The organism is Yersinia sp. Marseille-Q3913, assembly GCF_963892745.1.
In the GTDB taxonomy this organism is placed as follows: domain Bacteria; phylum Pseudomonadota; class Gammaproteobacteria; order Enterobacterales; family Enterobacteriaceae; genus Yersinia; species Yersinia bercovieri.
Window position 1 is genome coordinate 1 of record NZ_CAWQAF010000044.1, and the last position, 93,490, is coordinate 93,490.

The following is a 93,490-nucleotide window of genomic DNA, read 5'->3' on the forward strand; positions in this document are numbered from 1 at the left end:
CAGAAGCTAAAAGGCCTGAGTCCGGTAGAGTATCGAACTCAGGCCCAGATAACCGCCTGACAAACCGTCCAACTTTATGGGGTCAGTTCATCGAGTCTGGCTTAAGCGCTTTAGCCACTGTTACTGATTGAGCATAATCGCCCGAACTCTATCTAAATCTTCTTGAGTATCAACCCCTACCGCCGGCACGGCTTTGGCGACCGCCACGTGGATTTTCTCGCCATACCACAGCACACGAAGTTGTTCTAACAGTTCGATTTGCTCAAGTTTACTCGGTGCCCAGTTAACATAACGGCGGATAAAACCGGCACGATAGGCGTAGATACCAATATGACGCAAGAAACAGTCGCCAATGCTCTCTTTTGATTGCGCAAAACGCTCTCTTTCCCACGGAATAGCGGCACGGGAGAAATAGAGCGCATAACCTTGAGCATCCATCACCACTTTGACCGCATTAGGGTTAAATGCTTCTTCGCTGTTTTCAATTGGCACTGCCAGTGTTGCCATACCAGCACTACATGCCGCCAGGTTATCAGCTACCTGGCGAATAATAACGGGTGGTATCAGGGGTTCATCACCCTGCACATTGACGATAATATCATCATCCGCAAAGCCATAACGTTCAATGACTTCCGCTAAACGCTCAGTACCTGATTGATGATCTGCGCGGGTCAGGCACACTTCGCCCCCCACGGCTTCAACGGCTTTAACCACTTCCGGATGATCTGTTGCCACAATCACCCGAGAAGCGCCAGATGCCAGCGCGCGCTCCATCACATGGACGACCATCGGTTTGCCAGCAATATCAGCCAATGGCTTACCGGGTAAACGGGTTGAAGCATAGCGAGCGGGAATTATGGCAATAAAACTCATGCGTGCTTCTCATCAATTGACAGTGGGCGGGCTTCGTTTTCCAACAATACCGGAATGCCATCGCGCACCGGGTAGGCCAGATTGTCAGCCTTACATACCAGCTCAAGATTTTCTTTATTGAAGTACAACTTGCCGTTGCAGACCGGACAGGCAACGATTTCGAGTAAACGATGATCCATACATCCCCCAGAGTGGAGTTTAGCCAGCAGGAAAGTTGTCGAGGATACCATATCCGTAGATGCAGGTTAACTGCGTCGACACCGTCATACATATCAACGATTAATAACAAGCAGTTATGTTAATTAGCATCAATATAAGTAAATACGCGCCCTAATCAGGAGAGATAAATGTTGGGTTTGTTATTGATATGTTGAATGGCGAGGAGTAGAATTTGTGACCTACATCACAAAATTGTGTATATCGAGTAAGAAATGAAAGTATTCCATAAAATCATTGCGCTGTTTGCTAACTTCAGCAACTAAGCCGCAAAAATACAAATAGAAGCACCTGCAAAATCGCCCGGCAATCAGTGCGTTGGTTGAATAGAGGCAAAAAAACTAACGGCTACCCTTGGGTAGCCGTTTGCTTAGAAAGCAATCACATCTGCTGCTGACGGCCCATGAATACTACGATAAGTAGAGAATTCCACATCCTGCCCTTCACTCAGTGATCTGTTTTTGGTGTTGGCAATGGCTGTCTTACTTACATACACATCCAAACTACCATCGTGTGGTGAAATGAAGCCGTAACCTTCAGACTGATTGAACCATTTCACGCGACCCATTTTTAACGTCATAATAAATTTCCTTTTACTGGGCATCCTAACAACTCATTTTTATTTATTGTTTAGATGCAGTTGCCCATCCTAAAGTTTTCTGATTAAACCTCTATGAGCTTGATTGTATGAAAAAACCCGCATAAGTACGGGCCTTAAAATTTTGCTATCCGGATAAATAATTAGCACCTATGTATAATTACTTTCCAAAATAATCCAAACATTATTGTTCTGAATGACCAACAATATCTGTAACCACCACCCACGCAGCTTTATCTGCCATAAGGCACTCAGCGCTAGTGGGAATAAATAATAGTGGGGCTGCTTATAAACATTACTTATGGGAGTTACTATCGGAGATACTAGAAGATTCGCCTTTGAAGCGGTATCGAAAGATAACGTCTTGGGGGGAACTGCTCTGCTTTACTCTCGTACAGGTTTACACATAAATAGGTCTGTATCACAGGCCAGCGGCTATTAACTCACAAAAAAGAACACCGTGCAACTATTTTATCTGGATTTATGCATTAAATCGCAGCATGAATGAGATGCTACGCATAAAAAACCAATATTCTCCGCTGCTTACCAGCCAATTTATCGATATCAACCTAAAATGAAAACTGAATATACCTGCGCCGCAGACACCATTATCTGGCGGTTACGGCCCCGATAGGCAAGAAGGAGCGACCTGATTATGAGCCACCCGCTATTTATCCATCCCGATGAGATCCGCGCCAGATTCTCACGCGCCATGTCCGATATGTATCAGGCCGAAGTCCCACTTTACGGTAGCTTATTACAGTTGGTTGCCGACACCAATAAACAGACGATAAATCAGCAACCTGCACTAGCGCGCCAGCTGCGCCAAACAGGAGAGATTGAACGGCTTAGCATGGAGCGGCACGGCGCTATTCGCGTGGGGACTGCTACTGAACTTGCGATGCTACGCCGCCTTTTCGCCGTGATGGGCATGGAAGCTGTCGGCTATTATGACCTGGCTCCTGCGGGTGTGCCGGTGCACTCGACGGCCTTCCGTGCGGTGCATGAAGCTTCGCTACAAATCTGTCCGTTCAGAATTTTTACGTCATTACTGCGTTTGGAGTTGATTGAGCAACCTGAGTTGCGGCAACGGGCTGCCGATATTTTGGCAAAAAGATCAATTTTCACCTCGCGAGCTATCGAGTTGATTATTCAGTCTGAAACCGCTGGCGGGCTGACCAGTAGCGAGGCCGATGATTTTACCACTCAGTCACTAGAGACGTTCCGCTGGCATAATCAAGCAACGGTCAGTGCTGAAGTCTATCAGCAACTACATGACCAGCATCGATTGCTTGCCGATGTGGTGGCTTTCAAAGGGCCGCATATTAACCACCTGACCCCACGTACGTTGAATATCGACGCCGTACAATTGGCGATGCCTCAGCATAATATTACCCCTAAGGCGGTGATTGAAGGCCCCCCACCACGCAACTGCCCAATACTGCTACGACAAACCAGTTTTAAAGCGCTGGAGGAGAAAATCGCGTTTGTCTCCACCGATGGGCAGGTCATTCAGGGGTATCACACCGCCCGGTTTGGCGAGATAGAGCAACGCGGAGCCGCATTGACAGCCAAGGGCCGCAGCCTATATGACCGTTTGCTTCAAGCAGCACAGGATCAATTGCAAGTTCCCGCGAATGAAAAAAATGCCGCACAATACATGACTATTCTTAGCGAGCAATTTAGTCAGTTTCCAGATAATTATCAGGCGATGCGTGCCGAGAAGCTCGCTTTCTTCCGCTATTTCCCCACAGAAAAAAGCCGTAGCGTACCGACCGAATCAATACAATCGTTGACGCTAGATGAGTTAATTGACGCGGAGATCATCCAATATGAACCTTTGGTCTATGAGGATTTTCTGCCAGTCAGTGCTGCCGGTATTTTTCAGTCGAATTTAGGGGATAAAGGGCAGAGTCATTTTGCCGAACACTCCAGTCAGCAAGATTTTCAGCGTGATTTGGGTATAGCGGTGATGGATGAATTACAACTGTACGAAGAGACTCAGCAGCGTTCACTTAGGATATGTGCAACAGCTCTGAAGCTCGCGCAGCTGAATGTATAGCGCTGGGCTATTTTGAATTTGAATGTTGAGATAATGCCTCTATTTTCAGCAGCAAAGATTCAGCCTGATCGGGTGGCAACTGCGCATCTACTGGCAAATACCACCAATTAGGCTGAGCGAAAGTTCGGCATTTGACGGCATCTTTTTCGGTCATCAGTAAAATTTGTGTGCCAGCGGTCAGTGGGCTAAGTTGCACCAATGAATAATCCTGATGGTCGGCAAAGGCATACTCATTTTCAGGCTCAATCCCCAGCATACTCAATGTGGTAAAAAAGCGCGGAGGGTGACCAATACCGGCCATAGCAATGACATGCTGTAACTGCCGTGCCGGCTGACGCTCCCCCGTCGCCAGATTGACCGCCTCCCGTGCGACCAGTTGCATTGGGATCTCTCCCGCTGCGGCGACACCACCATTAGTGATAACCGCATCCACTGAGTGCAATCGCCCTGCCCGTTCGCGCATCGGGCCTGCGGGTAACCACCAGCCGTTGCCAAAACGGCGCACACCATCAATCACCACCAGTTCAACATCGCGCTGTAGTGCATAGTGCTGTAAACCATCATCGGTGATGATAAAGTCCAGCGTATGACATTTCAGTAACGCCTTGATTGCCTCAGCACGTTTTGGCGCTACCGCCACTGGCGCACCAGTGCGTTGAAAAATCAACACCGGTTCATCACCCGCCTGCGCCGTGGTGGTTTCATTAGTCAGCACTAACGGATACACGGCGGACTTACCACCATAACCACGGGAGACTACTCCAACACGGTAGCCCCGTAGTTGTAACTGCTCCACCAGCCAGATGACGACAGGCGTCTTACCATTGCCCCCCGCAGTCAGGTTACCGACAATGATAACCGGAACTGGCGAGCGCCAGGAGCCTCGCAGCCCCAAGCGGTAACTGGCCCGGATAATCCAGCTGATTGCGCCGTATACCCAAGAGAGGGGTAACAGCAGCAAATAGAGCCAGGAGTCTCCTGACCAGATACGCTCAATCATTGGCCGAACTGCATACGGTTAAGTTGGGCATAAGCACCTTGCTTCGCCAACAATTCTGCATGTACACCACGTTCTACGATGCGCCCATCTTCAATAACCAATATTTCATCCGCTTTTTCAATCGTTGATAAACGATGAGCAATAATCAGTGAAGTACGGTTTTTCTGTAGCTCGTCCAGGGCGGCCTGAATTGCCCGCTCAGACTCAGTATCCAGCGCCGAAGTGGCTTCATCCAGAATCAAGATTGGGCAGTCACGTAATAATGCTCGGGCAATGGCAATTCGCTGACGCTGCCCCCCGGAAAGCATCACGCCGTTTTCACCAATAACGGTATCCAGGCCATGATCCATTTTATTGATAAAGTCCATGGCATACGCCATACGAGCAGCTTCTTCGATTTCAGCACGGCTGTACTGATCATCACGGGCGTAAGCGATATTGTTCGCTACTGTGTCATTGAACAGATGAACGTTTTGCGAGACTAACGCAACTTGGTTGCGCAAAGCCCCGAGTCGGTAATCGCGCAGATCGTGTCCATCCAACAAAATACTGCCGTCACTAACATCATAAAAACGGGTTAGCAAATTGGCGATGGTCGACTTACCTGAGCCTGAACGCCCTACCAATGCCACGGTTTTGCCCGCTTCAATGTGCATATTGATATCATTCAGTGCTGGGGTCTCTTTGCCTGGATAGTAGAAGGTCACATGCTGGAATTCGATTTCGCCTCTAGCACGTTCAACTTCCAGTTTACCCTCGTCTTTTTCCTGCTCCATATCCAAAATGGTGAATAACGTTTGGCAAGCAGCCATACCACGCTGGAACTGTGCATTCACATTGGTAAGTGATTTCAATGGGCGCATCAGAGCAATCATTGCAGAGAATACGACAGTGATAGTACCGGCTGTCAGGGTTTCCATCACGCTTGGGAAACTTGCTGCATAGAGCACGAATGCCAAGGCAAAAGAGGCAATTAGCTGAATAATCGGATCAGAAATGGAAGAGGCAGAAACCAGTTTCATTCCCTGCTGGCGCATACGGTTACTGACGGTATCGAAACGTTCGGTTTCAACTTTCTGTCCACCAAAGATCAACACCTCTTTGTGCCCTTTAAGCATTTGCTCGGCACTGGTGGTCACTTCACCCATGGTACTTTGCATATTTTTACTGATATTACGAAAGCGCTTAGAAACCAATCGGATAGAGATCGAAACAATCGGCGCAATGACGATTAAAATCACTGACAGCTGCCAGCTATAATAAAACATCATAATGAACAAACCGATGATAGAAGCCCCTTCCCGCACCACTGTCACCAATGCACTGGAAGATGATGCCGCGACCTGCTCGGAGTCATAGGTAATACGCGATAACAGTGTACCGGTCGATTGCTGGTCAAAAAAGGATACCGGCATCCCCATCATATGGCTGAACAATCGGCGGCGAATATGCATCACCACTTTGCCCGATACCCATGAGATACAGTAGCTGGAAATAAAACCGGTTAGCCCACGAACAACCATCAAACCGATGACGGCCAGTGGCATCCATTTTAAAATTGAGCTATCCGCATGACCGAATCCATCGTCTAGCAATGGTTTCAGCAACGACAACATAAAGGTATCACTGGCAGCATTTAGGATTAATGCTATCGCCGCAACAACAAGACCGGTCTTATAAGGAGTGATCGTTGGCCAGAGGCGACGAAACGTCTGCCAAGTGGATAGATCTTTATCATTCATCATGCAAATACCAGCACCAGAAGAAATAGCGGCCTATTCTACTCATTATGGCCACCAACACCAAACCGCTGATGATACCAGCGTGGCATTAATTGTTCGCGATAACCCTTAACTTGCCAATTATCATTGTAAAAATAAATACTTAACTGCCCGGATACTGATGTTTCTCGCCAAATAATGTTATTTTTTTGATAGCGCTTAATCACTTTTTTCGTTGGTAGCTGCCATTGGTTATAGCGCGCGGCAGAAGCAAACGCCAATTCGGGTTTCACTGCCCGCAGAAAAGGTGCGGTCGAAGAGGTATTACTACCGTGGTGAGGGACTTGCAGCACTGTTGCAGCTAGTTTAGCGCGGGATTGCTTAATCAATTGCAATTCTCCCTGAGTCTCAAGGTCACCGGTCAATAACAAACTGTGTTTGCCATCACCGATGCGAATAACACATGAATCATCATTTTGGGCATTAGTCACCTCTGTTTTAGGCCACAAAACCTCAAAATCTAAACCTTGCCACTGCCAAGTAACCCCTTGTTTACAAGGTAAACTATTTACAATACCGGTTACGGGAAACGGCGCACGAACACTCGCCTGTGGAAAAATGGCCTGAATCTCAGCAAGCCCCCCAGTATGATCCTGATGGTCATGACTTAGAATAATCTGCTCAACAGTAATACCGCGCCATCGCAAATAAGGAAGAATCACTACAGTAGCCATGCTGCCCGTGTTCCAACGATTACCCGTGTCAAAGATAATCGCTTTCCCCTCACGCTCAATAACTATTGCCAGACCATGCCCAATATCCAGCATATCAACGCGCCAGTGATATTCATCACGCCTATGACTGAATAGTGCCAAATTGACACATAGCACCATGACCCCAATGGGATAGCTTCGCCACCATTGGAAACGCCAGATGAGTATGGCTAGCCAGCCACCATAGCCAAGTACAACTGATGTGCCCCCCGTATGCAACCACCCCGATCTCAGTTGATTGAGCGGCAAGAGAACCACGGTAAGTGACATATCGGCCATAAACCAAAATATGCCAGCCATGGTTGGAAGCAGCGTGAATGCCAGCGCCAGCAACATGCAAGGTACAGTAAGCAAAGAAATAAGTGGCACTGCCCATAAATTTGCAGGTATCGAAAATAAGCTGACACCATGAAACAAGCTAATTTGCAGTGGCATCAACAACAGCATCATACCAAATTGCAAATGGAACCACCGGATAACCACCCCAGCCCACCCCACTCGAAAGCGCGCGGAAATGGGCACCCAGTGATACCAACATAGCAAGCTAAATACCGCCAGACAGGAGAGCCAGAAGCTGTCTGAGAGTACGGCGAGTGGTTCGCTCAGTAAAATTAGCGCCAGCCCCCATAACCAGACTTGCCATGTGCTGCATGAAATACCAAATAGCCGGAGCAACAACCACAGAGTTAATGCTATAGCAGCCCTGACTGCCGGTGGATTTGCACCCGCCAACCAAACATATATCATTGCCGCCAGCCAACCAATTAGCAGCGGAAACAGTGGCCCAACCCATTTGACGGGTAATAAGAGTTGTACTGCCCGCGCCAATACTCCTCCGAATAGAGCTGCCAGAGCAATGTGCAGCCCCGAAATCGCCATCAGGTGTGCTGTCCCGGTATCACGTAAAAGCGCCCATTGTGGCTTATCCAGCTGTTTCCTTTCACCAAAAGCCAGCGCCAGCAATGTCTGTCGCTGATCATAGGGCGCTAGCTGCTGTTCAATGGCGCTGATGGCCTGCTGGCGCAGATTGCAGCGTCCATCAAGTAACTCAGCCTTAATAATACGTCCTTGCAATGGATGGCGGTTTGCTATTGCCCAGCGTTGGCTGTCAAAGCCACCTTCATTTAATAAGCTGTGAACGGCCCGCATCCGCAAGCTCAACGACCATAGTTGTCCAGCGCAATGATGCTCAAGCGCATTTACCCCATGTACGACGACCGCGATAGGGGGAAAGACTCGTTGTCCATTAACTTGTTGAATGCCCAATAGGACTTTTTTATCTTCGACCCATGTAAGACGCGAACTATTTATTGTTGCGACTATTTGCTGCTCGCCCTGAGTTAATGCTCCAATTTGTGCCAGCACCCTATTTCCGTGCCAACTCCCCCATATAAAACTGATCATGACTAATGCCAAAAATTGGCAATAGCTATTACGGATTAACCCGAGTAGTCCGCCTAACATCAGCAACGCGCCAATAATATTGGCTCCGGGCAACTGAGGTAGCAAGATAAGAGGTAATAACCCGACGACTATAGCAGCCGCCGCCTGATCGATTGATAAAGTGATAATAAGCCGTCCATTGTCGCCTACCAGATAGCCTCATGCCATCCGTTCATCTCACAGAGAATAAGTGGATTTTCTACGTTGATGAGTCATGCTGCCAGTACAAAATGCAAGAGTTCAGAGCCAGTTCGCTAACTCTTTTACCCTGTTGCAAAAATAGTGGAGGAAATGCGGGATGTATCTAAAAAAGAAGTGATTTATTTATCGGGAAGGCCGGATATGACGGACAACAGCATTGAGGGATAAAAAAGAAAAACGGTGCCGCGAGAGGCACCGTTTCTTATCAGCGTGTATACCTTAAAACATGAAGTCGCAGCTTGTTAGCGACAACTCCACGTTCTTTGGGCACACATAATAACGCGGTAAGTCGTAAACAACTTAACCGTAGATATTAGCGCGATCACGCAATTCTTTACCTGGCTTAAAGTGTGGAACGTACTTACCTTCCAACTCAACTTTAGCGCCAGTCTTTGGATTACGGCCAACACGCGGAGCACGGTAGTGAAGAGAAAAACTGCCAAATCCTCGGATCTCAATGCGCTCACCTTCAGCTAGTGTTCCAGCCATATGTTCAAGCATTTCTTTCACTGCATCCTCAACGGCCTTAGCCGGTACATGAGATTGCTGGCCAGCAAGTCTTTCAATAAGTTCAGACTTGGTCATATTACCTCCAAGCTTTGCAGCTAAACTACCGTATAGGGGCGGAAAAACCGCCCCCCGTTATTACTCGCCTTTTGCAGCTTTGAACGCTTCTGCCATTGCGCTAGAGAAGTTGCCTTCTTCTGGCTTGTTGTTAACTGTAGCAATAGCATCTTTCTCATCAGCTTCGTCTTTAGCACGAACAGACAGGCTGATTACGCGGTTTTTGCGGTCAACGCCAGTATATTTGGCTTCAACTTCATCACCTACGTTCAGAACCAGCGTTGCATCTTCAACGCGGTCGCGAGTTGCTTCGGAAGCACGCAGATAACCTTCTACGCCGCCAGCCAATTCAACTGTAGCACCTTTAGCGTCAACTGCAGTTACTTTACCAGTAACAATAGCACCTTTCTTGTTAACAGACAGGTAGTTATTGAACGGGTCTTCTGCCAGTTGTTTCACGCCCAAGGAGATACGTTCGCGTTCTGCGTCAACTTGCAGAACAACAGCTGCGATTTCGTCGCCTTTCTTGTATTCACGAACTGCTTCTTCGCCTGCAACGTTCCAGGAGATGTCAGACAGGTGAACCAGGCCGTCGATGCCGCCGTCCAGGCCGATGAAGATACCGAAGTCAGTGATAGACTTGATTTTACCTTCAACACGGTCGTTTTTGTTGTGGGTTTCTGCAAACAGCTGCCATGGGTTAGATTTGCACTGTTTCAGGCCCAGAGAAATACGACGACGCTCTTCATCGATGTCCAGAACCATAACTTCCACTACGTCGCCAACGTTAACAACTTTAGACGGGTGAATGTTTTTGTTGGTCCAATCCATTTCTGAAACGTGTACCAGACCTTCAACGCCTTCTTCGATCTCTACGAAGCAGCCGTAATCAGTCAGGTTAGTTACACGGCCAGTCAGCTTAGTGCTTTCTGGGTAACGTTTAGCGATAGCAACCCATGGATCTTCGCCCAGCTGTTTCAAGCCAAGGGATACACGAGTACGTTCGCGGTCGAATTTCAGAACTTTAACAGTGATTTCGTCGCCCACATTGACAATTTCGCTTGGGTGTTTAACACGTTTCCAAGCCATGTCAGTAATGTGCAGCAAGCCATCAACACCGCCCAGATCAACGAATGCGCCGTAGTCAGTCAGGTTCTTAACGATACCCTTGACTTCCATGCCTTCTTGCAGGTTTTCCAGCAATTGATCGCGCTCAGCGCTGTTCTCAGATTCGATAACTGCACGACGAGAAACAACGACGTTGTTGCGTTTCTGATCCAGCTTGATGACTTTGAACTCAAGCTCTTTGCCTTCCAGATGCAGAGTATCGCGAACTGGACGCACATCAACCAGTGAACCAGGCAGGAACGCACGGATACCGTTCAGTTCGACTGTAAAGCCGCCCTTCACTTTGCCGTTGATCACACCAGTAACGGTTGCAGCTTCTTCGTAAGCCTTTTCCAGCATCAGCCATGCTTCGTGACGCTTAGCTTTCTCACGGGACAGCAGAGTTTCACCGAAGCCGTCTTCAACAGCGTCCAGTGCAACGTCAACTTCGTCGCCGACTTGAATTTCCAGTTCGCCTTGCGCGTTCTTGAACTGTTCTGCTGGAATTGCTGACTCAGATTTCAGACCGGCGTCAACCAGTACGATATCTTTATCGATAGAAACAACAACACCACGGACGATAGAGCCCGGACGTGTTTCAATTGTTTTCAGGGATTCTTCAAAGAGTTGAGCAAAAGATTCTGTCATGTTTATAATCTTCAGGATTCTTAAGTTTAACGTCCATCTAGCATCCCGCCGGATGGGGTTGTTTCACATGCCTCGCCACATATCCTTGCAGTAAGGTTAAAGTGCTCATCAAAAATAATTTTAATTAAAAAATAAATCGTTGAGAGCTCAGAACTGACCGCATTGACGTCATTTTTTTAACGGCAACGCTAGAATTCGTTGGGCATAAGCCAGCGCCTGTTCGATCACCTGCTCGATTGACATACTGGTTGAATCCAGTACCAACGCATCCGCAGCAGGGACTAAAGGTGCAATAGACCGATTACGATCGCGAGAGTCTCGCTCCTGTATCTCGGCTAAAAGACGTTCAAAGTTAACATTAAACCCCTTTTCCTGCAACTGTAGCATACGTCGGTGCGCACGTTCTTGCGAACTTGCATCAAGAAATATTTTTACCGGTGCATCAGGAAAGACCACGGTGCCCATATCTCGGCCATCGGCAATCAAGCCAGGCGCTTCACGAAATGCCCGTTGGCGGCGTAATAATGCCTCACGGACACGTGGAAAAGCAGCGGCCTGGGATGCGGTGTTACCCACAGTTTCGGTGCGGATCTCATTACTGACATCCTCACCTTCTAAGATCACTTTTAACTGCCCATTCTGTGAGACAAAACGAACATCGAGATGTGCGGCAAGTGGTACTAATGCCTCTTCGGTGCTGATATCAACCTGATGATGCAGCGCCGCTAAAGCCAAAACTCGGTAGATCGCACCAGAATCCAGCAAACGCCAGTCCAACGATTCAGCCAATGCTTTGCAAAGCGTACCTTTACCTGCACCACTTGGTCCATCAACGGTTATCACCGGGGCTATCGCCGTCATTTCTCTCTCCTTTCGGTAGGCAAAACCTCTTGTCTACCCCATCGGGCAAACACAGGAGCAACATTATACGCCGCATCGATGTGAACTGTTACCCCACCCTGGTTCAGTTGCTGAAAATAAGACCACGGCTGTGGCAGGAGTGTAGAAGAGATGGGAAAGATAACCAGAAAAAATATTTATTATTTATGGATTCACGAAAGAGATAAGTGATGGCAGGTAATAAAACAGTCTGTTATCGGCTAAAGAGTGGGCACCTATGGGTGCCCATTTTATGCCGATAGGTTAGCCTGGCTGACTCAATCGGGCTAACTGCTCGAAGTAGTCAGGGAAGGTCTTCGCGGTGCATTTGGGGTCAAGGATGGTTATTGGGATATCGGATAACGCCACCAGTGAGAAACACATCGCCATGCGGTGGTCATTATAGGTTCCGATCTCTGCGGTGATTAACTGCGCAGGGGGGACGACGCGAATATAGTCTTCGCCCTCTTCGACTTGCGCCCCCACTTTTCTTAGCTCAGTTGCCATAGCCGATAAGCGGTCTGTCTCTTTTACCCGCCAGTTATAGATATTACGAATAACAGTCGGGCCATCAGCGAATAGTGCCGTAGTTGCAATGGTCATTGCCGCATCAGGAATGTGGTTCATATCCATATCAATGCCGTGTAATTCACCACGGCTGCACTCAATGAAATCGTCGCCCCAAGTCACTTTTGCGCCCATTTTTTCCAGCACATCAGCAAACCGGATGTCGCCCTGCACACTTTTTTTGCCGATACCCGTGACACGCACTGTGCCGCCTTTAATCGCAGCGGCGGCCAGGAAATAGGAGGCTGAAGAGGCATCGCCTTCAACCAAATAGGTCCCTGGGGTACAATAAGTCTGGCCCCCCTTAATATGGAAGATTTGGTAGTTCTCATGCTTGACATCCACACCAAAGGCGTTCATCAGGTGCAGGGTAATATCGATATAGGGCTTGGAAACCAGCTCACCCTGAATCTGAATTTCGGTGTCCTGTTCAGCCAGCGGGGCCGCCATGAGTAGTGCCGTCAGGAATTGGCTGGAGACACTGCCATCAACCGTCAGGTTGCCACCATAAAAGCCGCCACGTAAGCGCAACGGTGGGTAGTTTTCTTGCTCCAGATAATCAATCTGCGCGCCCCCCTGGCGCAATGCATCCACCAGATGACCAATTGGCCGCTCTTTCATACGCGGTTCGCCGGTTAACACAATATCGCTATTTCCCAGGCACAGGGCGGCTGCCAATGGCCGCATTGCCGTTCCCGCATTCCCCAGGAAGAGTTCCAATGGCCTCTGTGCTGCTAACTTACCGCCAACACCATCAACTTCACAGCGGGTACGATCAGCGGAGAGACGGACATTCACCCCCAGCGCCTGTAAGGCATTGAGCATGTGGCGAATATCATCACTGTCTAGCAGGTTATTCAACTGGGTAGTCCCTTCGGCCAGCGCAGCCAGAAGAAGTGCACGGTTAGAAACACTTTTAGATCCGGGTAAATTAACGGTGCCATTAATCAGGGCGATAGGTTGTAACGTCAGGGATTCCAGCATGGGAAAAGTACTCTCCAGTCTTCAATGAGCAACAGCCCCGCATAGAGCGGAGCTGTCGTTATGGCAGATTAAATTATTATAAATTAATGCGTTATAAGTTAATGGATGATATCGGCCCTGAGCCATCAACCATCAGCCATGGCGGCGTTCAAAGTCAGCCATAAAATCTGTTAATGCTTTAACGCCTTCGATTGGCATCGCGTTATAGATCGAAGCACGCATTCCGCCGGCCACGCGGTGTCCTTTCAAAGCTTGCAAGCCTTGCGCTTCGGCCTCACTCAAGAACACTTTGTCCAATGAGGCATCAGCCATTTGGAACGGCACATTCATCCAAGAGCGGTTAGCTTTCACCACCTGATTGCGGTAGAAACCTGTGCCGTCGATAGCGCTATAGAGTAATTCGGCTTTGGCCTGATTACGTTTTTCCATTGCGCCCAAACCACCCTGCTCTTTCAGCCACTTAAAGACCAGGCCGGAGAGATACCAGGCGAAGGTTGGCGGGGTATTGAACATAGAGTCGTTTTCAGCCAGCACTTTATAATCAAGGATCGATGGCAACTCAGTACGCGCTTTACCTAACAAATCGTCACGTACGATAACCACTGTCAGGCCCGCTGGACCAATATTTTTCTGTGCACCCGCATAAATCACGCCATAGCGGCTGACATCAATCGGGCGAGAGAGAATTGATGATGAGTAGTCGGCAACCACTACCTTATTACCGAAATCAGGCTCTTCGTTAATCGCCAGGCCATCAATGGTCTCATTCGGGCAGTAATGCACATAGACAGCATTATCATTCAACTTCCACTGTTTCATCGGCTGAATGCCCGTCACACCGTTATCGTGGGTCGTCACATCAATAACATTAGGTGTGCAGTATTTTTGTGCTTCTTTAACTGCACTGTGTGCCCAGTAGCCGCCGTCGATATAATCAGCACTTTTGCTGTCGCCGAGTAGGTTCAATGGCACGGCTGCGAACTGCGCCCGCGCGCCACCGTGGCAGAATAACACTCTATAATTAGCTGGGATTTGCATCAGATCGCGCAGATCTTTTTCTGCTTCTTCAGCTACCTGCATAAATTCTTTACTGCGGTGACTGATCTCCATCACCGACGTTCCAAGACCATGCCAGTTGCGTAATTCTTGTTCCGCACGACGTAAAACTTCGACCGGTAGCATCGCCGGGCCCGCGCTAAAATTATAAACTTGTGTCATTTCCCCTCACCACACTCTACTGAGATTGCCATCATTATCCTGACTCGGTTTTATCATTCGAGTCCGCCTGCTGCAATGGTTATTCGTCTGAGAGGGAGAAACTGTGGTGCTTTAATGATACGGAGGCCGAAGCCTCCGTCGAAGAGTTACCCGATCAATAGGCGTGGAATAGCTTTTGGATCTCTTGCGGTTTTTGCGTTTGGGTTAATGCCAATTGCAGCAACACGCGAGCTTTTTGTGGATTCAGAGAGCCAGAGGCGACAAAACCATATTTGGTATCGTCAACTTCTGCATCTTCGGTGGTCGAGCCGGTCGGCACACGGGATGAGCGCACAACAGCCACACCATTATGAGCCGCTGTTGCCAGTGTATCGAACACCGTGTGGTAAAGATTACCGTTGCCAACACCGGCGCTAACAATGCCTTGGTAGCCATCGGCAATCAGTGCTTTGGCCGGAACATCAGACGCATTGGCGTAGTTATAAATAATGCCAACTTTCGGTAGTGTCTCCAGCTTGCTGATATCGAAAGCTGGTTGTCTTGGCGCAGGTTGATGCAGATAATTCACTTTGCCATCATAGACGTAACCCAGTGAACCAGTATTCGGCGACTGGAAGGTTTGTACCGAGGTGGTATTGGTTTTCATCACATCACGGCCCGCCAGTACCTGGTCATTCATTGCCACCAGCACGCCACGTTTGGCTGAATTGGCGTCACTGGCAACCACCACGGCATTGTAAAGATTCAGCGGGCCATCTGCGCCCAGAGCTGTGGCAGGTCGCATTGCGCCAACCATGACCACTGGCTTATCGCATTTAACTGTTAAATCAAGGAAATAGGCGGTTTCTTCCAGTGTATCGGTGCCATGGGTGATCACGAATCCATCTGTTTTGGCACAATCGGCATTAATTTTTTTCGCCAACTTCAGCCAGACTTCATCATTCATATCCTGAGAACCAATATTTACCACTTGCTCGCCCTGAATATTAGCGAGTTTTTTCATTTCAGGAACCGCGTTCACCAAGGCGTCGACCCCCAGTTTTCCCGCAGTGTAGTTAGATTTGGTGGCTGAATCACCGCCACCCGCGATAGTTCCCCCGGTTGCCAATAAGGTAATATTGGGTAGCGCAAAGGCCGAACCGCTGATCCCTGCTAAGATCCCAGCTAATACCGTTAGCTTTATAGATTCCATATTTATGACTCCATTTATTTATAAGCTAGCGAATTATCCGGAATATCCACATCAAAACTGTGACAATTGCTGTACTTTAGGAATACGTGGAGCTATTAACTAAAACCCCGTATGATTGCGCGTTTTTAGTACCGCCAAAAAGTGACGACAATGACCCAAACCTTTATTCCCGGCAAAGATGCCGCGCTGGAAGACTCCATCTCCCGCTTTCAGCAAAAACTGAGTGACCTCGGCTTTAATATCGAAGAAGCCTCCTGGCTCAACCCGGTTCCTCACGTTTGGTCGGTACATATCCGCGACCGCGACTGCCCGCTGTGCTTTACCAACGGCAAAGGTGCCAGCAAGAAAGCGGCACTGGCTTCGGCCTTGGGTGAATATTTCGAGCGCTTATCCACCAACTATTTCTTCGCGGATTTCTATCTTGGCAGAGCCATTGCCGAAGGCGATTTCGTCCATTATCCAAATGAAAAATGGTTCCCGATCCCTGAAGATGATCTACTGCCGGAAGGTATTCTGGATGAGCGCCTGCTGGCGTTTTACGACTCAGAACAGGAGTTGGTCGCCAGTGATCTGGTGGATTTGCAGTCCGGTAATGCCAAACGCGGTATCTGCTCGCTGCCATTCACCCGCCAATCAGATTTAGAAACCGTCTACATTCCGATGAATATTATCGGCAACCTGTATGTTTCAAACGGCATGTCTGCGGGGAATACCGCCAACGAAGCCCGCGTGCAAGCACTGTCGGAAGTCTTTGAGCGCTATGTGAAAAACCGCATTATCGCGGAGTCCATCAGCTTGCCAGAGATCCCGGCAGAGGTGCTAAATCGCTATCCGGGTGTGGTGGAAGCTATCGCCAAACTGGAAGAGGAAGGTTTCCCGATCCTCTCTTACGATGCTTCTTTAGGTGGCGCGTACCCGGTTATCTGTGTGGTGCTGTTTAACCCATCAAACGGCACCTGTTTTGCTTCCTTCGGCGCCCACCCAGACTTTGGTGTTGCACTGGAACGTACAGTGACTGAGTTATTGCAGGGCCGTAGCCTGAAAGATCTGGATGTCTTTACCGCACCGACCTTTGATGATGAAGAGGTGGCTGAGCATACCAATCTAGAAACTCACTTTATCGATTCAAGCGGCTTAATCAGCTGGGATATGTTTAAAGAGGATGCCGACTATCCGTTTGTCGACTGGAGCTTTAAAGGCAGCACGGAAGAGGAGTTCGCCACCTTGATGGCCATCTTCAATCAAGAAGATGCTGAAGTGTATATTGCTGACTACGAACATTTAGGTGTTTACGCCTGCCGCATTCTGGTGCCGGGGATGTCTGATATCTACCCTGCCGAAGACCTGCTGATGGCGAACAACACCATGGGCGTGCATCTGCGTGACACCTTACTGGCCCTGCCAGACAGTGATTGGCAACCCGCGCAGTATCTGGAGCTGATCCAACAACTTGATGATGAGGGGCTGGACGACTTCGCCCGTGTGCGCGAACTGCTGGGCATCGCCACCGGTAAAGATAATGGCTGGTATACCTTGCGTGTGGGTGAACTGAAATCCATGCTGGCATTAGCGGGCGGCGACCTGGAGCAAGGGCTGATTTGGCTGGAGTGGACGCAAGATTTTAACTCTTCGGTCTTTACGGCAAAACAGGCGAACTATTACCGTTGCCTGCAAACCTTGCTGCTGCTGACCCAAGAGCCAGATCGTGAACCAATGCAATACCACAGCGCATTTGTGAAGATGTATGGTCAGGAAGCGGTAGAGGCTGCTTCTGCGGCATTAGCGGGTGAAGAGCGCTTCAACGGCCTGTTTAGTGTCGATGAAGATCTGAAAGCATTACCGGCTCATCAGGCGCTGCTCGGCGCCTATGCCAAGTTACAAGCCGCTAAACGCCGCTACTGGGCTAAAGGCGAGTAACCCCTTTACCTCTCCCGCAGATCAATTAGCCATCTGCGGGAGAGGCTCTCTTCGATATCCTCGCCTATTTATTACTGCAATTATTCCTAACGAAAATAAATACCCATCACTGATATCCAACATTTGTTTTTGTCATAAAAAAACGTTATTTTCTGACGCCGCTTATGTGGAAAAACAGCACTATTAAACAAACACTATTTGCCAGCGAGATAAACCAGGCAGAGAGGTGAATAAATAGTTAATTTTTCATGATCGATAATAATAAAAATAACTACAAACACCGCTTTTGGTTAACCTTCTCAACGGCTTCAAAACAGTTCAATCAAAATTATTTGTAAATCTTAAAATATTTTTTCACGTTTAAAATCATAATGTTAAGCTTATTATACGTACAATTTGTAATGATTTAGCCCTAACTAAACTCGTGCAATATGATCCATATCAATTTTCACGCTATACTGCTTTGCTAGTATCTCGTTGTGCTTTATTAACCCTAAAAAGAGAGTTAGTGTGAAAGCTGACAACCCCTTCGATGCATTATTACCTGCGGCAATGGCTAAAGTAGCTGAAGATGCCGGTGTCTATAAAGCCACCAAGCATCCGCTGAAAACTTTTTATTTAGCGATTACTGCTGGCGTGTTTATTTCAATTGCGTTTGTTTTTTATATCACAGCAACTACCGGTACTGCGGGCGTGCCTTTCGGCTTTGCCAAGTTGGTTGGTGGTATTTGTTTCTCCTTGGGGCTAATGTTAGTGGTGGTGTGTGGTGGAGACCTTTTCACCTCTACCGTATTGACCACTGTCGCCAAAGCTAGTGGTCGCATTACCTGGCGTCAACTTGGCTGCAACTGGGTTAATGTCTATATTGGGAACTTGTGCGGAGCACTGTTCTTCGTCGCGCTTATCTGGTTCGCCGGCCAATATACTGTGGCAAATGGTCAATGGGGGCTGAATGTCCTGCAAACAGCTGACCACAAACTACACCATACTTTTATTGAAGCAGTCTGTTTGGGTATTTTGGCTAACTTAATGGTTTGCCTGGCGGTTTGGATGAGTTACTCCGGCCGTACCATAATGGACAAAATGTTCGCGATGATCTTACCGGTGGGCATGTTTGTTGCCAGCGGCTTTGAGCATAGCATCGCCAATATGTTTATGATCCCTATGGGTATTGTGATTAAAAATTTCGCGACGCCTGAGTTTTGGCAATCCATAGGAGCAGCACCAGAGCAATTTGCTAACCTAACTGTAAGTCACTTTGTTATTGATAACCTGATCCCAGTCACTATCGGCAACATCATTGGTGGCGGTTTGTTGGTTGGTTTGACTTACTGGGTAATTTATCTGCGCGGTGACCAGCAACACTAAGTGTGGCCGCACACGGTTTTCGAAGAAATTCACATTAAAAGGTAGATGCATTATGACCGAACTTAATGAAAAATTGGCCAAAGCATGGCAAGGCTTTACCCAGGGTGACTGGCAGAACGAAGTAAACGTTCGTGACTTCATCCAGAAGAACTACACCCCTTATGAAGGCGACGAATCCTTCCTTGCCGGCTCTACCGAAGCGACCGACAAGCTGTGGGCGCAAGTCATGGAAGGCATCAAACTGGAAAACCGCACTCATGCGCCAGTTGATTTCGATACCGACGTTGTGGCGACCATCACTTCACATGATGCTGGCTATATCAACAAAGATCTGGAAACCATCGTTGGTTTGCAGACTGAAAAACCATTAAAACGTGCCCTGATCCCATTCGGCGGCATCAAAATGGTAGAAGGCTCTTGCAAAGTTTACGGTCGTGAGCTTGACCCGCAACTGAAAAAAGTCTTCACCGATTACCGCAAAACGCACAACCAAGGTGTGTTTGACGTCTACACCAAAGATATCCTGAACTGCCGTAAATCAGGTGTACTGACCGGTTTGCCAGATGCCTATGGCCGTGGCCGTATCATCGGTGACTACCGTCGTGTCGCCGTTTACGGTATCGACTACCTGATGAAAGACAAACTGGCTCAGTTCAACTCTTTGCAAGATGATCTGGAGAACGGTAAAGACCTGGAGATGACTATCCAGCTGCGCGAAGAGATTGCTGAACAGCATCGTGCTCTGGCTCAGATCAAAGAGATGGCAGCTAAATATGGTTGCGATATCTCCGGTCCAGCAACCAATGCCCGTGAAGCAGTACAGTGGACTTACTTCGGCTACCTGGCTGCGGTTAAATCGCAAAACGGTGCTGCAATGTCCTTCGGTCGCGTTTCTACTTTCCTTGACGTTTACATCGAACGTGACATGAAAGCGGGCAAACTGACTGAAATCGAAGCGCAAGAGCTGATTGACCATTTGGTAATGAAGCTGCGTATGGTTCGCTTCCTGCGTACCCCTGAGTATGATGAGCTGTTCTCTGGTGACCCAATCTGGGCCACTGAATCACTGGCAGGTATGGGCGTTGATGGCCGTACTCTGGTGACCAAAACCAGCTTCCGCTTCTTGAACACCCTGTACACCATGGGGCCGTCTCCAGAGCCGAACATGACCATTCTGTGGTCTGAAAAACTGCCACTGAACTTCAAAAAATACGCAGCTAAAGTCTCTATTGATACTTCATCTGTACAGTATGAAAACGATGATCTGATGCGCCCTGACTTCAACAACGATGACTATGCTATCGCTTGTTGTGTGAGCCCGATGATTGTCGGTAAGCAAATGCAGTTCTTCGGTGCCCGTGCTAACCTGGCGAAAACCATGTTGTACGCAATCAACGGCGGCGTTGATGAAAAAATGAAGATCCAGGTTGGCCCGAAAGAAGCGCCAATGATGGATGAAGTGCTGGACTATGACAAAGTCATGGAACGCATGGATCACTTTATGGATTGGCTGGCTAAACAATACGTTACCTCGTTGAACATCATTCACTACATGCACGACAAATACAGCTATGAAGCTGCATTGATGGCACTGCATGACCGTGATGTTTATCGCACTATGGCGTGTGGTATCGCAGGTCTGTCTGTTGCTGCTGACTCCCTCTCTGCTATCAAATATGCCAAAGTAAGCACCATTCGTGATGCTGATGGCTTGGCTATCGACTTCAATATCGAAGGCGAATATCCACAGTTTGGTAACAACGATTCACGTGTTGATGACATCGCATGTGACCTGGTTGAGCGCTTCATGAAGAAAATTCAGAAGCTGCGTACTTACCGTGGTGCAGTTGCAACTCAATCCGTGCTGACCATTACCTCTAACGTGGTTTATGGTAAGAAAACCGGTAACACTCCAGATGGTCGCCGTGCGGGTGCTCCATTCGGTCCTGGTGCTAACCCAATGCATGGTCGTGATCAGAAAGGTGCTGTTGCATCCCTGACCTCAGTTGCCAAGCTGCCGTTTGCTTACGCTAAAGATGGTATCTCTTACACCTTCTCTATCGTGCCAAACGCACTGGGTAAAGACGACGAAGTGCGTAAAGCTAACCTGGCGGGTCTGATGGATGGTTACTTCCATCACGAAGCGTCCATCGAAGGTGGTCAACACCTGAACGTGAACGTCATGAACCGTGAAATGCTGTTAGATGCGATGGAAAACCCGGAAAAATATCCGCAGTTGACTATCCGTGTATCAGGTTACGCTGTTCGTTTTAACTCGCTGACCAAAGAACAGCAGCAAGATGTGATCACACGTACATTCACTCAGTCAATATAAGTTCTAACTAAAATAGATTAGACTAAAAGGCTCCACCTTTGTGGGGCCTTTATTTATCCAGTATTGGAGTAACCTGCAATGTCCGTACTTGGCCGCATTCACTCATTCGAATCCTGTGGCACCGTTGACGGCCCTGGGATCCGATTTATCGTATTCTTCCAAGGCTGCTTGATGCGCTGCCTGTATTGCCATAACCGCGATACCTGGGACACTCATGGCGGTAAAGAAGTTACCGTTGAAGAGTTGGTCAAAGAAGCCGTCACTTATCGTCACTTTATGAATGCTTCTGGTGGTGGCGTGACTGCCTCCGGTGGCGAAGCGATCCTACAGGCTGAATTCGTGCGCGATTGGTTCCGCGCCTGCCACGAAGAGGGCATTCACACCTGTCTGGACACCAACGGCTTTGTGCGCCGTTATGACCCCGTCATTGATGAGTTACTTGATGCCACTGATCTCGTGATGCTGGATCTGAAACAGATGGATGACAGCGTGCATCAGAATCTGGTTGGTGTCTCCAATCATCGTACTCTGGAGTTTGCCCGCTATCTGGCAAAACGTAACCAAAAAACCTGGATCCGCTATGTCGTGGTGCCGGGTTGGTCAGATGATGATAAATCAGCACATATGTTGGGTGAGTTTACCCAGAATATGACCAATATCGAGAAGATCGAACTGCTGCCTTACCATGAGTTGGGTAAGCATAAATGGATTGCCATGGGCGAGGAGTACAAATTAGATGGGGTTAAACCCCCTACTGCGGAGATTATGGACCGCGTGAAAGGTATTCTGGAAAGCTATGGTCACAAAGTGATCTACTGATAATCGCTAACCAATAATCAGAGACTCAATCAATGCCGCCATGTTGGATACCCGACTGGTGGCATTTTTTTGGCCACTAGACTGCCGCGTAAGGTGTTTGCTGCTGATCGGGTTTGCGCAGTAACATCATCAAATACACCAACGCCACACCCGCAATCATGATAAATAATAAGTTGTCTGAATAACGTTGCATCAGCAATGAAGTCATGGTCGGGCCGGTCAGACTGCCAATAGTATAGCTCATCAGCAGTGCCTGATTCATCGCCACTAACTCATCGGCACTGGCTTTTTCACATGCCCACGCCATCGCCACTGGATAGAGGGTAAAACCAGCACAGCCCAAAATAAAGAGTGCGGGAGCCAGAGCGTAATTGCCCAGAATTGCCACACTACCAAGGATAACCACAAATACTTGAATGCGCAGCACCAGCAAGCGACCATAGCGATCAGCCATTTTGCCAATCGGCCACTGACCGATAATCCCTGAACTGACCAGCAATGCCATCCACCATCCCACACTGGCATCACTCATCCCTTGATGTGATAAATACAGCGGCAGCAACCCATAGAGCGAGCCTAAGAGTACACCTGAGATAATACAGCCATTGATGCCCAGACGCGCGCTACGGCGCTTGAGCATCGGCCAAACCGCAACATGTGAGGACTCACTCCCCTCCTGATGAGAAAAGTGGGCAAACAGCAGCGGCAACATCGCGGTAATTACCAATGCACTGACCCAAGGGATGACACTCAACAGTTGTGTCGACACCACACCTAACAGCAGTTGCCCGGTGACAGTCCCCAGATAGTAAACCATCATGTAGGCCGCCAGCAGTTGCCCGCGATTGGTTAAGGTGCCACTGCGCAGTAACGCACTCTCAACAATGACCCAAATCAGTGCGCAAGCCACGCCAGCAAAGAAGCGCCACCCCAGCCAGCTCCAAAAATCGACAGAAAGCATTAATCCGCAAGTCGCCAGAGCAAACAAAATGCAGGAGTAGTGGTAGCTGCGATTAAAGCCGAGCCGTTGGATTAATCGCCCGGCAATCAAGGTCCCGACCAGATTCCCGGTGAAATAGGATGAGCTCACCATCCCCACTTGCCAGGTCGGCAACTGTTGATGGGATAACCATAAGGGAACCAATGTATTTAAAACCGCGATAGAAATCGTAAACAGCAAAAGCCCACAGAGCAGAAACAGCACCGGGCGAGAATATGCGGACATAGTAAGAGAGAAGCCGTCGGGACGATGAAAGTGAGCGCATCATGCCACTGGCGATAAAAAAGTCAATTCCCTGCCAGGCGGGGATAGCACAATATGTTGGTTCGTTTTTTTCGGCAATGAGTTAGCGATACTCGAACGGCACGCCTAAAAAGAAAAAGCGCCCGCAGGCGCTAGATCAATACTGATGATAAATCGCGGATATTTTGTTAACCCACGATTTATTAGCCCGTATTTTTTTAACCAATGAACTCCAGCCCACCCATGTACGGGCGCAATACTTCTGGCACCTGAATGCGGCCATCAGCCTGCTGGTAGTTCTCTAGCACCGCAACGAGTGTACGGCCGACTGCCAGACCAGAACCATTCAGCGTATGAACTAAACGGGTCTTTCTATCGGTTTTATTGCGGCAGCGCGCCTGCATACGGCGAGCCTGGAAATCCCACATGTTTGAGCATGAAGAGATTTCGCGGTAAGTATCCTGCGCTGGCAGCCACACTTCCAAATCGTAAGTTTTGCTGGAGCCAAAGCCCATATCACCAGTACACAACAGCACTTTACGGTATGGCAATTCCAGTAATTGCAGCACTTTCTCTGCATGACCGGTCAGCTCTTCCAGTGCCTCCATTGAATCTTCCGGGCGGGTTATCTGCACCATCTCAACTTTGTCGAACTGATGCATACGGATTAAGCCACGGGTATCACGACCATAAGAGCCCGCTTCTGAACGGAAGCAAGGTGTATGGGCGGTCATTTTTAATGGCAGAGACTCCTCTTCCAGGATCTCATCGCGAACCAGGTTGGTCAGCGGGACTTCAGCTGTAGGGATCAGCGCATAGTTGCTGCTGTCTGACTCCTCTTCCAGTGGTTTGGTGTGAAACAGATCCTCGCCAAACTTAGGTAACTGACCGGTACCATACAAAGTGGCATGGTTAACCAGATAAGGAACGTAAGCTTCCTGATAGCCATGCTTCTCAGTATGCAGATCCAGCATAAACTGGGACAACGCGCGGTGCATACGGGCAATTTGCCCTTTCATCACCACAAAACGCGCACCGGTCAGTTTCACTGCAGCAGCGAAATCGAGGCCGCCGGCCATTTCGCCCAACGAGACGTGATCTCTCACCTCAAAGTCATACTTGCGTGGTTCACCCCAACGGCTGACTTCAAGGTTATCGTTTTCATCTTTGCCCACTGGCACCGAGTCATCCGGCAGGTTAGGGATAGACAGTGCCAGATCGCGGATTTCGTTTTGCAACTTATCCAGCTCGACCTTAGCCGCATCCAGTTTTTCACCCAGCACATTGACTTCCAAACGCAATGGTTCGATATCTTCGCCACGCGCCTTGGCCGCACCAATTAGTTTCGATCGGGCATTACGTTCTGCTTGCAGACTTTCTGTTTCAACCTGTAAAACTTTGCGGCGCTCTTCTTGTTGGCGCAACATCTCAACATCAAGTTTAAAACCTCTGCGAGCCAGTTTTTCGGCGACTGCGTCTAGCTCATTGCGCAGCATATTGGGATCGAGCATGCTAGTCCTGTGCTTGTAGTTATGGATATACCCGCATATATACTTCCGTATAGGTAAACTCTGGGTATAAATGGTTAGTGAAGACAAATTTAACGTGGTAAGCGGCATAAACAGCCACTTACCAAGTGGTTATAGCGTTAACCTTACCGCAACGACAGGGCTAGCGGTAGCGTTTTATCGGGCTATTTTGATCCTGCTCAGCCAACCATGCCAGCTTTTCACCGATTTTCCCTTCCAGACCTCGGGATGACGGAGAATAGTAGCGTGTAGCGGCCATTTCTGGCGGGAAATAGTTCTCACCCGCAGCATAAGCATGTTGCTCATCATGGGCATATCGGTATTCAGCCCCCAACCCCATCTCTTTCATCAGTTTGGTTGGCGCATTACGCAGGTGCTCCGGAACATCAAAATCAGGTTTATCGCGAGCATCCTGCATCGCTGCTTTAAACGCGGTATAAACAGCATTACTTTTCGGCGCGCAGGCCAAATAAACAATCGCCTGAGCAATCGCCCGCTCACCTTCTGCCGGCCCTACTCGGGTAAAACAGTCCCAAGCTGAGATTGCTACTTGCATGGCGCGTGGGTCTGCGTTACCCACATCTTCTGACGCAATCGCCAGCAGACGCCGGGCAACATAGAGCGGATCACCGCCAGCGGTGATAATACGCGCATACCAGTACAGCGCCGCATCTGGCGCTGAGCCACGAATAGATTTATGCACTGCCGAAATCAGATCGTAATAGCGGTCGCCTTTATTATCAAAGCGAGCACTTCGTTCGCCAGAGACCTCTTTTAGCAAATCAGGGGTGAGCACACGTACCCCGTTGGCATCTATTTCTGCCATATCTGCCATCATTTCAAGGCTATTTAAGGCACGACGCGCATCCCCCCCCACTAATTCAGACATCACGCGGCGGGTTTCATCAGGCAGTTTGATATTCTGCCCACCATAGCCACGCTGGGGATCAGACATCGCCTGATCAATCACTTTTTCGATATCTGCGGCAGTTAATGATTTCAGTAAGTAGACGCGTGCACGAGAGAGCAGTGCCGAGTTCAACTCAAACGAAGGATTTTCAGTAGTGGCGCCGATAAAGGTGATCGTGCCATCTTCAATATGCGGTAAAAATGCATCCTGCTGGCTTTTATTGAAGCGGTGAACCTCATCGACAAACAATATTGTGCGCCGTCCTGCGTCACGATTTTGCCGCGCTCGCTCAATAGCTTCGCGGATCTCTTTAATACCAGAGGTCACCGCAGAGATACGCTCAACATCCGCCTGACCGTAGCGGCCAATAATTTCTGCTAACGTGGTTTTGCCGGTCCCCGGCGGCCCCCAGAGGATCATCGAGTGTAACTGCCCCGCGGCGATTGCCCGCGGTAGCGGTTTACCTGGAGCCAGCAGATGCTGCTGCCCAATATATTGATCCAACGTCAAAGGCCGCATCCGCGCGGCCAGTGGCTGAAACTCATTTTGGGAAAAATCGAGGGACATATTACTCACTCAGACCTCACTGCCGCTGGTCGTCCAGCGTCACACCTTTTGGTAGGGTAAACTTAAACTTGCTGGCATCCGCTGAGCTATTTTGTTGCCCTTTCAGGGTATACGCACTGCGCTGCCCATCTTGCTCAACTGCAGCAAAGCTTTTAATGGTGCCTGTTGGGGTAACCGTTATTGTAAATTGCTTCAAATTACCGCTGGCATTTTTTGGCGTCAACTCAAAATCATCGCCTTTTTGCTTCACATTATACTGCTTCCAGTCATCTGGATTGTTGCGAGTAATCAGCATGAAAGGTGTGTTGCCGGTGGCATTTTTCAACCAGGTCGCCGTGGCTTGTTCAACAAAGGGGTTGTAGAACCACAGTGTCTGACCATCGGAAATCAGCACACTCTCATCCGGTGAAGTCATATGCCAGTTAAACAGATTGGGCCGTTTTACCCATAACTCACCCTCGCCTTCTTGCACCGCGGCCCCTTCAGAGCTGGTGACTTTCTGCGAGAAATTAGCATGGAAGCTGTTCACCTTGCTCAGGCGACCTTGCAAATCAGTGCTGGCATCCGCCAAGACTGAGGTTGAAATTAAGCCAGATAACAGACAGCAAGCAACAAGCAATTTTTTCATTATTCTAAATACCTTATAAAATTCTCTGATGAAATACGGGTGATGCTTCTTGGCATAAGGGCCGCAAAGCGGCCCTGGAGGTTATTGACAAAGTGCCGGTTGCGGAGAGAACAGCTAGATCGTAAAGACGCCGTCAATCCGTCCCTGGAGGCTCGAGCCGCGCCATCCCTGGCGCGGACGCTTTACTCTTCTACCCGTCCTCTCCGTTCCAGATCGCGTCATCGGGGTTTGTCAGCAGTCTGAAGGGCCGCAAAGCGGCCCTGTCTAGGTTAACTGCCTCAGAACAAAAGATTACTCGTGAGGTGGCGGTGCCAAAACTTCACGATTGCCATTATGGCCCGGGGTACTCACAATCTGTTGAGCTTCCATCTGCTCAATAATACGTGCAGCACGATTATAGCCGATTCGGAATTGACGCTGAACACCAGAGATCGACGCACGGCGCTTCTCCAACACAAAGCTCACCGCCTGATCGAACAGTGGATCTAACTCTTCGTCACTGTCCAAGCCAAGGCTACCGCCTTCCCCCTCGTCACCACCACTGATAATACTCTCAATGTATTGAGGGCGACCACGAGCTTTCCAGTCATTAACGACAGCATGTACTTCCTGATCACGGACAAAGGCACCGTGCACACGCACTGGAATTGATGAGTTAGGTGCCATATACAGCATATCCCCCATGCCCAGTAGTGATTCTGCCCCCCCCTGATCAAGAATGGTACGGGAGTCAATTTTGCTGGAGACCGTAAAGGCGATACGCGTAGGAATGTTAGCTTTAATCAAACCCGTTATCACATCCACTGACGGACGCTGTGTTGCCAGAACCAGGTGAATCCCGGCAGCACGTGCTTTCTGTGCTAAACGGGCAATCAGCTCTTCAACTTTTTTGCCCACCGTCATCATCAGGTCAGCAAACTCATCTACCATCACCACGATATAGGGCAGTTTCACCAACATGGGTGGAGAGATGTCCATGCTGTCGGATGGCTTCCAGAATGGATCGGGAATTGGCCGCCCCATGGCTTCAGCTTGCGCCACTCGTTCGTTATAACCGGCCAGATTACGCACGCCCAATGCAGACATCAGTTTATAGCGCCGTTCCATCTCACCGACACACCAACGTAGTGCATTCGCGGCATCCTTCATATCGGTAACCACGCCAGTTAACAGATGCGGAATACCTTCATAGACCGATAATTCCAACATTTTCGGGTCAATCATGATAAAGCGCACCTCATCCGGCGTGGCTTTATACAAGATGCTGAGGATCATCGCGTTCACCCCAACCGATTTACCCGAGCCAGTCGTACCTGCGACCAGCAAGTGAGGCATTTTGGCTAAATCAGCTACCACCGGCTGCCCGGCGATATCTTTACCCAACACGATAGCTAATGGTGATGGATTATCGCGGAATTTGGCACAATCGAGCACTTCTCGCAGATAGACCGTCTGACGGTGTTTATTTGGCAGTTCCAGCCCGACATACGGTTTACCGGGAATAACTTCCACAACACGCACTGCAATCGCGGAGAGTGAGCGGGCCAAATCGCGGGAAAGATTGGAAATGCGCGAAGCTTTGACCCCCGGTGCCAGATCCAGCTCAAAACGGGTAATGACCGGCCCTGGAGAGATGCCGACCACTTCAGCTTTCACCCGATAATCTCCAAGCCGTGCTTCAACCAAACGTGCTGTCTGCTCCAGAGCAAACATATCGACTGGCTCCTCTTCCGCTGGCGGTGAAGAGAGTAGATCTAGCGTCGGTAATGGCGTCGTTGGCTTAACCAACGGCTGGTCATTACGCATCAGGAATGGATGAATCAGACTGTCCATCGCCGGGATCGGTTGCGCGGGTTGTGCTGATTGCACTGGCGCCGTGGGCTGAACGGCGGACTGTACTGCTGACTGAGCATAAGGTGATGCTGCAATCGGCTGAGTATGCGCAGACTGCGCATTTGCCGACGAAGCATAACCCGGTGGAACCGGTGCTGATTGCTCTAAATGTGTTTGCTGCAGGTGTGGCTGCTGATGTGGCGACAGCTGTTCTGGCGCAAAACTCTCTTCGGCGACGGTTTCAACATACGGAGAAGGTGTGAACAGGGGTTCACGCGGGGTCTCATCCACTAAATCTGCAACCGGCGAGAATGTGAAGGCGCGGCTGGCATCAACCGATTGCACTCCTTCAATTGTATTTTCTTCGTTCAACCCACTGTTTTCACTATAAATACTATTTTTGCTATAAATCCCACTTTCACGGTGAATAGCATCCTCGTGCTGAGTCGCACCATAACGATGCTGCTGTTGCGCAGCAAACTCCTGTCGCAATGCGGCCTCTTGCAAAGCCTGTTCATCTTCAGGTTCTGGTGCTGAGAAGATATTTACGCTCGCGTCCGTTGGTTGCCCATAACGCTCAGACTGTTGGTCGACAAAAGCTTTACGCAAGATGGCCTGCTGCAACGCCGCCTCATCTTCAGACTCGACCTCTGTACCAAATGAAGCTGGATTTTGAGAACTCTGTGTTTCATCCTCGCGCTGCTCACGTTGTTCCTGCTCAGCTATTCGCTGAGAAGGCAGTTTGATACCGTAAGAAGCTAGCTCGCGCCGCGTTGGAATACGAACAGGGTTCGGTCGTGGTAATTCTGGGCCAATCCCCTGTTTAATCTGGGAGCTGCTATCACTGGTTGCTGTAAATGCAGGCATAAATGTCGCTGCAGCTGCACTTGCGGCAACAATTCCGTTGGTAGATATTGGCCCAGATGTTGATGCCGCGCCAGCGGCCATGCCCGCTGCGGTCAATCCATCAACAGTTGAACCCAGCCCAGGGTTCATATGAGGCGTATTTTCCACCTGACCGCTATGACGTTGTGCCGTTGAAAAATCAAATGGCGAATGGCTGGCAGCGGCTACTGGCGTATCCCATGACCCCATTTGAGGTTCAGGGCGCTCAGCCGGTAACACAACGCGAGTCGGCACTGGAGATGGTGTTTCTTCTGGAATTTCAAAAGAATAGAGCGGTGGGGTCGCGGCCAAATTCTCAACCACGGGTGCCGTACTGTCGTTGACAAAGTGGATGTGAGCATAGCTAGGGTCAGCAGCACCATGACGAGTAACAGAATCAGCGACACTCTCAGTAGAAGCCGCAGATAACGGCGACTGTTCATCACTATCCGTTGCACGTAGCGTACTTAATAGTGGATCATATTTATCGTCGGTTTCAGCCCGCGGTAATAGCGCATCAGTCACAGATGGCGCGGAGAAGAGTATATCGTCATTGTCTGCATAGGCAGAGTTCGCCGCCAGCCCTGTTGCGGCTGCAACACCCGCTGCCTTCCCTGCCACTGGCCCTTTTTCTTGCTCGACAGTTTCTGCATCATCGGTCTGGTAATCATCATCGTCATAGCGTTCCTCACGACGAGAGCGATTAGTCATAAATGTCAGTGAACCTAAGACCACACCGCCAATTTTCTCTGCAATGACCAGCCATGACCACCCGGTAAAGAGCGTCAAACCAACAGCCCAAATGCAGAGTAATGTTAGTGTTGCACCCACACCATTGAACCACGGCAACATGGCATTGCTGAATAAGCTGCCAATCACCCCACCAGAAGCGAAGTAATAAAGATCGTCAATGTTCAGAGCCGCCAGGCCGCATGAAGTTAAAATCAGGGCTAATGTGCCAATCAGGCGCAATGACAGTGCAAAGTAATCGACATGTTCGCTGGCATCGCGCTGACGGAATGCCGCCCAGCACAACATCACCATAATGGCAGGGATTGCGTATGCCAAAACACCAAAGGTGAAGAACAGTGTGTCTGCCATCCAGGCACCAATACCCCCACCAAGATTGTGGATAGGTTCGTGCCAGGCAGTTTGGGACCAACTTGGGTCCGAAGGATTGAAACTCAGCAGCGCCGCCATCAGGTAGGCTGCCAGAATAGTTACTACAATCAAAATAGCCTCAAGCACACGTCGACCGCTGCTGAGTTTTTTCAGAGTAACTTCTTTGTCTTCTGTATATTCCTGGCTCAAGAAAGGCTCTCCAGGTTCCTGTTAACTGGTATGAGTAACAACGCCGAGAACCCTCCCGGCGTTGAAACTGTATGAATAAACAGGAGTGTAACCAAATTACTCAGGTTTTGCACCTGCCTGTTTACCGCGTTTTAATTACTAGACGGTTACTCTGCTTCACTTCTTCCATGACCACATAAGTGCGGGTGTCGTTGACGCCCGGCAGGCGAAGCAAGGTCTCCCCGAGTAGTGTACGGTAAGCAGACATATCGGGTACTCGGGTTTTCAACAAATAGTCGAAATCGCCTGATACCAGGTGACACTCTTGAATTTCCTCAAGATTTTTGACGGCAGCATTAAATTGCTCAAATACATCCGGAGCGCCACGATTCAGAGTAATCTCAACGATAACCAGCAATGATGCATCCAAATACTGTGGATTAAGCAGTGCGGTATAGCCATGAATGAAGCCCTGACGCTCTAAGCGGCGAACCCGTTCCAAACATGGTGTTGGTGACAACCCTACTCGTTTTGAAAGCTCAACGTTAGAGATACGCCCATCCTTTTGTAATTCATTCAGGATGTTACGATCAATACGATCAAGCTCTTTCCCCGGGCGCTTTTTATTATCTATCATCTTATAGTCTCTCTTAATTTCCTTGAGTCTGTGGCATGCCCTAAGTGTCATTAAATTTAGAGCCTGTTACAGACAACGACCCGCAGCCTGTTTTATGCAAATATATCAATACGTTGTTATCTCACACCCTGTCTGTCCAACTGTATGCGAGGTACTCGATGATTATTAGCGTTGAGGAAGAAATAACGCATCACGAACAACCGCAGAAACATCCCCCCTACAGTTGTTCGAGAACTAACTCCACATGCCATCCAGCATTAATCGAAAACATTCCAGGGTTTTCGCTTGGCATCACTGATACCAAATCTGAAATTATGGCGCGCAGATAATTTCTTCTTCCTATGATGTTTTCGCAAATGCGCAGCCGATTGTCAAAGTAAAAGAAGTTAAATCAGTACAACGTGCCAGAATTAAAATCTCAGCGCCCTTCTCTTAGCTATTTTTTCATCGTTTATTTGCTATAAAATGGTGCAAATTGCCCTCTAGGTATTACGGCTTTTTTTGAGCTATCAGCTTGCAAGCCACATTTTTTATGGGGTCAAAGCTTTTTGAGGGTATTCACCTCTTAATGCAGAAATGAATTTTGGTCCAATTTGTCACCAACCCTATTTTTTTTCGGTTAACTGTCGATTTCCAATGCATTTAGATTATTAAATAGGCATTGCCTATCAAACAAATTGCTAACAACATTTTTGTCTGCTTTTTTTAATGCCCGATTTTCCCTACAATCGATAACATTGTCCGCCATTGTGGGAAAGAGGTATTCATGAGCACGGCTAAACATAGCAAATTGATTATTCTGGGTTCTGGCCCTGCGGGTTATACCGCCGCAGTTTATGCTGCACGCGCCAACCTGAAACCTGTATTGATTACCGGAATGGAAAAAGGCGGTCAGTTGACCACTACCACCGATGTCGAAAACTGGCCGGGTGATCCTGAGGGTCTTACTGGCCCGGCGCTGATGGAACGGATGCATGAGCACGCAGAAAAATTCCAGACAGAAATTCTGTTTGACCATATCAACCGCGTTGATTTGCAAAACCGCCCATTCCGCTTGTTTGGCGATGGCGCAGAATACACTTGTGATGCGCTGATTATCGCAACCGGCGCTTCAGCCCGCTATCTGGGGATGGAGTCAGAAGAGGCATTCAAGGGCAAAGGGGTTTCTGCTTGTGCAACCTGCGATGGCTTCTTCTATCGTAATCAAAAAGTTGCCGTTGTCGGTGGCGGTAATACTGCCGTTGAAGAAGCGCTTTATCTGGCTAATATCGCCGCTGAGGTGCATTTAATTCACCGTCGCGATAACTTCCGTTCAGAAAAAATCCTGATCGACCGCCTGATGGAAAAAGTGAAGAACGGCAACATTGTGCTGCACACTGAACGAACCTTAGACGAAGTGCTGGGTGATGATATGGGTGTCACGGGTGTTCGCCTGAAATCAACCCAGAGCGACGAAACTGAAGAGCTAGCCGTCGCGGGTGTCTTCATTGCGATCGGTCATAGTCCTAACACCGCTATCTTTGGTGACCAACTGGCACTGGAAAATGGCTATATCAAAGTTCAGTCCGGTACTCAGGGCAATGCGACACAAACCTCAATTCCAGGTGTGTTCGCGGCAGGCGATGTTATGGATCATATCTATCGCCAAGCCATCACCTCAGCCGGTACTGGCTGTATGGCTGCGCTAGATGCAGAACGTTATCTTGATGGGTTGATGAACGATAAATAACGCCCACTGATATTGAATCTGATATCACGGTTTCACTGAAAATAACGGGTAGCTGACATTATGTGAGCTGCCCGTTTTTATTTCTATTTTGTTCTATATTTTTTGCACATTGAACATACCAATGAAAAACAGCAAATTATAGAAATCTACTAATGCGGTGATTATCACAAGCATTATGGTTTCACCTCATAGCATCACAAGGTAAGATTGCCCTTCGCCAGTTTGCCACTTCCAATGGTGACAAACCTTTTGATCTTGTTATACCCAAAGTAATCGGCGTTGCAGGTAAGGCCAGATTCACACAACCTTTTGTTTGTATGAGTCAAGGTTGCTAGCTTCCCTGCCTCTCTGAGCACCATGGGTATATTTGCGCAGACAAATTGCCTGATGAATAAGACACGACAGTATGAGTTGATTCGTTGGCTGAAAAAACAAAGCGCTCCGGCGCAACGTTGGCTCCGCCTGTCCATGTTACTTGGCCTCTTCAGCGGATTATTGATTATCGCTCAAGCATGGTTGCTAGCCACCTTGCTGCAATCTCTGATTATCGACAAATTGCCCCGAACTGCATTAACTGCCGATTTTTGGCTCCTGGCAGGGACTTTTGCATTGCGTGCCGTGATCAGTTGGCTACGTGAGCGGGTAGGATTTATCTGCGGCATGAAAGTCCGCCAGCAGATTCGCAAAGTCGTGTTAGACCGATTAGAACAACTTGGCCCAGCATGGGTAAAAGGCAAGCCTGCCGGGAGTTGGGCGACCATTATCCTGGAACAAATTGAAGATATGCAGGATTACTATTCCCGCTATTTGCCGCAAATGTATCTGGCAGTATTTATTCCGGTGCTGATTCTAATTGCCCTCTTCCCAATCAACTGGGCGGCGGGTTTGATCTTATTTGTCACCGCGCCGCTGATTCCGTTATTCATGGCATTAGTCGGGATGGGGGCTGCCGACGCCAACCGGCGTAACTTTGTCGCGCTAGCACGTCTGAGTGGCAATTTCCTTGATCGCTTGCGGGGGCTAGACACCTTGCGGTTATTTAACCGTGCCAAAGCAGAAACAGACCAAATTCGCAGTTCCTCGGAAGATTTCCGCCGCCGTACCATGGAGGTGCTGCGGATGGCCTTCCTCTCCTCTGCTGTATTAGAGTTTTTCGCGGCCATATCTATTGCCGTGGTAGCGGTTTACTTTGGTTTTTCCTATTTAGGCGAACTGAATTTTGGCAGCTACGGTTTAGGCGTAACACTGTTTGCTGGTTTTATGGTCTTGATTCTGGCACCTGAATTTTTTCAGCCATTGAGGGATTTAGGAACCTTCTACCATGCCAAAGCACAGGCAGTAGGTGCGGCTGAATCACTGGTCACATTCTTAAGCAGTGAAAGTGAATCTATCGGTCAGGGCGATAAGGTACTGAGTGGTTCAGATGCCATCACCCTTGAAGCAGATGAGTTGGAAATTTTGGCCCCCAATGGCACCCGCTTAGCAGGGCCGCTAACATTTTCCCTGCCCGCAGGTAAACGTGTCGCCATTGTTGGTTTAAGCGGTGCGGGCAAGAGTTCACTGCTCAACCTGCTACTGGGTTTTTTACCCTATCGCGGCTCGTTGAAAGTCAACGGTATTGAACTACGTGAGTTGGCGCCACAAGTCTGGCGTAGCCAGTTAAGCTGGGTCGGGCAAAATCCACATTTGCCGGAACAGACGCTGGTTGCCAATATTCTGCTGGGTCAACCCGACGCTGACGACAGCCAATTGCAGCAGGCGGTTGAGCGCGCATATATCAACGAATTTCTCTCAGATTTACCACAAGGGCTAAATACAGAGGTCGGCGACCACTCTGCCCGTCTTTCCGTTGGGCAAGCCCAGCGGGTCGCTGTTGCTCGCGCATTACTCAACCCTTGCCGTTTGCTATTGCTCGACGAACCGACAGCCAGCCTTGATGCCCACAGTGAACAGTTGGTAATGAAAGCACTGGAAGAGGCCTCTCGCAGGCAGACAACCTTGCTGGTCACTCATCAGTTGGAAGATACACTGGGGTATGATCAAATCTGGGTAATGGATAATGGCCTTTTGATTCAACAAGGTGATTACTCCAGCTTGAGCCAGGCTACCGGTTCATTTGCCAATCTGCTGTCCCACCGCAGTGAGGAGCTTTAATCATGCGCGTACTTCTCCCTTTTCTGGCGCTATATCGTCGCCATTGGTTCCTGATTTGTCTGGGCATTGTGTTGGCAATTGTTACCCTGCTGGCCAGTATCGGTTTGCTCACATTATCAGGCTGGTTCCTGGCAGGAACCGCCATCGTTGGCCCTGCTGGACTCTACACATTTAACTATTTGCTGCCAGCAGCGGGTGTCCGTGGTGCGGCGATTACCCGCACAGCTGGCCGCTATGCCGAGCGCGTTATCAGCCATGACGCAACATTCCGTGTACTGGCACATCTGCGGGTATTTGCTTTTCAGAAAATCCTGCCACTCTCCCCTGGAGGTATCGCCCGTTTTCGCCAAAGTGAGCTGCTAAACCGTCTGGTCGCTGATGTCGATACGCTTGATCATCTCTATCTGCGAGTGATCTCACCACTGGTAGCCGCCATCGTCATTATCGCAGTAGTGACTTTTGGCCTGAGCTATCTGGACATCAATTTAGCGCTGACCCTCGGTGCTATCCTGCTCGGGTTATTACTGCTAGTTCCATTGATTTTCTACCGCGCCGGTCAACCTATTGGCCGTGATCTAACCAATCTGCGCAGTCTGTATCGTTCACAGTTGACCTCTTGGTTACAGGGGCAGGCCGAGTTATTAGTATTCGGTGCGTTGAGTCGTTTCCGTGCGTCACTGGACGATATTGAACAGCACTGGATGAGACGCCAGAAGCAACAGGCTTCATTAGCAGGTTTGGCGCAAGCACTCATGATTCTGGCCTCCGGTTTAACCGTAACCTATATTTTATGGCTTGCTGCGGACGGTATTGGTGAGAATAGCCAGCCTGGCGCATTGCTAGCGCTGTTTGTCTTTACCTCTTTGGCTGCATTTGAAGCCCTACTACCGGTAGCCGGCGCCTTCCAACATTTGGGGCAAGTTATCGCATCGGCAACCCGAGTCGCTCAGTTGATGGAGCAAAAACCTGAAGTGACATTCCCAGCAAGTGGCCCAGCGCCAACCTCACAGGTGGAGCTGGAAGTGACAGGGTTGAGTTTTACCTACTCACAGCAGCCTTTGCCTGTTTTACAGAATATATCGCTGTCACTGGCCGCAGGAGAGCATATTGCGCTATTGGGCCGCACTGGTTGTGGCAAATCCACACTCTTGCAGTTATTAACCCGTGCCTGGGATGCCAGTCAGGGCACTATCACACTCAATGGGATGCCATTGGCCCAATATGATGAAACCACATTGCGTCAAATGATGACCGTAGTCAGCCAGCGGGTGCACATTTTCAGCAGCACCTTGCGTGAAAACCTGTTACTTGCCTGCCCTTCTGCATCAGATGCACAGCTAAAAACGGCTCTAGAGCAAGTGGGATTAGCCAACTTGCTGGATAACAGCGAAGGGCTGAATGCATGGATGGGGGATGGTGGGCGGCCATTGTCTGGTGGTGAACAGCGGCGTTTGGGAATTGCCCGCGCCTTGTTACATCCTGCTCCCCTGTTGCTGCTTGATGAGCCCACCGAAGGGTTGGATGCTGAAACCGAACAGCAAATTTTAGCGCTGCTACGTCAACATTGTCGCCAGAAAAGCCTGATTATTGTGACTCATCGTTTGTATGGGCTGGAGTATATGGACCGTATCTGCGTAATGGATGGCGGGATGATAGTCGAACAGGGCAACCACCTAAGTTTATTGCAAGGTATGGGCCGCTATTACCAGTTCCATCAACGCCATTGAGGCCGTGATATTAGGGCAACGATGATGCTTTTACGGTCTCCGAATTGACTGAGCACAGGCGGGTAATCAGCTAATTTTCAGCTAATATGATTAAAAGCTGCTGAAACCAAAGCAGTATTATTTATGATTATACTCGAATGGGTCTGTTAGTCGTCGCCAAGGAGATTTATGCGCATCACACAGCTCTCTTCTCAATCATTCGCCTTTCCGTCACCTGAGCTGGCTCTGCGCGAACCAAACGGGTTGCTGGCTCTGGGGGGCGATTTATCTGCACCCCGCTTACTGGCCGCCTACCAGCGAGGGATTTTCCCGTGGTTCAGCCCTGGGGAGATGATTTTATGGTGGTCACCGGATCCTCGGGCGGTATTGTTCCCGGAAGATTTGCATATCAGTCGGAGTATGCGGCGCTTTTTGCGGCATTGTCCTTATCGATTTACCCTCAACCATGCTTTTGAGGATGTGGTCCGCGCCTGTGCTTCTCAACGTGATGAGGGGACGTGGATTGGCGATGATGTGCAACAAGCCTATTGTGAGCTACACGCTTTGGGACACGCCCACTCAGTGGAAGTTTGGTTGGAAAATGAACTGGTTGGTGGTTTGTATGGGATTGCAGTCGGTACATTGTTTTGCGGCGAATCCATGTTTAGCCGTGCTGACAATGCATCAAAAAGCGCATTAATGGTTTTTTGTCATCATTTTACCCGTCAGGGTGGAGAACTGATTGACTGTCAGGTCCTCAACGCTCACACTGCGTCGCTGGGTGCGATTGAGATCCCACGCAACTTTTTTTTGCAGCAGTTGAGTCAACTCCAGTTTAGTCCACTACCGGCTGAATGCTGGTTACCGCAATCGTTGAATTTTTCATCCACGATGCAGTAAAGCTCAACCGTTGAAAAGAACCCCACATTAGGCTTTATCCCCCTCTTACCGGCAGACTAATTTTGCTGAAATGGTGCGATGACCGCCAACACTTCTTTACATAATGTGGGTTTTTCGGCATTATCTTGCCGGTTAAAAACTAAGGTAGTTACACCTAGAGGATTCGATGGCCAAAGAAGACAATATTGAAATGCAGGGCACCGTTCTTGATACGCTGCCGAACACCATGTTCCGCGTTGAATTGGAAAACGGGCACGTGGTAACCGCTCATATCTCCGGTAAAATGCGTAAAAACTATATCCGCATCCTGACGGGTGACAAAGTCACTGTAGAGCTGACCCCGTACGACCTGAGCAAAGGCCGCATTGTCTTCCGTAGCCGTTAATCGGCTAATCTGTCGCAAGTCGACGATTTGCGAGCTCTGAGGATGTAGTCCCCCTCCGGCGCCCTTCCCATTTATGGCAAGGGCGTTTTGCGTTTTCTTTTATTTACCTGTTCATCCGGCTTTATCAGCCATGAAAAAACGAAATACCCAAAAACAAAAAGGGCGATAAGCTGTTAACTTATTGCCCTTTTTTATTTATTTGACCCGTCCTAAATAGCGTTGACACATTTAACTCGCATACTGAGGAAAATGTGATGAACCAATATGTTAAACGCACACAACGCGATGACCCTCTATCCTTTAAATTGACCGTTGTCCAACAGGTCGAAAAAGGTGAAATGACTTACCGTCAGGCGCAAGACCGCTACGGTATTCAAGGCCGTTCTACCGTCTTGAAGTGGCTACGCAAGTACGGTCAACTCGACTGGCTTTCCCCCTCTCCTGCAAGAATGTGCGGAGTTAACATGCCCAAAATGCCTCTTACTCCCGAACAGCGAATCAAAGAACTCGAACAGCAACTTGCTGAATCAGAAGTCAAAGCTCAGTTTTTTGAAGCGGTTGTGAAGGTAATGAACACGGAGTTCGGAGCCACTCTGACAAAAAAGCAGTTGGCCACATTATCACGCAAGCACAAGCGCCGGGACTCACAGTAACGCGCGTGCCGGTTCATGGGGATTAGCCGACAGGCGTGGTATCACTCTTTGCAGCGGGAACGCGAAAGAGAAATACAGGCTCAAAATATCGTTGAACAGGTGACGGCCATCCGGTTACAACAGCCCCGGTTGGGGACGCGTAAACTGCATTACTTGTTGCGACAACGCGCAGGATCGTCTTTGCATGTTGGTCGCGATCGTCTGTTCCAGATACTGAGATGCTCGCGGTTACTGGTGATGCCTAAAAGGAGCTATCATAAAACGACGAACAGCCATCATCGCTTTTATCGTCACCCTAACTTATTGAAGTCAGGAGAGAATCAGGTTATTGCCAGCCACCCGGAGCAGGTATGGGTCGCGGATATCACCTACCTTCCACTGCGTCAGGGAACGGCGTATGTCAGTCTGGTGACCGACGCCTGGTCGAGAAAAATAGTGGGATATCATGTGCATGAAAGCCTGCATACTCGGCATGTGGCCGCCGCGCTCAAAATGGCGCTGATGAGCAGACGCACGACCTCTGTGCTGATACATCACTCAGACCGGGGTATCCAGTACTGTTCAACAGAATATCAGGCGTTACATGAACGTCACGGCGTCATCTGCTCGATGACGGACGGATATGATTGTTATCAGAATGCGCTGGCGGAGCGGGTAAACGGGATATTAAAAATGGAGTATCTTCTTGTTAAACCAGAAGATATCATGCAGGCAAGAAAGATGGTCAGGGAGTCGGTGGAAATCTACAACACGCGACGACCGCATCTGTCGTTAAAATACAAAACGCCCGATGAAGTTCATCAGGCGTTTTAAGGCTGAAAAGTGTCAACCTATATCAGGACTAGTCAATTAACGCGCTGAGTTAGTGAACTGCACCTTCAGTTTTACGCTTTTGCGCACTCTGAAACTCATAAGCCAGTTGTTGTTTTTCTTTATCAAGCTCAACAGTGACTGAACCACCATCAACCAGAGAACCAAACAACAGCTCGTTTGCCAGCGGCTTCTTCAGGTTTTCCTGAATGACTCGCGCCATTGGTCGTGCGCCCATCGCCTTATCGTAACCTTTATCAGATAACCAATTACGTGCTTCTTCACTGACTTCCAGTGACACGCCTTTGGCATCTAATTGCGCCTGCAACTCAACGATGAATTTATCCACCACCTGCTGGATAACAGTCGGCGACAAGTGATTGAACCAAATGATGTTATCCAACCGGTTACGGAATTCCGGTGTAAACACCTTTTTGATCTCTTCTAATGCGTCAGTGCTGTTGTCCTGCTGTTTAAAACCAATGGAGGTGCGCTGCGTTTCGCGTACACCGGCATTGGTTGTCATCACCAGAATGACGTTGCGGAAATCAGCTTTACGGCCATTGTTGTCCGTCAGCGTGCCATTATCCATCACCTGCAATAACAGGTTAAACACATCCGGGTGAGCTTTTTCAATTTCATCCAGCAGCAAAACTGCATGAGGATGCTTGATAACCGCATCGGTCAACAGGCCACCTTGATCGTAGCCAACATAACCCGGAGGCGCACCAATCAGGCGGCTGACGGTATGACGCTCCATATATTCGGACATATCAAAGCGCAACAGCTCGATATCCAGCGCCTTAGCTAATTGCACCGTCACTTCCGTTTTACCAACGCCGGTTGGGCCAGCAAACAGGAACGACCCGACAGGTTTGTGTTCATGCCCCAACCCTGCACGGCTCATTTTGATCGCTTCAGACAGTGCATCGATTGCCTTATCTTGACCAAATACCAGCATGTTCAGGCGGTCGCTCAGATTTTTCAGCACATCGCGATCACTGGCAGAGACCGTTTTCTCCGGAATACGGGCGATGCGAGCAACCACAGATTCGATGTCCGACACATTGACGGTTTTTTTACGCTTGTTGACAGGCATCAAACGGCTACGGGCACCTGCTTCATCAATCACATCAATGGCTTTATCCGGCAAGTGGCGGTCATTGATATATTTAACCGATAACTCGACCGCTGCGCGTATCGCTTTCGCGGTATAACGCACGTCATGATGCGCTTCATATTTCGGTTTCAAACCGTTGATAATCTGAACGGTCTCTTCTGGCGTCGGTTCAGTAATATCAATTTTCTGGAAACGACGTGCCAAGGCACGATCTTTTTCAAAAATATTGCTGAACTCCTGGTAGGTAGTAGAGCCAATCACCCGAATTTTGCCACTAGAAAGCAGCGGCTTAATCAGATTAGCGGCATCGACCTGCCCACCAGAGGCGGCTCCAGCGCCAATGATGGTATGAATTTCATCGATAAACAGGATGCTGTCTTTATCGTTTTCCAGCTGTTTCAGCAGCGCTTTGAAGCGTTTTTCAAAGTCGCCACGGTATTTGGTTCCCGCCAGCAGCGAGCCGATATCCAGTGAGTACAGGGTGCATTCAGACATTACTTCCGGTACATCGCCCTGCACGATACGCCAGGCCAGACCTTCAGCGATGGCGGTTTTACCGACACCTGACTCCCCCACCAGCAACGGGTTATTTTTACGTCGGCGGCACAGCACCTGAATGGCGCGTTCCAGCTCTTTATCGCGCCCAATAAGTGGGTCTATGCCGCCAACGCGGGCCAGTTGATTCAGATTGGTGGTGAAGTTCTCCATACGGTCTTCCCCTCCTGCCTGCTCTTCATTCACCGGATTTTCTGCATTCGGTGCCTGACCCGGCTCGTCCTTACGGGCGCCGTGGGAAATAAAGTTCACGACATCCAGACGGCTGACATCATGCTTGCGCAGCAAGTAGGCCGCCTGAGACTCTTGTTCACTAAAGATGGCAACCAACACGTTGGCACCAGAGACTTCATTGCGCCCTGATGACTGAACGTGGAAGACCGCGCGTTGTAACACCCGCTGGAAACTGAGTGTAGGTTGGGTATCACGCTCCTCTTCAGTGACAGGTAATGTCGGTGTGGTTTGTTCGATAAACGCTTCCAGTTCCTGGCGTAATGCCACCAGATCAACCGTACAGGCCTCCAGCGCTTCCCGCGCAGCTGGATTGCTTAGCAATGCCAGCAATAGGTGCTCCACGGTCATAAACTCGTGTCTGTGCTCACGCGCTCTAGCGAAAGCCATATTGAGACTGAGTTCAAGTTCTTGATTGAGCATAGGCACCTCCCAATAATTGCCTTAATCAGGCTTTTTCCAGCGTACAAAGCAATGGATGCTCGTTCTCCCTGGCGTATTGATTTACATGTGCGACTTTTGTCTCTGCCACTTCAGCAGTAAAAACACCACAAATCGCCTTTCCTTGGTAATGCACATTGAGCATCAATTGTGTTGCACGTTCAATATCATAAGAAAAGAACTTTTGCAGAACGTCAATCACAAATTCCATCGGTGTGTAATCGTCGTTGTTAAGTATAACTTTATACATAGACGGCGGTTTGAGCGCCTCTTTCTGTTTATCTTTGACTAAATGTTCAAAATTCAGCCAGTCGTTATTCTTACCCATTGCCTGCCCATCGTTTCACTGAACCACACAGGAGCAATACTTCACTCCGGTTATAAGACCATTTGATGCAGATATCTATTATTATTTTAACATCACTTATGCCATAACGCCGCCAGAGAAAAAAGTCGATTTTTTTACCTTAAAAGCGGTTAAATTGTAACCAAACGAACACAATAGCGTTAGCTGCATCAAACTTTGAAGAACTCTCCCTGCCAGACAAAAGCCCTCCCCTTGACGTTGGGACCATTTCCACTAGAGTGTATTTTCGTGAGCTGCTGTAGTTTTAACCAATATTGGGGGTTTTAACCAAGATTGGGTTAACCAAGATTACAGTTTTAACCACTTTGCGCTCACATTAACCAGCGATTACCTCATCTCAAACTAGAATAGCCTTGCGAGGGACGTAGAAGTATGGAGACGGGTACTGTTAAATGGTTCAATAACGCCAAAGGTTTTGGCTTCATTTGCCCTGAGGGCGGTGGCGAAGATATATTCGCTCACTATTCAACTATCCAGATGGATGGTTACCGAACGTTAAAAGCCGGTCAGATGGTTAACTTTGATGTCCACCAAGGGCCAAAAGGCAACCACGCCAGTCTGATAGTGCCACTCGGGTTAGATGTGGTCTTGCAAGAAGACATACCGCAGGAACTTGCGCATTGGCCTGACACCATGCAATCATTCGCTTAAATATCATGGCAATACCTCACCTCAAACACGCCGGTGATCAAGGTATTTCCTGAGCGGTCTGTTGCTACCAGCATCAAATACGTTTCAAAATGCCAGCCAATCATGACTGGCATTTTTATTGCTCTATTATGCTACCAGAGCTGCTACGGTCAACCTCCAATTCAGACTTAAAACCGCGCCGCTAGAGCCACTTAGTCGACACAATATTCACGAGAGAATCATTCGCGCGCTAACGCGTCAATCGGATTGAGCCTGGCAGCACTTCGTGCCGGTAAATAGCCAAATACCACCCCAATCACGGTTGAGCACAAGAATGCGCTGAACAGCGCTACTGGTGGAAAAGCAATCTGCCAGTTAGGTAAAAACATCTCTACAATCAGTCCAATGGCGAAGGATAGCGTGATACCCAGCGCCCCTCCGACCAGGCAAACCAAAACCGCCTCAATTAAGAATTGCTGCATAACATCACTGGATCGCGCGCCCACCGCCATACGGATACCGATTTCGCGAGTTCGTTCGGTGACTGAAACCAGCATAATATTCATCACGCCAATCCCACCTACCACCAGTGAAATCACTGCCACCAATGTCAGGAACAATTGCATCGTGCGGGTGGTTTTTTCCGCGGTTTGCAGCAAGCTATCCATGTTGTAGGTGAATATATCTTTCTTGCCGTGGCGCATGGTCAGCAAGCGAACCAGCTGCTGCTCGGCTTCTTTACTGCTATAACCCTCTTTAATCCGAATGGTAATCGAATCAAAGTAAGAACGACCCATCAGGCGGCTCGCCATGGTGCTGTACGGCACCCATATTCGCAGCGTTTTACTGCTACCGAACATAGATTGCTTCTCTTCCACCACCCCCACCACGGTCGCGGGCATATTCCCGACCAGGATCACTTGCCCCACCACATCTTTGATATGCGGGAATAGCCTGCGCTGGGTATTGCGGTCAATCACCACCACTTGCGACTGGCGTTCAACCTGTTCACGGGTGATGGGTGTCCCCTGTTCGAGTTTCATACCGAACACGCGGAAATACTGCTCACTGACCCCCGAAACACTGGCTGCGACATCCACATTGCCGTATCGCAGCCGCATGCTGCCAGAAATGGTGGGCGACACGGCGCTGACATAGGATTGCTCTTTTAGCGCCGCCATATCGTCATAGACCAATGCCTGCCGCGTGCTGGGGTCGTCATCACCAAAATCTTTGCCGGGATAGATATCAATGGTATTGGTGCCAATCGCGCGGATATCCGCCAGCACCATCTGCTTGGCGGCATCCCCGACCACCAATATCGAGACCACCGAGGCGATACCAATAATGATCCCAAGCATAGTCAGCGCAGTGCGCATTTTATTGGCCGACATCGCGCGCCAGGCCATGAGTAACGCCTCACGAAAACGGCCGGTCAGTTGCTGCCATGATGGTGCGGATGGCGTCAAACTCACCACATCAGAAGCCGCAATCGTGGGTACTGTTTTCGAGCCAGAATCCGCCATAATGCGGCCATCTTTGATTTCGATGATCCGCTCTGCCTGAGCCGCAACATTAGGGTCATGGGTGACAATAATCACTGTGTGCCCCTGCTGTTGTAGCTGCTTGAGGATAGCCATCACCTCAACACTGGAGTGGCTATCTAGCGCCCCTGTCGGTTCATCGGCCAGAATGACCTGCCCACCGTTCATCAAGGCGCGAGCGATACTGACCCGTTGCTGCTGCCCGCCGGAGAGCTGATTGGGCTGATAGTTAACACGTTCCTCCAGCCCCAAGCGGGTTAGCAGCATATTCGCCCGCTCGCGCCGCTCGTGCTTACCTAAACCAGCATAGACTGCGGGAACCTCAACATTATGCGCCGCGCTGAGGTGAGGCAGCAGATGATAACGCTGGAAAATAAAGCCAAAATGCTCGCGGCGCAATGCCGCCAGTGCATCATTATCCAATGTGGCGACATCTTGACCGGCGACACGGTAGACGCCCGCACTTGGCTTATCCAGACAGCCCAAAATGTTCATTAGCGTCGACTTACCTGAGCCAGAGGCACCGATAATCGCGACCAACTCACCGGCATTAATGGTTAGTGAGACATCCTGCAATACGTCAACGGTTTCTCCGCCGGACTGATAACTACGACGAATGCCTTTTAACTCAAGCAATGCCGTCATTATGCTTCCTCCGTGCCACCGCGGCTAACGATGACCTCCTCGCCGACCTTCAAACCTGACACTACCTGCGCATCGACGTTATTGCGAATACCGATCGTCACTTCACGTTTCTCCTCTTTGCCCTCTTTCAGCACCGCGACTTGATAACGATTGGTGCCCAGCTCCTCGCCTAATGCCGATAAGGGGATCACTACCGCCTGCTGCACATTTGCCAGCTGGATTGAAACCTGTGCGGTCATTTGCAAACGTAATAAACGATCGGGATTCGGCACCTCAAAGCGCGCAGAGTAGAAAATGGCATCATTCACTTTTTCCGGCGTTGGCTGAATATCTTTTAACACGCCATCAAAACGCTTTCCGGGATCACCCAGCACCGTAAACGAGGCTTTCATCCCCGGTTTAAGGTGAATCACATCCGCCTCTGACACCTGCGCATTAACCAGCATGGTGCTCATGTCGGCCAAGGTCAGAATATTTGGTGCCTGTTGCGCCGCAATCACGGTCTGGCCTTGCAAGGTGGTGATTTGCACCACATCGCCAGCCATCGGGGCAGAGATCTTGGTATAATCCAGATTAATGTTAGCTGTATCCAGACTGGCCTTAGTTTTATTGATTTGCGCATTAATAGTCTCAACTTGCGCTTTTTTCACTGCCAGTGTGGTGCTCGCCTGATCCAGATCCTGACGTGATACCACCTGTAACTTTGCCAGATCCTGCTGACGGCGCAGCGTCACCGCTGCCAGTTGCATTTCAGCTTTCGCCTGCGCTAACTGAGCATTCAAATCCTGAATTGTCGCCTCCACCTCTTTGATTTGGTTCTGCGCCTGTTGTGGGTCGATCATCGCCAGCAACTGACCTTGCTCAACTTGATCGCCAACTTGCACATACAGTTTTTCCAACTGACCACTGACCTGCGCACCCACATCAACTTTGCGCACCGCATCGAGTTTTCCTGTGGCCAGGACATTCTGTTGCAGATCACGGTTGGCAACTTTCACCGTCTGATATTGCACCGGCGCAGTGGCCATCAGGTGTCTGGTGATGAAAAAACCACCAATAATCAATACGGCAAATACGATGAGCCATCGGCGCTGACGTCTACTGAACTGCATCAAATCAATTACCTTCCTTTATTTTGTCACTCTCTAAATTGCCGAAGTTAACATCGGAAATTCTCATTTAGCTAAACGAAATATCAATACCACCGTGCTATCGGCGAAACCTAAGATGCATTGAAACTTGGTTTAGTTCCCCTTTGTTTCAATGGCGCTGAAAATTTCAGTGCCACTGAAAGCTCAGTGATATAACGGGTTTTAACCATGCAAAACAGTAATAACATCACATCAACGCCTGATAATCTTAACTGTTGGGGGTTGATTACATTGCTATTCAAAGGCAACCAGGCGCTGGGTGGAGAACAGTGCGCACAGGGGAATTTCAGCTTACCCCCACAGATTGCACGTAAGCCGATTGAAGATATTGCCAGCAAAAAGCGGGCGGAATACCGCCGCCGCTATCAATTGCTTGAGCAACTCGAAGAGCAGTTAGCCGCACATTTTACCACTGAATTAATCTAGCCCGCTGCCGCTAATCAGCCCGTCCTCGCGCCAACCAAACGACACGAGAAAACATTTTTTTCAGTAACGGGGGAATAGATTCTACCCCCCTCTCTCTGGCCTGGCTGGTCACTTCAATGGCCAGATCCGGCTTGGAGGTACGATGGATGGCCTTTTCAATTACTCTGCGCGGCTGCATTTTGGCATTCATTGGAATGGCCGATACCCGGTGATAAACCGCATCAAATCCTGCACGATATAGAAAGTGCTCCATATCCGGTGCTGGCAAGATGGTCAGGCGATCCCGCTCGTGGTCACGTTCAGTGTCCGCCATATTACGTACTGTGTCGGCGTACTTTTTACCAGCATCATCACCATCTGTCAGAACATGCCACTGGATGCCCATGCGGTTGGCATATTTCAGCAGTGGTCGTAAGCCACTTTGGGCAAACTCAATCACTTTTACCCCTTCGGCTTCAAAGTGATGACCACACTGGCGGGCGAGTTCATTGAGTAACCAAATTTCCGTTTCGCCCTCGACCAACAACCAGCAGCGGGCAAATAAAGCCGATGGGCGGTTGAAGCGAATATGAAACGCGATGCGGCGGCTCTCTTCTGCGCTCATGCCGCGCGGGCCAATGCGGTAAGTCGCGACTCTAGAGGATTCGCGCACCAGCCGACAAATACTCTCTATCGGTACCAAAGAGACTAACTCACCGGAGTTGGTGGTGGTGATACGTTGGAGTGGCAACTGGCTGAGCAGCCCCCACGCCACTGACAGCATAATGGGGTGCAAGCGGGTTTCCGGGTCTTCGACCAGCAGCAATGGCCGCGCATGAGGGTCCAGGCTAAGTGAGCCTTTGGCTTGCAGTAATGTTGAGAACATCCCCAATAGTATCAACCGCATACTGCGGCTATTGGGTTCAGCCACCATGCGGTTGATGCTGTCGAGGGCCTGCCAGGCTTCTCGCTCCGGTTGTGGGCGATAGCGGTGATTACGTAGAGCAATAGATTGCGATCCTTGCTCGGCAAAATAGTGCTCCAGCAGTTGACGCATCGCCACCAACCCTTGACGCAGCTCAGTATTCGTCAGTTTTTGCGGATTACGCACCAACTCGCGGCTTAATTGATCCAACTGCTGATTCAGCGCCACTTTATCCGGCTGATGACTGTTTTCGTCCGTGGTACTGCGTAGCCGACGCATAAAGCGCGCATCCCGTAAGCGCAATACCGGATGGATACGAATGACCCCCCGTGCCAGCTTTTCAATATCATGCAAAGCCAGAGGTTGCCCCTCTAGATCGAGGAAAGTACGCCAGGTACAGACGGTGCCATCATCAGCCAACTCCCCCTCAACCCGATAATAAATACGATGCAAACCATCATCATGGTTTATCCAAAGCGGGGCTAATTGGCGATAACGAGGCGCACGCCAGTGCCCAATATCCTTCTCACAGAAAGTGAAAATAACCTGCAAGTGGCGCTCTTTAGCACTCTCATCCCCTGCCGGATAATAAAAATCCTGCACGGTAAAATGATAAAGTTGCGGTTCAGGGGATAAAAGTAATGTCAGGGCATCTAATAGGCTGGATTTACCCCAGGCATTCTCACCGACCAGCACGGTATTATCATCAAGGTTCAATGAAATACGATTGATACCGCGAAAACCGACTATATCTACGCGTTCAAGATACATGCTGCGCCTCCGATGCGGAATTATTCATACTGATACTACTAGATAACACTGTTAACCCGGCAAGCATAGCGGATTATCTGGCTGATAGAGGTAAAAAAACCTTATTCGTCAAGTGCCGCGGTACATTGCGTGCTGCTTTACTCTTCCTTCGATTTTAGATAGCTTATTGCGCCACAGCTCATTATTCATCTGCTCATGATACCCAAAGTCGAAGGGTATAGGACGGTACAACTCGTGTATTCAGGATTACTGATCATTCTTTTGCCGTTAATTATTGGCTATCTGATCCCACTTAACCGCAAATCATTAATTCAATTGATCAACCGCTTATTAAGCTGGATGGTCTACGTGATTTTATTCTTTATGGGGATCAGCCTGGCATTTCTGGAAAACCTTAGCGCTAATTTACTGCTTATTTTCCAGTACACCGCCGTCTTTTTTCTCTGTATTTTTTGTGCCAATTTACTGGCGCTGTTTTTACTTGAACGCAAATTGCCGTGGAAAAATACTCACCGTCAAGAAGCACTGCCCTCACGGCTACATATGGCACTGGAATCTCTGAAATTATGTGGCGTAGTCATTATTGGTTTCCTGCTGGGTTTAAGCCAATGGCCGTGGTTGCAATTTGCAGCGAAAGGTAGCGAGTTGGCGCTGATTTTTCTGCTATTTTTAGTTGGTATTCAATTACGTAACAGTGGCATGACACTGCGTCAGATCGTGCTAAACCGCCGTGGGACCATAGTGGCATTTGTCGTCGGTATCAGTGCATTGATCGGCGGCTTACTCGCCGCGATGCTAATGGGTTTGCCCATTAAAACCGGGCTGGCGATGGCTTCTGGCTTTGGCTGGTATTCGCTGTCAGGCATTTTACTGACTGATGCATTTGGTCCGGTGATAGGTAGTGCTGCATTCTTTAATGATCTGGCGCGAGAATTGGTGGCAATCATGCTGATCCCAACACTGGTACGCAGCAGCCGCTCCACCGCATTAGGCTTGTGCGGCGCAACCTCAATGGACTTTACGCTACCGGTATTGCAGCGCAGTGGCGGGCTGGAAATGGTCCCTGCCGCGATCGTCCACGGCTTTTTACTGAGTCTGCTAGCCCCGATATTGATCGCCTTCTTTTCGTCATAAACTTCTTCTGCGCAGTGGATGGTCCGATTCACTGCGCGCGACTTCTGCCTGAAATTGAATCACTCTGCCTAAAACTGAATAAATTCTCATTCGCAGAAAAAGTTGCGCCAAATCAAAACAAGTCAAAGTTGCATTAAAAAAGCCTTTTTAAACCCGCCTTGCACCTCTATGCTTTTAAACATGCATTAAAAATGCAATTTTAAAAAGGAAAATAATTATGTTCTGTGTGCAATGTGAACAAACCATCCGAACGCCTGCGGGTAACGGCTGCTCCTACGCGCAGGGGATGTGCGGGAAAACCGCCGAGACCTCTGATTTACAAGACTTATTAGTTGCCGTGTTGCAAGGGCTTTCAGCCTGGGCATTGACAGCGCGCGAAGTGGGCATCGTTGATCATCAGATTGACAGCTTTGCACCCAGAGCCTTCTTCTCGACCCTCACCAATGTGAATTTCGATTCAGACAGAATTATCGGTTACGCCAAAGAAGCCATCTTGCTACGCCAATCACTGGCCATTCGTTGCCGCTTGCTCGATAGCACTATCACTGTTGATCACCCATTAGCCGAACTGCAACTGCTGTCAAACGACATCCCTACCCTGCAACAGCAATCGCAACAATTTGCCCTGAACAGCGATAAAGCGGAGATCGGCGACGATATTCATGGCCTGCGGATGCTCTGTTTGTATGGCCTGAAAGGTGCGGCGGCCTATATGGAACACGCCTACGTATTGGGCCAGCACGATGAGCAAATTTATGCTGAATATCATGCTTATATGGCCTGGTTGGGTACGCAGCCGCGTGATGTCGACACCCTGCTCAATAACGCCATGGGCATTGGCAAAATGAACTTCAACGTCATGGCTATTTTGGACACTGGCGAAACCCAGGCTTACGGTGATCCACAGCCGACTGCCGTTAACGTACGCCCGGTGGCGGGTAAAGCCATTTTGATCTCCGGCCATGACCTCAAAGACTTACAAATGCTGCTGGAGCAGACCGAGGGAACCGGGGTTAACATCTATACCCACGGTGAAATGCTGCCCGCTCACGGCTACCCAGAGTTAAAACGTTACTCACATCTGGTGGGTAACTACGGCAGTGGCTGGCAGAATCAGCAGATAGAATTCGCCAAATTCCCTGGGCCGATTTTGATGACATCCAACTGTATCATTGACCCGAATGTGGGCAATTACGGCGACCGTATCTGGACTCGCAGCATTGTTGGCTGGCCGGGTGTGAATCATCTGGAGGGCGAAGATTTCGCGCAGGTCATCGATCAGGCATTGGGCATGGCGGGCTTCCCGTACAATGAGCTGGAGCAGCTGATTACTGTCGGTTTTGGCCGTCAAACCCTGTTGAATGCGGCTGATACCGTGATTGATCTGGTCGCCACTAAAAAGCTACGTCATGTCTTTCTGGTCGGGGGCTGTGATGGTAGCCGCACAGAACGCAGCTATTTCACTGATTTTGCCCGCAGTGTGCCGCAAGATTGCATCATTATGACCCTAGCCTGCGGTAAGTACCGCTTCAACAAACTGGATTTCGGCACGCTGGAAGGATTACCGCGCCTGCTGGATATCGGCCAATGTAATGATGCTTATTCAGCCATCATGCTGGCGGTGAAATTGTCAGAAAAACTGGGCTGTACCGTCAATGACCTGCCGCTCAGTCTGGTGCTGTCATGGTTTGAACAAAAAGCCATTGTCATCCTGCTGACCTTGCTGTCACTGGGCGTCAAAAATATCTATACCGGCCCGACCGCGCCCGGCTTCCTGACCGACAACCTGATGGGAATTCTGTACGAGAAATTTGGTATGCGCCCCATTACCACGGTAGAACAGGATATGAACGAGATCCTGGGCAGTTAAAACGCGAGGCAAATAAGCCCTGAATAATTAAGCAATATCACCTTGCCCGGCCAGTGCGCTTTAACGCCACCGCTCGGGCATGATGACTGGTTTTGCCCGAGAATGACCTGATTTACTGTGAGGCCCCGATGACCGATTTGACCCCAAGTGCCAATTTTATCCCAACTGACTGCCCAACCGTCCTCTGCCCTAACCGTATGCAACTCCACTCCATAGTGCAAGAAACGCCCGACGTCTGGAGTCTGCGGCTGATTAACCACGATTTTTACCCTTATCTGCCGGGGCAATATGCTCTGGTCAGCATTTGCAACAGTGATGACACCCTGCGCGCGTATACACTCTCCTCCACGCCCGGACTCAGCCCCTTTATCCAACTCACGGTGCGCTGTTTAGCTGATGGCGAGGGGTCTAATTGGCTGACTCAGCAGGTGAGCGTGGGCGATTATCTGTGGCTTTCCGAGGCTCAGGGGGAGTTTACCTGCGCCCATTTTGATGATGACCGCTACCTGATGTTGGCCGCCGGTTGCGGTGTTACGCCAGTGATGTCGATGTGCCGTGACCTGCTGGCACGACGTGCGCAAGCGGATATTCGGGTGATTTTTAATGTGCGCTCACCAGCGGATGTGATTTTTTCCGATGAGTGGCAACGCTTATTACAGCGCTATCCGCAGCAATTGCAGCTCACTCTGGTGGCGGAATCCGCAGCAACGGAGGGATTTATCGCCGGCAGAATCAATGCTCAAATCATGCAACAGGTCGCGCCGGACATCAGCCGCCGCCGGGTAATGACCTGCGGCCCCGCCCCCTATATGGATTGGGTTGAGCAGTATTGCCGTGAGCAATCCGTTCCCGCCAATCATTTCCAAAAAGAACAGTTCCGCAGCGCCGATGAAGCTATCGATACCAGCAATGAATTGACGATGACCATTAGCCATCCACTGCGCAGTGTGAAAGTCCCGGTCGGCACGTCACTGCTGTTTGCGCTGGAACAACATAAAGTTCCGGTGATGGCGGCCTGCCGCGCGGGGGTCTGTGGTTCGTGTAAGACGCGCATTCTGCACGGGGAATACACCACCAGCAGCACCATGACACTGACCCCCGAAGAGATTGCCCAAGGCTATGTTTTAGCTTGTAGTTGTCAGCTTCAGGGCAATATCCAACTGGCCTAACCGCCTTGCTTGCTGCCCCATGAGTGGCTATTCACCCCATAAATGACTATTCACGCCATTAATGGGGCAATCCGCGCCGTTAATGGGCAATAATTGTTAAACGCGCCATACTTTGACCTCAGAGAATAATGACTCGCCATTAATCCTTGAGGGAACAACTATGAAGCAAACCGTGGCAACACTGGTCGCAAAAACGTTGGAACAAGCAGGTGTTAAGCGAATTTGGGGCGTCACTGGGGACTCACTCAACGGCCTGAGTGATAGCCTGCACCGCATGGGCACCATTGAGTGGTTGGGGACGCGCCACGAAGAGGTGGCGGCTTTCGCCGCCGGTGCCGAGGCGCAACTGACCGGGCAACTAGCGGTCTGCGCTGGCTCCTGCGGCCCCGGCAACCTCCATCTAATCAACGGCTTATTTGATTGTCACCGCAACCATGTTCCGGTGCTGGCGATTGCCGCACATATCCCCTCCAGCGAAATTGGCAGTGGTTATTTTCAGGAAACCCACCCGCAAGAGCTGTTCCGTGAATGTAGCCACTACTGTGAATTGGTTTCCAACCCAGAGCAGTTGCCTCGGGTGCTGGAGATAGCCATGCGCCAGGCCATTCTTAACCGTGGTGTCTCAGTGATTGTGTTACCGGGCGATGTAGCACTACAGCCCGCGCCCGAAGAGGCCGCCGTGGTGTGGCAAACACCGAAACTGCCACTGGTTCAGCCGCCGATGAGTGAGTTGGCGATTTTGGCGCAAACACTGAATAAGGCGAAAAATATCACTCTGATGTGCGGCAGCGGTTGTGCTGATGCCCACGATGAGGTGGTCAAACTGGCGGAAATGCTGCAAGCCCCGGTGGTCCATGCACTGCGAGGCAAAGAACATATTGAGTGGGATAATCCATACAGCGTGGGTATGACCGGGCTGATTGGGTTTGCCTCCGGTTATCACGCCATGATGAGTGCCGATACTCTGGTACTGCTCGGCACCCAATTCCCCTATCGCGCCTTTTATCCCACCAATGCAAACATCATCCAGATTGATATCAATCCCGGCAGCATTGGTGCTCACTGCCCAGTGAATATGGCGCTGGTCGGTGATATCCAAACTACGTTGCGCGCGCTGTTGCCGCAGTTAGAGGCGAAAAGTGATAACCAATTTTTAGCAAAAGCACTGGAGCACTATCATACCACCCGCAAGGATCTGGATGGGCTGGCGACTGCCAATGATAACCAGCCGATCCATCCGCAATATCTGGCACAGCAAATCAGCCGCCACGCCACGGATGACGCTATTTTCACCTGTGATGTGGGCACTCCCACAGTGTGGGCAGCCCGCTATCTTGAGATGAACGGTAAACGGCGCTTGCTGGGGTCGTTCAACCACGGTTCGATGGCGAACGCCATGCCACAAGCCATTGGCGCGCAAGCCACCGCCCGCGATCGGCAAGTCGTTGCCCTGTGCGGCGACGGCGGTTTCACCATGCTAATGGGGGATTTCCTCACGCTGGCACAGCTCAAATTACCGGTGAAAATTGTGGTGTTCAACAACAGTGTGCTGGGATTTGTGGCGATGGAGATGAAAGCTGGCGGCTATCTGACTGACGGCACCGATTTGCATAATCCAGACTTTGCCGCCATTGCCAATGCCGCCGGCATCAAGGGTATTCGGGTGGAGAAAGCCTCTGAGCTGGATGCCGCACTGGAGAGCGCATTTGCCCATCCGGGGCCGGTATTGGTGGATGTAGTGACAGCTAAGCAGGAGTTATCGATGCCGCCACAAATCAAATTCGAGCAGGCCAAAGGATTCAGCCTGTATATGCTCAGGGCGATTATCAATGGTCGTGGTGATGAAGTCGTCGAGCTGGCAAAAACCAATTGGCTACGTTAGACGGAAGAGTAAAGCGTCCGCGCCAGGGAAGGCGCGGAACGAGCCTCCAGAGATGGATCTACGGCGTCTTTACGATCCGCCTGTTCTCTCCGCTTCTGGCACATTGTCAATAACCTCAAACGGTGACGCAGCCGCTTCCAGCCTTTCACCCAATTCACTACAGCAATAACCCACAAGTATTATGTGGCGTAAGCGACACTTTCAACTTATCACCCTGCTAAATAGCCCAGAGAGGCGTAGAGTCACTTATTGACTCGTTGTCATCACAAACACGGTATAAACAGCACATTGACCCCATTGATGGTGGTATCGCTATGCCAAAGAGAGCCAAATCAGGATCCTCCGCTACGGCTGAATTAACCTGTTTGCTGCGCGCAAAGTCATACGCTGAGAAGAGACCCCATCTTAAAAGTGATGATTATGTGGCGGTTATTCTGAGTCAGACCTTCCATTCACTCTTTTCTATGATGCAGAAAACCTTTCTGCTGGGCGATGATATATTAAATCTCGCTACCCCCGCCGGCATCTACCCCTACATTGTCGCCCGCACTTTATATATTGATGATATTTTCAAAAAAACCGCGGGGCGCTTTAGCAAAATATTTATCCTGGGGGCCGGTTTTGATTCCAGAGCCATTCGCTTTCATTACGCGCTGCAACATAGCGCTATTGTTGAAATTGATAGTCCCGCCATGCAGCAGCATAAAATCGAAAAACTGAGTGAGGCCCACATCTCACCACCTGCCAATCTGGTCTTTTTACCCATTGATTTTAATCAGCAAAATTTGGCTGACACCCTCGCAACCCTCCCCTTGCCAGCCGGAGAGAAGTGCCTGTTTCTGTTGGAAGGCTTGCTGATGTATCTGGACCCCGCGCAGGTAAAAACGCTATTGAGTGCCATCAGTGACTACAGCCGCGATGGCAGCCAGATTATTTTTGATTTTGTTTATGATCATCTGTTGGTGGATGACCACGGATCAACCGACAGCTCACCATTCAACGGCGAATATGGCGTAAAAGAGAGTGTTGAGGGGGTGCGCAGTATTGGCGAAGCCTGGCGGTTTGGCATCGCCGCCAATGGCCTTGATGCACTGCTACAGCAGTACGGTTTTACGCTATTGGATAGAGCCGATGCCCGCGAACTGGAAAAGCGCTTCTTTACCGATAAACAAGGAAAATGCCTGGAGCGAATTAATACAGCTTCGTGTTTGATCTACGCCAATCGAGAAAAATCCTAATAAATCAGCGGATAACCATAATTTCATTAATTATCAATTGCCCTGATAAATATTATTCTCATTATCAATAAATAATCCCTGCCACTCCTTTCTTGTTTTATCAATCTGGCTATGATGAAGCATACCCCTTTTTCTGACCGCGAGAGAATGATGCTGATCGATTTACGTAGTGACACAGTAACGCAACCTGACGCCGCAATGCGCAATGCCATGGCGAATGCCGCAGTTGGCGACGATGTGTATGGTGATGACCCGACGGTTAATGCTTTAGAAGCCGAAGCCGCCAGAGTGTCGGGCAAAGAGACCGCCCTGTTCTTGCCGAGCGGCACACAGGCCAATTTGGTCGCGCTATTGACCCACTGCCAACGGGGTGAAGAGTATATTGTCGGCCAGAAAGCGCACAACTACCTGTATGAAGCGGGTGGCGCGGCGGTACTTGGCAGTATTCAGCCGCAACCCATTGATGCCAATGATGACGGCACCCTACCGCTGGATAAAGTGTTAGCCGCCATCAAACCCGACGATATTCATTTTGCCCAAACCCGGCTATTAAGTTTGGAAAATACCCATAGCGGCAAAGTGTTGCCACTGAGCTATTTGCAGCAAGCCTGGGCCTTGACCCGAGAGAAGAGACTGGCGCTCCATATTGATGGCGCACGTATTTTTAATGCGGCGGTGGCGCTGAATGTGCCCTTGAGCGACATTAGCCAATATTGCGATACCCTGACCATTTGCCTCTCCAAAGGGCTGGGTGCGCCAGTTGGCTCGCTGCTGTGTGGCAGTGCGGAATATATTCATCGCGCCCGCCGCTGGCGTAAAATGACCGGCGGTGGGATGCGTCAGGCCGGTATTCTGGCAGCGGCAGGGCTGTACGCCTTAGAGCACAATGTCGCCCGCTTAAAAGATGACCATGACAATGCCGCCTGGTTAGAGCAGCAACTACGCTCACTGGATGTCGAGATTGTGGCACCCGGCGCACAAACTAACGTGCTGTATATTAAGCAGTCTGCCGAGTCAGCGGCAAAATTTGGCCCCTGGATGCGCGAACGTGGCGTATTAATCAGCGCAGGCCCAGTTACCCGAATGATTACCCACATCAATATAAGCCGCCAGGATCTGGAAAAAGTGGTTGCACTGTGGCGTGAGTTTTTGGCCGGGCAGCGCGCATGACGCCGCAACGGATATTGGTGCTGGGGGCCAGTGGCTATATCGGCCAGCACCTGATCCCCAGACTCAGCCAACAGGGGCACCATGTCACTGCCGCCGCCCGCCGTGTCGAGTGGCTAAAAGAGCAGCAGTGGCCCGGTGTCGACTGCCGCTTTGTCGATCTTTATCAGCCCGACACCCTCAGCACCGCCCTGCAAGATATTGATATCGTTTATTATCTAGTCCATGGCATGGGCGAAGGGCAGGATTTAATTGAGCAGGAGCGTCTGGCCGCCAACAATATGAAGGCCGCCCTACAGGCCCCCCCTTGCTCAGTGAAACAGGTCATCTATCTGGGCGCATTACAGCCGGGGAACAACAGCTCCTCCCATCTGATTGCGCGTAAACTGACCGGTGATTTATTGCGCCAAAGTGGCATTCCGGTGACGGAACTGCGCGCCAGCATCATTGTCGGCCCCGGCTCAGCCGCCTTTGAAGTGATGCGCGACATGGTTTATAACCTGCCGATCCTAACACCACCTCGCTGGGTGCGCTCGAAATCATCCCCCGTCGCACTGGATAACCTGCTGGTTTACTTGACGGAATTGCTCAATCACCCGGCGCAAGAGAACCGCATTTTCGATGTTGCAGGGCCGGAGTACATCAGCTATCAAACCCTGTTCGAGCGCTTTATTGCCATCAGTGGTAAACGGCGCTGGTTGATCCCGATCCCGCTGCCGACCCGCTTTATCTCAGTCTATTTCATCAGCATGATCACCTCAGTGCCGACCCCCATTGCCAGCGCATTGATTGAGGGGCTAAACCACGATTTACCGGCCGATGGCGCAGCATTGCAGGCGCTTATCCCGCAGCAACTGGTGAGTTTTGACGATGCGGTCAAAGAGACACTGCGCCGTGAAGATGAAGTGGTGAACTCCGCTGACTGGGGCTATGACCCCGAAGCCCGCGCCCGCTGGCGGCCCGGTTATGGATTTTACCCTAAGCAGGCGGGTTGCCAACTCTACACCACCGCCTCCAGCGAAGCACTTTGGCATGTGGTGCAGCAAATCGGCGGCAAAGAGGGCTATTTCTACGGCAATCTGCTGTGGAAAACCCGCGCCTGGATGGATGACATTGCTGGCGGCGGCGTAGTCTATGGCCGTCCGGATCGCGAAACTCTGGAGTTAGGTGACCTGGTTGATGGCTGGAAAGTCATTACCGTCAAGCCGTTACGTCAGTTAGCGATGATGTTCGGCATGAAAGCCCCCGGTTTGGGCCGCCTGACGTTTACCATCAAAGAGTTAGGCGGGCGGCGCAGTTTTGATGTGCGGGCATGGTGGCATCCGGCAGGTTTTAGCGGCTTGCTTTACTGGTTTGTGATGATGCCAGCCCATCTGTTTATCTTCCGTGGCATGGCAAAACGCATTGCGACGCTGGCGGAGCAATATGATCGCCAACACCTGCACAGCACATTGGCGCAAAGTGAATCAGGTGACGAGCCAACGCCTTAAATTGAGTGGCATAACTCATGCCCCAAAGTGTTAAAAAAGTCGATGACTCGATTTGAAACAGTGAGAACGGGTAGAAGAGTCAAGCGTCCGCGCCAGGGAGGGCGCGGCTCGAGCCTCCAGGGAGGGATTTACGGCGTCTTGATGATCTACCTGTTCTCTCCGCAACTGGCACCTTGCCATAAACCTCCGGCATAACTTATGGCCATTTTTCTTCTAATTAGCAGTCAACAACACTGTAAACCCAAGGAAAAAGCGGACAGTCGGTGCTTTCTGATTGCATAGCGCATCATTTCACGGAAGAATGGCATCTTATTTGCTGAGCGAATGATTCCAAACGCTAGCATTCTGATTTTTGGTGGGAACCGAATTCGCTATGAAGGTATTGGTCACCGGTGCAACCTGTGGGTTAGGCCGAAATGCCGTTGAATATCTCCGTCGTCAGGGTATCAAAGTCATCGCTGCCGGCAACAATGCGGCGATGGGCGCACTACTGACAAAAATGGGCGCTGAATTTATTCATGCGGATCTGACGAATCTGGTTTCCTCGCAGGCAAAAGCCATGCTGGCTGATGTCGATACACTGTGGCACTGCTCCAGTTTCACCTCGCCATGGGGCACTGAGCAGGCTTTTGAGTTGGCGAATGTGCGCGCCACACGCCGCTTAGGCGAATGGGCCGCCGCCTATGGCGTGGAGAATTTCATTCATATCTCCTCACCTGCTATTTATTTCGATTATCATCATCACCGTAATATTCAGGAAGATTTTCGGCCAGCACGTTACGCCAATGAATTCGCCCGTAGCAAGGCCGCCGGCGAACAGGTTATCCAGCAATTGGCGCTCTCTAACCCACAAACGCATTTTACCATCCTGCGCCCGCAGGGCTTATTTGGCCCGCACGATAAAGTGATGCTGCCACGTCTGCTACAGATGATTAAGCACTATGGCACCCTGCTGCTGCCCCGTGGCGGCAATGCACTGGTAGACATGACTTATCTGGAAAATGCGGTACATGCCATGTGGCTGGCGACCCAAAGCCAAAATACCCTGTCGGGCCGAGCCTATAATATTACCAACCAGCAACCCCGCCCCTTGCGCACCATCGTGCAACATCTGCTCGACGAGCTAGATATGCCATGCCGCATCCGCTCGGTGCCCTATCCGATGATGGATATCATGGCCAGAGCCATGGAGAAGCTGGGGAATAAGGCGGAAAAGGAGCCGGTGCTGACACATTATGGTGTCGCCAAACTCAACTTTGATCTGACGCTAGACACCCGCCGCGCTGAGCAAGAGCTGGGCTATCGCCCGATAGTGTCACTGGATGAGGGGATAAATCGCACCGCCCGCTGGCTAAAAGATCACGGTAAATTGCGTGGTTTATAGCCATCTGTGGTGCATAGAAGTGCTGAATGAAGCGATTACAGGCAAGCATAAGACAGTCGAGAAAATAGCTCTTATACTACAATCACTTTCATAACAGATTTCTTTCACCTAAGGTCATCATATGAAAAAGAAAAAAATTGCTCTGATTCTTCCTCTCGCCATTCTGCTTAGCGCCTGTACCAGCACCGTCGATCCGGCATTTAAGGATATCAGCAGCCGCACAGCACCTTGTGTTGACGGTGGGCCGGATCAGGTGGCGCAACAATTCTATGATCTGCGGGTTCAGCAAATTGGTAATCACACTGGCTTGCCCGATGATAATCTCTCGGCCCAATTTCGCCCTTATCTGAGCCAGGCACTTTACACAATGATTCAGACCGCCAGAAAACAGGCGGGCAGCCGTAGCACTGCTCAAGTGAATAAAACCCAGCCCATTAACGGCGATATCTTTACCAGTCTGCGCGAAGGCACGACCAGTGCGGATGTTGCCAGCGCCTCAACCATTCCCAATACCGACGCCCGAAACATTCCGCTGCGTGTTAATTTGACTCATCAGAGTGCCGGCGGCAAATCGGTGACGTGGCAAGATGAGGTATTGATGATCCGCGAAGGAAGCTGCTGGGTGGTCGATGATATCCGTTTTATGGGCGTCTCTGCCCCCGCCAGCAGCTTACGTCAGCTACTGGGTGATCACTGATCCCATACCTTTCTCCTCCGGTGGGTAGCTAGCCTATTATCTGCCGGATAAATCTAATCTATCGAATAAATCTGTCTGCCAAATAGAGCTAGCTGCCAGATTACTCCTGCCATCAATGTGTACCGGTTTTCTTCCAGTCAACCGGTATGCTTTGATTTACAAGTAGATTCCCATTTTGATTACTTTTTAATCTGCCACTGCGGATGCTCTGTCAGATTTATTCATCGCACGACAAATTCCCTCTGAGTAGAGTCAAATCCAAATGTTATGCTGTTTTTCTCACTAAACTCTGGTTATTAATAAATTTTAACGCACAAAGATTGCATAAGTATGCCGCGGAAGTTACCATTCACCGCATCATTGGCTATTCAGATTTGGCGCATGAGTATTCAACTTAGCGGAATTAACTGTTACTACGGCGTACATCAAGCGCTGTTCGACATTACATTAGACTGTCCGGCTGGCGAAACCTTAGTGTTACTAGGGCCAAGCGGTGCCGGTAAAAGCTCACTACTGCGCGTGCTCAATCTGCTGGAGATGCCTCGTTCCGGCACCTTGCAGATCGCCGGTAATCACTTCGATTTTACCCAAGCTCCAGGGGCAAAAGCGATTCGCGAATTGCGCCAAAATGTGGGTATGGTCTTCCAGCAATACAATCTTTGGCCGCATCTATCCGTGGTACAAAATCTGATTGAAGCCCCTTGCCGCGTGCTGGGTCTGTCAAAAGATGAGGCCATGGCGCGGGCGCAGAAATTACTGACGCGACTGCGTTTGACCGACTTCGCTTCCCGCTTCCCGCTGCACCTCTCCGGTGGTCAGCAACAGCGCGTGGCCATTGCCCGTGCGCTGATGATGGAGCCTCAGGTTTTGCTGTTTGACGAACCCACTGCGGCACTCGACCCAGAGATTACCGCACAAATCGTCAGCATTATCCGTGAATTGGCCGGAACCGGCATCACTCAAGTGATCGTCACCCATGAAGTTGAAGTGGCTCGTAAAACCGCCAGCCGTGTGGTGTATATGGAAAATGGCCACGTGGTGGAACAAGGCGATGCCAGCCACTTTACTCAACCAACAACCGAAGCTTTTGCCAGCTATCTGTCACATTGATATCTATTTGGGAATTTGCGATGAAAAAATTAATAATTGCTGCCGTCCTCGCCAGTATCAGTTTGTCTGCCTCTGCCGCTGAAACTATCCGTTTCGCTGCGGAAGCCACTTATCCGCCATTCGAATTCATTGATGCCAATAATAGAATGCAGGGCTTCGATATCGATCTGGCGAATGCGCTGTGTAAAGAGATGCAGGCCGAGTGCACCTTTACCAATCAGGCGTTTGACAGCTTGATCCCTAGCCTTAAATTCAAGCGTTTTGATGCGGTTATCTCAGGTATGGACATCACTCCTGAGCGCCAAAAGCAAGTTGCTTTCACCAAACCTTATTATGATAACTCCGCACTGTTTATCGCCGAGAAAGGCAAAGTGGCTGATTTAGCCGCCCTGAAAGGCAAGCGCGTGGGGATGCAAAACGGTTCCACCCATCAGAAATACCTGATGGAAAAACACCCTGAAATCACTGCCGTCCCTTATGACAGCTATCAGAATGCGATTCTTGATCTGAAAAATGGCCGTCTGGACGCGGTATTTGGTGACACTGCGGTGGTGAATGAGTGGCTGAAGCAGAATAACCAACTGGCTGCGGTCAGTGATAAGGTGACTGACGCTGACTATTTCGGCACCGGTTTAGGTATCGCCGTTCGTCAGACCAATACCGAATTACTGGGTAAGTTAGATGCTGCGCTGGCGAAAGTTAAAGCCGATGGCACCTATCAGACAATCTATAAAAAATGGTTCCAGCAGTAATCTAAGCACCCATGAATGAATTTCAACCTTTAGCAAGCGCCGCCGGTATGACCGTCGGCCTTGCCGTTTGTGCACTGGCCCTCGGTCTGGTTCTGGCGATGCTGTTTGCCGTCTGTGAATCATCGCGCTTGAAAGTGGTCAGCTATCTGACCACCGGCTGGGTCACCATTTTACGCGGGCTACCCGAGATCCTGGTGGTCCTGTTTATCTATTTCGGCTCCTCTCAGCTGCTAATGATGCTGTCGGACGGATTTACCCTGAATCTCTATCTGTTTGAGCTGCCAATTAAGCTTAATATTGATGATTTCGAGGTCAGCCCGTTCCTGTGCGGTGTGATAGCCCTCGCCCTGCTCTATTCGGCTTACGCTTCACAAACCTTACGGGGCGCGCTAAAAGCCGTGCCGATTGGGCAGTGGGAATCTGGGCAAGCATTGGGTTTGAGCCAGGCGGCCATCTTCTTCCGCCTGATTATGCCGCAGATGTGGCGTCATGCCCTACCCGGATTGGGTAACCAATGGTTGGTGCTGCTGAAAGATACCGCGTTAGTGTCGCTGATCAGTGTGAATGACCTGATGCTGCAAACCAAAAGCATTGCCACCCGCACTCAGGAACCCTTCACCTGGTATGTGATTGCCGCAGCAATCTATCTGGTAGTGACCCTGCTGAGCCAGTACGTGCTCAAATGGATTGAACTCCGTACCACTCGTTTTGAACGGAGCCCATCCTGATGCTGGAATACTTACCTGAGATCCTAAAAGGGCTGCATACCAGCCTGACGTTGACCATTGCCTCCTTATTAGTGGCATTAGTGTTATCACTGCTGTTTACCATTGTGTTGACACTGAAAACCCCCATTATTACGCCGCTGGTCAAGATCTATATCACACTGTTCACTGGCACCCCGCTGCTGGTGCAGATTTTCTTGATCTATTATGGCCCAGGGCAGTTCCCGGCTATCCGTGAATATCCGTGGTTATGGAGTCTGCTGTCGCAACCTTGGTTGTGCGCAATGATTGCATTGGCATTGAATAGTGCGGCCTATACCACTCAACTGTTCTATGGGGCTGTCCGCGCGATCCCATCAGGTCAGTGGCAATCTTGCGAAGCTCTGGGGATGTCCAAAGCCCAGTCGTTACGCATCCTCCTGCCATTTGCCTTTAAACGCGCACTCTCATCCTACTCCAACGAAGTGGTGTTGGTATTCAAAAGCACCTCACTGGCTTACACCATCACATTGATGGAAGTTATGGGTTACAGCCAACTGATGTATGGCCGTACTTATGACGTGATGGTGTTTGGCGCTGCCGGGATTGTCTATCTGTGTGTGAATGGGTTGCTGACATTGTTGATGCGGTTGGTGGAGCGCAGAGCACTGGCGTTTGAGCGGCGAAATTGAGGGGAGAGATCCCCTATCCCGTTGATTGGAGCAGGATTCGGTGGTCTGTTCGGTTGTCAAAGCTACACAGCCCACCTTACCTACAATGAACCAACCGCCAAAGGGTGCGGGCGCGCACCCTTCTGGAATCCCGCGCTTCGCACGTATCGCTTGTCCACTACGTGGATACCCTCCCTCATCGCTCCGCTAACGGACCGCCGTGATTCGCTCCTGCTCAAGCACGGCTCGTTCGGCATCCATGCCTCACGTCCTACCTTCACTCTTCACTCGGCAGCTCAAATGTGCTTTTAACTTCAAGGCCAAGACCATGGTTTGGTTTTGATTTTCTCTTTTGACGTTGAGCGCAATCAGGAATATTACCAACAAAGATTGCAGGCCGAATGAGCCGCATGGACGCGGCGAAAGGGGCGGTCGAGCTGGGAGCGAGTCAGCCCCGGTTCGAACAGCCGGCAAGCTGCCGGAGGGCACTGCGAATAGCAGTAATATTTTGCGCAAGCCGCAGGTGCAGGAGGGCCGGCCTGCCCTCCTGCTCGGTTGAGGTCACAAAGTTCAAGTGAGCACTAAACGAATATCAACCGAAACCTGATCCGATACAACCCACTGCGGCGGTAAAGTGAGCCGTGAAGCTTTAACAACCAAATCGGGTTACCTTCCCTTAAAAAAAATAAAAAAATAAATTTTTAATCACATTACTTGCATATAAATTCATAAGCTGGCAATGTAAACCCCATCAGTTATCCAAATAAATTGCGATAACAAATCACTAGTGATAATAAAATCAATAACTAATAGCTCATTCCATTTAAAAAATTCTGACAGGAGTTTAAGCATGAAAAAGTTACTATTGGCAACAATCTTAAGTGGTATGGTTTTCAGCGCCACCGCAGCGGATACCATCCGTTTTGCCGCCTCCGCCACCTACCCGCCATTTGAATCCATTGGTGCCAATAACGAAATCGTCGGCTTTGATATGGATTTGGCAAAAGCATTGTGCAAGCAAATGGAAGCCAACTGCACATTCACCAATCAAGCCTTTGATAGCCTGATCCCTGCGCTTAAATTCAAACGTTATGATGCCGTTATCTCCGGCATGGACATCACGCCAGAACGTAGCAAACAAGTGGCATTCACCCAACCTTACTATGCCAACTCAGCCATTGTGATCGCCCCAAAAGGCAAGTTCAGCTCTTTTGCTGATCTGAAAGGTAAGAAAATTGGGATGGAGAATGGGACAACACATCAGAAATATTTGCAGGATAGGCATCCTGAAATCCAAACCGTGGCCTATGACAGCTACCAGAATGCCATTATTGACCTGAAAAATGGCCGTATTGATGGGGTGTTTGGTGATACTGCGGTGGTGAATGAGTGGCTGAAAACTAACCCGAATTTGGCATCAGTGGGTGAGCATGTGACTGATCCGCAATACTTCGGTACTGGTCTTGGAATTGCCGTGCGCCCAGAGAACACCGCACTGCTGGAAAAACTGAATAAAGCTATTGATGCGGTGAAAGCTGATGGGACATATAAGACCATCAATGATAAGTGGTTCCCGCAATAATACCTTGCCTACTTAATGCCGCAGCCAACACCCCTGCGGCTTCAAGTTCCCATAACTTACCCAAAGTTATTGATGTCGCAGGTAGGCGGCAAGAGAGCAAATCCCGATGAGCTTACACCAGTAAGTGATTCGGGTGCGTGAACGCAGCCAACACCCCTGCGGCTTCAAGAACGAAGGGTAAGCAGTGTCAGCACTTCGTAATGAGCAGTATGAGGGAAGAGATCAAACAACTGCACCCGCTCAATATGGTAATCGGCTAACCTGCTAATATCTTTCGCCATTGTCTCTGCATTACAGCTTGAATAGAGAATAAATTCAGGTGCCATCTGAGTCAGATAATCACAAAGTTCGGCCCCTATTCCACGCCGTGGCGGGTTAACCAATACCAATTGGGGCACCTGTGCTGCTGCGGTGGCGAAACGGGTGGAGTCCAACGCGGCAAAACTGACATTTTTTAGCCCTAGCTGATCCGCTGACTGGCGTGCACAGGCGATGGCTTCGGCGCTGATTTCAATCCCGGTAAGCTGAGTCTCAGGCCCGGCACAATGTAAACCAAAACCGCCAACACCGCAGAACAGATCCCACATGCTACTGATACTCAACTCACGCACCCATTGCCGTGCCGTGGCATAGAGCGAAGCTGCAACCTGCGGATTTGTCTGGAAAAAACTTTGTGGGCGGATAAACAGTGGCACCTGATTAAGCTGTTCCGGCAGCGCCTGCTGCTTGGTAAGGGAGATCTCTTGCTCCCCCTCCAAAATCGCCATATGCACCGGCTGAATATTAGCCGAGATAACCGCCAGTTGGGGCAGTTGTTGTTGTAACCACGGCAACGCCGCCTGCAATTGCGCCAGCTTGGTTTCAGAGCGTAAGACAAAGCGCAGCATCAGTTCGCCACTGTAGCTGCTTTCAGTCAGTAACAGGAATTTAAGCTCGCCACGCTTGCGGGCGACGTTATAGGGTGTTAAGCCCGCGCGGGCGATAAAGGTTTTGAGCACGGCAAAAACGGGCGCAAAGCTGGCGGGATAGAGTGGGCAGTCGCATAGGTCAACGGCGGTGCCGTCACGATGTAACATCCCCAATAATGGGCGCTCGACACTGCCACTGACCACCATTTTCGCTTTATTGCGAAAAGCGCTCTCACGTCCGAAAACCGGCGTTAGCCATTGGGCCACAGGGTGCCCCGCCAACAGATCTTCCAAATGATGTTGTTTGTCAGCCAGTTGCTGCGGATAAGGTCTATCCAGCCACTGGCAGGAACGGCAGCTACCCGCCATATACTGAGTGCAATGCATTAATAATTGACCGTGATAATCTGAGACGTTAAATAATTCGCAGCCGAAGCTGTTGATGGGGACGAATTGTAGCACTGTGTCGTGCTAAACACTCATTTTGCGTGGTGGAAATAGCGATGCCAGGGGAAAAATAACAGGCCAATAATCACCACATCAGGTATTTTTTGTAGCAGTAAGCTATGCAAGATTTCAGCGCCGCTCTCGCCCTCGACGCGGAAAACATCCAGTACCAGCCAATCGAGTGAAACTATCAGCAGATAGCTAACGACGAGTATCTGGCACCATAGATAACACCAACGCGCCCAGTTCTGCCGATGGCATACCGCAACGCCACAGACAATTTCCAGCAGCAGCAATAGGATACTGGCGACTAAGATCAAGCCGGAGTCCCAGCTTTGCAGATTTTCACCAACAAATTCACCCGTGCCACTCCACCCCAATTCAGCCACTAATAACAGCACGCCAAGAAAATGGGTCGCAATAATAGCCGTGCCGGCAATCAAAACCGGTACTGGAGTGGTGGCTGAAGACGAAAATGCTGAGGATGAAAATGATAATCTCATATTGCCCTGTCTGTACCCCGGTTCAGTTTTCGACAACCTGCTGTTATCGCTCACAATAACGCCGCTAGAAAGCGGCGTCAAAGTAAGTGAAAGATTAACAGTTTTAAGGACAATCAGCCATTCTTAGCCATCAACCATTTTTGAAGATCACCCCTTTTTTAACAATCAGCTACGGGCAGCTTTGCGTAGCTCACGTAACCGCTGTTTTTCTGCACGGGACATAAACCACCATGCAATCAAGCCAATGATGCCAACCACCAGCAGAATCAAGGTCGCCAGTGCATTTATTTCCGGATTAACCCCCATTCTCACACTTGAGAACACCAGCATCGGTAAGGTGGTGGCACCCGGCCCGGCAACAAAGCTGGCAATCACCAGGTCGTCCAGCGACAGGGTAAAGGCCAGCAGCCAGCCAGAAATTAGTGCCGGGGCAATCATAGGCACCGTGATGACAAAGAACACTTTCAGTGGCGTGGCACCCAGATCCATTGCTGCCTCTTCGATGGAGCGGTCCAGCTCACGTAATCGTGAACTTATCACCACCGTCACATAGGCGGTACAGAAGGTGACATGCGCCAGCCAGATGGTGAACATGCCGCGCTCTGCGGGCCAGCCAATGGCGTGTCCCATGGCAACAAACAGCAGCAGCAGGGATAAACCGGTAATCACATCGGGCATGACCAGCGGCGCGGTCAACATGAAAGCGAAACCGGTCGAGCCGCGAAAACGCCCAAAACGCACCATTACCACTGCGGCGATCGTCCCAAGCACCACGGCCATGGTGGCAGAGGCGGCCGCGATAGTCAGGCTCAATCCAACAGCGGATATCATCGCCGAATCATTGAACAGTTCGATATACCAGCGGATAGACCAACCCGCCCAGACGGTGACCAGCTTTGAGCTGTTAAACGAGTAGATCACCAGCATCAGCATCGGCGCATACAGGAAGGTATAGCCGATAATCAAGATCACCCGACGCCAGACCGACCGCACTTCCGGTAGGTTGTTCATACCGAACCTCCTGGCTCTCTATTCTGGTGCTTGTGGAACCAGAGTATCGGCACAATCAGCAACACCAACATCACCGTTGCCACCGCTGAAGCCACCGGCCAGTCGCGGTTATTGAAGAACTCTTGCCACAAAATACGCCCAATCATGATGCTATCTGGCCCGCCGAGCAGTTCAGGGATAACAAATTCCCCCACCGCCGGAATGAACACCAGCATGGAACCCGCCACAATCCCGCCTTTGGTGAGCGGCATGATGACACTGACGAAGGTTTTCAAGGGCCTGGCACCGAGATCTGACGCCGCTTCTACCAATGAGTAATCCAGCCGCGTCAGTGCGGTATAGATGGGGAGTACCATGAAGGGCAGGTAGGAGTAGACCACGCCTATATATACCGCCAAATTGGTGTGCAGAATAATCAGCGGTTGATCGATAATCCCGGTCCAGATCAGGAAGTTATTCAAAATGCCATTGTTCTTCAGGATGCCCATCCAGGCATAAACCCGAATCAGAAATGAGGTCCAGGAGGGCAAGATCACCAGTAGTAATAAGATATTGCGCGTAGATGATTTACTGTGGGCAATTGCCCAAGCCAATGGATAGCCGATAATCAGACAGCAAAACGTGGAGACTGCTGCCACTTGCAGTGATTGCAAATAGGCATCGATATAAAGTGGATCATCAAGCAGTTGCAGGTAATTGCCCAGATTCAGCGAGATATCCAGCTTACCGTCCAGCCAGGTCATCAAATCAGTGTAGGGCGGCACTGCACGGGCCATCTCGGCCAAACTGATTTTGAACACAATCAGGAATGGCAGCATAAACAGCAGGAATAGCCATAGATAGGGCATGGCGATGACCAGTTTACGGCCATGGGCCATCTGGAAACGTTGTATCAGCGCCTTAATTGGCCCGACCGCACGGATCGGTGGCTCTGCCGCGCCATGAGTGGATTCTGGTATCACAATATTAAGCTCCCAAGACCATTAGCTGCCCAAACTAGCGACTCAAACCTAGCTACTCAAAACCACGCAGCTGTCAGCATCCCAGCACAATTGCACCTCATCGCCCCACGTGGGCATCCCTTTGCGGTAGCGATGACCATTTTGTAGCTGTGCACTCAGCATCTGACCACTATGGAGTTTGACATGATAAATGGAGAGATCGCCCAGATAGGCAATGTGTACCACTTCGCCGACGGCAAAGTTGCAGCCATCTTCCGGTACTTGTTCGCACAACATCACTTTTTCCGGCCGTAGGGCAACAAAGACTGGAACGCCGTCGACCACCGAAGCATCGGGATCCACTTTTAGAGGATGGCGCAAACCGGGGCTGTCGATGACCAGAGCATCGTCCAGGCGCGCTTTTAATACGCCTTCAAACACATTCACCGAGCCGATAAATTCAGCACTGAATCTACTATTCGGATGCTCATAAATCTCTTCTGGTTCACCAATTTGCACAAATTTGCCACGGTTCATAATGGCAATGCGCCCAGCCATGGTCATGGCCTCTTCCTGATCGTGAGTCACCATCACACAGGTAGCCCCGACTCGCTCCAGAATATCCACCACTTCCAGTTGCATACGGTCGCGCAACTTTTTATCCAGCGCGCCCATTGGCTCATCCAGCAGTAGCAGTTTTGGCCGTTTCGCCAAACTACGCGCCAGTGCAACACGTTGGCGCTGACCGCCAGATAACTGGTGTGGTTTGCGTTTGGCAAACTCTTGCATGTGTACCAGTGTCAGCATCTCAGCCACCCGGCTTTTGATTTCAGCCGAAGGCAGCTTGTCTTGCTTCAAACCAAACGCAATATTCTGCTCAACCGTCATATGCGGGAACAGTGCATACGACTGAAACATCATGTTGATCGGACGCTGATAGGGCGGCACGTGGGATAAATCCTGCCCATCAAGGACTATCTGCCCCTGTGTCGGCTGTTCAAAACCGGCCAGCATACGCAACAGGGTGGATTTACCACAGCCTGAAGCCCCCAACAGCGCAAAGATCTCACCTTTGTAGATAGTCAAATTGACATCATCTACAGCGGCCTGACCATCAAATGATTTAGTTAAATTGCGGATCTCCAGCAAGGGTGTAAACACCTTCTGGGATTTGGGCTGCGGGCGGGGAATGACATCATTCACTCAGCGTGCTCTCCGTAAAAGCAGAACAGGCCGCACTCTGGGTGCGGCGCAATAAAAAAACAGGAACAGAGAGATACCCTCTGCCCCTACCATGGTCTATTTTAGTTGCCCATCAACGGGTTACTTACCACTTTTCACTTTTGTCCAAGCCCGCGTGATCACACGATCAATTTTCGGCTCTTGCACTTTCAGCGTGAACATTTTAGCGCGCACATCTGCCGGTGGATAGATACCCGGATTATCGCGGACTTCAGCATTAACCAGCGGTGTCGCAGCTTTGTTGGCATTAGCATAGAACACGTGGTTGCTGATATTCGCAATCACATCAGGGCGCATCAGGTAATTAAGGAACTGATAGGCTTCATCCTGATTTTTAGCATCGGATGGCATGGCAAACACATCAAAGAAAGCCAATGCCCCCTCTTTTGGAATGCTGTAAGCCACATTCACGCCATTCTTCGCTTCTTTAGCGCGATTAGAGGCCTGCATGATGTCACCCGCCCAACCGACAGCCACACAGATGTCACCGTTTGCCAGATCATTAATATATTGTGATGAGTGGAAATAGCGGATATTCGGCCGTAATTTCAATAACAATTCTGTTGCCGGGCCAGTGTAGTCAGCCGCCTGAATGCTGTTTGGATCTTTGCCCAAGTAGTTCAGTACAGTGGCGAAAATCTCACTTGGTGCATCCAGGAAAGAGACACCACAGCTTTTCAGCTTCTCAAGATTTTCAGGTTTCAGCACCAGATCCCAACTGTTTACCGGTGCATCTTTCCCTAACGCGGCTTTCACTTTTTCGACGTTATAGCCGATACCGGTCGTCGCCCACAGATAGGGGATCGCGAATTTATTATCGGGGTCGTGCTTACTGACTAGCGCCAGTAACTCAGGATCGAGATTTTTGTGATTAGGTAGCTTACTTTTATCTAGCGGCTTAAATACGCCAGCAGACAATTGGCGCTCAAGGAAACTGGCTGACGGCACCACTAAATCAAACCCAGTGCTCCCTGCCATCAACTTACCTTCCAACACCTCGTTGGAGTCAAACACATCATAGACAACCTTAATACCGGTTTCTTTTTGGAAATTAGCCAGCGTATCCGGTGCGATATAATCGGACCAGTTGTAAACGTGCAGTGTTTTTTCCTCAGCCGATGCCGAGACGGACGCGGCCATTACCAGACCAGCAACAACACCCGATAACCACTTTTTACGTTGGGTGAACATCCGTTAACTCCTCCAAATAGGGGGTGAAAAAGCGAGCTAAATTTGTATCCGGGGATACAATACCGTTGCCCTGCCAGGTACTATTGCCACCCATACAGAATGCATGACTATGCACGCCGAGTGATTATTAACCTAACAAGAATAATCACTGGTTTTGTGAGGGAATATTATACCCCTTGCAGCAACAGCAGCATAACCGCAGTTCGCAATCCGCACCAGACTCTAGAGTAAAAAACGCCTTTTATCGATTTTTTATGCACATTTTATCTATGTAATTCGCCACTAACGGTATAAACGGCGATAAATATCTGGCAAAAGAGGGTAAAAAGCAGAAGATCTTATGGTTTACAGGGGAAATAGCAGTGTGCCGCCGGGAAGCGGCACATTGAATGAAAGGATATTAGTGGATAACGGGATAAGCCGTGGCGGCTGGCGGTGATTCATCCTCTTCGCCAGTACCAATAAAGAGTAAATCATTGGCGCGCGCTTCGAGAATAATCATCGAAATCTGCTCTTCACACTGCTGCATAAAGTAGCCAAATTGCGCCAATGTCACCCCAACTTCGATGGTCAGCGATTGGCAGACAATCAATTTCGGCAGATTATCATCCTGAATATCAATAAAAGCTTTAACTGTCAGTGAACTGGCATTGATTTGGCTGAGATCCGCCACTAATGGGATCAGTGCTGTCGGTCTGACTTCGGCCAACGCCGAGAACAGGATGACGTTATCAGCCAAATCGATTTTGGCATCAAACACACCTTCAAAATTTTGCATATGTGGCAAATGCAGCGCCTGGCAGGAATCGCATTCAAAAAATGAGATACCGAGTTGATCCAGCCAACGCCGTAATAAGGTTAAATCCGGGACGATGAGTGAATCCATAACCACCTACCTCACGATTCTCATAATACGAAAAGTGGCATAGCTTACGGAATATTGACCGACAGCGCCATGATCAATCCCGACAAATTTAATGCCCTTATTTAGACTCAGTACTTATCCTACTCAGATTTATTCTCTTTTTCGGATCCTGCTTTATCTCGCTCTTTCTTGCTTTGTGGCCTGGATATCCTATCAGCACTCCCTAATAGTGGACCAAAACCACTGGCTACGCGCCAAACAATACATGCTGCCGCAGGGATCATCAGGCCGATCCCGACAAAAATCATAATAATCGCCACAGCCGGTGTGCCCATCATACCCGGCAATGACACAAAGTCATTGATACTGAGGTAGGCAACAACCAGTAACAGCATCCCCAACACTTCTGAAATAATCACAATGCGGGGCATATCTCCTAACGAGCGCATCTTTACCTCCGATAGGCTCTCTATCCTTCGTACTTGAGCCGCTGCAGTATTAGCTGCAACTCAAGTTTGCTTGGGAATATATCTGCATTGACCCAGTGTATTGAATCCATACAATTTGTAACAGTACCAAGAAGCAAATAGGTAAGATTTATCATATCAACAGGCAATTCCTGCTTTTTTTTCACCACGCCAGCGGGCATAGTAGGCCCCAGTGAGAGTAAGTAATGCGCTAGTAGTCATTTAACAGTCGAATTCATCAGTAATTATTGGCGAAGTGATTACCTCAAATTAATCAAGGAGTTTTACATGTTTGCTGTAATTTTCGGGCGTCCTGGATGTCCTTACTGTGTCCGTGCTAAAGAACTGGCAGAAAAACTGGAAACTGAACGTGACGATTTTAAATTCCGTTACATCGATATTCATGCAGAAGGTATCACCAAAGCTGATCTGGAAAAAACCGTCGGCAAACCGGTAGAAACCGTGCCACAGATCTTCATTGATGAGAAACACATTGGCGGTTGTACTGATTTTGAAGCATACGCCAAAGAAAATCTAAGCCTGTTCCAGTAAGTAGCTGGCAAAAAGCCTGGTAAGTGCTCACTCAATCTAGATTGGCTTATCCGAGAAAGGGTGTCTCACACCCTTTCTTGTTTGGGTTAAGGTAGAGCCGCCAGTAAAAATAGTGCCCAAAAGCCACATCTCACCCCCAGTTAATAGCAGATAAATCCATTTTTAATGACCAATTAAGCATTTCCCTCTGGCTATATCAAACTTCCCGCTTACTACTGGCTGTCTTGCAGCAGACCGATTAGAATAAGCCCGCTATCGCTTATCTTTACCTCCTGTTTGGCGATAATTTTTTAGAATTTAATGAATTGTGTCGCTCTACCGCTACACCAAGCGCGTGTGCATCGTGAGTCATCTGGGCTAATAGAAAGTCATACCTGTGAATATAAACGTCGCAAATTTATTAAACGGCAACTACATCTTGCTGTTATTCGTGGTTTTAGCGCTAGGGTTATGCCTGGGTAAACTGCGACTGGGGCCAATCCAATTAGGTAATGCTATTGGTGTGTTAGTGGTATCACTATTGCTGGGGCAACAGCACTTTACCATCAACACAGAAGCACTGAATCTGGGCTTCATGCTATTTATTTTTTGTGTCGGCGTTGAAGCTGGCCCAAACTTCTTCTCTATTTTCTTCCGCGATGGCAAAAACTACCTGATGCTCGCCTTGGTCATGGTCGGCAGCGCAATGATTCTGGCGCTGGGACTGGGTAAGTTATTTGGCTGGGATATTGGCCTAACGGCCGGGATGCTTGCCGGATCAATGACTTCCACCCCCGTGTTGGTGGGCGCAGGCGATACATTACGCAATACCATTGCAAATAATCCGGCACTACAACACGCCCAAGATAACCTGAGCCTCGGTTATGCCCTAACCTACCTGATCGGGCTGGTCAGCCTGATTTTGGGTGCGCGTTATCTGCCAAAACTCCAGCATCAAGATTTGCCCACCAGCGCCCAACAAATTGCTCGTGAACGAGGCCTGGATACAGATAGCCAGCGGAAAGTCTATTTGCCGGTCATTCGCGCTTATCGGGTTGGGCCAGAATTGGTTGCATGGGCAGATGGTAAAAATCTACGTGAATTAGGGATTTACCGGCAAACCGGTTGCTATATCGAGCGCATTCGCCGCAATGGTATTTTGGCCAATCCAGACGGTGATGCGGTGCTGCAAGTGGGCGATGAGATCTCACTGGTGGGTTACCCAGATGCCCACTCCCGCCTTGATCCGAGCTTTCGTAATGGCAAAGAGGTATTTGACCGCGACCTGCTGGACATGCGCATTGTTACCGAAGAGATTGTGGTCAAAAACAGCAATGCCGTCGGTAAGCGGCTCAGCCACTTAAAATTGACCGACCATGGTTGTTTCCTTAACCGTGTGATCCGCAGCCAAATCGAAATGCCGATTGATGACAATGTGGTATTGAATAAAGGTGATGTGCTGCAAGTCAGCGGCGACGCACGGCGCGTCAAAAGCGTGGCAGAAAAAATCGGCTTTATCTCCATTCACAGTCAGGTCACTGACCTGTTGGCTTTCTGCGCATTCTTTATTCTGGGGCTGATGATCGGCCTGATTACCTTCCAGTTCAGTAACTTCAGTTTCGGGATTGGTAACGCCGCTGGCCTGTTAATGGCCGGGATCATGCTCGGATTTCTACGTGCCAACCACCCTACTTTTGGCTATATCCCGCAAGGTGCGCTGAATATGGTGAAAGAGTTTGGATTAATGGTATTTATGGCTGGCGTCGGATTAAGTGCAGGTGGCGGTATCAATAGCAGTTTGGGTGCTGTCGGCGGTCAGATGTTGATTTCCGGCTTAATTGTCAGCCTGGTCCCTGTTGTTATCTGCTTCCTCTTTGGCGCTTATGTATTACGCATGAACCGCGCCCTACTTTTCGGGGCCATTATGGGAGCACGAACCTGCGCACCTGCCATGGATATCATCAGCGACACGGCACGCAGTAACATCCCTGCGCTAGGCTATGCGGGGACCTATGCCATTGCGAACGTATTATTGACGTTGGCGGGCTCTTTGATCGTCATTGTCTGGCCGGGAATATTAGGTTAACCCACCAAAAGGGGCTTTTAAGGGAAAGCTAAACATTATTTTATACTTTTTTCATTTACCCAGAACTTTCTTACTGGACTGGGGTCTGAATTAGTGCCACTGCTTTTCTTTGATGTCCCCATATTGAGGAGCCCGATAGTCCCGCCTTCTTAGGTTCAAGACTAGTCGGGTTTTTTCTTGCCTGAAATTTGAGTTCTGCCCCTCACTCCCTCCTTAAGGCTTTCTTAAGACAAAATTATTACAGTAAAAGCATTCCCTATTTCTGCTCAGGTTATTTCGTGAAGACCAGCAAACACACGCCTCAATCTGAGGTCATCACAGCAACATTAAATAGCGCCTCAACGACACTAACAATTAAGACAAACTCCCTTTACTCATTGCCACTAACATTCTATTTTTGGCAGGCTTTTGGTTTGGCTATCAGTGGATTACTCTTTCTCTGGCTAGCCCGCAACGAGCAGTTGGATTGGCTTATCAGTAATTATTGGTTTGATCCCGTCGGGCGGAATTTTCCGCTGGAACATAATTACTGGCTGGATTTACTGAGTCACCGACTATTAAAAATCACCATTATCAGCGCTGCTGTGGCGGCTTTGTTATGGGGTATTTATCGCCGAAATGGGCGAATAGTCACCAGCATGTTGTTGTTTGGTATTGGTCCGTTGGTAATAGGCATTCTAAAAGCCACCAGTGCACACTCCTGCCCTTGGGATCTGGTGGAGTATGGTGGGAAATCCCTCAGTTATGTACTGATGGGAAGTGCACCTGTCGGTGCAGGCCCTGGCCACTGCTTTCCTGGAGGCCATGCATCCAGCGGTTTTGCTGTTATGGCACTGTTTTTCTTGTTTTATCCGGAGCGGCCACGGCTGGCGACCCTGTGTTGGTTCGTCGGTGTCACTCTTGGCATGTTGATGGGATTTGGTCAAGTTATGCGCGGAGCACATTTCCTGACTCACAACCTGTGGGCGGGTTGGTGGGTATGGCTTAGCCAGTTAGCTCTGTTTTGGATGATTAGCGGTTATTACAACCGTGATTAAAGGTACAAAATAATGGAACAAATGAATTACTTTTTCTTTTCCATGATTAATGCGACTCCCGCATCATCACCATGGATGATTTCTTTTGCGACTTTCATCGCACGTGACTTGATCATGATTGTTCCTCTGTTGCTAGTAGGCTTGTGGCTATGGGGGCCGAAAAACACCATGGACTTACAGCGCACAGTGGTCACCAAAGCAGCCATTGCTCTCGCTTTCTCCATGCTATCAGCGGCTTGTATCGGTATGCTTTTCTCTCACGATCGGCCTTTTGCCGTCGGCTTTGGCTATAACTTTCTGAGTCATGCCCCGGATAGCTCTTTCCCAAGTGATCACGGCACCGCTATCTTTACCTTCGCCTTAGCCTTTGTTTTCTGGCACAAAATCTTGCCCGCTCTCACGATGATGGTGATAGCTATCGCCATTGCCTGGTCACGGGTCTATCTGGGGGTCCATTGGCCTTTAGATATGGTGGGAGCCTTCTTGCTAGGGATTATCGGTTGCCTGTTCGCTCAGTTGGTGTGGAATCTGTTCGGAGATGCTATCTCGAGTGGCATGAAGCGCCTTTATCACCTGAGTTTTGCCTTACCGATCAGTCGCGGGTGGGTCAGAAGCTAGCAACACCACGTTATTTATCTCACATTGCCGATTGCCCCTAATAATCGGCACTGTTCTCACCTTACCCCTCAAGTTAAAAAATACCTTTAAATCAATTAATAACAAACTGAGCCATCTACCCCCCTCATCATTGATGTTATTTAAATAACAAAAACATTGTAATTAGTGAATAATAGCTTTGTTTTATCCCGAAAATGTTACTATTATAACAACAGAGCCAACTTACAGATAAACAAAAGGATAATAATCATGACAATCAATTACGCTAATTACATCGACCATACCCTATTGGCAATGGATGCCACCGAAGCACAAATTATTAAGCTGTGTGAAGAAGCCAAGCAACACCATTTCTATGCTGTATGTGTGAACTCAGGTTATGTTCCACTGGCTGCTCAGCAGTTAGCTGGCAGTTCAGTTAAAGTGTGTTCAGTCATTGGCTTCCCACTGGGTGCGGGTCTGACTGAAGCAAAAGCGTTTGAAGCTCAAGCGGCCATCAATGCTGGCGCACAAGAGATTGATATGGTTATCAATGTTGGCTGGCTGAAAAGCGGAAAAATAGCTGAAGTCAAAGCCGATATTAAGGCCGTGCGAGATAATTGCGCCTCCACACCGTTGAAGGTAATATTAGAAACTTGCCTACTCAGCGACGCACAAATCGTCCAGGTGTGTGAAATGTGTCGTGAGTTAGATGTTGCCTTTGTGAAAACTTCAACAGGTTTCAGCACCGGTGGCGCTAAAGAGGAGCATGTAAAATTGATGCGTGCCACGGTAGGCCCGGAGATGGGGGTTAAGGCATCCGGTGCCGTTCGTGACCGAGCCACTGCTGAAAAAATGATTTTGGCAGGGGCAACTCGAATTGGTACCAGCTCTGGAGTTGCAATCGTTTCGGGCCAGCAAGCGGCCGCGTCAAGCTACTAACACATGGTAAGCCCGGTTAATACCGGGCTTATTTATTGCTCTGTGCTGTTTTGTAGTCCAGGGTATTAAGCAAAGTTTGTCAGGGATCGCTTATGGAAACCCGCCGTGCAGAACGAATTAATAAACTTACTCAGGCCCTAAAGCGTTCCGATAAAATCCATCTAAAAGAGGCCGCTAACCTGCTACGGGTTTCAGAGATGACCATCCGGCGGGATCTTAGCGCCGAGCCGACCGCGGTTATTTTACTCGGCGGTTATGTGGTGATGGACCCCAAAAGCAACAATGCCAATAGCTATTTTGTCTCTGATCAACAGGCCAAACAGGTTGAGGAGAAACGGCGCATTGGTCAGTTGGCAGCTCGCCTGATAGTGGAAAACGATACGGTTTTTTTTGACTGCGGCACCACCATTCCCTCAATCATTGACGAGATCGATGAAGAGCTAACATTTACCGCAATTTGTTACTCCCTTAACACCTTTCTCTCCCTGCAAGATAAGCCCAATTGCAAAGTCATCCTATGTGGCGGTGAGTTCAAACCCAATAACTATATTTTCACCCCGATCAGTCAGCATAATGAACTGGATAATGCCTGCCCAAATAAAGCTTTTATCTCGGCGGCAGGAGTTTCAATTGAGTATGGTGCAACCTGTTTCAACTTCGATGAGATCCTGTTGAAGCATCGTGCCATTGCCAAATCTCAGCATAAAATTCTAGTCGCCGACCACAGTAAGTTTGGCAAAATAAAACCCGCCAGTATTGGTGCTTTGACACTCTTTGATGCGGTAGTCACCGACCGTCAGCCTGATGCTGAATTCAGTCAGTTCTTTTCAGCGCAGGGCATCAAAATCGACTGTTAGCCTTGAATTACCTAGTAAAAATATTATTTTTATCATCGACGGGTGGTTTGCTCTACCCGTGAATCATTAGGCAAACATCTGGCTATATTTAGGCCATATAAATTCCTACCTAATAACCATATTTAATTTATGGTTAAATAATATTCCTATCTTGAAATTTTTAAAACACAATTTCATTATTTATCTGATTCCGATAAGCACTGAATTTAAGGTAAATTAATTTAACATTTAGCCTTCTTTTAACCCATTTAAATAAGAAAATAGCGTAAGCTTTTTGTCTGACAAATTACCGACTGTAAAAAACTCCATAACAAATATGCCAATAATCATCGCTAGATTATTCTCATCTATGAGAATCGACATCGCTGATTTCTTATTCCACTGATTATATTAACATCAGTTCTAGAAATCGTCAGCATGTCAAAATAATATAATAAATACATTAAAATCAATAGATTGAGTTAATCGCTTTGTTTTAAACTAATGATATCCATCAATAAATCAGCGAAAAAATTGAATTATGCTAGATCCATAAGCACGGTTAAAATATATTGCACGCCAAGAAATGAGCGATAAAGAATAGACTGTTTACTTATTGACCATAAATAAAAATATACTTTTAAGTACCTTTAGTGATGAAGCTTAAACATTTACATAACAATCAGTTGTAAATTTGCAACAAGTGACAAAAAACGAGTTTATTAAGCATTTGAGAGCATGATCACGGTAGTTTTCACTACAAATCGTTATCTTGCCGCCAGCAAAAACTACCGAGCTAACGGTAACAATAAAATAGCCGATAAAGCGAATTAACGCGTTTATCATTGGTTAAATTTTGCACTTTTACTTTTAGATACAAAGCAGGACTACGGCACCAAAGTAATAACCAGGGCACCCATTTTAACCGAATCGTTTTGACTGAATTTTTCACCTGATAGTGCCACTCAATAATGCACTACAGGTATCTAACTTTCGGCTCTTAATTTTAAATTAACGTGTTCACTATGGAGATTTTTCATGGACACTACTCAAGCAGGCACCCTTGCCTCCACGGGAAAAGTTTCAACCTCCACCTGGCGTAAAAGTGACACCATGTGGATGCTGGGTCTATACGGTACAGCAATAGGTGCAGGTGTATTATTCCTGCCAATCAATGCGGGTATCGGCGGTCTGCTGCCGCTGATTGTGATGGCCATCATTGCTTTCCCGATGACCTTCTTTGCTCACCGTGGTCTGTGCCGCTTTGTGCTTTCAGGTAAAAATCCGGGTGAAGACATTACTGAGGTAGTTGAAGAGCACTTCGGCATCGGCGCAGGTAAGCTGATTACACTGCTTTACTTCTTCGCTATCTACCCAATTTTGTTGGTTTACAGCGTCGCGATTACCAACACCGTCGATAGCTTCATTACCCACCAGATGCATCTGCCATCACCACCACGTGCCATCCTGTCACTGATTCTTATCATTGGCCTGATGACTATCGTGCGTTTTGGTGAGCACGCCATTGTAAAAGCAATGAGCATCTTGGTGTTCCCATTTGTTGCGGCATTGATGTTGCTGGCGGTGTACCTGATCCCTAACTGGTCTGGTGCCATCTTCGAGCACGTATCAATGGACGGTAATGGCACCGGTAGCGGCCTGTGGATGACCATGTGGCTGGTTATTCCGGTCATGGTGTTCTCATTCAACCACTCCCCGATAATCTCTGCGTTTGCGGTTTCAAAACGCGAAGAGTACGGCGTTGATGCTGAGAAAAAATGTTCACGCATTTTGGCTTTTGCTCACATCATGATGGTTGTCACCGTCATGTTCTTCGTCTTCAGCTGTGTTCTGAGCCTGTCACCGGCTGATTTGGCAGAAGCGAAAAGCCAAAACATCTCTATTTTGTCTTACCTGGCTAACCACTTTAACACCCCAATCATTGCCTACATGGCACCGGTTATTGCCTTTATCGCTATCACCAAATCGTTCCTGGGCCACTATCTGGGTGCACGTGAAGGCTTTAACGGCATGATGATTAAGTCTCTGCGTAGCAAAGGCAAAACCATCAATCATGACAAACTGAACCGCATAACTGCGCTGTTCATGTTGGTAACAACCTGGATCGTTGCAACCATGAACCCAAGCATTCTGGGCATGATTGAGACTCTGGGTGGCCCGATTATCGCCATGCTGCTGTTCCTGATGCCAATGTACGCAATCCATAAAGTTCCCGCGATGCGCAAATACAGTGGCCAGATCAGTAACGTATTCGTAGTTATCATGGGTCTGATTGCTATCTCTGCCATCTTGTTCAGCCTGTTCGGCAAATAATACTGAGGCTGGCCATCTTCCACGGCCAGCCTATCTAACGCTGTAATCGTTTCAAAAGCCGGTGCGTCCGCGTCGGCTTCTTATTCCACGGCTTTGTAAGCGAATTAATAATTAGAACCTTTAAGAGGCTAATATATGGTCAGCGTTTTTGACATTTTCAAGATTGGTATTGGTCCTTCCAGCTCCCATACCGTCGGCCCGATGAAGGCTGGCAAGCTGTTTACCGATGATTTAATCACACAGGGGCATCTTTCTGCCGTCACGCGAATCACTGTGGATGTTTACGGTTCACTCTCTCTGACCGGTAAAGGTCATCATACTGATATCGCCATTATTATGGGTTTAGCGGGTAATCTGCCCGATACCGTTGATATTGATGCCATCGCCGGTTTCATCCGCGATGTAGAACTGCGTCAGCGCCTGCTGTTAGCCAATGGCAGCCACGAAGTTGATTTTCCTGCCCAGGGAGGGATGAACTTCCACGAAACCAATTTGCCACTGCATGAAAATGGTATGTCCATCACGGCACATGCGGGTGATGAGACACTTTTCAGTAAAACCTACTACTCCATCGGCGGTGGATTTATTGTCGATGAAGCCCACTTTGGTCAGCAGGATAGTCACGCGGTTTCGGTGCCCTACCCATTCAACTCTGCCCGTGACTTGCAAAAACACTGTAAAGATACCGGCTTATCACTGTCCGGTTTAGTGATGCAAAATGAGCTGGCGTTGCACAGTAAAACCGAAATAAGCGCACACTTTGCCGCGATTTGGCAGGTCATGCTCGACGGTATTGAGCGCGGTATTAACACTGAAGGTCTGTTACCTGGCCCGATGAGAGTGCCACGTCGTGCCGCAGCATTACGCCGTATGTTGGTCACCACCGACAAGCATAATGCCGACCCGATGATGGTTGTCGATTGGATCAATATGTATGCGCTGGCCGTCAACGAAGAGAATGCAGCCGGTGGGCGGGTTGTCACGGCACCGACCAATGGTGCCTGCGGTATTATTCCTGCGGTACTGGCGTACTACGATAAATTTATTCGCCCAGTGAATGAGAATTCCTACAGCCGCTATTTTCTGGTCTCTGGTGTGATTGGTGCGCTGTATAAAATGAACGCATCTATTTCTGGCGCTGAAGTGGGATGTCAGGGGGAAGTGGGGGTTGCCTGCTCAATGGCCGCTGCCGGCTTGGCTGAATTGATGGGCGGTAGCCCTGCTCAGGTCTGTATCGCCGCTGAAATCGCCATGGAGCACAATCTGGGGCTGACTTGTGACCCGGTTGCCGGGCAAGTGCAAGTACCTTGTATTGAGCGCAACGCGATCTCCGCGGTACAAGCCGTCAACTCTGCCCGCATGGCGCTGCGCCGCACCAGCGAACCCAGTGTCTGCCTGGATAAAGTCATCGAAACGATGTACGAAACTGGCAAGGATATGAACTCAAAATACCGCGAAACCTCCCGTGGTGGGCTGGCAATCAAGGTTGTTGCCTGTAACTGAGTGATTGCCGCATCGAGAGAGTAAAATGGCGACTTTTCAGTCGCCATTTGTCTTATTAATCAATAATCAATAATCAATAATCAATAATCAATAATCAATAAGTTAACCGAACACCCCACCAAACCACTGGCTGAATTTCATCATTACGAAGTCCCACATGCGGCTAAAGAACCCGCCCTCTTTGACTTCATTTAGCACCACCAGCGGGCGCTGTTCAATGGTTTTGCCATTAAGCTGAAAATCGATAGTGCCGACCACTTGATGCTTCGCCAGTGGCGCGCGCAGTTCAGTCTGATCCAGCTTGTAACTGGCTTTCAGATTCTTCATCTGCCCTTTCGGGATGGTGATAGCCGCATCTTCCGCGACACCAAGTTCTGCCTGGCCGGTATCACCAAACCAGACTTTCTGCGTCACGAAAGGTTTCGTGGCTTTAATCGGCACCACAGTTTCATAGAAACGGAATCCCCAGCTCAACAGTTTTTCGCTTTCACTGAATCGAACCCGATCACTGGGCGCACCCAATACCACCGAGATCAATCGCATCGGCCCATCGGTGGCAGAAGCCACCAGGTTATGCCCCGCACCAGTAGTAAAGCCGGTTTTCATGCCATCAACATTGAGATTCGTGTTCCATAACAGACGGTTACGGTTAATCTGCCGAATCTTATTAAAGGTAAATTCCTTCTCTTTATGCAGCGCATACTCTTCTGGCACGTCGCGAATCAATGCCTGCCCTAGCACCGCCATATCACGAGCGGTACTGTACTGCCCCGGTGCATCAAGGCCATGCACTGTCATAAAGTTGGTATTCGTTAGCCCCAGCGCTTTGGCGTAATTATTCATCAAACCAACAAAACTGTCCTGACTGCCAGCCACATAATCCGCCAGCGCGATACTTGCATCGTTGCCTGACTGAATCACAATGCCTTTATTCAAATCGGACAGTTTCACCTGATCGCCCGGTTTCAAAAACATCAGTGAAGAGCCGCGCAGCGCCGGATTACCGGTAGCCCAGGCATCTTTCCCCACCGTCACTAAATCATCTGGATGCACTTTACCGGCTTTAATCGCCTGTCCAATCACATAGCTGGACATGATTTTTGTCAAACTGGCCGGATCAAGGCGCTGGTCACTGTTCGCTTCAGCCAGCACTTTTCCACTGTTGTAATCCATCAATACATAGGCTTTGGCATCGACCGGAGGAACCGCCGGGTCATCAGCCGCGTGCGCTGCGGGCAGTGCCAGGAGCAATAAACCGGCACTGAAGGTAAATTTTTTTATCTTTAAAGGGAGGATAAATTTCATCATGAGGTCGCCAGAGTATCCTTGCAAATAATTGGAAATAAGTGGTGTTTCCAGAAGGTACCACGGTCCAATTAGCGAAAAAATAACGTCTTTCTACTGATACTGAATCATGAGTTTAGTCATACTTCAGCACCTTTTCTAAATTTATCCCATTGCGGTGTCAATTGGGCGTAGTTTTACCTTTTGTTTTGTAAAGACCCCCATTTTGTCGATTTTTGATGGCTACACGGCTAAACATCTCCCTATCTGAACGTCCCGACACCTAAGCACCTAAACGTCTAAAAACCAATAAATATATTCCAAAAAGGAATATGGGCGGGTTATTTGTTCTTTTTAGTGCCTAAGCCACTGGCGCTATGATCCAGCCAATAGGTTGCTAACCGACTCACTCAGTTAATTCACTTTTTTGAAGCACCTTTTATTGGAGAAAAAAATGGCTATCCCTCGCTCGGTGCTTGATCTTATCGGCCACACCCCTCTGCTGGAGCTAACCCGCTTTGATACCGGCCCGTGCCAACTGTTTGTGAAGCTGGAAAATCAAAACCCCGGCGGCTCGATTAAAGACCGCGTCGCGCTCTCCATGATTGAACAGGCGGAACATGATGGTTTGTTGCAGCCCGGCGGCACCATTATTGAGGCAACCGCTGGCAATACTGGCCTCGGGCTGGCGCTGGTTGCCGCGCTAAAGGGCTACAAGCTGATTTTGGTGGTGCCGGATAAAATGAGTCAGGAGAAGATTTTCCACCTGCGTGCTTTGGGCGCACAAGTGCTACTGACGCGTTCGGATGTGGGTAAAGGCCATCCGGCTTATTATCAGGATTATGCGCTGCGACTGGCGCAGGAGACCCCCGGCGCTCTCTATATTGACCAATTCAACAATCCGGCCAATCCTGCCGCGCACCAGAGATCCACCGGCCCAGAGCTGTGGCAGCAGATGGGCGAACAGATTGATGCCATCGTGGTGGGCGTCGGCTCCAGCGGCACACTCAGTGGCCTAAGCCAATATTTCGCGGATCTCTCACCGGCGACGGAATTTATCCTGGCTGATCCCGCCGGATCTATTTTGGCCGATTATGTCGATAGTTCACAGATTGGCGATGCGGGAAGCTGGCTGGTTGAGGGCATTGGTGAAGATTTTATCCCACCACTGAGCAACTTTTCCCAGGTGAAAAAATCCTACCGCATTGATGATGCCGAAGCCTTCAGCACCGCCCGGACCCTATTGCGGGAAGAGGGGGTGCTGGCAGGCTCCTCCACCGGCACCCTGCTGGCTGCTTCATTGCGCTACTGCCGCGAGCAAACCAGCCCCAAACGGGTGGTCACTTTTGTCTGTGACAGCGGTAATAAATATCTGTCAAAAATGTTCAACGACTACTGGTTACTGGAGCAGGGTCTGCTGAGCAAACCTCAACATGGCGATTTACGGGATTTCATCACCTATAGCCATCAGGATGGCGCAACAGTTTCTGTCTCGCCGCAAGATACGCTGTCGGTCGCCCATGCCCGGATGCGCTTATATGACATTTCGCAGTTGCCGGTGTTAGACGGGGAAAAAGTGGTTGGCCTAATCGACGAGTGGGACCTGCTGAATGCAGTGCAAGCCGATGCCAGCCATTTCAAATTACCCACCAGTACCGCGATGACCCATCAGGTCAACACGTTACAAAAAGAGGCGGATTACCGCTCTTTGCTGGCCACGTTTAATGATGGTCATGTGGCGGTGGTACTGGATGGCGAGCGCTTCCTCGGCCTGATTACCCGCACTGATGTTTTGAATACCTGGCGTCAAAAGCTGGTTTGATTTTCTCATATTAAGGATTTTTATCATGGCAAAGTTTGATACCCTGACCGTCCACGCCGGTTACACCCCAGACAGCACCGGCGCAGTGATGCCCGCTATTTACGCAACCTCTACTTTTGCGCAACCCGCCCCCGGCGAACATACCGGCTATGAATACTCCCGCAGTGGCAACCCAACTCGCACCGCGCTAGAACAGGCCATTGCCGAACTGGAGGGCGGCATTCGTGGTTATGCTTTCGCCTCTGGCCTGGCGGCCTGCTCAACAGTGCTTGAACTGCTGGATCAAGGCAGCCATATCATTGCGGTTGATGATTTATATGGCGGCACTTATCGTCTGTTGGAGAAGGTTCGCAGCCGCACCGCCGGTTTGCGAGTGACTTATGTCTCCCCTGCGGATACCGCCGCGCTGGAGCAAGCGATTCAGCCCGATACCAAAATGATCTGGGTGGAGACGCCAACCAATCCGCTGCTAAAACTGGCTGATTTAGCTGCCATTGCGGCGATTGCCAAAAAGCATCAACTCATCAGTGTGGCCGATAACACCTTTGCTTCACCTTACATCCAACGCCCGCTGGATCTCGGTTTTGATATTGTGGTGCATTCAGCAACCAAATACCTTAATGGTCACTCTGATGTGGTCGCCGGAGTCGCGGCGGTGGGTAACAACCCTGAACTGGCGGAGCAATTGGGCTTTTTGCATAATGCGGTCGGCGGGATTTTAGACCCCTTCAGCAGTTTTCTGACACTGCGGGGCTTACGCACCCTGGCGCTGCGGATGGCGCGACATAATCACAGTGCGCAACGCATCGCCGAATGGCTTGAACAGCAGCCGCAAGTGGAAAATGTCTACTATCCGGGGCTGAAAAGTCACCCACAACACGCGCTGGCAACCAAACAGATGGCCGGTTTTGGTGGCATGATTTCGGTGCGACTGAAGGGGGATGACAGCTACGCCCGCGCAGTGATTAAGCGCTTACATCTGTTTACCCTGGCCGAAAGCCTCGGTGGCGTCGAAAGCTTAATCAGCCAGCCATACAGCATGACCCACGCCTCAATTCCGCTGGAGACCCGCTTAAAACACGGCATCACACCGCAATTACTGCGTTTGTCCGTGGGCATTGAGGATACCGAAGATTTGATAGCTGATTTAGCGCAGGCGCTGAACGGCTAGGTTAAATCAGATAAATATAATAGGCGTGAATATCACGCCTATTGTCATACCAACAAAAACAAGCACTAAACCGCCCTTTGCCAGACATGGCCACGCTCTTCAAAAATCAGTTTCTCCATTGATTGCTGGACTTCAGAATCTGCCAATATGCGCAAGAAAATGCCCCACAAAAAGAGAGTGGATAAACGAAGAGTAAGCGGCAAAAAATGTTACCGCCGATGCGCCAGAGACCTGACCCACTTATCACCCAAGCTTTGTACACCTTGCACCAGAATCACCAAGATGATTAATGTCGCGACCATCACTTCATTATTAAAGCGTTGATAACCATAACGAATAGCCAAATCGCCCAGTCCGCCGCCACCAATAACACCCGCCATGGATGAGAAGCCCACCAACATCACGACAGTTAAGGTTATTCCGGCCAATAAGGCAGGTAGCGCTTCCGGTAATAACACTTTTTGAATCACATGTCTGGCTGAGCCGCCCATCGATAAAATCGCTTCGATCCGCCCTTTATCGACCTCATCCAAGGCCGCTTCTACCACTCGGGCAAAGAATGGAATAGCGCCTAAAGTGATGGGAACAATGGCCGCAGTACTGCCCAAGGTGGTGCCGATAATCCAGCGAGTAATCGGAATTAATGCAATCAACAGCACCACAAAGGGCATCGACCGCCCCAGATTCACAATGGCACCGATAAATGTATTCAGCCGAGGGGCCGGTAAAACGCCATTCTGGCGCGAAACAAATAGCAAAACGCCTAATGGCAGACCAATCAACACGGTGAAAAAGGTGGCGATCACCACCATATAAATGGTTTCGCCGGTGGCATTCGTTACCAATGCCAGCAGATCCTGCCAACTCATGCCACTGTTCATATCAGTTCAGCCCTCACGCCGCGCTCATTAAGAAATTGTAATATTTCAGCCAAATTTAACCCACCGTCTGGGTGGCTGAAATCAACCCGTAAGCGGCCAACCCGTTGACCGCCAATGGATTCCACACCACCACCCAACAGCGTGACCCCTACTGCATGTTGTTGCGCCAGCTCACTGAGTACCGGCGACGCCGATAGAGTATCGAAGAAGGTTAGCTCCGCAACTGGCGTGCCGGATAGAGAGGTCGGGCCGCAGGTCGGTAGCAATGAACGCCCCAGACGCGAGTGAGGGGAAGCCAGTAAATCCGCAATAATACCGGTCTCCACCACCCGTCCGCACTCAAGCAAAGCGGCGTTATCACAGATGGATTTCACCACATCCAGCTCATGGGTGATCAGCACGATGGTTAACCCCAGTTGGCGGTTAATATCGCGCAGCAGCGCCAAGATTGATGCGGTGGTTTCTGGGTCAAGCGCACTGGTGGCTTCATCAGATAGCAGGTAGGCCGGTTTAGCCGCCAGCGCCCTTGCAATGCCGACGCGCTGTTTTTGCCCCCCCGATAGCTGCGAGGGGAAAGCATCGGCTTTGTCACTCAACCCAACTAAATCCAATAACTCGGCGACACGTTGCTGGCGTTGCGGCTTGGGCATACCAATAATTTCCAGGCCAACCGCAATGTTGTCCCGGACATTACGTGAGTGAAGTAAATGGAAATTCTGAAAAATCATGCCGATATTCTGCCGTTGCAGACGTAATTCTCGGTCAGAAAGGGTGGTTAACTCACGACCATCCACCTGAATACGGCCCGAAGTGGGCCGTTCCAGTAGGTTCAAACAGCGGATTAAGGTGCTTTTACCCGCGCCGCTGCGGCCAATAATACCGAACACCGAGCCGGTGGGGATCTCAAGCGAGACCTCCGTCAGAGCCACCATCGGCAGCCCCCCTTGCGGATAGGTTTTACTCAGGCGTTCGATGCTAATCATGATTTATTGCCTGCCACCGGAATGACTGAACCGGCGTATTTTTCAGTGATAAATTTCGCCACTTCCGGTGACTGTAAATCTTTCGCTAACTGTATGATACGCGGGTCATTTGCCAGCGATGGTGTGGTGACCAGAATATTGGCGTACGGGTTACCGGCGGCTTTCTCCAGACCCAATGCGTCTTTTGCTGGGTTCAGCCCGGCTTCCAGCGCATAGTTGCCATTAATGACCGCTAAATCAACATCATCCAGTGAACGTGGGATCTGCGGTGACTCGATTTCCAAAATTTTCAGGTGTTTTGGATTGCTCGCGATATCTTTCGGTGTTGCCTGATTTTTCGCCGGATCAGTAAAGCCCGGCTTTAGTGTAATCAGCCCCTGATCTTGCAATAAGTAGAGCGCACGGCTGAGATTGGTGACGTTATTTGGCACCGCTACGCTGCCTTTATCCGGCACATCAGCAAAAGTTTTGTGTTTGTGGGAATAGACCCCCAATGGCTCGATATGCACGGTTGCGGCGACGGCAAACTTCTGCCCTAGCGCCTGCTCTTGAGAACGCAAATAGGGCACGTGCTGGAAGTAGTTGGCATCAACATCACCGTGGGCCAGCAACTCATTGGAGTTCACGCCATTGGGGATCTCAATAACTTTTAAATTCAGTGACGGGTCCAATTTTTGCACAAATTGCAATATTTCTGCATGAGGTACAGGATCGGCCGCGACGCGCAGTGCCTCAGCAGCCTGTGCCGATAGAGTGAAAGTTGATGCCAGAGCCGTCAGCAGTGCCGCACCAACCAGGCCAGAAACGCGTGTTTTTGTCATCACTGTTTTTTTCATTATCATTATCCCAAAAATTAAGTTTTTATAATTAAATATCAATATGTTGTGTTGGCTGCTTCTGATGGTGCGATCACGCCAGGGTAGTGTTTTTTAGCCACATCCGGGTGAGAGCGCAGCCGTCCTTTCAGATAATTAAGCCCCACATCACGAAACAGCGGATTGTGCGGATCACTGGCTGGCCCACGAGCTTCAGCCGCCAGCGCTGCCGGCAATTGATACAGTGGCACCACGGCATCCAGACGTGCGCCGAGGAAAAATGCGATAGAGAGACGATCTGCACCAGCTGGCGGGGTTTCAACCCGATGTACCGTGGCACGTAGGTAACCATTACTGGCCAGCTCTAGTAGCTCACCGATATTGACCACAAAAGTACCTTGCAGCGGCACGGCATCAATCCAGCGCCCCTCTTCCACTTCAACTTGCAAACCACGTTGCTGGTCTTGCAGCAAGAAACTGAGGAAACCTGAGTCTTTATGGGCGCCTACGCCCTGTCCGCTGTGGGTGGTTTCACGCCCCGGATAGCGGATCAGTTTGATGTGTTCATTGGGCTTATCGCCATACAGCTCATCAAACGCATTTTCATCCAGATCTAATGCCAGTGCGAAAGCCCGCAACAAGCGCAGCGCCATGCCGGTCATTTCCCGCTGCCATTGCAGTAACGCGGGTCTTAATTCAGGTAAACTGGCCGGCCACTGATTGGGGCCTTGCAGCTGCGCCCAACTTGGTGTGCCCGATGTTTGTGGCAGTGGGGCTCTTTCGGCACCAATATCAAACTGTTCGCGCCAATCGGGCTGGCCACGAGTGAGTTCAGCGGCGGCACGGTTATAGCCGCGAAAATGGGGGGAGTGCACCATGGCAACCGCCAGTTTCTCTTCATCGGGCAGCGCGAAGAATTTACGCGACAAGGTTTGGATTTGCTGTAATAACGCGGGGTCAATGCCATGTCCGGTGAGATAGAAGAATCCGATATCCCGTGCCGCATGGCGTAAGGCGACTAAGAATGCCTGGCGCTCAGTTTCACTGCCATTTAGCAATGAAAGGTCCAATAAAGGCAGTGTGGTGGCAGATGCCACATTGGCGGCTGATGGGTTAACGAATAGTGGATTGCTTAAGTTTTGGTGGCTCATTTTTCACTCCAGAATGTTCAATTGGCTGTTTTTTCTGCTCAGAACCAATGAAAACTGGACAACCATATAAACGAAGAATCAGCATAATCAGCTCCTGAGCTGTGGGGTGAAAGCAGTTTTAAGATCGTTAAAGACTAGATATTTAACAATTCATATCTAAACGATATAAACAATTAACACCGAAATTCAGCAGCACACCAATATCAATCCGTTCTATGTTATTTCTTTCATTACTGATTACCGCTACCACTCTTCACGATCATTAGGCTGTCTTATTGGGTGGCTAATCTGATCTCCTTTCATGTTTGGGTAGAAAGTATTAGCTTAGCTATGAATACCCCTGATTCCGGTTGGGAATTTCTGATGTCCAGCACATGCACGATTAAGTTTTACTGCAACCTTTCTGTCTGCCCGGAGGAGACTTAATGGACTTAGCCCTGTTTGATCTCGACGAAACATTGATTAGCGATGACAGTTCTGGCCTATGGTTGCGCTGGTTGGTTGATAAGGGGCTTGCGCCCGTCGCGCTGGCAGAACAAGAACAGTATTTAATGAAGCAGTATTATCAGGGTGAGCTATCGATGTCCTGTTACATGGAGTCGACACTCTCCCCCTTGGTTGGGCGGCAGACGACGGAAGTTGCCGGTTGGGTTGAGCATTTTATCGAGCGCGATATTCTGCCGCGCATCTACCCACAAGCCCGAAAAATGCTAGCCTGGCATCGTAATCGCGGTGATTACATCGTGATTATCTCAGCCACCGGCGAGCATTTGGTGACGCCCATTGCACAGCATTTCGCCGCCAATGCCGCCTTATCTATTGGGGTTGCGGTGGAAGATAACCGTTATACCGGCAAAACCTATGGCACCCTGACGTATCGCGAAGGTAAAGTCGAGCGGCTAAAACAGTGGCTCTCGACATCGCCGCAGTTAGATTTTGCACAGATCTATGGTTACAGTGATTCGATCAATGACAAACCGCTGTTGGAGTATGTTGACCGCGCGGCAGTGATCAATCCTGGCAATGAATTGGTGGATTTAGCGATTTTGCATGACTGGGATATCCATCATTGGCAACATAAGAGATAGATAATATTTCAAACAAATATAGGAGCTTACATGCTAACTGTTTGGGGTCGGAATAACTCGAGCAATGTCAAAAAAGTGCTTTGGTGTTTGGAAGAGTTGGCGCTTAGCTATGAGCGAATTGATGTCGGCGGCCAATATGGCCAGTTGAATGAACCACTTTATCGCGCAATGAACCCCAATGGTTTGATCCCTTGCCTGCAAGATGGCGATTTCACTCTTTGGGAATCTAATACTATCGTGCGATATTTAGCTGCTCAATATGGTGAGAACACGCTTTATCTGCCAGATGCACAGCAACGAGCGAGTGCAGAGAAATGGATGGATTGGGTGACTTCCAGTATCGCGGCTCCCTTTAGCGCAGTGTTTATCGGGTTGGTGCGGACCCCGCCGGAGCAGCAGGATAAAGCAAAGATAGCTCAGGGCATGGAACAACTAAATAAGTTGATGGCGATTGCCGATAGCGCCCTTGCTGAGCAGTCTTATCTTTCCGGCGATAAATTTGGTGTCGGTGATATCCCGCTCGGGTGTCTGGCCTATGGCTGGTTTAATCTGTCAATCACTCGTCCTGAATTGCCACACTTACAGCGCTGGTATCAAAGCCTGACACAGCGTGCGGCATTCCAAAAAGTGATTGATATTGGCATAAGTTAAATAAGCAGAGGTAAGCAAAATCAGCTAACACCCCTGCGGCTTCAGGGACAAAACAGATCCTCGAAGTCATTGGAGTCGCAGGTAGGCAGCCAACGAACGCATCCCGATGAGCTGACTCAAGTCAGTGATTCGGGTAAGTGAGCGCAGCTAACACCCCTGCGGCTTCAGGGACAAAACAGATCCTCGAAGTCATTGGAGTCGCAGGTAGGCAGCCAACGAACGCA

General features: G+C 49.5%; 73 protein-coding genes and 3 pseudogenes. 40 read left to right on the forward strand and 36 right to left on the reverse strand.

Annotated elements, in window-relative coordinates; translation table 11 throughout:
* Positions 1-120 precede the first annotated feature (120 nt).
* The 3 genes from kdsB to AACW11_RS14980 all read right to left on the reverse strand — a co-directional run bounded on the left by kdsB (position 121) and on the right by AACW11_RS14980 (position 1,669).
* Entirely contained in the window at positions 121-873 is a 753-nt protein-coding gene (gene kdsB, locus AACW11_RS14970) for a 3-deoxy-manno-octulosonate cytidylyltransferase (protein WP_212584605.1), read from the reverse strand.
* Positions 870-1,052, reverse strand: coding sequence for a Trm112 family protein (locus AACW11_RS14975; protein ID WP_004700032.1), 183 nt, complete (start codon positions 1,050-1,052; stop codon positions 870-872). The genes kdsB and AACW11_RS14975 overlap by 4 nt, the downstream gene beginning before the upstream one ends.
* A 407-nt stretch (positions 1,053-1,459) precedes the next feature.
* Positions 1,460-1,669: a cold-shock protein gene (locus tag AACW11_RS14980; RefSeq protein WP_212584606.1), complete on the reverse strand. Its 210-nt coding sequence runs from the start codon at positions 1,667-1,669 to the stop codon at positions 1,460-1,462.
* Positions 1,670-2,342: 673 nt separating this feature from the next.
* Here AACW11_RS14980 and hglS point away from each other — a divergent pair.
* Positions 2,343-3,749 carry a 2-oxoadipate dioxygenase/decarboxylase HglS gene (gene hglS / locus AACW11_RS14985; RefSeq protein ID WP_212584607.1) on the forward strand — a complete coding sequence of 469 codons (1,407 nt, stop codon included), beginning with the start codon at positions 2,343-2,345 and terminating at the stop codon, positions 3,747-3,749.
* A gap of 7 nt (positions 3,750-3,756) precedes the next feature.
* Here hglS and lpxK read toward each other — a convergent pair whose 3' ends face one another.
* From lpxK to ansB, 9 genes are all read right to left on the reverse strand, one after another.
* Positions 3,757-4,749, reverse strand: coding sequence for a tetraacyldisaccharide 4'-kinase (lpxK, locus tag AACW11_RS14990; RefSeq protein WP_212584608.1), 993 nt, complete (start codon positions 4,747-4,749; stop codon positions 3,757-3,759).
* Positions 4,746-6,494 (reverse strand): lipid A ABC transporter ATP-binding protein/permease MsbA, encoded by a 1,749-nt coding sequence (msbA, locus tag AACW11_RS14995; RefSeq protein WP_212584609.1) that lies wholly within the window; start codon positions 6,492-6,494, stop codon positions 4,746-4,748. The genes lpxK and msbA overlap by 4 nt, the downstream gene beginning before the upstream one ends.
* Before the next feature lie 35 nt (positions 6,495-6,529).
* A complete protein-coding gene (locus tag AACW11_RS15000; protein ID WP_212584770.1) occupies positions 6,530-8,839 on the reverse strand; it encodes a ComEC family protein in 2,310 nt (769 codons plus the stop codon).
* Positions 8,840-9,187: 348 nt separating this feature from the next.
* Positions 9,188-9,472, reverse strand: a complete 285-nt coding sequence (gene ihfB / locus AACW11_RS15005) for an integration host factor subunit beta (protein WP_005184672.1) — start codon at positions 9,470-9,472, stop codon at positions 9,188-9,190.
* A gap of 60 nt (positions 9,473-9,532) precedes the next feature.
* Positions 9,533-11,206 (reverse strand): 30S ribosomal protein S1, encoded by a 1,674-nt coding sequence (gene rpsA, locus AACW11_RS15010; RefSeq protein WP_004391091.1) that lies wholly within the window; start codon positions 11,204-11,206, stop codon positions 9,533-9,535.
* A 168-nt stretch (positions 11,207-11,374) separates the two neighbouring features.
* Positions 11,375-12,067 (reverse strand): (d)CMP kinase, encoded by a 693-nt coding sequence (gene cmk / locus AACW11_RS15015; RefSeq protein WP_212584610.1) that lies wholly within the window; start codon positions 12,065-12,067, stop codon positions 11,375-11,377.
* Between the two features lie 282 nt (positions 12,068-12,349).
* Complete coding sequence (gene aroA / locus AACW11_RS15020) at positions 12,350-13,636, reverse strand: 3-phosphoshikimate 1-carboxyvinyltransferase (protein ID WP_212584611.1); 1,287 nt, start codon at positions 13,634-13,636, stop codon at positions 12,350-12,352.
* A 132-nt stretch (positions 13,637-13,768) separates the two neighbouring features.
* On the reverse strand, positions 13,769-14,854 hold the full coding sequence (serC, locus tag AACW11_RS15025) for a 3-phosphoserine/phosphohydroxythreonine transaminase (protein WP_212584612.1): 1,086 nt from the start codon (positions 14,852-14,854) through the stop codon (positions 13,769-13,771).
* 154 nt (positions 14,855-15,008) lie between these two features.
* Positions 15,009-16,046, reverse strand: a complete 1,038-nt coding sequence (gene ansB / locus AACW11_RS15030; protein ID WP_212584613.1) for an L-asparaginase 2 — start codon at positions 16,044-16,046, stop codon at positions 15,009-15,011.
* Between the two features lie 150 nt (positions 16,047-16,196).
* On the opposite strand from ansB, the gene ycaO reads away from it, so the two are divergent.
* The 4 genes from ycaO (at position 16,197) to pflA (ending at position 22,485) form a co-directional block, all read left to right on the forward strand.
* A complete protein-coding gene (gene ycaO, locus AACW11_RS15035; RefSeq protein ID WP_212584614.1) occupies positions 16,197-17,963 on the forward strand; it encodes a 30S ribosomal protein S12 methylthiotransferase accessory factor YcaO in 1,767 nt (588 codons plus the stop codon).
* A gap of 510 nt (positions 17,964-18,473) precedes the next feature.
* Entirely contained in the window at positions 18,474-19,331 is an 858-nt protein-coding gene (focA, locus tag AACW11_RS15040; protein ID WP_005275097.1) for a formate transporter FocA, read from the forward strand.
* Positions 19,332-19,383: 52 nt separating this feature from the next.
* Positions 19,384-21,666, forward strand: a complete 2,283-nt coding sequence (gene pflB / locus AACW11_RS15045; RefSeq protein ID WP_004873744.1) for a formate C-acetyltransferase — start codon at positions 19,384-19,386, stop codon at positions 21,664-21,666.
* A gap of 78 nt (positions 21,667-21,744) precedes the next feature.
* Complete coding sequence (gene pflA / locus AACW11_RS15050) at positions 21,745-22,485, forward strand: pyruvate formate lyase 1-activating protein (protein ID WP_005171041.1); 741 nt, start codon at positions 21,745-21,747, stop codon at positions 22,483-22,485.
* A gap of 76 nt (positions 22,486-22,561) precedes the next feature.
* Here the strand turns inward: pflA and AACW11_RS15055 are convergent, their stop codons facing one another.
* The 6 genes from AACW11_RS15055 to lrp all read right to left on the reverse strand — a co-directional run bounded on the left by AACW11_RS15055 (position 22,562) and on the right by lrp (position 32,007).
* A complete protein-coding gene (locus AACW11_RS15055) occupies positions 22,562-23,710 on the reverse strand; it encodes an MFS transporter (protein ID WP_212584615.1) in 1,149 nt (382 codons plus the stop codon).
* 236 nt (positions 23,711-23,946) lie between these two features.
* Complete coding sequence (gene serS, locus AACW11_RS15060) at positions 23,947-25,239, reverse strand: serine--tRNA ligase (RefSeq protein ID WP_212584616.1); 1,293 nt, start codon at positions 25,237-25,239, stop codon at positions 23,947-23,949.
* 160 nt (positions 25,240-25,399) lie between these two features.
* Positions 25,400-26,743 carry a replication-associated recombination protein A gene (locus AACW11_RS15065; protein ID WP_212584617.1) on the reverse strand — a complete coding sequence of 448 codons (1,344 nt, stop codon included), beginning with the start codon at positions 26,741-26,743 and terminating at the stop codon, positions 25,400-25,402.
* 7 nt (positions 26,744-26,750) lie between these two features.
* Positions 26,751-27,362 (reverse strand): outer membrane lipoprotein chaperone LolA, encoded by a 612-nt coding sequence (gene lolA / locus AACW11_RS15070; RefSeq protein WP_212584618.1) that lies wholly within the window; start codon positions 27,360-27,362, stop codon positions 26,751-26,753.
* 291 nt (positions 27,363-27,653) lie between these two features.
* Positions 27,654-31,391 (reverse strand): DNA translocase FtsK 4TM domain-containing protein, encoded by a 3,738-nt coding sequence (locus AACW11_RS15075; protein ID WP_212584619.1) that lies wholly within the window; start codon positions 31,389-31,391, stop codon positions 27,654-27,656.
* A 121-nt stretch (positions 31,392-31,512) separates the two neighbouring features.
* Positions 31,513-32,007 carry a leucine-responsive transcriptional regulator Lrp gene (gene lrp / locus AACW11_RS15080; RefSeq protein WP_002211340.1) on the reverse strand — a complete coding sequence of 165 codons (495 nt, stop codon included), beginning with the start codon at positions 32,005-32,007 and terminating at the stop codon, positions 31,513-31,515.
* Between the two features lie 766 nt (positions 32,008-32,773).
* On the opposite strand from lrp, the gene trxB reads away from it, so the two are divergent.
* From trxB to AACW11_RS15110, 6 genes and pseudogenes are all read left to right on the forward strand, one after another.
* Positions 32,774-33,736 carry a thioredoxin-disulfide reductase gene (trxB, locus tag AACW11_RS15085; RefSeq protein WP_212584620.1) on the forward strand — a complete coding sequence of 321 codons (963 nt, stop codon included), beginning with the start codon at positions 32,774-32,776 and terminating at the stop codon, positions 33,734-33,736.
* 387 nt (positions 33,737-34,123) lie between these two features.
* Positions 34,124-35,890, forward strand: a complete 1,767-nt coding sequence (gene cydD / locus AACW11_RS15090; RefSeq protein WP_212584621.1) for a heme ABC transporter permease/ATP-binding protein CydD — start codon at positions 34,124-34,126, stop codon at positions 35,888-35,890.
* 2 nt (positions 35,891-35,892) lie between these two features.
* Positions 35,893-37,617 carry a heme ABC transporter ATP-binding protein/permease CydC gene (gene cydC / locus AACW11_RS15095; RefSeq protein WP_212584622.1) on the forward strand — a complete coding sequence of 575 codons (1,725 nt, stop codon included), beginning with the start codon at positions 35,893-35,895 and terminating at the stop codon, positions 37,615-37,617.
* 168 nt (positions 37,618-37,785) lie between these two features.
* Positions 37,786-38,496, forward strand: coding sequence for a leucyl/phenylalanyl-tRNA--protein transferase (gene aat, locus AACW11_RS15100; protein WP_212584623.1), 711 nt, complete (start codon positions 37,786-37,788; stop codon positions 38,494-38,496).
* Positions 38,497-38,662: 166 nt separating this feature from the next.
* On the forward strand, positions 38,663-38,881 hold the full coding sequence (infA, locus tag AACW11_RS15105; protein WP_002211347.1) for a translation initiation factor IF-1: 219 nt from the start codon (positions 38,663-38,665) through the stop codon (positions 38,879-38,881).
* Positions 38,882-39,135: 254 nt separating this feature from the next.
* Positions 39,136-40,347, forward strand: a pseudogene (locus AACW11_RS15110) (IS3 family transposase).
* A gap of 49 nt (positions 40,348-40,396) precedes the next feature.
* On the opposite strand, the gene clpA reads toward AACW11_RS15110, so the two are convergent.
* Complete coding sequence (gene clpA / locus AACW11_RS15115) at positions 40,397-42,673, reverse strand: ATP-dependent Clp protease ATP-binding subunit ClpA (protein ID WP_212584624.1); 2,277 nt, start codon at positions 42,671-42,673, stop codon at positions 40,397-40,399.
* Positions 42,674-42,698: 25 nt separating this feature from the next.
* Positions 42,699-43,019 carry an ATP-dependent Clp protease adapter ClpS gene (clpS, locus tag AACW11_RS15120; protein ID WP_004873731.1) on the reverse strand — a complete coding sequence of 107 codons (321 nt, stop codon included), beginning with the start codon at positions 43,017-43,019 and terminating at the stop codon, positions 42,699-42,701.
* 411 nt (positions 43,020-43,430) lie between these two features.
* On the opposite strand from clpS, the gene cspD reads away from it, so the two are divergent.
* A complete protein-coding gene (gene cspD / locus AACW11_RS15125) occupies positions 43,431-43,709 on the forward strand; it encodes a cold shock-like protein CspD (protein ID WP_212584625.1) in 279 nt (92 codons plus the stop codon).
* A 218-nt stretch (positions 43,710-43,927) separates the two neighbouring features.
* On the opposite strand, the gene macB is transcribed toward cspD, so the two are convergent.
* On the reverse strand, positions 43,928-45,877 hold the full coding sequence (gene macB, locus AACW11_RS15130) for a macrolide ABC transporter ATP-binding protein/permease MacB (protein WP_212584626.1): 1,950 nt from the start codon (positions 45,875-45,877) through the stop codon (positions 43,928-43,930).
* Positions 45,877-46,989 carry a macrolide transporter subunit MacA gene (gene macA, locus AACW11_RS15135; protein WP_212584627.1) on the reverse strand — a complete coding sequence of 371 codons (1,113 nt, stop codon included), beginning with the start codon at positions 46,987-46,989 and terminating at the stop codon, positions 45,877-45,879. The genes macB and macA overlap by 1 nt, the downstream gene beginning before the upstream one ends.
* A 291-nt stretch (positions 46,990-47,280) precedes the next feature.
* Here macA and AACW11_RS15140 point away from each other — a divergent pair.
* Positions 47,281-47,454: pseudogene (locus tag AACW11_RS15140) on the forward strand (DUF535 family protein); the annotation flags it as partial.
* A gap of 10 nt (positions 47,455-47,464) precedes the next feature.
* Here AACW11_RS15140 and AACW11_RS15145 read toward each other — a convergent pair.
* Positions 47,465-49,129 carry an ATP-dependent endonuclease gene (locus tag AACW11_RS15145; RefSeq protein WP_212584628.1) on the reverse strand — a complete coding sequence of 555 codons (1,665 nt, stop codon included), beginning with the start codon at positions 49,127-49,129 and terminating at the stop codon, positions 47,465-47,467.
* Between the two features lie 234 nt (positions 49,130-49,363).
* On the opposite strand from AACW11_RS15145, the gene AACW11_RS15150 reads away from it, so the two are divergent.
* The 15 genes and pseudogenes from AACW11_RS15150 to AACW11_RS15215 all read left to right on the forward strand — a co-directional run bounded on the left by AACW11_RS15150 (position 49,364) and on the right by AACW11_RS15215 (position 65,979).
* Positions 49,364-50,263, forward strand: a complete 900-nt coding sequence (locus AACW11_RS15150) for a lysine exporter LysO family protein (protein ID WP_212584629.1) — start codon at positions 49,364-49,366, stop codon at positions 50,261-50,263.
* A gap of 217 nt (positions 50,264-50,480) precedes the next feature.
* Positions 50,481-52,133, forward strand: coding sequence for a hydroxylamine reductase (gene hcp / locus AACW11_RS15155; RefSeq protein WP_212584630.1), 1,653 nt, complete (start codon positions 50,481-50,483; stop codon positions 52,131-52,133).
* Between the two features lie 197 nt (positions 52,134-52,330).
* Positions 52,331-53,302 carry an NADH oxidoreductase gene (gene hcr / locus AACW11_RS15160; protein ID WP_249192758.1) on the forward strand — a complete coding sequence of 324 codons (972 nt, stop codon included), beginning with the start codon at positions 52,331-52,333 and terminating at the stop codon, positions 53,300-53,302.
* A gap of 160 nt (positions 53,303-53,462) precedes the next feature.
* Complete coding sequence (poxB, locus tag AACW11_RS15165) at positions 53,463-55,184, forward strand: ubiquinone-dependent pyruvate dehydrogenase (RefSeq protein WP_212584632.1); 1,722 nt, start codon at positions 53,463-53,465, stop codon at positions 55,182-55,184.
* 51 nt (positions 55,185-55,235) lie between these two features.
* A pseudogene (locus AACW11_RS20875) lies at positions 55,236-55,301 on the forward strand (gluconate 5-dehydrogenase); the annotation flags it as partial.
* A gap of 197 nt (positions 55,302-55,498) precedes the next feature.
* Positions 55,499-56,422, forward strand: coding sequence for a class I SAM-dependent methyltransferase (locus tag AACW11_RS15170; protein WP_212584633.1), 924 nt, complete (start codon positions 55,499-55,501; stop codon positions 56,420-56,422).
* Between the two features lie 150 nt (positions 56,423-56,572).
* A complete protein-coding gene (gene ltaE, locus AACW11_RS15175; protein ID WP_212584771.1) occupies positions 56,573-57,592 on the forward strand; it encodes a low-specificity L-threonine aldolase in 1,020 nt (339 codons plus the stop codon).
* The gene (locus AACW11_RS15180) at positions 57,589-59,079 is read left to right on the forward strand and encodes a DUF2867 domain-containing protein (RefSeq protein WP_212584634.1); all 1,491 of its coding nucleotides are present in this window, start codon (positions 57,589-57,591) and stop codon (positions 59,077-59,079) included. Before ltaE ends, AACW11_RS15180 begins: the two co-directional genes overlap by 4 nt.
* A gap of 373 nt (positions 59,080-59,452) precedes the next feature.
* On the forward strand, positions 59,453-60,463 hold the full coding sequence (locus AACW11_RS15185) for an NAD-dependent epimerase/dehydratase family protein (protein ID WP_212584635.1): 1,011 nt from the start codon (positions 59,453-59,455) through the stop codon (positions 60,461-60,463).
* Between the two features lie 121 nt (positions 60,464-60,584).
* Positions 60,585-61,160, forward strand: coding sequence for a lipoprotein (locus AACW11_RS15190; protein ID WP_212584636.1), 576 nt, complete (start codon positions 60,585-60,587; stop codon positions 61,158-61,160).
* A 381-nt stretch (positions 61,161-61,541) separates the two neighbouring features.
* Positions 61,542-62,270 carry an arginine ABC transporter ATP-binding protein ArtP gene (gene artP, locus AACW11_RS15195; RefSeq protein ID WP_212584772.1) on the forward strand — a complete coding sequence of 243 codons (729 nt, stop codon included), beginning with the start codon at positions 61,542-61,544 and terminating at the stop codon, positions 62,268-62,270.
* Between the two features lie 20 nt (positions 62,271-62,290).
* A complete protein-coding gene (artJ, locus tag AACW11_RS15200; protein WP_212584637.1) occupies positions 62,291-63,022 on the forward strand; it encodes an arginine ABC transporter substrate-binding protein in 732 nt (243 codons plus the stop codon).
* 11 nt (positions 63,023-63,033) lie between these two features.
* Positions 63,034-63,750 carry an arginine ABC transporter permease ArtQ gene (gene artQ, locus AACW11_RS15205; RefSeq protein ID WP_048619862.1) on the forward strand — a complete coding sequence of 239 codons (717 nt, stop codon included), beginning with the start codon at positions 63,034-63,036 and terminating at the stop codon, positions 63,748-63,750.
* Positions 63,750-64,418, forward strand: coding sequence for an arginine ABC transporter permease ArtM (artM, locus tag AACW11_RS15210; RefSeq protein WP_032899150.1), 669 nt, complete (start codon positions 63,750-63,752; stop codon positions 64,416-64,418). The genes artQ and artM overlap by 1 nt, the downstream gene beginning before the upstream one ends.
* 829 nt (positions 64,419-65,247) lie before the next feature.
* Positions 65,248-65,979, forward strand: a complete 732-nt coding sequence (locus AACW11_RS15215; RefSeq protein ID WP_212584638.1) for an arginine ABC transporter substrate-binding protein — start codon at positions 65,248-65,250, stop codon at positions 65,977-65,979.
* 164 nt (positions 65,980-66,143) lie between these two features.
* Here AACW11_RS15215 and rlmC read toward each other — a convergent pair whose 3' ends face one another.
* The 8 genes from rlmC to AACW11_RS15255 form a co-directional block, all read right to left on the reverse strand.
* Complete coding sequence (gene rlmC / locus AACW11_RS15220; protein ID WP_212584773.1) at positions 66,144-67,274, reverse strand: 23S rRNA (uracil(747)-C(5))-methyltransferase RlmC; 1,131 nt, start codon at positions 67,272-67,274, stop codon at positions 66,144-66,146.
* A gap of 92 nt (positions 67,275-67,366) precedes the next feature.
* Positions 67,367-67,837, reverse strand: coding sequence for a YbjO family protein (locus AACW11_RS15225; RefSeq protein WP_212584639.1), 471 nt, complete (start codon positions 67,835-67,837; stop codon positions 67,367-67,369).
* A 165-nt stretch (positions 67,838-68,002) separates the two neighbouring features.
* Positions 68,003-68,848, reverse strand: coding sequence for a putrescine ABC transporter permease PotI (gene potI / locus AACW11_RS15230; RefSeq protein WP_032898273.1), 846 nt, complete (start codon positions 68,846-68,848; stop codon positions 68,003-68,005).
* The gene (gene potH, locus AACW11_RS15235; RefSeq protein WP_212584640.1) at positions 68,845-69,810 is read right to left on the reverse strand and encodes a putrescine ABC transporter permease PotH; all 966 of its coding nucleotides are present in this window, start codon (positions 69,808-69,810) and stop codon (positions 68,845-68,847) included. The genes potI and potH overlap by 4 nt, the downstream gene beginning before the upstream one ends.
* A 48-nt stretch (positions 69,811-69,858) precedes the next feature.
* On the reverse strand, positions 69,859-70,992 hold the full coding sequence (gene potG / locus AACW11_RS15240) for a putrescine ABC transporter ATP-binding subunit PotG (protein WP_212584641.1): 1,134 nt from the start codon (positions 70,990-70,992) through the stop codon (positions 69,859-69,861).
* A 120-nt stretch (positions 70,993-71,112) separates the two neighbouring features.
* Positions 71,113-72,222, reverse strand: coding sequence for a spermidine/putrescine ABC transporter substrate-binding protein PotF (gene potF / locus AACW11_RS15245; RefSeq protein WP_212584642.1), 1,110 nt, complete (start codon positions 72,220-72,222; stop codon positions 71,113-71,115).
* 400 nt (positions 72,223-72,622) lie between these two features.
* Positions 72,623-73,108 carry a YbjN domain-containing protein gene (locus tag AACW11_RS15250; protein WP_212584643.1) on the reverse strand — a complete coding sequence of 162 codons (486 nt, stop codon included), beginning with the start codon at positions 73,106-73,108 and terminating at the stop codon, positions 72,623-72,625.
* Positions 73,109-73,227: 119 nt separating this feature from the next.
* Positions 73,228-73,536, reverse strand: coding sequence for a YbjC family protein (locus AACW11_RS15255; protein WP_212584644.1), 309 nt, complete (start codon positions 73,534-73,536; stop codon positions 73,228-73,230).
* A gap of 306 nt (positions 73,537-73,842) precedes the next feature.
* Here AACW11_RS15255 and AACW11_RS15260 point away from each other — a divergent pair, with 306 nt between their 5' ends.
* The 8 genes from AACW11_RS15260 (at position 73,843) to AACW11_RS15295 (ending at position 83,420) form a co-directional block, all read left to right on the forward strand.
* Positions 73,843-74,106, forward strand: a complete 264-nt coding sequence (locus AACW11_RS15260) for a GrxA family glutaredoxin (RefSeq protein ID WP_004873700.1) — start codon at positions 73,843-73,845, stop codon at positions 74,104-74,106.
* A gap of 376 nt (positions 74,107-74,482) precedes the next feature.
* Positions 74,483-76,171 (forward strand): aspartate:alanine antiporter, encoded by a 1,689-nt coding sequence (locus AACW11_RS15265; protein ID WP_032898269.1) that lies wholly within the window; start codon positions 74,483-74,485, stop codon positions 76,169-76,171.
* 377 nt (positions 76,172-76,548) lie between these two features.
* Complete coding sequence (locus AACW11_RS15270; protein WP_212584774.1) at positions 76,549-77,208, forward strand: phosphatase PAP2 family protein; 660 nt, start codon at positions 76,549-76,551, stop codon at positions 77,206-77,208.
* A gap of 12 nt (positions 77,209-77,220) precedes the next feature.
* A complete protein-coding gene (gene ybjG, locus AACW11_RS15275) occupies positions 77,221-77,826 on the forward strand; it encodes an undecaprenyl-diphosphate phosphatase (protein WP_212584645.1) in 606 nt (201 codons plus the stop codon).
* A gap of 249 nt (positions 77,827-78,075) precedes the next feature.
* Entirely contained in the window at positions 78,076-78,747 is a 672-nt protein-coding gene (deoC, locus tag AACW11_RS15280) for a deoxyribose-phosphate aldolase (protein ID WP_212584646.1), read from the forward strand.
* 92 nt (positions 78,748-78,839) lie between these two features.
* Positions 78,840-79,604, forward strand: coding sequence for a DNA-binding transcriptional repressor DeoR (gene deoR, locus AACW11_RS15285; protein WP_212584647.1), 765 nt, complete (start codon positions 78,840-78,842; stop codon positions 79,602-79,604).
* Between the two features lie 1,017 nt (positions 79,605-80,621).
* Positions 80,622-81,917: an HAAAP family serine/threonine permease gene (locus tag AACW11_RS15290; protein ID WP_032898261.1), complete on the forward strand. Its 1,296-nt coding sequence runs from the start codon at positions 80,622-80,624 to the stop codon at positions 81,915-81,917.
* Positions 81,918-82,052: 135 nt separating this feature from the next.
* Positions 82,053-83,420: an L-serine ammonia-lyase gene (locus AACW11_RS15295; protein WP_212584648.1), complete on the forward strand. Its 1,368-nt coding sequence runs from the start codon at positions 82,053-82,055 to the stop codon at positions 83,418-83,420.
* 102 nt (positions 83,421-83,522) lie between these two features.
* Here the strand turns inward: AACW11_RS15295 and AACW11_RS15300 are convergent, their stop codons facing one another.
* Positions 83,523-84,728, reverse strand: a complete 1,206-nt coding sequence (locus AACW11_RS15300; RefSeq protein ID WP_212584649.1) for a serine hydrolase — start codon at positions 84,726-84,728, stop codon at positions 83,523-83,525.
* A 430-nt stretch (positions 84,729-85,158) separates the two neighbouring features.
* Between AACW11_RS15300 and AACW11_RS15305 the strand changes: the two genes are divergently transcribed.
* Together AACW11_RS15305 and AACW11_RS15310 are read left to right on the forward strand one after the other, a co-directional pair.
* On the forward strand, positions 85,159-86,526 hold the full coding sequence (locus tag AACW11_RS15305) for a pyridoxal-phosphate dependent enzyme (protein ID WP_212584650.1): 1,368 nt from the start codon (positions 85,159-85,161) through the stop codon (positions 86,524-86,526).
* A 25-nt stretch (positions 86,527-86,551) separates the two neighbouring features.
* Positions 86,552-87,697 carry a trans-sulfuration enzyme family protein gene (locus AACW11_RS15310; RefSeq protein ID WP_212584651.1) on the forward strand — a complete coding sequence of 382 codons (1,146 nt, stop codon included), beginning with the start codon at positions 86,552-86,554 and terminating at the stop codon, positions 87,695-87,697.
* A 209-nt stretch (positions 87,698-87,906) separates the two neighbouring features.
* Here the strand turns inward: AACW11_RS15310 and AACW11_RS15315 are convergent, their stop codons facing one another.
* The 4 genes from AACW11_RS15315 to AACW11_RS15330 are packed head-to-tail and all read right to left on the reverse strand — an operon-like array spanning position 87,907 to position 91,527.
* On the reverse strand, positions 87,907-88,578 hold the full coding sequence (locus AACW11_RS15315) for a methionine ABC transporter permease (protein ID WP_212584652.1): 672 nt from the start codon (positions 88,576-88,578) through the stop codon (positions 87,907-87,909).
* Positions 88,575-89,561: a methionine ABC transporter ATP-binding protein gene (locus tag AACW11_RS15320; RefSeq protein ID WP_212584653.1), complete on the reverse strand. Its 987-nt coding sequence runs from the start codon at positions 89,559-89,561 to the stop codon at positions 88,575-88,577. Before AACW11_RS15320 ends, AACW11_RS15315 begins: the two co-directional genes overlap by 4 nt.
* A complete protein-coding gene (locus AACW11_RS15325) occupies positions 89,558-90,382 on the reverse strand; it encodes a MetQ/NlpA family ABC transporter substrate-binding protein (protein WP_212584654.1) in 825 nt (274 codons plus the stop codon). The genes AACW11_RS15320 and AACW11_RS15325 overlap by 4 nt, the downstream gene beginning before the upstream one ends.
* Positions 90,383-90,435: 53 nt before the next feature.
* Positions 90,436-91,527 carry an isopenicillin N synthase family dioxygenase gene (locus tag AACW11_RS15330; RefSeq protein WP_212584655.1) on the reverse strand — a complete coding sequence of 364 codons (1,092 nt, stop codon included), beginning with the start codon at positions 91,525-91,527 and terminating at the stop codon, positions 90,436-90,438.
* 425 nt (positions 91,528-91,952) lie between these two features.
* Here AACW11_RS15330 and AACW11_RS15335 point away from each other — a divergent pair, with 425 nt between their 5' ends.
* Both AACW11_RS15335 and AACW11_RS15340 read left to right on the forward strand, forming a co-directional pair.
* Complete coding sequence (locus AACW11_RS15335) at positions 91,953-92,615, forward strand: HAD family hydrolase (protein WP_212584656.1); 663 nt, start codon at positions 91,953-91,955, stop codon at positions 92,613-92,615.
* A gap of 30 nt (positions 92,616-92,645) precedes the next feature.
* A complete protein-coding gene (locus tag AACW11_RS15340; protein ID WP_212584657.1) occupies positions 92,646-93,266 on the forward strand; it encodes a glutathione S-transferase in 621 nt (206 codons plus the stop codon).
* Positions 93,267-93,490: the final 224 nt, after the last annotated feature.

Excerpts from the sequence above, each read along its gene's own strand:
- cydD (WP_212584621.1), top strand. The coding sequence starts at position 34,124 with ATGAATAAGACACGACAGTATGAGTTGATTCGTTGGCTGAAAAAACAA.
- cydC (WP_212584622.1), top strand. The coding sequence starts at position 35,893 with ATGCGCGTACTTCTCCCTTTTCTGGCGCTATATCGTCGCCATTGGTTC.
- macA (WP_212584627.1), bottom strand. The coding sequence starts at position 46,989 with ATGCAGTTCAGTAGACGTCAGCGCCGATGGCTCATCGTATTTGCCGTA.
- AACW11_RS14980 (WP_212584606.1), bottom strand. The coding sequence starts at position 1,669 with ATGACGTTAAAAATGGGTCGCGTGAAATGGTTCAATCAGTCTGAAGGT.
- AACW11_RS15250 (WP_212584643.1), bottom strand. The coding sequence starts at position 73,108 with ATGGATTCACTCATCGTCCCGGATTTAACCTTATTACGGCGTTGGCTG.
- serS (WP_212584616.1), bottom strand. The coding sequence starts at position 25,239 with ATGCTCGATCCCAATATGCTGCGCAATGAGCTAGACGCAGTCGCCGAA.
- AACW11_RS15305 (WP_212584650.1), top strand. The coding sequence starts at position 85,159 with ATGGCTATCCCTCGCTCGGTGCTTGATCTTATCGGCCACACCCCTCTG.
- AACW11_RS15335 (WP_212584656.1), top strand. The coding sequence starts at position 91,953 with ATGGACTTAGCCCTGTTTGATCTCGACGAAACATTGATTAGCGATGAC.
- trxB (WP_212584620.1), top strand. The coding sequence starts at position 32,774 with ATGAGCACGGCTAAACATAGCAAATTGATTATTCTGGGTTCTGGCCCT.
- pflA (WP_005171041.1), top strand. The coding sequence starts at position 21,745 with ATGTCCGTACTTGGCCGCATTCACTCATTCGAATCCTGTGGCACCGTT.
- AACW11_RS15255 (WP_212584644.1), bottom strand. The coding sequence starts at position 73,536 with ATGCGCTCGTTAGGAGATATGCCCCGCATTGTGATTATTTCAGAAGTG.
- ycaO (WP_212584614.1), top strand. The coding sequence starts at position 16,197 with ATGACCCAAACCTTTATTCCCGGCAAAGATGCCGCGCTGGAAGACTCC.
- AACW11_RS15180 (WP_212584634.1), top strand. The coding sequence starts at position 57,589 with ATGACGCCGCAACGGATATTGGTGCTGGGGGCCAGTGGCTATATCGGC.
- ybjG (WP_212584645.1), top strand. The coding sequence starts at position 77,221 with ATGGAACAAATGAATTACTTTTTCTTTTCCATGATTAATGCGACTCCC.
- clpS (WP_004873731.1), bottom strand. The coding sequence starts at position 43,019 with ATGGGTAAGAATAACGACTGGCTGAATTTTGAACATTTAGTCAAAGAT.
- kdsB (WP_212584605.1), bottom strand. The coding sequence starts at position 873 with ATGAGTTTTATTGCCATAATTCCCGCTCGCTATGCTTCAACCCGTTTA.
- AACW11_RS15325 (WP_212584654.1), bottom strand. The coding sequence starts at position 90,382 with ATGACAAAAACACGCGTTTCTGGCCTGGTTGGTGCGGCACTGCTGACG.
- AACW11_RS15330 (WP_212584655.1), bottom strand. The coding sequence starts at position 91,527 with ATGAGCCACCAAAACTTAAGCAATCCACTATTCGTTAACCCATCAGCC.
- hcp (WP_212584630.1), top strand. The coding sequence starts at position 50,481 with ATGTTCTGTGTGCAATGTGAACAAACCATCCGAACGCCTGCGGGTAAC.
- AACW11_RS15185 (WP_212584635.1), top strand. The coding sequence starts at position 59,453 with ATGAAGGTATTGGTCACCGGTGCAACCTGTGGGTTAGGCCGAAATGCC.
- aat (WP_212584623.1), top strand. The coding sequence starts at position 37,786 with ATGCGCATCACACAGCTCTCTTCTCAATCATTCGCCTTTCCGTCACCT.
- ansB (WP_212584613.1), bottom strand. The coding sequence starts at position 16,046 with ATGGAATCTATAAAGCTAACGGTATTAGCTGGGATCTTAGCAGGGATC.
- AACW11_RS14975 (WP_004700032.1), bottom strand. The coding sequence starts at position 1,052 with ATGGATCATCGTTTACTCGAAATCGTTGCCTGTCCGGTCTGCAACGGC.
- artM (WP_032899150.1), top strand. The coding sequence starts at position 63,750 with ATGCTGGAATACTTACCTGAGATCCTAAAAGGGCTGCATACCAGCCTG.
- potF (WP_212584642.1), bottom strand. The coding sequence starts at position 72,222 with ATGTTCACCCAACGTAAAAAGTGGTTATCGGGTGTTGTTGCTGGTCTG.
- aroA (WP_212584611.1), bottom strand. The coding sequence starts at position 13,636 with ATGCTGGAATCCCTGACGTTACAACCTATCGCCCTGATTAATGGCACC.
- AACW11_RS15295 (WP_212584648.1), top strand. The coding sequence starts at position 82,053 with ATGGTCAGCGTTTTTGACATTTTCAAGATTGGTATTGGTCCTTCCAGC.
- rlmC (WP_212584773.1), bottom strand. The coding sequence starts at position 67,274 with ATGCATTGCACTCAGTATATGGCGGGTAGCTGCCGTTCCTGCCAGTGG.
- msbA (WP_212584609.1), bottom strand. The coding sequence starts at position 6,494 with ATGATGAATGATAAAGATCTATCCACTTGGCAGACGTTTCGTCGCCTC.
- pflB (WP_004873744.1), top strand. The coding sequence starts at position 19,384 with ATGACCGAACTTAATGAAAAATTGGCCAAAGCATGGCAAGGCTTTACC.
- AACW11_RS15320 (WP_212584653.1), bottom strand. The coding sequence starts at position 89,561 with ATGATTAGCATCGAACGCCTGAGTAAAACCTATCCGCAAGGGGGGCTG.
- AACW11_RS15190 (WP_212584636.1), top strand. The coding sequence starts at position 60,585 with ATGAAAAAGAAAAAAATTGCTCTGATTCTTCCTCTCGCCATTCTGCTT.
- AACW11_RS15300 (WP_212584649.1), bottom strand. The coding sequence starts at position 84,728 with ATGATGAAATTTATCCTCCCTTTAAAGATAAAAAAATTTACCTTCAGT.
- macB (WP_212584626.1), bottom strand. The coding sequence starts at position 45,877 with ATGACGGCATTGCTTGAGTTAAAAGGCATTCGTCGTAGTTATCAGTCC.
- potI (WP_032898273.1), bottom strand. The coding sequence starts at position 68,848 with ATGAACAACCTACCGGAAGTGCGGTCGGTCTGGCGTCGGGTGATCTTG.
- deoR (WP_212584647.1), top strand. The coding sequence starts at position 78,840 with ATGGAAACCCGCCGTGCAGAACGAATTAATAAACTTACTCAGGCCCTA.
- AACW11_RS15055 (WP_212584615.1), bottom strand. The coding sequence starts at position 23,710 with ATGTCCGCATATTCTCGCCCGGTGCTGTTTCTGCTCTGTGGGCTTTTG.
- AACW11_RS15225 (WP_212584639.1), bottom strand. The coding sequence starts at position 67,837 with ATGAGATTATCATTTTCATCCTCAGCATTTTCGTCTTCAGCCACCACT.
- clpA (WP_212584624.1), bottom strand. The coding sequence starts at position 42,673 with ATGCTCAATCAAGAACTTGAACTCAGTCTCAATATGGCTTTCGCTAGA.
- cmk (WP_212584610.1), bottom strand. The coding sequence starts at position 12,067 with ATGACGGCGATAGCCCCGGTGATAACCGTTGATGGACCAAGTGGTGCA.
- deoC (WP_212584646.1), top strand. The coding sequence starts at position 78,076 with ATGACAATCAATTACGCTAATTACATCGACCATACCCTATTGGCAATG.
- poxB (WP_212584632.1), top strand. The coding sequence starts at position 53,463 with ATGAAGCAAACCGTGGCAACACTGGTCGCAAAAACGTTGGAACAAGCA.
- artP (WP_212584772.1), top strand. The coding sequence starts at position 61,542 with ATGAGTATTCAACTTAGCGGAATTAACTGTTACTACGGCGTACATCAA.
- AACW11_RS15310 (WP_212584651.1), top strand. The coding sequence starts at position 86,552 with ATGGCAAAGTTTGATACCCTGACCGTCCACGCCGGTTACACCCCAGAC.
- serC (WP_212584612.1), bottom strand. The coding sequence starts at position 14,854 with ATGACACAAGTTTATAATTTTAGCGCGGGCCCGGCGATGCTACCGGTC.
- AACW11_RS15260 (WP_004873700.1), top strand. The coding sequence starts at position 73,843 with ATGTTTGCTGTAATTTTCGGGCGTCCTGGATGTCCTTACTGTGTCCGT.
- artQ (WP_048619862.1), top strand. The coding sequence starts at position 63,034 with ATGAATGAATTTCAACCTTTAGCAAGCGCCGCCGGTATGACCGTCGGC.
- rpsA (WP_004391091.1), bottom strand. The coding sequence starts at position 11,206 with ATGACAGAATCTTTTGCTCAACTCTTTGAAGAATCCCTGAAAACAATT.
- lolA (WP_212584618.1), bottom strand. The coding sequence starts at position 27,362 with ATGAAAAAATTGCTTGTTGCTTGCTGTCTGTTATCTGGCTTAATTTCA.
- ihfB (WP_005184672.1), bottom strand. The coding sequence starts at position 9,472 with ATGACCAAGTCTGAACTTATTGAAAGACTTGCTGGCCAGCAATCTCAT.
- AACW11_RS15315 (WP_212584652.1), bottom strand. The coding sequence starts at position 88,578 with ATGAACAGTGGCATGAGTTGGCAGGATCTGCTGGCATTGGTAACGAAT.
- AACW11_RS15340 (WP_212584657.1), top strand. The coding sequence starts at position 92,646 with ATGCTAACTGTTTGGGGTCGGAATAACTCGAGCAATGTCAAAAAAGTG.
- ltaE (WP_212584771.1), top strand. The coding sequence starts at position 56,573 with ATGCTGATCGATTTACGTAGTGACACAGTAACGCAACCTGACGCCGCA.
- lrp (WP_002211340.1), bottom strand. The coding sequence starts at position 32,007 with ATGATAGATAATAAAAAGCGCCCGGGGAAAGAGCTTGATCGTATTGAT.
- hcr (WP_249192758.1), top strand. The coding sequence starts at position 52,331 with ATGCAACTCCACTCCATAGTGCAAGAAACGCCCGACGTCTGGAGTCTG.
- infA (WP_002211347.1), top strand. The coding sequence starts at position 38,663 with ATGGCCAAAGAAGACAATATTGAAATGCAGGGCACCGTTCTTGATACG.
- lpxK (WP_212584608.1), bottom strand. The coding sequence starts at position 4,749 with ATGATTGAGCGTATCTGGTCAGGAGACTCCTGGCTCTATTTGCTGCTG.
- artJ (WP_212584637.1), top strand. The coding sequence starts at position 62,291 with ATGAAAAAATTAATAATTGCTGCCGTCCTCGCCAGTATCAGTTTGTCT.
- AACW11_RS15215 (WP_212584638.1), top strand. The coding sequence starts at position 65,248 with ATGAAAAAGTTACTATTGGCAACAATCTTAAGTGGTATGGTTTTCAGC.
- AACW11_RS15290 (WP_032898261.1), top strand. The coding sequence starts at position 80,622 with ATGGACACTACTCAAGCAGGCACCCTTGCCTCCACGGGAAAAGTTTCA.
- AACW11_RS15145 (WP_212584628.1), bottom strand. The coding sequence starts at position 49,129 with ATGTATCTTGAACGCGTAGATATAGTCGGTTTTCGCGGTATCAATCGT.
- cspD (WP_212584625.1), top strand. The coding sequence starts at position 43,431 with ATGGAGACGGGTACTGTTAAATGGTTCAATAACGCCAAAGGTTTTGGC.
- hglS (WP_212584607.1), top strand. The coding sequence starts at position 2,343 with ATGAGCCACCCGCTATTTATCCATCCCGATGAGATCCGCGCCAGATTC.
- AACW11_RS15170 (WP_212584633.1), top strand. The coding sequence starts at position 55,499 with ATGCCAAAGAGAGCCAAATCAGGATCCTCCGCTACGGCTGAATTAACC.